113 protein-coding genes and 8 tRNA genes (2 of these 121 only partly in view) are annotated in these 115,343 nt (G+C 52.9%); 20 read left to right on the forward strand and 101 right to left on the reverse strand.

The genetic code is table 11. The annotated features are described in order from the left end of the window. The 26 genes from B9Y55_RS00885 to B9Y55_RS01010 form a co-directional block, all read right to left on the reverse strand. Nucleotides 1-120, reverse strand: the start of a protein-coding gene (locus B9Y55_RS00885; RefSeq protein ID WP_085543466.1) for a V-type ATP synthase subunit K. The gene continues 357 nt to the left of window position 1, outside the view; 120 of the gene's 477 nt are visible here — the first part of the coding sequence; the start codon lies at nt 118-120; its stop codon lies beyond the left edge, outside the window. A gap of 60 nt (nt 121-180) precedes the next feature. Then, a complete protein-coding gene (locus B9Y55_RS00890) occupies nt 181-2,178 on the reverse strand; it encodes a V-type ATP synthase subunit I (protein WP_085543467.1) in 1,998 nt (665 codons plus the stop codon). Further along, entirely contained in the window at nt 2,165-2,491 is a 327-nt protein-coding gene (locus B9Y55_RS00895) for a cell envelope biogenesis protein TolA (protein ID WP_085543468.1), read from the reverse strand. Before B9Y55_RS00895 ends, B9Y55_RS00890 begins: the two co-directional genes overlap by 14 nt. Nucleotides 2,492-2,690: 199 nt before the next feature. Beyond that, a tRNA-Gly gene (locus tag B9Y55_RS00900) sits at nt 2,691-2,766 on the reverse strand. Between the two features lie 51 nt (nt 2,767-2,817). Continuing rightward, nucleotides 2,818-4,155 (reverse strand): 23S rRNA (uracil(1939)-C(5))-methyltransferase RlmD, encoded by a 1,338-nt coding sequence (gene rlmD / locus B9Y55_RS00905; RefSeq protein ID WP_159448176.1) that lies wholly within the window; start codon nt 4,153-4,155, stop codon nt 2,818-2,820. Nucleotides 4,156-4,217: 62 nt separating this feature from the next. Beyond that, nucleotides 4,218-4,787, reverse strand: a complete 570-nt coding sequence (locus B9Y55_RS00910; protein WP_085543470.1) for a 2-oxoacid:acceptor oxidoreductase family protein — start codon at nt 4,785-4,787, stop codon at nt 4,218-4,220. Continuing rightward, nucleotides 4,787-5,605, reverse strand: coding sequence for a 2-oxoacid:ferredoxin oxidoreductase subunit beta (locus tag B9Y55_RS00915; protein WP_085543471.1), 819 nt, complete (start codon nt 5,603-5,605; stop codon nt 4,787-4,789). The genes B9Y55_RS00910 and B9Y55_RS00915 overlap by 1 nt, the downstream gene beginning before the upstream one ends. Before the next feature lies 1 nt (nt 5,606). Continuing rightward, nucleotides 5,607-6,743: a 2-oxoacid:acceptor oxidoreductase subunit alpha gene (locus B9Y55_RS00920; RefSeq protein WP_085543472.1), complete on the reverse strand. Its 1,137-nt coding sequence runs from the start codon at nt 6,741-6,743 to the stop codon at nt 5,607-5,609. Then, nucleotides 6,736-6,945 (reverse strand): 4Fe-4S dicluster domain-containing protein, encoded by a 210-nt coding sequence (locus tag B9Y55_RS00925; RefSeq protein WP_085543473.1) that lies wholly within the window; start codon nt 6,943-6,945, stop codon nt 6,736-6,738. Before B9Y55_RS00925 ends, B9Y55_RS00920 begins: the two co-directional genes overlap by 8 nt. 56 nt (nt 6,946-7,001) lie before the next feature. Then, on the reverse strand, nt 7,002-7,673 hold the full coding sequence (tsaB, locus tag B9Y55_RS00930; RefSeq protein ID WP_085543474.1) for a tRNA (adenosine(37)-N6)-threonylcarbamoyltransferase complex dimerization subunit type 1 TsaB: 672 nt from the start codon (nt 7,671-7,673) through the stop codon (nt 7,002-7,004). Continuing rightward, complete coding sequence (gene tsaE / locus B9Y55_RS00935; RefSeq protein ID WP_159448177.1) at nt 7,670-8,161, reverse strand: tRNA (adenosine(37)-N6)-threonylcarbamoyltransferase complex ATPase subunit type 1 TsaE; 492 nt, start codon at nt 8,159-8,161, stop codon at nt 7,670-7,672. Before tsaE ends, tsaB begins: the two co-directional genes overlap by 4 nt. Further along, nucleotides 8,158-8,388: a hypothetical protein gene (locus B9Y55_RS00940; protein ID WP_085543476.1), complete on the reverse strand. Its 231-nt coding sequence runs from the start codon at nt 8,386-8,388 to the stop codon at nt 8,158-8,160. Before B9Y55_RS00940 ends, tsaE begins: the two co-directional genes overlap by 4 nt. Next, entirely contained in the window at nt 8,385-9,896 is a 1,512-nt protein-coding gene (locus tag B9Y55_RS00945; RefSeq protein WP_085543477.1) for an NAD(P)H-hydrate dehydratase, read from the reverse strand. Before B9Y55_RS00945 ends, B9Y55_RS00940 begins: the two co-directional genes overlap by 4 nt. Further along, complete coding sequence (acpS, locus tag B9Y55_RS00950; RefSeq protein WP_085543478.1) at nt 9,889-10,269, reverse strand: holo-ACP synthase; 381 nt, start codon at nt 10,267-10,269, stop codon at nt 9,889-9,891. The genes B9Y55_RS00945 and acpS overlap by 8 nt, the downstream gene beginning before the upstream one ends. Before the next feature lie 174 nt (nt 10,270-10,443). Next, a tRNA-Val gene (locus B9Y55_RS00955) sits at nt 10,444-10,518 on the reverse strand. A gap of 36 nt (nt 10,519-10,554) precedes the next feature. After that, nucleotides 10,555-10,629, reverse strand: a tRNA-Val gene (locus tag B9Y55_RS00960). A gap of 39 nt (nt 10,630-10,668) precedes the next feature. Continuing rightward, entirely contained in the window at nt 10,669-11,499 is an 831-nt protein-coding gene (locus B9Y55_RS00965) for a pyrroline-5-carboxylate reductase family protein (protein ID WP_085543479.1), read from the reverse strand. A gap of 11 nt (nt 11,500-11,510) precedes the next feature. After that, nucleotides 11,511-12,293: a 23S rRNA (guanosine(2251)-2'-O)-methyltransferase RlmB gene (rlmB, locus tag B9Y55_RS00970; RefSeq protein ID WP_234986069.1), complete on the reverse strand. Its 783-nt coding sequence runs from the start codon at nt 12,291-12,293 to the stop codon at nt 11,511-11,513. Between the two features lie 13 nt (nt 12,294-12,306). After that, nucleotides 12,307-15,114, reverse strand: a complete 2,808-nt coding sequence (gene uvrA, locus B9Y55_RS00975; protein WP_085543481.1) for an excinuclease ABC subunit UvrA — start codon at nt 15,112-15,114, stop codon at nt 12,307-12,309. Further along, nucleotides 15,074-17,083 carry an excinuclease ABC subunit UvrB gene (gene uvrB, locus B9Y55_RS00980; RefSeq protein ID WP_085543482.1) on the reverse strand — a complete coding sequence of 670 codons (2,010 nt, stop codon included), beginning with the start codon at nt 17,081-17,083 and terminating at the stop codon, nt 15,074-15,076. Before uvrB ends, uvrA begins: the two co-directional genes overlap by 41 nt. A 50-nt stretch (nt 17,084-17,133) precedes the next feature. After that, complete coding sequence (gene ftsH, locus B9Y55_RS00985) at nt 17,134-19,035, reverse strand: ATP-dependent zinc metalloprotease FtsH (protein WP_085543483.1); 1,902 nt, start codon at nt 19,033-19,035, stop codon at nt 17,134-17,136. Nucleotides 19,036-19,053: 18 nt separating this feature from the next. Then, the gene (gene hpt / locus B9Y55_RS00990) at nt 19,054-19,596 is read right to left on the reverse strand and encodes a hypoxanthine phosphoribosyltransferase (RefSeq protein WP_085543484.1); all 543 of its coding nucleotides are present in this window, start codon (nt 19,594-19,596) and stop codon (nt 19,054-19,056) included. Continuing rightward, a complete protein-coding gene (gene tilS / locus B9Y55_RS00995; RefSeq protein WP_159448178.1) occupies nt 19,593-20,945 on the reverse strand; it encodes a tRNA lysidine(34) synthetase TilS in 1,353 nt (450 codons plus the stop codon). Before tilS ends, hpt begins: the two co-directional genes overlap by 4 nt. Nucleotides 20,946-21,004: 59 nt before the next feature. Continuing rightward, nucleotides 21,005-21,081, reverse strand: a tRNA-Met gene (locus B9Y55_RS01000). 3 nt (nt 21,082-21,084) lie between these two features. Next, nucleotides 21,085-21,160, reverse strand: a tRNA-Met gene (locus tag B9Y55_RS01005). A 120-nt stretch (nt 21,161-21,280) separates the two neighbouring features. Further along, nucleotides 21,281-21,367, reverse strand: a tRNA-Leu gene (locus B9Y55_RS01010). A 131-nt stretch (nt 21,368-21,498) separates the two neighbouring features. On the opposite strand from B9Y55_RS01010, the gene B9Y55_RS01015 reads away from it, so the two are divergent. Together B9Y55_RS01015 and B9Y55_RS01020 are read left to right on the forward strand one after the other, a co-directional pair. Next, a complete protein-coding gene (locus B9Y55_RS01015) occupies nt 21,499-22,512 on the forward strand; it encodes a pyridoxal phosphate-dependent aminotransferase (protein ID WP_159448179.1) in 1,014 nt (337 codons plus the stop codon). A gap of 95 nt (nt 22,513-22,607) precedes the next feature. Further along, nucleotides 22,608-22,904 (forward strand): YerC/YecD family TrpR-related protein, encoded by a 297-nt coding sequence (locus B9Y55_RS01020; protein WP_085543487.1) that lies wholly within the window; start codon nt 22,608-22,610, stop codon nt 22,902-22,904. Between the two features lie 45 nt (nt 22,905-22,949). Here B9Y55_RS01020 and B9Y55_RS01025 read toward each other — a convergent pair whose 3' ends face one another. From B9Y55_RS01025 to B9Y55_RS01040, 4 genes are read right to left on the reverse strand one after another with little or no spacing between them, the layout of a single operon-like run. Next, complete coding sequence (locus B9Y55_RS01025; RefSeq protein ID WP_085543488.1) at nt 22,950-23,666, reverse strand: endonuclease III domain-containing protein; 717 nt, start codon at nt 23,664-23,666, stop codon at nt 22,950-22,952. Further along, on the reverse strand, nt 23,663-26,143 hold the full coding sequence (locus B9Y55_RS01030) for a Lon protease family protein (RefSeq protein WP_085543489.1): 2,481 nt from the start codon (nt 26,141-26,143) through the stop codon (nt 23,663-23,665). The genes B9Y55_RS01025 and B9Y55_RS01030 overlap by 4 nt, the downstream gene beginning before the upstream one ends. Nucleotides 26,144-26,157: 14 nt before the next feature. Continuing rightward, entirely contained in the window at nt 26,158-27,231 is a 1,074-nt protein-coding gene (gene mnmA / locus B9Y55_RS01035; RefSeq protein WP_085543490.1) for a tRNA 2-thiouridine(34) synthase MnmA, read from the reverse strand. Further along, nucleotides 27,194-27,712 carry a cob(I)yrinic acid a,c-diamide adenosyltransferase gene (locus B9Y55_RS01040; RefSeq protein ID WP_085543491.1) on the reverse strand — a complete coding sequence of 173 codons (519 nt, stop codon included), beginning with the start codon at nt 27,710-27,712 and terminating at the stop codon, nt 27,194-27,196. Before B9Y55_RS01040 ends, mnmA begins: the two co-directional genes overlap by 38 nt. Before the next feature lie 71 nt (nt 27,713-27,783). Between B9Y55_RS01040 and hypF the strand changes: the two genes are divergently transcribed. Next, nucleotides 27,784-30,042 carry a carbamoyltransferase HypF gene (gene hypF, locus B9Y55_RS01045; protein ID WP_085543492.1) on the forward strand — a complete coding sequence of 753 codons (2,259 nt, stop codon included), beginning with the start codon at nt 27,784-27,786 and terminating at the stop codon, nt 30,040-30,042. A 32-nt stretch (nt 30,043-30,074) separates the two neighbouring features. Here the strand turns inward: hypF and B9Y55_RS01050 are convergent, their stop codons facing one another. The 9 genes from B9Y55_RS01050 to tmk all read right to left on the reverse strand — a co-directional run bounded on the left by B9Y55_RS01050 (nt 30,075) and on the right by tmk (nt 37,327). Beyond that, complete coding sequence (locus B9Y55_RS01050) at nt 30,075-30,272, reverse strand: cold shock domain-containing protein (RefSeq protein WP_085543493.1); 198 nt, start codon at nt 30,270-30,272, stop codon at nt 30,075-30,077. 78 nt (nt 30,273-30,350) lie between these two features. Continuing rightward, entirely contained in the window at nt 30,351-31,361 is a 1,011-nt protein-coding gene (glpX, locus tag B9Y55_RS01055) for a class II fructose-bisphosphatase (RefSeq protein ID WP_085543494.1), read from the reverse strand. Continuing rightward, nucleotides 31,358-32,653 (reverse strand): adenylosuccinate lyase, encoded by a 1,296-nt coding sequence (purB, locus tag B9Y55_RS01060; protein WP_085543495.1) that lies wholly within the window; start codon nt 32,651-32,653, stop codon nt 31,358-31,360. Before purB ends, glpX begins: the two co-directional genes overlap by 4 nt. Beyond that, nucleotides 32,653-33,387, reverse strand: coding sequence for a hypothetical protein (locus tag B9Y55_RS01065; RefSeq protein WP_085543496.1), 735 nt, complete (start codon nt 33,385-33,387; stop codon nt 32,653-32,655). Before B9Y55_RS01065 ends, purB begins: the two co-directional genes overlap by 1 nt. 3 nt (nt 33,388-33,390) lie before the next feature. Next, nucleotides 33,391-34,326, reverse strand: a complete 936-nt coding sequence (gene ftsY / locus B9Y55_RS01070; protein WP_085543497.1) for a signal recognition particle-docking protein FtsY — start codon at nt 34,324-34,326, stop codon at nt 33,391-33,393. Then, on the reverse strand, nt 34,326-35,555 hold the full coding sequence (locus B9Y55_RS01075; RefSeq protein ID WP_234986077.1) for a PSP1 domain-containing protein: 1,230 nt from the start codon (nt 35,553-35,555) through the stop codon (nt 34,326-34,328). The genes ftsY and B9Y55_RS01075 overlap by 1 nt, the downstream gene beginning before the upstream one ends. Further along, nucleotides 35,533-36,276 (reverse strand): hypothetical protein, encoded by a 744-nt coding sequence (locus B9Y55_RS01080; RefSeq protein WP_159448181.1) that lies wholly within the window; start codon nt 36,274-36,276, stop codon nt 35,533-35,535. Before B9Y55_RS01080 ends, B9Y55_RS01075 begins: the two co-directional genes overlap by 23 nt. Beyond that, nucleotides 36,273-36,698 (reverse strand): DUF327 family protein, encoded by a 426-nt coding sequence (locus tag B9Y55_RS01085; RefSeq protein WP_085543500.1) that lies wholly within the window; start codon nt 36,696-36,698, stop codon nt 36,273-36,275. The genes B9Y55_RS01080 and B9Y55_RS01085 overlap by 4 nt, the downstream gene beginning before the upstream one ends. Next, on the reverse strand, nt 36,695-37,327 hold the full coding sequence (gene tmk / locus B9Y55_RS01090) for a dTMP kinase (protein WP_234986070.1): 633 nt from the start codon (nt 37,325-37,327) through the stop codon (nt 36,695-36,697). The genes B9Y55_RS01085 and tmk overlap by 4 nt, the downstream gene beginning before the upstream one ends. Nucleotides 37,328-37,373: 46 nt before the next feature. On the opposite strand from tmk, the gene B9Y55_RS01095 reads away from it, so the two are divergent. Continuing rightward, nucleotides 37,374-38,765: a zinc-binding metallopeptidase family protein gene (locus B9Y55_RS01095; RefSeq protein ID WP_085543502.1), complete on the forward strand. Its 1,392-nt coding sequence runs from the start codon at nt 37,374-37,376 to the stop codon at nt 38,763-38,765. 41 nt (nt 38,766-38,806) lie between these two features. On the opposite strand, the gene B9Y55_RS01100 is transcribed toward B9Y55_RS01095, so the two are convergent. Together B9Y55_RS01100 and prfB are read right to left on the reverse strand one after the other, a co-directional pair. Then, nucleotides 38,807-40,528 carry a SpoIVB peptidase S55 domain-containing protein gene (locus tag B9Y55_RS01100; protein ID WP_085543503.1) on the reverse strand — a complete coding sequence of 574 codons (1,722 nt, stop codon included), beginning with the start codon at nt 40,526-40,528 and terminating at the stop codon, nt 38,807-38,809. Further along, nucleotides 40,525-41,620 (reverse strand): peptide chain release factor 2 gene (prfB, locus tag B9Y55_RS01105; protein WP_143340761.1). Its coding sequence is split into 2 segments (ribosomal slippage): nt 40,525-41,547 and nt 41,549-41,620, totalling 1,095 coding nucleotides; the frame shifts between segments, so codons are not numbered across the junction. Before prfB ends, B9Y55_RS01100 begins: the two co-directional genes overlap by 4 nt. 153 nt (nt 41,621-41,773) lie before the next feature. On the opposite strand from prfB, the gene selD reads away from it, so the two are divergent. Then, on the forward strand, nt 41,774-42,811 hold the full coding sequence (gene selD / locus B9Y55_RS01110) for a selenide, water dikinase SelD (RefSeq protein WP_085543505.1): 1,038 nt from the start codon (nt 41,774-41,776) through the stop codon (nt 42,809-42,811). Nucleotides 42,812-42,907: 96 nt separating this feature from the next. On the opposite strand, the gene B9Y55_RS01115 is transcribed toward selD, so the two are convergent. From B9Y55_RS01115 to B9Y55_RS01235, 25 genes are all read right to left on the reverse strand, one after another. Further along, on the reverse strand, nt 42,908-43,756 hold the full coding sequence (locus tag B9Y55_RS01115; protein WP_085543506.1) for a hypothetical protein: 849 nt from the start codon (nt 43,754-43,756) through the stop codon (nt 42,908-42,910). After that, nucleotides 43,746-44,330, reverse strand: a complete 585-nt coding sequence (gene pyrE, locus B9Y55_RS01120) for an orotate phosphoribosyltransferase (RefSeq protein WP_085543507.1) — start codon at nt 44,328-44,330, stop codon at nt 43,746-43,748. Before pyrE ends, B9Y55_RS01115 begins: the two co-directional genes overlap by 11 nt. Next, nucleotides 44,327-45,037 carry an orotidine-5'-phosphate decarboxylase gene (gene pyrF / locus B9Y55_RS01125; RefSeq protein ID WP_085543508.1) on the reverse strand — a complete coding sequence of 237 codons (711 nt, stop codon included), beginning with the start codon at nt 45,035-45,037 and terminating at the stop codon, nt 44,327-44,329. Before pyrF ends, pyrE begins: the two co-directional genes overlap by 4 nt. A 19-nt stretch (nt 45,038-45,056) precedes the next feature. Continuing rightward, entirely contained in the window at nt 45,057-45,968 is a 912-nt protein-coding gene (locus B9Y55_RS01130; RefSeq protein ID WP_085543509.1) for a dihydroorotate dehydrogenase, read from the reverse strand. After that, nucleotides 45,961-46,707, reverse strand: a complete 747-nt coding sequence (locus tag B9Y55_RS01135; RefSeq protein ID WP_085543510.1) for an iron-sulfur cluster-binding protein — start codon at nt 46,705-46,707, stop codon at nt 45,961-45,963. Before B9Y55_RS01135 ends, B9Y55_RS01130 begins: the two co-directional genes overlap by 8 nt. A gap of 19 nt (nt 46,708-46,726) precedes the next feature. After that, complete coding sequence (locus B9Y55_RS01140) at nt 46,727-47,605, reverse strand: amidohydrolase family protein (protein ID WP_085543511.1); 879 nt, start codon at nt 47,603-47,605, stop codon at nt 46,727-46,729. Continuing rightward, nucleotides 47,605-48,528 (reverse strand): aspartate carbamoyltransferase catalytic subunit, encoded by a 924-nt coding sequence (locus B9Y55_RS01145; RefSeq protein ID WP_085543512.1) that lies wholly within the window; start codon nt 48,526-48,528, stop codon nt 47,605-47,607. The genes B9Y55_RS01140 and B9Y55_RS01145 overlap by 1 nt, the downstream gene beginning before the upstream one ends. Continuing rightward, nucleotides 48,525-49,079, reverse strand: coding sequence for a bifunctional pyr operon transcriptional regulator/uracil phosphoribosyltransferase PyrR (gene pyrR / locus B9Y55_RS01150; protein ID WP_085543513.1), 555 nt, complete (start codon nt 49,077-49,079; stop codon nt 48,525-48,527). Before pyrR ends, B9Y55_RS01145 begins: the two co-directional genes overlap by 4 nt. 71 nt (nt 49,080-49,150) lie before the next feature. Continuing rightward, the gene (locus B9Y55_RS01155; protein ID WP_085543514.1) at nt 49,151-50,440 is read right to left on the reverse strand and encodes a dihydroorotase; all 1,290 of its coding nucleotides are present in this window, start codon (nt 50,438-50,440) and stop codon (nt 49,151-49,153) included. 13 nt (nt 50,441-50,453) lie between these two features. Beyond that, nucleotides 50,454-51,692, reverse strand: coding sequence for a Zn-dependent hydrolase (locus B9Y55_RS01160; RefSeq protein ID WP_085543515.1), 1,239 nt, complete (start codon nt 51,690-51,692; stop codon nt 50,454-50,456). Between the two features lie 70 nt (nt 51,693-51,762). Further along, nucleotides 51,763-53,040 (reverse strand): TRAP transporter large permease, encoded by a 1,278-nt coding sequence (locus B9Y55_RS01165; protein WP_085543516.1) that lies wholly within the window; start codon nt 53,038-53,040, stop codon nt 51,763-51,765. Beyond that, the gene (locus B9Y55_RS01170) at nt 53,037-53,501 is read right to left on the reverse strand and encodes a TRAP transporter small permease (protein WP_085543517.1); all 465 of its coding nucleotides are present in this window, start codon (nt 53,499-53,501) and stop codon (nt 53,037-53,039) included. The genes B9Y55_RS01165 and B9Y55_RS01170 overlap by 4 nt, the downstream gene beginning before the upstream one ends. A 334-nt stretch (nt 53,502-53,835) precedes the next feature. Beyond that, the gene (locus tag B9Y55_RS01175) at nt 53,836-54,834 is read right to left on the reverse strand and encodes a TRAP transporter substrate-binding protein (RefSeq protein WP_143340762.1); all 999 of its coding nucleotides are present in this window, start codon (nt 54,832-54,834) and stop codon (nt 53,836-53,838) included. 73 nt (nt 54,835-54,907) lie between these two features. Beyond that, nucleotides 54,908-55,636 carry a ribonuclease III gene (gene rnc / locus B9Y55_RS01180; protein WP_085543518.1) on the reverse strand — a complete coding sequence of 243 codons (729 nt, stop codon included), beginning with the start codon at nt 55,634-55,636 and terminating at the stop codon, nt 54,908-54,910. Nucleotides 55,637-55,644: 8 nt separating this feature from the next. Further along, nucleotides 55,645-56,886 (reverse strand): beta-ketoacyl-ACP synthase II, encoded by a 1,242-nt coding sequence (gene fabF / locus B9Y55_RS01185; protein WP_085543519.1) that lies wholly within the window; start codon nt 56,884-56,886, stop codon nt 55,645-55,647. A gap of 108 nt (nt 56,887-56,994) precedes the next feature. Then, on the reverse strand, nt 56,995-57,246 hold the full coding sequence (gene acpP, locus B9Y55_RS01190; protein ID WP_085543520.1) for an acyl carrier protein: 252 nt from the start codon (nt 57,244-57,246) through the stop codon (nt 56,995-56,997). Nucleotides 57,247-57,277: 31 nt separating this feature from the next. After that, complete coding sequence (gene fabG / locus B9Y55_RS01195) at nt 57,278-58,024, reverse strand: 3-oxoacyl-[acyl-carrier-protein] reductase (protein ID WP_085543521.1); 747 nt, start codon at nt 58,022-58,024, stop codon at nt 57,278-57,280. 1 nt (nt 58,025) lies between these two features. After that, nucleotides 58,026-58,973, reverse strand: a complete 948-nt coding sequence (fabD, locus tag B9Y55_RS01200; RefSeq protein ID WP_085543522.1) for an ACP S-malonyltransferase — start codon at nt 58,971-58,973, stop codon at nt 58,026-58,028. Between the two features lie 27 nt (nt 58,974-59,000). Continuing rightward, nucleotides 59,001-59,948, reverse strand: coding sequence for a nitronate monooxygenase (locus B9Y55_RS01205; protein ID WP_200806595.1), 948 nt, complete (start codon nt 59,946-59,948; stop codon nt 59,001-59,003). A gap of 11 nt (nt 59,949-59,959) precedes the next feature. Then, nucleotides 59,960-60,958: a beta-ketoacyl-ACP synthase III gene (locus tag B9Y55_RS01210; protein WP_085543523.1), complete on the reverse strand. Its 999-nt coding sequence runs from the start codon at nt 60,956-60,958 to the stop codon at nt 59,960-59,962. Then, complete coding sequence (plsX, locus tag B9Y55_RS01215; protein ID WP_085543524.1) at nt 60,958-61,980, reverse strand: phosphate acyltransferase PlsX; 1,023 nt, start codon at nt 61,978-61,980, stop codon at nt 60,958-60,960. Before plsX ends, B9Y55_RS01210 begins: the two co-directional genes overlap by 1 nt. Continuing rightward, complete coding sequence (gene fapR / locus B9Y55_RS01220) at nt 61,964-62,569, reverse strand: transcription factor FapR (RefSeq protein ID WP_085543624.1); 606 nt, start codon at nt 62,567-62,569, stop codon at nt 61,964-61,966. The genes plsX and fapR overlap by 17 nt, the downstream gene beginning before the upstream one ends. Nucleotides 62,570-62,706: 137 nt before the next feature. Beyond that, nucleotides 62,707-62,904, reverse strand: a complete 198-nt coding sequence (rpmF, locus tag B9Y55_RS01225) for a 50S ribosomal protein L32 (RefSeq protein ID WP_085543525.1) — start codon at nt 62,902-62,904, stop codon at nt 62,707-62,709. A 14-nt stretch (nt 62,905-62,918) separates the two neighbouring features. Then, the gene (locus B9Y55_RS01230; protein ID WP_085543526.1) at nt 62,919-63,452 is read right to left on the reverse strand and encodes a YceD family protein; all 534 of its coding nucleotides are present in this window, start codon (nt 63,450-63,452) and stop codon (nt 62,919-62,921) included. A 30-nt stretch (nt 63,453-63,482) separates the two neighbouring features. Then, the gene (locus tag B9Y55_RS01235; protein WP_085543527.1) at nt 63,483-64,676 is read right to left on the reverse strand and encodes an acetate/propionate family kinase; all 1,194 of its coding nucleotides are present in this window, start codon (nt 64,674-64,676) and stop codon (nt 63,483-63,485) included. An 80-nt stretch (nt 64,677-64,756) separates the two neighbouring features. Between B9Y55_RS01235 and B9Y55_RS01240 the strand changes: the two genes are divergently transcribed. Beyond that, a complete protein-coding gene (locus tag B9Y55_RS01240) occupies nt 64,757-65,959 on the forward strand; it encodes a tRNA(Met) cytidine acetate ligase (protein WP_159448182.1) in 1,203 nt (400 codons plus the stop codon). 218 nt (nt 65,960-66,177) lie between these two features. Here B9Y55_RS01240 and coaD read toward each other — a convergent pair whose 3' ends face one another. Genes coaD through trmB form a run of 3 tightly spaced genes read right to left on the reverse strand, consistent with a single transcriptional unit; the run spans nt 66,178 to nt 68,113 of the window. Next, on the reverse strand, nt 66,178-66,684 hold the full coding sequence (coaD, locus tag B9Y55_RS01245) for a pantetheine-phosphate adenylyltransferase (RefSeq protein WP_085543529.1): 507 nt from the start codon (nt 66,682-66,684) through the stop codon (nt 66,178-66,180). Beyond that, nucleotides 66,681-67,190 carry an RsmD family RNA methyltransferase gene (locus tag B9Y55_RS01250; protein WP_085543530.1) on the reverse strand — a complete coding sequence of 170 codons (510 nt, stop codon included), beginning with the start codon at nt 67,188-67,190 and terminating at the stop codon, nt 66,681-66,683. Before B9Y55_RS01250 ends, coaD begins: the two co-directional genes overlap by 4 nt. Further along, on the reverse strand, nt 67,187-68,113 hold the full coding sequence (gene trmB, locus B9Y55_RS01255) for a tRNA (guanosine(46)-N7)-methyltransferase TrmB (protein WP_085543531.1): 927 nt from the start codon (nt 68,111-68,113) through the stop codon (nt 67,187-67,189). Before trmB ends, B9Y55_RS01250 begins: the two co-directional genes overlap by 4 nt. Nucleotides 68,114-68,433: 320 nt before the next feature. Between trmB and nifJ the strand changes: the two genes are divergently transcribed. From nifJ to rsmA, 3 genes are all read left to right on the forward strand, one after another. Continuing rightward, nucleotides 68,434-71,976: a pyruvate:ferredoxin (flavodoxin) oxidoreductase gene (nifJ, locus tag B9Y55_RS01260; RefSeq protein WP_085543532.1), complete on the forward strand. Its 3,543-nt coding sequence runs from the start codon at nt 68,434-68,436 to the stop codon at nt 71,974-71,976. A gap of 108 nt (nt 71,977-72,084) precedes the next feature. Further along, a tRNA-Pro gene (locus B9Y55_RS01265) sits at nt 72,085-72,161 on the forward strand. Nucleotides 72,162-72,238: 77 nt separating this feature from the next. Further along, on the forward strand, nt 72,239-73,063 hold the full coding sequence (rsmA, locus tag B9Y55_RS01270; protein WP_085543533.1) for a 16S rRNA (adenine(1518)-N(6)/adenine(1519)-N(6))-dimethyltransferase RsmA: 825 nt from the start codon (nt 72,239-72,241) through the stop codon (nt 73,061-73,063). Between the two features lie 44 nt (nt 73,064-73,107). Here rsmA and B9Y55_RS01275 read toward each other — a convergent pair whose 3' ends face one another. From B9Y55_RS01275 to selA, 24 genes are all read right to left on the reverse strand, one after another. Then, entirely contained in the window at nt 73,108-73,383 is a 276-nt protein-coding gene (locus B9Y55_RS01275) for an HU family DNA-binding protein (RefSeq protein ID WP_085543534.1), read from the reverse strand. Nucleotides 73,384-73,494: 111 nt separating this feature from the next. After that, complete coding sequence (der, locus tag B9Y55_RS01280; protein ID WP_085543535.1) at nt 73,495-74,829, reverse strand: ribosome biogenesis GTPase Der; 1,335 nt, start codon at nt 74,827-74,829, stop codon at nt 73,495-73,497. Nucleotides 74,830-74,839: 10 nt separating this feature from the next. Then, on the reverse strand, nt 74,840-76,618 hold the full coding sequence (locus B9Y55_RS01285; RefSeq protein ID WP_143340763.1) for a primosomal protein N' family DNA-binding protein: 1,779 nt from the start codon (nt 76,616-76,618) through the stop codon (nt 74,840-74,842). 14 nt (nt 76,619-76,632) lie between these two features. Next, the gene (gene coaBC, locus B9Y55_RS01290; RefSeq protein ID WP_085543537.1) at nt 76,633-77,847 is read right to left on the reverse strand and encodes a bifunctional phosphopantothenoylcysteine decarboxylase/phosphopantothenate--cysteine ligase CoaBC; all 1,215 of its coding nucleotides are present in this window, start codon (nt 77,845-77,847) and stop codon (nt 76,633-76,635) included. After that, nucleotides 77,822-78,082 (reverse strand): DNA-directed RNA polymerase subunit omega, encoded by a 261-nt coding sequence (locus B9Y55_RS01295; protein ID WP_085543538.1) that lies wholly within the window; start codon nt 78,080-78,082, stop codon nt 77,822-77,824. The genes coaBC and B9Y55_RS01295 overlap by 26 nt, the downstream gene beginning before the upstream one ends. Beyond that, complete coding sequence (gmk, locus tag B9Y55_RS01300; RefSeq protein ID WP_085543539.1) at nt 78,082-78,672, reverse strand: guanylate kinase; 591 nt, start codon at nt 78,670-78,672, stop codon at nt 78,082-78,084. Before gmk ends, B9Y55_RS01295 begins: the two co-directional genes overlap by 1 nt. Continuing rightward, nucleotides 78,665-78,919 carry a DUF370 domain-containing protein gene (locus B9Y55_RS01305; RefSeq protein ID WP_085543625.1) on the reverse strand — a complete coding sequence of 85 codons (255 nt, stop codon included), beginning with the start codon at nt 78,917-78,919 and terminating at the stop codon, nt 78,665-78,667. The genes gmk and B9Y55_RS01305 overlap by 8 nt, the downstream gene beginning before the upstream one ends. Nucleotides 78,920-78,924: 5 nt before the next feature. Then, nucleotides 78,925-79,809, reverse strand: a complete 885-nt coding sequence (locus B9Y55_RS01310; protein WP_085543540.1) for a YicC/YloC family endoribonuclease — start codon at nt 79,807-79,809, stop codon at nt 78,925-78,927. A gap of 3 nt (nt 79,810-79,812) precedes the next feature. Further along, a complete protein-coding gene (gene hflX, locus B9Y55_RS01315; protein ID WP_085543541.1) occupies nt 79,813-80,928 on the reverse strand; it encodes a GTPase HflX in 1,116 nt (371 codons plus the stop codon). Next, a complete protein-coding gene (locus tag B9Y55_RS01320) occupies nt 80,909-81,568 on the reverse strand; it encodes a lysophospholipid acyltransferase family protein (RefSeq protein WP_085543542.1) in 660 nt (219 codons plus the stop codon). The genes hflX and B9Y55_RS01320 overlap by 20 nt, the downstream gene beginning before the upstream one ends. After that, on the reverse strand, nt 81,561-82,235 hold the full coding sequence (cmk, locus tag B9Y55_RS01325; RefSeq protein ID WP_085543626.1) for a (d)CMP kinase: 675 nt from the start codon (nt 82,233-82,235) through the stop codon (nt 81,561-81,563). Before cmk ends, B9Y55_RS01320 begins: the two co-directional genes overlap by 8 nt. Before the next feature lie 9 nt (nt 82,236-82,244). Continuing rightward, nucleotides 82,245-83,126 carry an HDOD domain-containing protein gene (locus B9Y55_RS01330; protein ID WP_085543543.1) on the reverse strand — a complete coding sequence of 294 codons (882 nt, stop codon included), beginning with the start codon at nt 83,124-83,126 and terminating at the stop codon, nt 82,245-82,247. A 21-nt stretch (nt 83,127-83,147) separates the two neighbouring features. After that, complete coding sequence (locus tag B9Y55_RS01335; RefSeq protein ID WP_143340764.1) at nt 83,148-83,876, reverse strand: pseudouridine synthase; 729 nt, start codon at nt 83,874-83,876, stop codon at nt 83,148-83,150. Continuing rightward, nucleotides 83,866-84,429, reverse strand: coding sequence for an SMC-Scp complex subunit ScpB (gene scpB / locus B9Y55_RS01340; RefSeq protein WP_085543544.1), 564 nt, complete (start codon nt 84,427-84,429; stop codon nt 83,866-83,868). Before scpB ends, B9Y55_RS01335 begins: the two co-directional genes overlap by 11 nt. Further along, a complete protein-coding gene (locus tag B9Y55_RS01345; RefSeq protein ID WP_085543545.1) occupies nt 84,401-85,138 on the reverse strand; it encodes a segregation and condensation protein A in 738 nt (245 codons plus the stop codon). Before B9Y55_RS01345 ends, scpB begins: the two co-directional genes overlap by 29 nt. Before the next feature lie 26 nt (nt 85,139-85,164). After that, nucleotides 85,165-86,166, reverse strand: a complete 1,002-nt coding sequence (trpS, locus tag B9Y55_RS01350; RefSeq protein WP_085543546.1) for a tryptophan--tRNA ligase — start codon at nt 86,164-86,166, stop codon at nt 85,165-85,167. A 26-nt stretch (nt 86,167-86,192) separates the two neighbouring features. Continuing rightward, nucleotides 86,193-86,966 (reverse strand): Nif3-like dinuclear metal center hexameric protein, encoded by a 774-nt coding sequence (locus tag B9Y55_RS01355; RefSeq protein ID WP_085543547.1) that lies wholly within the window; start codon nt 86,964-86,966, stop codon nt 86,193-86,195. A gap of 80 nt (nt 86,967-87,046) precedes the next feature. Then, nucleotides 87,047-87,123: transfer RNA gene (locus tag B9Y55_RS01360), tRNA-Ile, on the reverse strand. A 58-nt stretch (nt 87,124-87,181) separates the two neighbouring features. After that, nucleotides 87,182-87,364: a ferredoxin gene (locus B9Y55_RS01365; RefSeq protein WP_085543548.1), complete on the reverse strand. Its 183-nt coding sequence runs from the start codon at nt 87,362-87,364 to the stop codon at nt 87,182-87,184. Nucleotides 87,365-87,406: 42 nt separating this feature from the next. Next, nucleotides 87,407-88,225 carry a phosphoribosyltransferase family protein gene (locus tag B9Y55_RS01370; RefSeq protein WP_085543549.1) on the reverse strand — a complete coding sequence of 273 codons (819 nt, stop codon included), beginning with the start codon at nt 88,223-88,225 and terminating at the stop codon, nt 87,407-87,409. 10 nt (nt 88,226-88,235) lie between these two features. Then, entirely contained in the window at nt 88,236-89,096 is an 861-nt protein-coding gene (locus tag B9Y55_RS01375; RefSeq protein ID WP_085543550.1) for a 4-(cytidine 5'-diphospho)-2-C-methyl-D-erythritol kinase, read from the reverse strand. A gap of 1 nt (nt 89,097) precedes the next feature. Continuing rightward, nucleotides 89,098-89,358, reverse strand: coding sequence for a Veg family protein (locus B9Y55_RS01380; protein WP_085543551.1), 261 nt, complete (start codon nt 89,356-89,358; stop codon nt 89,098-89,100). A gap of 67 nt (nt 89,359-89,425) precedes the next feature. Next, the gene (selB, locus tag B9Y55_RS01385; protein ID WP_085543552.1) at nt 89,426-91,336 is read right to left on the reverse strand and encodes a selenocysteine-specific translation elongation factor; all 1,911 of its coding nucleotides are present in this window, start codon (nt 91,334-91,336) and stop codon (nt 89,426-89,428) included. Beyond that, the gene (selA, locus tag B9Y55_RS01390; protein ID WP_085543553.1) at nt 91,333-92,733 is read right to left on the reverse strand and encodes an L-seryl-tRNA(Sec) selenium transferase; all 1,401 of its coding nucleotides are present in this window, start codon (nt 92,731-92,733) and stop codon (nt 91,333-91,335) included. The genes selB and selA overlap by 4 nt, the downstream gene beginning before the upstream one ends. A gap of 157 nt (nt 92,734-92,890) precedes the next feature. Here selA and yedF point away from each other — a divergent pair, with 157 nt between their 5' ends. Continuing rightward, nucleotides 92,891-93,508, forward strand: a complete 618-nt coding sequence (yedF, locus tag B9Y55_RS01395) for a sulfurtransferase-like selenium metabolism protein YedF (RefSeq protein ID WP_085543554.1) — start codon at nt 92,891-92,893, stop codon at nt 93,506-93,508. A 301-nt stretch (nt 93,509-93,809) separates the two neighbouring features. Here the strand turns inward: yedF and speD are convergent, their stop codons facing one another. From speD to lepA, 7 genes are all read right to left on the reverse strand, one after another. Continuing rightward, complete coding sequence (gene speD / locus B9Y55_RS01400; RefSeq protein WP_085543555.1) at nt 93,810-94,628, reverse strand: adenosylmethionine decarboxylase; 819 nt, start codon at nt 94,626-94,628, stop codon at nt 93,810-93,812. Between the two features lie 72 nt (nt 94,629-94,700). Beyond that, nucleotides 94,701-96,254 (reverse strand): ABC transporter permease subunit, encoded by a 1,554-nt coding sequence (locus B9Y55_RS01405; protein ID WP_085543556.1) that lies wholly within the window; start codon nt 96,252-96,254, stop codon nt 94,701-94,703. Then, on the reverse strand, nt 96,251-97,033 hold the full coding sequence (locus B9Y55_RS01410; protein WP_085543557.1) for an amino acid ABC transporter ATP-binding protein: 783 nt from the start codon (nt 97,031-97,033) through the stop codon (nt 96,251-96,253). The genes B9Y55_RS01405 and B9Y55_RS01410 overlap by 4 nt, the downstream gene beginning before the upstream one ends. A gap of 146 nt (nt 97,034-97,179) precedes the next feature. Next, entirely contained in the window at nt 97,180-98,127 is a 948-nt protein-coding gene (gene murB / locus B9Y55_RS01415; RefSeq protein ID WP_085543558.1) for a UDP-N-acetylmuramate dehydrogenase, read from the reverse strand. Further along, nucleotides 98,063-99,949 (reverse strand): YgiQ family radical SAM protein, encoded by a 1,887-nt coding sequence (locus tag B9Y55_RS01420; protein WP_085543559.1) that lies wholly within the window; start codon nt 99,947-99,949, stop codon nt 98,063-98,065. Before B9Y55_RS01420 ends, murB begins: the two co-directional genes overlap by 65 nt. Further along, nucleotides 99,939-101,111 (reverse strand): radical SAM family heme chaperone HemW, encoded by a 1,173-nt coding sequence (gene hemW, locus B9Y55_RS01425; RefSeq protein ID WP_159448184.1) that lies wholly within the window; start codon nt 101,109-101,111, stop codon nt 99,939-99,941. The genes B9Y55_RS01420 and hemW overlap by 11 nt, the downstream gene beginning before the upstream one ends. A gap of 1 nt (nt 101,112) precedes the next feature. Then, complete coding sequence (gene lepA / locus B9Y55_RS01430) at nt 101,113-102,921, reverse strand: translation elongation factor 4 (protein ID WP_085543561.1); 1,809 nt, start codon at nt 102,919-102,921, stop codon at nt 101,113-101,115. Nucleotides 102,922-103,094: 173 nt separating this feature from the next. Here lepA and purC point away from each other — a divergent pair, with 173 nt between their 5' ends. Genes purC through purE form a run of 10 tightly spaced genes read left to right on the forward strand, consistent with a single transcriptional unit; the run spans nt 103,095 to nt 113,138 of the window. Further along, nucleotides 103,095-103,811 (forward strand): phosphoribosylaminoimidazolesuccinocarboxamide synthase, encoded by a 717-nt coding sequence (gene purC, locus B9Y55_RS01435; RefSeq protein WP_085543562.1) that lies wholly within the window; start codon nt 103,095-103,097, stop codon nt 103,809-103,811. A 2-nt stretch (nt 103,812-103,813) separates the two neighbouring features. Beyond that, nucleotides 103,814-104,065 carry a phosphoribosylformylglycinamidine synthase subunit PurS gene (purS, locus tag B9Y55_RS01440; protein ID WP_085543563.1) on the forward strand — a complete coding sequence of 84 codons (252 nt, stop codon included), beginning with the start codon at nt 103,814-103,816 and terminating at the stop codon, nt 104,063-104,065. After that, complete coding sequence (gene purQ / locus B9Y55_RS01445) at nt 104,062-104,742, forward strand: phosphoribosylformylglycinamidine synthase subunit PurQ (protein WP_085543564.1); 681 nt, start codon at nt 104,062-104,064, stop codon at nt 104,740-104,742. Before purS ends, purQ begins: the two co-directional genes overlap by 4 nt. 1 nt (nt 104,743) lies before the next feature. Next, nucleotides 104,744-106,885, forward strand: a complete 2,142-nt coding sequence (purL, locus tag B9Y55_RS01450) for a phosphoribosylformylglycinamidine synthase subunit PurL (protein WP_085543565.1) — start codon at nt 104,744-104,746, stop codon at nt 106,883-106,885. After that, nucleotides 106,885-108,258, forward strand: a complete 1,374-nt coding sequence (purF, locus tag B9Y55_RS01455) for an amidophosphoribosyltransferase (protein WP_085543566.1) — start codon at nt 106,885-106,887, stop codon at nt 108,256-108,258. The genes purL and purF overlap by 1 nt, the downstream gene beginning before the upstream one ends. Continuing rightward, the gene (purM, locus tag B9Y55_RS01460) at nt 108,239-109,231 is read left to right on the forward strand and encodes a phosphoribosylformylglycinamidine cyclo-ligase (protein WP_085543567.1); all 993 of its coding nucleotides are present in this window, start codon (nt 108,239-108,241) and stop codon (nt 109,229-109,231) included. The genes purF and purM overlap by 20 nt, the downstream gene beginning before the upstream one ends. Continuing rightward, nucleotides 109,228-109,818 carry a phosphoribosylglycinamide formyltransferase gene (gene purN / locus B9Y55_RS01465; RefSeq protein ID WP_085543568.1) on the forward strand — a complete coding sequence of 197 codons (591 nt, stop codon included), beginning with the start codon at nt 109,228-109,230 and terminating at the stop codon, nt 109,816-109,818. The genes purM and purN overlap by 4 nt, the downstream gene beginning before the upstream one ends. Further along, nucleotides 109,815-111,344 (forward strand): bifunctional phosphoribosylaminoimidazolecarboxamide formyltransferase/IMP cyclohydrolase, encoded by a 1,530-nt coding sequence (gene purH, locus B9Y55_RS01470; RefSeq protein WP_085543569.1) that lies wholly within the window; start codon nt 109,815-109,817, stop codon nt 111,342-111,344. Before purN ends, purH begins: the two co-directional genes overlap by 4 nt. A gap of 1 nt (nt 111,345) precedes the next feature. Then, nucleotides 111,346-112,626 (forward strand): phosphoribosylamine--glycine ligase, encoded by a 1,281-nt coding sequence (gene purD / locus B9Y55_RS01475; protein ID WP_085543570.1) that lies wholly within the window; start codon nt 111,346-111,348, stop codon nt 112,624-112,626. Further along, the gene (purE, locus tag B9Y55_RS01480) at nt 112,623-113,138 is read left to right on the forward strand and encodes a 5-(carboxyamino)imidazole ribonucleotide mutase (RefSeq protein ID WP_085543571.1); all 516 of its coding nucleotides are present in this window, start codon (nt 112,623-112,625) and stop codon (nt 113,136-113,138) included. Before purD ends, purE begins: the two co-directional genes overlap by 4 nt. A 536-nt stretch (nt 113,139-113,674) precedes the next feature. Here purE and B9Y55_RS01490 read toward each other — a convergent pair. Next, on the reverse strand, nt 113,675-115,343 hold the 3' portion of the coding sequence (locus B9Y55_RS01490) for a restriction endonuclease (RefSeq protein ID WP_085543573.1). 1,430 nt of this gene lie beyond the right edge of the window; the window shows 1,669 of its 3,099 coding nt (coding positions 1,431-3,099); its start codon lies beyond the right edge, outside the window; the stop codon is at nt 113,675-113,677.

The following is a 115,343-nucleotide window of genomic DNA, read 5'->3' on the forward strand; positions in this document are numbered from 1 at the left end:
GGTCATAACTCCCGCTCCCGACTCACCTGCGATACCGACGCCTATAGCCGACCCTGCGCCGGCAAACCCAGCAGCCAAAGCAGCACCTAGAATAGTTAACATTACACCAAGATGTTCCATAAAAAATAACACTCCCCTCGTAAAAGTAGAGATCCCCCTATAAGGAGGCTATCGGTGATTCTAACGCTCGCAACCATCCTCGGAGACTGCAACGTATTTAGTGTTATACCTGAGAGGCTCAAAAAGCCTGCCCCCTCCGGCATAAAACTTGCTGAAAAACTCGACGTACTGGAGCCTCAAAGAGTGGACGAAAGCCCCTAATACGTTGACCGCGACGCTAAATAGATGGCCTCCCAGGAAAAGCACTATGGCGATAATCCACCCTACATAGGGAATGGATGATGAAAGACCAGCTAACATATTGATGATCATAGCGATAGCGGAGGTGGCCAACCCTAAGGCGAGCAACCTGCTGTAACTGAGGACATCACCAAGATAGGAGGTCACGTTATAGAGACTCAACAACCCTGATATAGCCTTTTGGATAAATCCATCTTTGCTCCTACCTTGAGTAGCTATTAAAGTCGCCGCACCTGCAAAGGTGACCAGCTTTCCCAACCAGGAAATGGAGGGAACCTTTGTGGAAGCCCCAAGCAGGAGAAGGCCGGATAAAAAGACCATCCATCCCAGCTGATCGGCAAAAGCTCCCATGTAGTCCCCTTTTTTTAGACACTCCCTCATGGCGATAGCCATACCGAAGAAAATCTGAAAAACGCCAAACACAAGGGATATGCCGAGAAACGCCATAGGATCGTCCATAGGCACCAGCAATACGGGTATATCCTTAAGTGGCTTCAGAAAGCCTAAAAACGGAACGACATCCACCATGTCTCCCATCCAGCTTCCGGTCAAAGCTCCGACCAACGTAGCTGCTATGCCGGAAAGGACAAACAGGGAAAAGAAGCTCTTGGCTCCTGATGGCATTTTCTTGTATTTTTTGAAAAAAAACAAAAAAAACGCCACCATGATAAGACCGTAACCGCCATCACCGAGACACATCCCGAAGAACAGGAAGAAAAAGGGAGCTAAGAGAGGCGTAGGGTCAGGTCCACCGTAAGTAGGAGCTCCGTAAAGCTTTGTCAAGGTCTCAAAGGGAAGAGACCACTCGGGATTGCTCAAAAGAGAGGGAGGATCATCCTCCTCGGAAGGTTCGGTAAAACGGAGCTCCGTCAATCCACCCCACCTAGACAGCGACTTTTTGACGTTCTGGATATCCGACTCTGGAACCCAATACCGAAGCAAAGTAACCTCGTCGGTTCTCTCTCCCTGTTCTGAACTACGGAGCCTCTCCGACATAATCCCCCAGTAATCGCCGAGAACCCTTACGTCTGGGACCAAATCTCCAGCCCTATCGCCCATGTCCTTCTCGATGTCAGACACCTTGAGGATAAGGTCCTCTTTTAAGCCCGATAAGCGACTTATCTCCTCGGCGACCTCTAGGGAAAGATCCTCTGAAATATCGACTTTGCTGAACCCCATTCCAGCCGAAAGACGAAGGACCTCCGACTCTATCGATCTGAGACCGACAAATACCACCGTAGCCTCTTTGTCTTTTTCCCCATAAGGAGCGACATAAAGCTCTAAGTCGGCGCCGAAAGCCTTATTCAGATCGCCTTTCCACTTACCGAGGCTGTCCACCGATAAAGTGCCTAAAGCCCCAAAAACCTGTTCCGTTCCGGAGGATATCAAACTAAGAGGATATGGAAGACCGTCCAGAGTCGACAAAAGGGCAAGATAACCATCGATTTTGCTTATCTCCGACCTTATCTCCACAAGCCTTCTCTCCAGACCTCGAATCTCCTCTGCCTTAGCGATTACATCGTAAGAGTCAGATAAACACTTCATCTCTTTCAGGGAAAACTCCGGCCTTTCACCGAAGGACCTGGCCATAGAGCCAACCGGGTCGATATAGTAAGGCTCTAAAATCCTCAGTAGATACCTAGCCTCGCTTATTTTTTCATCAAGATCGGCTATTCCCGGGAGAGAATCGGCTACCTCTCCGCTATCCTCAGGAACGAAAACCTCACAACACCCAAGTTTTTGAAGCTCCGCTAGGACAGCGTCGACCACGGTATTATGCGCATAAAGCTCCAGCTTGCTAACACTAGCCACGCCCATATCGAGCCATCACCTCTTCCGAAACCCAGGAGGACACCGAATCAAGTCCTTTTTTGTTGGACTCTATAAAGCGTTGAGCCTCTTCGTGTCCTTCTGCAACTATAGAGTCAGCCTTCTTTTCTGCCTCCGCCTCAACCTCTACTAACCGTTTTTTGAAGCCTTTGAAAGCTTCCTGTTTTGACTCCTTCAGCCTCCGATCAGCATCGTCCTTAGCCTGGGAGATTATCTTCCCTGCCTCAGATCTGGCATCGGACACCTTATTCTTCGCCTGTGCCTCGACTTTTTTGATCTCTTCAGTGAGACTGGTTGCCATGCTGTCACCTCCCTTCGAGGAACAAAATCCGACAAAAGACCCTTACACAAAAGGTAAGGATCAAACTACTCTCCCATTCTAGTGACCAAGAAAGAACGTGTCAATCAACATAGAAAGAATCAATGTTTTTAAAAGAAAAAACCAGTTATAAATTAATAAAAAGCCCCTCCCAATAACTGGAAGGGGCTTTAACGATCTATGGAGCGGACAACGGGATTCGAACCCGCGACCCTTAGCTTGGGAAGCTAATGCTCTACCAGCTGAGCTATGTCCGCTTGACGACGAAGATTATAGCCCTTTGATGGGTTTTTGACAACCCCGTAAACCTATCTCGTAAAGCGGACCACCGTCTCAACGTGACAGGTCTGAGGAAAAAGGTCAAAAGACCTTAACTCACTGAAATTCCAGCCTGCTTTTATCAAGATAGCCGTATCTCGAGCTAAGGTCGCAGGATTACAGGACACGTAAACAAGCTTTGATGCCACGCTTTCGGTTACGGCGGAGAGCACCTCGGGCGCACAGCCCGTCCTCGGAGGATCGACTACAACCACCTTCGGCTTCTCCTTTATCATCGCTTTTATTAACTCCTCCGCCTTTCCACAAAGAGAGTTTACGTTTTTTATTCCGTTGAAAGACATATTTTCCTCCAGCCTTTCGACGGAAGGACGCCACTCCTCCACCGCTAAAACGGATTTAGCGTTTTTAGACAGATAGGACGTAAGGGCACCGACTCCAGAATAAAGCTCTACCACCCTATCCTCTGGAGAAGCCGCCCATTCGGACGCCAGCTCAAAAAGATTTTCCGCTTGAAGGGTATTAACCTGAAAAAAAGCGGTCCCATCGTAACGGAAAGAAAAATCACCCAGTTTTTCCAATATTAAATTTCCACCCCAAGCGGGGAACGTCTCATCCCCTATTATACGATTAGTTTTTTTATCGTTTAAATTCCAAGAAAAGGATAAAAGTTTGTCTCTATATTTAGACTTTAGATAGCTACCTACTTTATTCATTAGCTTTTTATTGAAATTAGATACTACTAACATCAAAAGCAATTCTTTATTTTCGTTTGATCTAGCGACTATATGCCTAAGGAATCCTGAGTTGTTTTTCTCGTTATAAAAAAAACCGGGGGAGGATAGTTCCTCCTGAAGGTCTCTCCTTATAGCGGAGTAGATACTATCGATCTCCGGTTTAAGCACGGGACATCGATCTACAGGGACGATTAAATGGCTATTAGCGCTAAAAAAGCCGATTCCCCCCTCTTTTCCCGCCCTTACTGGAAAAGAAGCTTTGTTCCTGTACTCCCATCTTCTCTCGCTAGGAACACAGATAACTTCAGCTACGTCGACTCCACCGATACGCTCCATAGTCGATTTTACCATGGCCTCTTTTAATGAAATCTGAAGACCATAACTTCCGTGTTGAATCTGACATCCTCCACAGCTACCGAACCAGGGACATTTAGGGGTAACTCTATCGTCGGAAGGGCTCTCTATCTCCATCAGCCGAGCTCTTCCGTAGTTCTTTTTTTCCTGAATCATAGACACCAAAACCCTCTCTCCAGGGAGGGCACCGTCGACAAATATGACTTTACCCTCCTCGGAAAGAGCGACACCCTGTCCGGTGGAGTTTATGTCTCTAATTTTCAAAATAAGTTCTTTCACATTAAGCCTCCTAAAAAAGATTTGCCGAGGCTATTTTAGCCCCGGCAAATCTCAACGGCAATCTAAAAGTGCAGCCACTGACTGTTTTTAAATACCTTGTAACCTTCGTCAAAGGCTTTGGAGTTCATCTCTTCGGTCCCTTTAGGGACTCTGGCGAGAACAGCCTTTTTCAAGGCCGACGGCTCCACTACCTTCTCAAGCTCTAAAACCCTGGCTACCATGCCTATAGAGACCATGTTGGTGACCAGTTCCCGTCCTATTACATCTCTAGCGGTCCTGACGATAGGAAGGTGATATATGTTGGCATCTATGTTGGGAATCTCTTTGACGTAGAAGTCGTCGATTATAAGCCTTCCGCCAGGCTTGATTTCTGAGGCATATTTCTCACAGGCCTGAGAGGTAAGGATTATCTGAAGGTCTGGCTTTACAGGCATAGGGTAGTCGATAGGCTCTCCAGAGATAACGACCTCGGCCTTAGAGCTTCCGCCTCTTGCCTCAGGACCGTAACTCTGGGTCTGTACGGCGAAAAGACCGTCGGAATAAAGAGCCGCTGCTTCTCCGACTATAACCGATGCGAGAATGACTCCCTGGCCTCCGGAGCCAGCAAAACGGACCTCAAAACGCTCGCTCATTAGGACTCCCTCACTTTCTTGCTCATTTCCAGATACTGCTCTGTGTATTCGGGAGCTACTTTGTTAACAAACTCTCCGACGACTATTTTACCGAAAAGCTCCTCAGGGCTCATACCCTTGGCCTTTTCTTTGGTGACGCTGGCTCCTTTGAGGTACTCTATGTTGGAGATAGGGGTACGTCTGTTGTTCTTTCTGCCAAACTGGGTGTGACAGCTTGATATGACCTCAACTACCGAGAATCCCTTATGCTTGATGGCATCGGCGATGTACTTCTCCGCCTGCTTGGGATTGGCAATGGTGGTCCTGGCTACGAAAGTAGCACCGGCTCCTTCCGCCAAACGACATATGTCGAAGGTCGGGTCGACGGCACCGTAAGGTGCGGTCGTAGCAAGAGCACCGGCAGGGGTGGTCGGAGAGGCCTGTCCACCGGTCATACCGTAGATGTTGTTGTTCATCACTATGGCGGTGATGTTTATGTTTCTCCGGCAGGCGTGGATAAAGTGGTTGCCTCCGATAGCGGTGCAGTCGCCGTCTCCCATGACGTCTATAACCGTCAGCTCAGGCTTGGCCATCTTGATGCCTGTGGCAAATCCAAGAGAACGACCGTGGGTGGTGTGAATGGTGCAGGTATCTATGTAGCCTGGAAGTCGGCTGGAGCAGCCTATCCCCGAAGCTAACACCGTCTCGTCCTTGTTTAAGCCGAGATCTACCATTGCCCTTATAAGGGCGTGCATCACGATACCGTGACCACAGCCGGGGCACCACATATGGGGGAAAAACCTAGTCCTGAGCCAGTTGTAAACTTCTTTGGAAGGCATATTACCTTACCTCCTGGGTTATTTTTTCAAGAATTTCGCTTGGGTGGAAAAGCTCACCGTTGACAAGAGTAGCGGAAACGACCTTAGCCTTGCCGTGGACCGCTCTCTCTACCTCGTGTACCATCTGTCCGCAGTTGAGCTCCGGGACGATTATGGTCTTGACCTTTCGAGCCAACTTCTCAAGCTCCTTGTCGGGGAAGGGCCAAAGGGTTATAGGACGGAAATGGCCAGCCTTGATGTTTCTGGCCCTGGCGTCTTTTACCGCTCTCGTGCTGGAACGGGCGACGCTTCCGTAGGATACTATAAGGACCTCCGCATCCTCGGCGAAAAGGGTATCGTATTTTACGATATCGTCCCGGAAGCGATCTACCTTTCTCATCAGTCGCCTCATTTTATTGTCTATTTCCTCACCGTTGTTGGTGGGAAATCCCCAGTCGTTATGGGTAAGACCGGTCACGTGCCAACGATAGCCGTCTCCGAAGGAGGCCATGGCAGGAATATCGTCCTCAGGGTCGGCCAGATAGGGAACGAACTTATCGGGCTCCACGGAAGGAGGCTTTCTGTCAACTATCTTTAAAGAACCGGGCTCAGGGATCTCTATTTTCTCCCTCATGTGACCGATCTCGGCGTCGCTCATTATCAAGACCGGCTGGCGGAACCTCTCCGCAGTGTTGAAGGCCTCGATCGCCAGGGAGTAACACTCCTCGACGGAGGACGGAGCGTAGGCGATGGTGCCGTGATCTCCATGGGTTCCCCAACGGGCCTGCATAACGTCCTGCTGGGCGGCTTTGGTGGGAAGTCCTGTGGAAGGACCGCCTCTCATTACGTCGACGAGAACCATAGGAACTTCCGCCTCGTAGGCTAAGCCAAGGTTCTCCTGTTTAAGGGAAAATCCGGGGCCAGAGGTCGCCGTGAGAGCCTTGGAACCGGCTATAGCAGCTCCGATAGTTGCGGCGATGGCGGCTATTTCGTCCTCCATCTGGATAAAGCGGCCATCTATCTTAGGGAGCTCCTCGGCCATCTTCTCCGCCACCTCTGTGGAAGGGGTTATCGGGTATCCGCCGAAGAAATTGCATCCTGCGGCGATCGCCCCCATAGCCAGAGCTTCATTACCCTGCCAGAAAGCCAGTTTACCCATTGTTCTCCGCCTCCTTTACTGTGATAGCCAGATCGGGGCATATATTCTCACACTGACGACATCCTATGCACTTAGCCATCTCAAAGGGCTCCGCTTTCTGTCTCTCATCAAGTGCCAATACCTTCTTGGGACAGATATCGATACAAAGAGAACAACCTTTGCACCATGGCTTGTTGATGATAACCTCAAATGCCTTCGCCAAAGAATTCACCTCCAAAAGATGCCGTTCCCCCTGGAACGGTTCGTACAGACGCAAATCTATTTAGAAAAGTTCCCTAATCCGGGACTTCTATAATAGCGTGCTTGAATTTCATGGGGCGACCTAACCTCAGCTCTGTGTAACCAAGCTGTCTCCCCTAGGGCAAAGCCGCCGATACATATCAATTTATCTATTTTAGAGGAAACATCAAACCCGACAAGAGTTCGTTCCTCCGTCACGACAAAACCAGCTGTAGCATCTATATCCGACATAGCCGAAGAGAGTTCCTCTGGATCTCTTTCCCCTTCGGCAAATATCTCGTTTAACCCTGTTTGATCGACAAAAAAGCCAGCACAGTAGAGTGCACCTTGACCGGCGCGAATACAGGGTATAACCCTCTCCCCAACGGAAGGTCTAGCCGCTCTAGCCAGAGCTTCCAGAGGGCTCAAGGGGACCACCGGTATATCGAGGCCCTTAGCAAGGCCGACCCCGTATGAAAGGGCGACCCTTATACCGGTAAAATATCCTGGACCTACGGTCACCCCGATAGCGTCGATATTCTCGATAGAGGTCCCGGAGTTTTTTAGGAAAGAATCGACACAGGATGGAAGCAAAGACCCCTGAGATCTCCCCAAATCGACATTAAATTCGGACACAGGCATCCCTTCGTCCACCAAACCTAGACAGGTAAATCGATTGGAGCAATCGATTGCCAGAATCCTGCGGATCATTGAATTTCCTCCAATCCAGCAAAGTCAAGGTATCTAAGCCTGTCCCCACTATCGTCGTCCAGAGGAACTAGGGTAATTAGCCGAGTTTCCTCGTCGAGGGAATCAGCTAGGCCCAGATGTTTAAAGGTAGCCTTAAACCCTCCAAAGGGAGGGATGGACGTAAGTCTATCTGGCCACTCTACCACTACCACCCAGCCATCGTCGAGATATTCATCAAGGCCCATAGAGCGTGGATCCGCTCGCTCAAGTCGATAAAAATCGGCGTGAGCAACAGGGATGTTGCCGTGATACTCGTTTATGAGGGTAAAAGACGGACTCTTAACGCCCAGTCCTCCCAGGCCTGAAACCAAGCCTCTGACAAAAGTCGTCTTGCCAGCCCCAAGGTCCCCTTCAAGTAGAACTATAGAGCCCGGTCGAATCGCAGATGCAAGGCTAGTCCCTATATACTCGGTCTCCTCAGGGGTCTTAGCGCGAAAAGATCGAGTCACTTTCTGCACCGCCTTAGGACTATAACCACAACGAAGAGCACGAATACAAACCCGATAGACGGTAAAATCATCCTACCTACTGCTATCTCTGGATTGTGTAGTTTAGCTCCACCGATCATTCCAAGAGCTATAACCAAAGAGAGCAGGGACATCAATATCCCTTTTCTCTGTATTCGTTTGGTCTTTTTGATCTCCTCTTCCCAGTTTACAGGACGACGGCCTCTCAAAATAAGCCCCCCAAAACATCAGGTATTTTATTCGCTATCTCGGAAGCCAACGCTCCATCGGTTGAACGGCTCGAAAGGAGCTCCCCCGATTTTCCGTGTATCCATCCACCTAAAGCAGCGGCGTCAAAGGCAAGACATCCTCTGGACCAAAGAGCTCCGATAGCTCCAGCGAGAACATCTCCCGATCCTGCTACCGAAAGAGTGGAGTTGCCCGATGAGATAACCCCTCTAGCGTGCCTGGAGCAGATCAGAGAACCAGGGCCTTTAAGCAGACAGGTACCGTATCTTCCCGCTAGAGATCCAGCGACCAGCAGACGCTGCTTGGAGACCCTCTCCCTAGGCCAGCCCATAAGCCTGGCGGCCTCCCCTTCATGGGGGGTTATAAGGACCTCTTTTGCGGAGGAAATATCCGCCTCAGGCAGAAAGAACAGGCCATCTCCATCGACAACCACCGAAGGGAGTGAACTTGACCAAAACTCGGTGAAGATATCTCTCGATAGAGCGGATCGTCCCAACCCAGGTCCTAATACGACCACAGAACAGGATCCCCCCCATCTGCTTAGTATTTTAGGGATTTCCTTTTTCGAGTTTAGAGATTCAAAAATAACCTCAGGTATGTGTTGGACATAAGGCCTCACCGAGTCAGGGGCGGCCAGTACACATACACCTGCTCCCGCCCTTAAAGCCCCCATAGAGGAGAGAGCGGCGGCCCCAGGATAACGGTCAGATCCGGCTACCAGGAGGACACAGCCTCTGGAATATTTATGGGAATCGTAGTTGGTATGGGGATAGGCCCTTCGGACATATCCCTCGTCCACAAGGATCATCTCGTCTTTAGCACAGTCGGTAATTCTATCCGAAGCGATTCCTATATGTACGACTTCGACTCTCCCTGAATGCCTTTTACCGGGATAGACCTCGTGGCCTACCTTTTTTGAGACCATCGTAACCGTCAGGTCCGAGGAGACCGCCTTTCCTGAAACCGTGCCATCGTCCATATCGACCCCTGTAGGACCGTCCACGGAGAGCACAGGGGAAAAGCCGTCGATGGCCTGAACCGCCCTTAAAACCTGACCTCTCAGATCACCGGAAGCTCCGGTCCCGAGAAGAGCGTCCACCACCAAGGAAGACTCCGAAATTCTGTCTTTTATAAATTCATCGGAGACCGAGGACATCTCCACACAGGGGATTTTCATCGACTTTAGTATCAAGAGATTGGTCAAAGACGCTCCTTTGATCTTTTTTTCGTCGCCGGCTATAAACAGGAAAACCTTCCTGCCTAACCTGTCGAGGTGACGGGCCATAACCATACCGTCCCCTCCGTTACTCCCTACACCGGCCATTATAAGGACCGTATCACCTACGGAGGTCATAGAGGCAGCAAAATCAGCACAGGCCGATCCTGCGTTCTCCATGAGGATTTCCGATGGAATAGAGAACTCCTTTATGGCCTTTGCGTCTGCCTGTATAGAGATAGAGGAGGAAGAAAGACGAGATATTTTAGTCATGGCGAAAATCACCTTCCATAACGACAAAAGCCACGGCGTAATCTCCTTCGTGACTCAGGGATAGATGAAATCTAGAGGAGGAGATTTGCGCAAGAAGCCCTTCATCAAGGGCTTTGAGGTTGAGCACCGGACCAGACTCGGATCTAGAGACCGACACACCTTTGAAAGCGACCTTAGCCAAAGGCAGACCGGAAGCTTTAGAGAACGCCTCTCTTGCGGCAAAGGAGGAAGCAAGATGCCTCGCAGGACAATGCTTGGAAAAGGCGTAATCGATCTCCTCGGAGGAAAAAACCCTGCTAACAAAGTGATCGTCCCTGGAGAACCTTGACATTCTAGATATACTACAAAGATCAACGCCAACTCCTAAAATCATCTGTCCGTTCACCCCCTCAGACAATACTATACTCCATTTCCTAAAAAGTACAATTCCCCATCGCAAAAAAGGTAGGAAAAAGATCTCTCTCAATAAAGGATATGATCGATTACGATATATCTTGATACACAAAATAGTTTAAAAAAAAGCGCCCCAAAAGGGCGCATAAATACATGGTGGGTGGTAGAGGAATTGAACCTCTGACCTCTTCCGTGTCAGGGAAGCGTTCTACCTCTGAACTAACCACCCAAGGCGATATATTGAACTGTAACACAGTTGGCTAAATGGTGGGTGGTAGAGGAATTGAACCTCTGACCTCTTCCGTGTCAGGGAAGCGTTCTACCTCTGAACTAACCACCCGCCAACGCTAAGAGATTCTACAGGGGATTATCCTCTTTGTCAATCTTTATCGCTCGGTTTCGACGATAAACTCTCCCTGAGAGCCTCACCGACCTGCCTGCTCTTTTCGGTTGCCTTTACCACACCGTCTATTATGGAGGTTCTCAATCCCCCGGCCTCCAGCACCCTGAGAGCGTCTATGGTCGTCCCAGCAGGGGTACATACCCTGTCTTTATAGGCCCCAGGATGGTCTCCGCCTTTGAGAACCAGCTCGGAAGATCCGATCAAGGTCATGGCCGCTGCCCTCAAAGACACCTCTGCGGAAAGCCCCGAGGCCAGCCCCCCCTGGATAAACGATTCTAGGATGGTAAACACATAGGCAGGTCCAGATCCCGCTACGCCGGTTATACCGTCAAGATCCTGCTCCGCCATAGTCTGAGAGAGCCCTATAGAGTCGAAGCAACAGCTTAAAATATCCTTATCCCTTTCGGATATGTCGGAGGAGAGGGCATATCCGGTGAAAGCCCGGCACACCGAGGCACATATATTCGTCATAGCCCTGGCCCACCGGGCCCCAGGAGCGGCTTTACTCAAAAGCTCCAGATCAACGCAGGCCGCCAGAGAGCAACAAAGGCTACCTACCAATTTATCCCTATTCTCCCCTATGATCGGAAGTATAAGATGAGGTTTGAGTGCCCAAAATACGACGTCAAACCCCGAGAATCCCTGTTCAATATCGGAAAGCTCGTTCGCCCCGAGCTGAGACATAGCCTCTAATCTACTTGGGTTGGTATCGTAGACCCATACGGACACCCCCCCACGGACAAGCCCCTCTACCACCGCTCCCCCAAGAGCCCCTGCTCCTATTACGGACACTTTATTTAAAACCATACGAAACACCTCTAATCCTTAACGGAGGGAAGGTTAAGCCTTCTCCACTCGAACATCCCCAAAGCGGAAGCAACGCTGGCGTTTAGGGAACCGGTCTCTCCTACCATAGGGATCTTGCGAAGATCGTCACACCTTTCGGACACCAGTCTCGACATTCCCTCTCCCTCCGAACCGACGACTAAAGCCAACCTATCGGGCAAGGGAGAATCCCATATATCCCTTTCCGACCTATGATCTAGGCCTACCACCCAGTATCCTCTCTTTTTGAGATCCTCCAACGCTCTGACCAGATTGACGACCTCGAAAAGGGGAAGCCTGAAGATAGCCCCTGCGCTGGTCTTTATGACCGTTCCGGTTATCCCTACCGATCTCCTGCCAGGGAAGACTATTCCATCGGCACCGGCTACCTCAGCGGTCCTGATGATAGCCCCAAAGTTATGAGGATCTTTCAGGTGATCCATGATTAAAAGGAGAGATGGTCCCTCTTTATCCGGTAGATCGGACAGATCAAGAGGACGGGGCATCTCTATCTCCGCGACGACCCCTTGGTGTTTTTCCCCTCCTGTAAGATCGTCTAGGTGGGACCCACCGGCCTCGACCACCTCTATAGCGTTAGGCCCGGCAAGACCTAAAATTTCGTCTCGAAATGATCTCTGAGACCCTGTGGCCATGTATATCTTATGACAGGCCTCTGGAGCGGTCTCAAGCATGGATATCACGCCGTTACGGCCCCAGCACAGGTTATCCTTGCTGTCCCCTTTGCCGCCCTTACCTCTCCGTTCCTCCCATCTCAACGGAAGACACCTCCTAAAAATCGTCTCTGTGACCTTTTATAAAGCCACAGGTATACCCATCCCTTTTTTCAGCCATCTCATCCACCGTTCCACAGGCCACCAGCTTCCCTCCACCGACTCCTCCTTCAGGGCCGAGGTCGACTACGTAGTCGGACGAACATATAACGTCCAGATTATGCTCTATAACCACCACGGTGTTACCCTGTGAGACCAGACGTCGAAGTATCTTGGTCAACTTTACCACATCGGTATAGAAGAGACCTGTTGTGGGCTCATCTAGAAGATAAAGGGTTCCCTTCCCCGTCCTTTTGCCGAGCTCTTTAGCCAGCTTGACCCTCTGGGCCTCCCCGCCGCTCAGAGTAAGAGCGGACTGGCCAAGGCTAATATAGCCTAAACCTGCCTCCTGGATAAAAGCTAGCCTTGAGTGTATAGAGGGGATCTCGCTGAAAAGCTCCACCCCCTGGTCCACCGTCATCTCCAGAACATCGGCGATAGAATGGCCTCGGTAGGAAACCTCCAGAGTCTCTCTGTTGTATCTCTTTCCTCCGCAGACCTCGCACTGGACGTAAACGTCGGGCATAAAAAGCATGGATACCTTTTGCTCCCCTGCACCTCCGCAGGACTCACAACGGCCGCCTCTGACGTTAAAACTGAAACGACCGGGAGCAAACCCCCTTATCTTAGCCTCGGGCAGCTGGGAGAAGAAGTCCCTTATGTGGGTAAACACTCCGGTGTAGGTTGCCGGATTGGACCTCGGTGTCCTCCCTATAGGGCTTTGGTCCACCATAACCACCTTTTTGATATCCTCCCAGCCGGTAATATCCCTGTGGGTCCCCGGCCTTAAGCGATAGGAGTGATCCATCCTCCTCATTATGCCCCTGTAAAGGACATCGTGTAAAAAGGTGCTCTTACCGGAGCCTGATACCCCTGTGAGACACACAAAAGCCCCTATAGGAATCGATATATCCAGATCCTTAAGGTTATTCTCCGACGCCCCTAGGACAGAAAGCCATTTATCCCCTAAAGGCACGGAGCCTTCCCTGTACATACCGGAAACCTGCCCTGTAAGGTAAGGTCCTGTCTTGCCTGTAGAACCGTCAAAGTCGTCACGATATCCCTCTCTGACGACCGTTCCCCCTAGCTCCCCGGCCTCCGGGCCCATCTCAACCAGGTAATCCGCCGAATCCATAACATCCCGATCGTGCTCTACGACTATAACCGTATTGCCCTGATCCCTTATCTCCATTAACGTATCGATCAGCCTGTGGGTGTCTCTGGGATGAAGGCCTATAGTCGGCTCGTCGAGGACGTACAGCACACCGGTAAGCTTGGAGCCTATCTGAGTGGCTAGCCTGATCCTCTGGCTCTCCCCTCCGCTCAAGGTATCCGCCCTCCGGTTCAGGGATAGATACCCAGCACCGACCTGGCTCAGAAAGCCAACCCTTTTTTTGAGCTCCCCTATGACCTGTCCTACTATGGAGATATCCCTGTCTCCGAGCTCTATGGACTCAAGCTCCGAAAGAAGTCCGTCTATAGGCATAGACACCAGGTCCCCGATACTCCACTTACCTACGAATACGCTCAAGGCCTCGGGCTTTAAACGGAGCCCCGAACAGGACTGACAGATATCGTCGGACAGAAACAGAGCGAGCTCCTCCTGGACCGCCTCGGAATCGCTATCCCTCCATCTCCTGTCCAGCCAAGGTATAAGGCCTTCGTACCTGCCCCTATACTCGGATTCGACTCCTCCTCTCTCGAAGGAGAGACGTATTTTATCCTCCGATCCGAACAGGACCAGCGCTTTTTCCTCCGCCGACAGCTCTCCGTAAGGCCTGTCGGTCTCCAGGCCTAGTGACTCAAAAAGGGCCACCAGCCTTCGCAGCATATAGTGATTTTTCTTCCATGGGAGAAGGGCTCCGTTCAAAAGCCCCTGATCAGGTATCACCGCCAGATCCTCGGAAAAGGAACGGTGGCTGCCTATACCGAAACAATCGGGACAGGCTCCTGACGGACTGTTAAAGGAGAAAAGCTTCGGTTCCAGGTCGGGAAAGGAGACGCCACAGTCGGGACAGACGAATCTCTCCGTCAGTCGGATGGAGGGCTTACCCTCGGGCTCCAGGAGGACAAAGCCTTCGGTGAGGTCGAGACAGATCTGTATAGCCTCCGCAAGTCGCCCCTCTTTTCCCTCGGAGACCTTCAACCTATCGACCACCACGTCTATATTGTGAGGCCGTTTTTTATCCAGGTCGAGATCCTCCTCAAGCCAGTAGACCTCGCCGTCCACTCGGACCCTGAGAAAACCTTTTCTCCTTAAATCTATAAACAGGTTTTTAAAACCGCCTTTTTTCCCCTTAGCCACCGGAGCCATTACCTCCAGCTTCAGGTCCCTGTGGTCCCGATAGACCATATCCACCATTTCGTCCACCGAATGGCGGTGCAAGGCGGATCCACAGGAAGGACACCGAGGCACCCCTATTCTGGCGAATATGAGCCTGAGATGATCGTATATCTCCGTCACCGTCCCTACCGTCGACCTTGGGTTATGGGAGACCCCCTTTTGCTCTATGGATATAGCCGGCGAAAGGCCGTCTATATCGTCGACATCAGGTTTTTTCTGCACCCCTAAAAACTGCCTTGCGTAAGCCGATAGGGACTCTACGTACCGCCTCTGACCCTCGGCGTAAAGGGTGTCGAAAGCCAGGGAGGATTTTCCCGATCCCGAGGGACCGGTCACCACGGTGAGGGTGTTTTTAGGGATTGTCACGTTCACCCCCTTCAGGTTATGTTCTCTTGCCCCTACGATACGAATTACCTGCGACACGAAGCATCGCACCTCCTTTCGTCTCCGAAAGCATATCCCTTATGCCTGCGGCTCTCTCGAACTGGAGCTTCTCCACCGCCTCCCACATCAGCCTCTCCAGATCCTTCTCCGATAGATCGACGAGGGATTCCTCCCATAGGTCCGCCCCTTTAGGCTCCGATTTATCCATAAGCTCCTCCGGCAGGAGGGATCTAATTTTGCTTACCACCGTCCTCGGGGTTATGCCGTTTTTCTCGTTATAGTCTATCTGGATAGCCCTGCGTCTGCCGGTCTCCTCCATAGCCTTCGCTATGCTGTCGGTGATCTCGTCGGCGTAAAGGATTACCTTAGAATCGACGTTTCTAGCTGCCCTTCCCATGACCTGAACCAGAGATCGGTAGGACCTTAAAAATCCCTCCCTATCTGCGTCAAGTATGGCCACCAGAGAGACCTCCGGCAGGTCCATTCCCTCCCTGAGCAGGTTCACTCCGACCAGAACCGACGTATGGCCCTCCCGTAGCTCCTTTATCAGCTCCGCCCTCTCGAAAGTGTTAAGGTCGGAGTGGATGTATTTGGCCTTTATCCCCAGGTCCTTAAGATATCCTCCTAAGTCCTCGGACCCCTTTTTAGTCAAGGTAGTTACCAGGACCCTCTCGTCTCTTTCGATAACCTCTCTTATCCGATCGAGGAGATCGTCTATCTGTCCTGTCGCCGGAACTAAGAGGACCTCTGGGTCGGGAATACCGGTAGGACGGATTATCTGCTCCACGACCTGACCGGACACCGATACCTCCCAATCCCCAGGAGTCGCCGATAGGAACAAGGTCTTTTTCATGTATTTGACAAACTCCTCCCACCTTAGAGGCCTGTTATCCAGGCAGGAAGGAAGCCTGAAGCCGTGTCTGACCAAAGTCTCCTTTCTGGCCCTATCGCCGTTGAACATGCCTCGGATCTGGGGCAGGGTTATATGGGACTCGTCGACCACCAGGAGAAAATCGTCGGGAAAGAAGTCGATCAGCGTCCCTGGAGGGTCTCCCTCGGACCGTCCGTCCAGATATCTGGAGTAGTTCTCTATCCCCGAACAGTATCCCGTCTCCGACAGCATCTCCATATCGTATCTGGTCCTGCTCTCTATCCTCTGGGCTTCCAGGTACTTTCCCTGGCTTTTGAAAAGCTCTACCTGTCCGTTCATCTCGTCCCAGATGGAGTTCATCGCCCCTGCTACCGCCTCGTCGGAGGTAACGTAATGCTGGGCGGGATATATAGAGGCTCGATCCTTTCTGAGCAGCGATTTACCGGATACCGGATCGGTCTCCTCTATAGACTCTATCTCGTCGTCGTAAAAAACCACCCTCAGACAGGTGTCGCTGTAGGAGGGAAATATCTCCACCACATCTCCTCTGGCCCTGAACTTGCCGGGGGAGAGCTCCAGGTCGTTTCTGACGTAATAGCCCGAGAGAAGGGCCTCGAAAAAAACCCGCCTATCCCATTTATCTCCGACGGCAAAAGGTATGACCGCATCCTCGTAGGTGGCCTTTTTACCTAGGCCGTATATGCAGGATACGCTGGCCACCACTATGACATCCTCCCTCTCTATCAACGCTTTTGTGGCGGCGAGACGGAGCTTCTCTATCCTATCGTTGATCGAGGCGTCTTTCTCTATATAGGTGTCCGAGGATGGCACGTAGGCCTCAGGCTGATAATAGTCGTAGTAACTTACGAAGTAGTGAACGGCGTTATCTGGGAAGAAATCCCTGAACTCGCTGTAAAGCTGGGCGGCCAGCGTCTTATTATGGGCCATCACCAATGTAGGCTTACCGAGCCTCTGTATGACGTTGGCGACGGTAAAGGTCTTTCCGCTACCGGTGACCCCCATGAGGGTCTGGCAGCCCGATTCATCGAAGCCTCTACAGATATCCTCAATAGCCTTACCCTGGTCACCAGCAGGACCCCAAGGGGATACTAAGTTAAACTTAGCCGTAACGTTCACCTCCTAAAAAGGATGCGGGAGCTGGGAAAGATCCCGTGCTCCCGCATCTATCAGCCGTTGAATACCACGTTAGAGTCTTTAGCCAAGTCGATAGGCTTTTCGCCTTCCGAGCTAAAAGCCTCAACTTCCTCAGCTTTAGCTTCCTCCTCAACTACCTCCCCTAAGAGAATGGCCAGGTCCTTGCCGTCCATGACCTCCCTGTCCAGGAGGGTCTGGGCCACCAGCTCCACTTTCTCCATGTTCTCGGTGAGTATGGTCTTAACCTTATCGTAGCAGCTGTCGATAATGGAGCGCACCTCCCGATCTATAGAGTAGGCTATTTCCTCGCTGTAGTTTCTGTCCTCCCCTATATCCCTTCCGAGAAAGACCTCGTGGTGTTTTTTGCCTAGAGCTACAGGGCCAAGGCTATCGCTCATGCCGTACTGGGTTACCATCTGTCTCGCGATCTGTGTAGCCCTCTCCAGATCGTTACTGGCACCTGTGGTTATATCGCCGAAGACCAGGGACTCGGTGACCCTGCCACCTAGGAGAACACATATATTATTGAGCAACTCCTTCTTGGACATTAGGAACCTGTCCTCCTCGGGAAGCTGAAGGGTGTAACCTAGAGCCATGCTTCCTCTGGGGATGATGGAGATCTTGTGAACCGGATCGCATCCGGGAATAAACTTAGCGACCAGGGCGTGGCCCGTCTCGTGATAGGCTATTATGTGTTTTTCCTTCTCCCCGATAAGACGGCTTTTTCTCTCCGGTCCCGCTATCACCCTGTCTATCCCTTCCTCCATCTCGTCCATGGAGATAATTCCCTTGCCCCCTCTGGCGGCCAGTAGGGCGGCCTCGTTGACGAGATTGGCGAGGTCGGCACCGACAAATCCCGGGGTCCTCCTGGCAACTACGTCCAGATCTACCTGCTTATCCAGATTTTTGCCCTTTACGTGTACGTCCAGGATAGCCCTACGGCCCCTTACGTCAGGCCTATCTACCACGACGTGACGATCGAAGCGACCAGGACGTAACAGGGCGGGATCCAGGACGTCGGATCGGTTTGTCGCAGCGAGAAGGATTATCCCCGTCTTTTCGTCGAAACCGTCCATCTCCACCAGAAGCTGGTTCAAGGTCTGCTCCCTTTCGTCGTGACCTCCTCCGAGACCGGCCCCTCTCTGACGTCCTACGGCGTCTATCTCGTCGATAAAGACGATACAGGGCTGGTGTTTTCTCGCCTGATCGAAAAGGTCCCTAACCCTGGAGGCACCTACCCCGACAAACATCTCGACAAAATCCGATCCGCTTGTGCTGAAAAAGGGGACCGCCGCCTCTCCTGCACAGGCTCTTGCCAAAAGGGTTTTTCCCGTTCCAGGAGGTCCTAAAAGAAGTACCCCTTTAGGGACCGAGGCCCCCAGCTTGGTGAACCGGGAGGGGTCTTTAAGGTATTCGATAACCTCCTGAAGCTCCTCTTTCGACTCATCGCAGCCAGCTACGTCGTTGAAGGTCACCTGGGGGCGGTTGTCGAGGAACATCTTAGCCTTGCTTTTGGCGAAACTCATGACCTTACCGCCACCGCCTCCTTGCATATGGTAGAGAAAGAATATCCACACCCCGATAAGGAGGAGAGTCGGGAAAAGAGAGGACATCATAGTCACCCACCAGGGGTTTCTCTGAGGTGGAGTAACCTTGACATCGACTCCCTTTCGAGCCACGTCCTGAACCACGTCTCCCGCACCTATGACGTAGGTGACAAAGTCCTTGCCGTCGACGGTTTTACCGGACAGGACAGAGTCGTTCACCACCACTGACTTTATCCTTCCGCTGTCCACTTCCTGTAGAAACTGACTGTAGCTGAGGTCCCTGACGTTGGTCCCCCTCTGATCGGGGGATAAAAAAACGTTGACCAGGCTGACCACCAGAACTATCAGAATAAGGTAAAGTCCAAGATTTTTGACCAATCGCTGCACTATTCTGCCTCCCTTAAGTTAATCCTGGGACAGGACATCGACGGAATACACGGACCGAAGGTTTCTCCATCTCTCCGCACAGTCCAGTCCGTATCCCACCACGAAAATATCCGGTATGTCGAAACCTACGTAATCCACGGAGATATCGGCTATTCTACGCTCTTTTTTATCCAAAAGAGAGCAAAGGGCCAGGGAACGAGGCTCTCTCTCGAGAAGGACTCTCTTCAGATATGAAAGAGTCAACCCCGTGTCGACGATATCCTCCACTATGAGGACGTGTTTGTCCTTTATGACGTTGTCTAGGTCTTTATTGATCCTGACAACTCCACTGGAGGTAGTGGAAACACCGTAGGAGGACACGCTCATAAAATCCATACTGACGTTCACCCTGTCGTCGATGTTTCTGACCAGGTCCGCCATGAATATAGCCGCACCTCTGAGGATACCGACAACTACCAGGTCCTCACCTTTGTAGTCCTCACCGATGATCTTTCCCAACTCCGCTACTTTGCTGACAATATCCTCTTCGGATATCAAAACATTACCGACTTTATAGTTCATCTAGGTTCCCCTTCCTGTCTACCATTGGGATCGCTAAAACACACCAAGCAAAAACTATCATATTCTACACTATCTGACGGAAATTCCCACCTGCTATTCAAAAAAACCGGCTCAGGACACCAGACAGGCCGATCGTTTACGGTGACCACCGGAATACAGGGCAAAAGCCACCAGGGGCAGGGAGACCTGTCTTTTTGGGATAAAGAGGCCATAGGCCTTACGCTGACCTTATCGCCAGGAAGCAGAGGTATAGCGACGGAAAAGGCGGAAGCCGACGGCTCTCTTTTCCGTAAAAAAGACCACGAAAAGGGGATATCCTGAAATACCCCTTCTCCCTCTCCTGAGAGTATCGCAGGATCAGGGATGGAGACCTCCAGCAGAGGACGATGAACCCAGGAAAGGAAATTACGATCTCCACAGAGCTCTACGTCCGAGGACCACTGAAATCTCCAGCGGGAACCGCGATCCTCAAGATCCAGCAGCTTTTTCGTCCTGCTTCTCGATAAGGTCCTAAGTCCCAGATATCTACCGACGTGACGGAGAGCCCAGGTTTTACCTCTAGGACTCAAACTTTTAAAGCCCTCTCTGGACAGGGTATACAGACACCGAGGGAGGTCTTTTTTGATCTGAGAAGCGAGGGTCTCCCCTTCCTCCTCCTCCTGGGCCCTCAGATCCGCCATGTCCTCCACCAGGCTGAGGACATGATCACCGATAGAGCTGTTTAGCCTGGCCTTCATCAGAGGGAGCAGCTCGTTTCTGACTCTGTTCCTCAGGTAGAGATCCTGATCGTTGGTCTCGTCTTCCACCCAGGACCATCCCGCTTCTCTCAGTATATCTCGAAGCCTCTCTCTGGACATTCCCATAACAGGCCTAAAAAGACGTCCGTTGACCTCCGGAATGCCCGCCAATCCAAAGGGACCGGAACCTCTAGCCAGGTTTAGAAAGAAGGTCTCCACCACATCGTCGGAGTTATGGCCCAAAACCACTCCACTACAGCCTAGCTCTTCGGACAGATCGGCGAGGGATCTATGCCTTATCCTCCTGGCCGCCAGCTCGACCGACTCGCCTTTTAGCATCTCGCCTGGAACGTCCCTTTTTGCTATATGACAGGGTACACCAATAGACTCACAGTGTTCAGAGACAAAACGGGCATCCGACGAGGATGATTCCCCTCTTATACCGTGATCAACGTGGAGAGCGACGACTTCCCCTCCCCAAACATGGACCATAAGCCACAGAAGAGCCATAGAGTCGCTTCCACCGGAAAGGGCCACAGCCATTCTCTTTGAGTTCCACCACCTCTGCCTCAGCCCTGCGGACTTAAAACCGTCGAAGTTACGGAGAACCATGGAGCACCGCCCTTTCTGCAAAAAAAAAGAGAACCCCCGAAGAGGTCCTCTTGAAGTCATGGTGGCGGTGACTGGAATCGAACCAGTGACACTACGGGTATGAACCGTATGCTCTAGCCAACTGAGCTACACCGCCAAATGGTTGCGGGGGCAGGACTCGAACCTGCGACCTTCGGGTTATGAGCCCGACGAGCTACCAACTGCTCCACCCCGCGATATGGACGTCCTCATCTCTCAGGACTAGGACATTTTAGCAGAGCCTCCAGGGTTTTACAAGGGGCAAAAAGAAGAAAGAATATACTGGAAGCCGATCGAAGCTACTACTAAAACAAGGCTGGTGCCCGAGACCGGAATCGAACCGGTACGCCTCTACAGGCGAGGGATTTTAAGTCCCTTGTGTCTACCTATTCCACCACTCGGGCGTTAGAAATCAGCGGTGTTAATGTTATCACCCAAGGGCAAGACAGTCAACATCCACATGAACGTTGACCGACCTATCAGGACGTGCTAAAATCCATTCGCTTTACCCTGATAAAGTAAAGGAGTGACTAACTTGAGCACGAAACTACGTCTGGACAAAAACGAATCTCCCTATGGACTACCGGATCACCTGCTTGAGAGCGCTAAAAAGGCTCTTGCTTCCATAGAGGCCAATAGATACCCCGATCCCACCTATTCCAGCTTGAGGGAGAGTATAGGAAACTACGTCGGCGTATATAAGGAAAACATAGTCCCGGGAAACGGCGGTGACGAAATACTTTGGCTCGCCTTTGCTGCCTACGTATCCCCTGGAGACAGGGTCCTTACCTTAAACCCGTCGTTCTCCCAGTACGAACATATGTGCAAAGTCTTCAAAGCGGAGAGATTAGCCGTCCCTATGACCCTGAAAAACGATAGCATAGAGGTAGATGAGGACGAATTTTTAAGGTCGTTGAGATCACAAAATCCCTCATTGGTCCTTCTAGACAGCCCTAATAACCCTACAGGAGTGGCTCTGACAGATCTATTTATCCATAAAGTCCTGGATTCGGCCCGGTGCCCTGTCCTTATAGACGAGGCCTACGGGGAATTTTCCAGCCACACGTTTCTCGAAGATCAAGGTATGGACGACCTTCCTGAATCGACTATGATACTGAAAACCCTCTCCAAAGCCTGGGGGATAGCTGGACTGAGGGTCGGCTACTGTGTGACCTCCCAACCGACGGCACGTAAACTGAACGGTCTGAGAAGCCCTTTCAACGTAAACCTGTTTTCCCAGGCTATAGCTTTGGAGCTTCTGAAAGATCGATCCTGGATGGATAAAAGGGTCAAAGCCATCGTGGAAACCAGAGAAAGGCTCTTCTCAAGGATAAAAAAAGGCCTTAAGAGGTGGCAGGTATTTCCCGGTCAGGGAAACTTTCTTCTCGTCAAACTTCCCGACGAACAGAGGGACCTTCTGGGATATTTGAGGGAAAATCGGATAGAGATAAAAGGCTTCGATCTACCCTGGGAGGGGCACTGGGCCAGGATAACCGTTGGAACAGACGAAGAGATGGAGAAGTTGATCGATGCCGTAGAAAAAGTCTAAATCCTTTCTTGTGTACTTGTTTACCCTATTGGTTAGTGATAGTATGATGTGTAAGGTATAAAAAACGATAGGGCACAGGAAGGAGGGGTTGCAAAGTGGAAAAATGGAAAGATCGTCTTACCGATCAGCTATGTACCGCTATGCTCTCGCTGGACACAAAAGAGGAAGTATATTCGTTTCTTGAGGACATCGCCACCATAGGAGAGATAAGGGCCCTTGCGCAGAGACTGGAGGTAGCGAGACTGCTCAGCGATGGATATACATATCCTCAGATAGCCCAACAGACCGGAGCCAGCACGGCCACCATAAGCAGGGTTAAGAAGTTTCTGGAGTACGGGGCTGACGGCTATCGAATCATTCTGCAACGTCTTGGCGAACACAAAGAGGAGTAACGAAAAAGACGATCGATATCTGTTTTACGATATCGATCGTCTTTTTTAGTTTGACTTAAACCAGGGACATAGGGAGGAAAGGGAGCAGCTAGAGCAGAGGGGATTCCTGGCTCTACACAGGGCCTTACAGTGGCTTATGATGTTCAGATGGGCCCCTTTTTTCCTGGCCTCCGGGACTAATTTCTCCATCTTTTCCTGTATCGCCACAGGAGAGGCGGAACGATCCACCCACTCCATTCTCCTGCAAAACCTGGCTACGTGGGTATCCACAGGAAAGGCGGGAATCCCGAGATCGAACACCATAACGCAGGCAGCTGTCTTAGGTCCGACCCCCGGCAGAGAGGTCAAAAAGCCCTCTACCTTCGACTTATCCCAGAGGCTTATCCCCTTCAGGCTGTATTCCCCAAAAGCACCTTTTACTATATCCAAAATCTCTTTTATCCTCACCGATTTTACGTTGGCGATACCCGCCACCTTTATGGCCTTTGCGATGTACTCAGCGGGGACGGAGGCCACCTGCTCCCAGGAGGGATAAAGGGATTTTAGTTCCTGAAAGGCTCTGTCACGGTTGTTGTCGTTGGTATTTTGGGATAGGACGGTAAGCATAAGGCCGTCCAGAGGATCCTCAAAGGCCGAGACTTTAGGGGCAGCCTCCTGCCCCCAAAGTCCCTCCAAAATATCCAATACGTCAGGGAGCAGTCCCTTGTCCCATACAGGAGCTACCGCTTCTTTCGGTTTTGGCTCAAAGACTATCCTGCTCACCGGGCCTCCCCTTCTTCCGATGTCTGGGTCTTTTTGCTTTTTTTGCCTTTTTTACCCTGATCCTTATCCTGACCGGTCATCTCCTTGTGAATCCTGGCGGCGTCTTTCATCCATTTCTGGAGCTTCGCCTTTACCTTGCCGTGAATGGATTTTTTGGGAAAATCTCCCTTCGAGTTGGGCTTTCCAGCCGGTATTCCTGTGAGTATCTCGATCCCCTCGTCCACCGAATGGACCTTCCAGACGTGGAATTTACCGTCTTTTATGGCCTCTACTACCTCACGGTTGAGCATCAGGTGCTTTTCGTTCTGATGGGGTATCATCACACCCTGTTCCCCCGTAAGTCCCCTCTCCTTGCAGTAGGAGAAGAACCCCTCTATTTTCTCGTTTACACCGCCGATAGGCTGGATATTGCCGAACTGGTCCACCGAGCCGGTGACCGCTATTGATTGGTTTATGGCCACCTCGGAGAGGGATGAAAGAAGGCAGTAAAGCTCCGTCGACGACGCGCTATCTCCCTCTATGCCTCCGTAGTTCTGTTCAAAGGAGATGCTGGCCGAGAGGGTCAGAGGCATATCCTGGGCGTATTTCCTCCCTAGATAGCTGCTAAGGGTAAGGTGTCCTTTGTTGTGAATCGGTCCTGCCATAGAGGTCTCTCTCTCTATGTTCACGACGCCCTCTTTGCCCATATAGGTATTGGCCGTTATCCTGGAGGGGTGCCCAAAGGCGTAGTCCCCGAGGTCTATAACCGCTAGGCCGTTTATCTGACCGATAGCGTCTCCCTCTGTGTCTATCCTTATGACTCCGTCGACAAAAGCCCTTTTTATCCTCTCCTCCACCAGACTAGCTCTATGCCGGCTCTCCTGGATAGCTTTGTAGACGTAATCTCTGCTGACCATATCCGCTCTGTCCATCCTGGCCCAGGCGATAGATTCAACTATAACCTCGATTATCTTGTTGAACTGGATAGAAAGCCTGTCCCTATCCCCCGCCAACCTCGACGACCAGTCAATTATCTCCGCCACCGCTTCGGCGTTGAAATGAGGTCCTTTTTCCCTTTTGACTATGGTGGTTATAAACTGAGCCATCTGATGCTCCGACGACGACGTTCGCTCCATGTCGGACTGGAACTCCGCCCTCAGTTTGAACATCTTTCGGAACTCAGGATCGTAGTGCTGCAATAAATAGTAAAGATAGTAGGTTCCTACCAGGACCATCTTGACGTTAATATCCACCGCCTCAGGACGGAGGGAGGACATAGGCACGGCGCCGAACTGCTCTCCCAGGTTTTCGATGCTCAGCTTACCGGTCCGTAGAACTCTCTTCAGTCCTTCGTAGGACATGAAGTTCCGAAGGAGCAGATCCATGTCCAGAACCAGAAAACCTCCGTTGGCCTTGAGTATAGCCCCTGCGACGATCTTCCTGAAATCGGTGTAGAGATAGCCCTGTCTACTTTCGTACTCCACCTTTCCCATCAGGTTGTAGTAGGTGGGGTTGGTCTCCCATATTACAGGAGCACCGTTTTCAGGGTCGTTGCAGACCACCGGATTGACCCTGTATATGCTGAAATCCACCTCGGCGTTATCGTCCCTGGCAGCGGCCACAAACATACCGAAGTTGTCTATGACGCTTTTCGTGAAAGAGTCTATCCAGCTGTTTATTCTGTCGTTTAGGCCAAACTTCTCCCTGATATCGTCGATGGTCCCCTGGATAGCTCCTTTACATATCTCCGACTCAAGCTCGGATATCCTTTTTTTCAGTTCTTTCTCCATGTCTCTGATCTCCCGCAGGACCACTAAGGTCCTTTGGGATATCTCCTCCGATTCCTCCTGGAGAGACCTCTGGCGGTCTTCGCCGAGCTCCTCAAACTCCTCCGGCTGAATCTCTCTTCTTGTGACGTTGCCTTCCTCGTCCACCTCTTCCTGAAGAGGTATGTTGACGAAGCCCTGAGGAGTTCTCTTGACGGAAAAGCCTTTCTCCCAGGCCCAGGCCTTTATCTCCTCCATCCTGGCGTTTACCTCTTCCTGAAAAACCTTTACCTCCTGGGCCTTGGTGTCCTCGTAGTGACCTTTTTCAAAAGCCTTGCTTATGACCAATTTAAGGTCATCTATCAGGGAAGAGAAGGTCGACTCCATCTCCTTGCCTTTACCTGCAGGGAGCAAAAGGGCTATAGGTTCCCCGGGGTTATCGAAGTTGTAGACGTAAACCAGATCATCCGGGACGTCCATCTCCTGGGCCTTCTTCTTAAGGCTGTCCAGAGCGTAGGTGGTCCTACCGCTACCGGAGTTTCCCACCACAAATATGTTGTATCCCTTGCTGTTCACCGACAGGCCGAAGTCCATGGCCTTTACAGCTCGCTCCTGACCGATAAAGCCGGTGAGACACTCCACCTCTTCGGTGGACGAACAGTCCAGAGAGGACGGATCGGTCATCCTTCTCACGCTGTCGGCATTCAACTCCAGAACGTCTTTAAGAGACATAGCTAATTCCTCCTTCACCAGTTAGCGGTCCAGTCTATAATTCCTCCACCTAAAACACGATCTCCATCGTAAAAAACCAGAGATTGACCAAGAGCAACCCCATAGGCTGGATAGTCCAGAAGGACCTCCATCCCTCGGTCGTCCAAAGAGACCAACGTCCCCCTCTGAGGGCGAGATCTATACCGATGCTGAAGGTCGTAGGAAGCCCCCACCTCGACGGGATGGTGCCATCTAGGACTGGAAGCCCTTATCCGTCTGACCTCGACGTTTTCCCTCCTGCCTAGAATAAGGGAATTGGCCTTTATATCCTTTTTTACCACAAACCACGGCCCACCGCCTAATCCTAATCCCTTTCTCTGACCTTCGGTGTAGAGGCAAAGGCCTCGATGGCGACCTAAAACCTCTCCACCTACGGAGAGCATCGGGCCAGGGCTGGAGGATCCACCTAGACTGGACAGCAAAAAATCGTCCAGAGCTCCATCGATAAAACATATATCCTGGCTGTCCCCTTGGGCCATATCAGGAGAACCCATCTCCTGTGCAACGTAACGTCTCACCTGCTCCTTAGACATATCGCCAAGGGGAAATATCAGCCTATCTATCCATCGACGGGGGATACGGTACAGCATATAGCTTTGGTCCTTAGGGGCGAAAGAAGCTCTCGCCAACGAAGCCCTTTCTCTGTAGACCGCTTTTTTGACGTAATGACCTGTGGCGACCAGTTCTATACCTCTCCTGTCGGCCTCGTCGAAAAGTAGCTTAAGCTTGGCGTTTTCGTTGCATATAACGCAGGGGTTAGGTGTTCTACAGCTCTCGTAGTCCTCCAGAAAAGGCTTTATAACCGCTCGGTGAAACACATCTCTACCGTCGACCTCCAACACCTCTATACCCATGGATCTAAGAGCCTTTAGCCTGTTCTGGTCGTTAAGATCGTCCCCCTGATGGAGAACCAACCTTACGCCAATAGGGGCGTACCCCATCTCCCTCAGAAGCAAGGCGGACGTGCAGCTATCCACCCCGCCGCTGACGCCTAGAACGATCGGAATGCCTTTAATGATCGATCCCCTCCCTGGAAAGGACTCCCTTATCGTAAGGGTGTCGCCGAGAGATTATCTCGGAAAGGTAGTCCGCTCTGTCCAAAATCGCCTCCGAAGGATCCCGCCCGGTCAGGACCAGTTCGACCCCTTCAGGCTTGGAATCCATAATCTGAAGGACCTCTTTTTCCGATATGAGCCCAAAATCAACCGCCACGGAGATCTCGTCCAGTATGACCAGGTCCTTTCCGGCGGACAGAAAGGCCTTCGCCACATCAAGGCCCCTTCGGGCTTCCTTAATATCCATCTCCTTTTCCTTGCCCTTGTATATATAGTCGGGGCTACCGGTCTGGACCAGCTCAACGCCTTCAAGAGCGAGAAGAGGCTTAACCTCCGAGTAGGGGTAACCTTTCATAAACTGGACTATTCCAACCGAAAGGCCTGCACCACAGGCCCTTAGGGCCAATCCTAAGGCAGCGGTGGTCTTTCCCTTTCCGGTTCCGTAGTAGACGTGGATAAGACCTAAATTACTCAACCCAACCCTCTCCTTTCTAGAGTAAGATGATGGTAGTAGAATGAATCCGAAAAAGAAACGGGGGGTTTTACTTGATCGAGAAACACATAATAGTGACAGGGGTGGTTCAGGCCGTCGGTTTTAGGCCCTTTTGCGCAAAGTTAGCCTCCCGATGGGATCTGGGGGGATCGGTATCCAACACCTCCGAAGGGGTCAAGCTAGTTCTCCAAGGACATAGGGATACCATAGATAACTATATCAGAGATCTTTACATCTCCAAACCGGATCTAGCGGAAATCCACACCTTAGAGGTACTGGAGGAGTTCGATTGCGAGAAAAAAGGCCCCTTCGTCATAGGGCCTACGGTAAAGGGCACAGGACAAAGGGTTCTTCTGCCTCCTGATATAGCTACCTGTTCAAAGTGCGTACAGGAAATGGACGACCTAGGTGACCGAAGATACAGATACCCCTTCATAAACTGCACCGACTGTGGTCCTAGGTTCTCCATAGTGAAAGGACTGCCTTACGACAGACCTCAGACCACCATGGAGAGTTTTCCTATGTGCCCCCAGTGCGCGGCAGAATACGGAGACCAAGAAGATAGGCGTTTTCACGCTCAGCCCAACGGATGTCCTGACTGCGGTCCTCGAATATGGTCCCATAAAGAGGGATCGGAGGACCTGTACGACCAGGAAGGTCTCGAAAAATGCAGACAAGGCCTGAGATCGGGGGAAATATGGGCGATCAAAGGGCTTGGCGGTTTTCACCTCGCCTGCGATCCCAAATCCCACCGGGCCCTCGAGCTGCTTAGGGAGGCAAAAAGACGACCTCACAAGCCATTTGCGTTGATGGTAGAGAACCTGGACGCCGCTGCCTCTATTGCCTGCCTGGAGGAAGGGGAAAAAAGGCTTCTAGAATCGCCTAGAAGGCCTATCGTCCTCTGCCCCATAAGGGGGGAAATATCCCCTCTGATCGCCCCTAACCAGGACAGAGTGGGCATAATGTTGCCCTACACCCCTCTTCACCGTCTTATTATGGAGGGTATGGTAGCCCTGGTTATGACCAGCGGCAACCTGGCCGATTCTCCTCTGATATCGGAAAACCAGGAGGCTCTGTCTAAACTGGGCAAAATAGTCGACGGGTTCTTACTGCACGATAGGGATATCCACATGAAAATAGACGATTCTCTGGTAGCACCCTGGGGGGATAGGTCGGTGATTATGAGAAGGGCCAGAGGTTACGTTCCTAACCCTGTCCATACGTCCTGCAAAATGCCCCAGATACTAGCCGCAGGAGGGGAGATGAAGAGCACCTTCTCCCTCACCAGGGATAACCTCATATTTCCTAGCCAGTATCTAGGGGATGGAAAGGAAATAGCGACCCTGGAATACTATAAAAAGACACTAAAACACTTTATGAGGCTATACGAAATAGTTCCCAAAGCAATTATTCATGACTTTCATCCTTTATACATGACGACTAAGGTCGCCAAGGAGGTGGCAGGAGAGGACATTCCCTCAATGGCGGTCCAACACCACCACGCCCATCTGGCCGCCTGTCTAGCGGAACATCAGAGAAATGAACCTACCATCGGAGTAATCCTGGACGGAACGGGCTACGGAACCGACGGAACCATATGGGGGGGGGAGTTTCTCCTAGGGGATCTATCGGGGTTTTCCAGGGTCGGCCATCTCATGACCTGCCCTCTCCCTGGGGGAGACAGATCGGTAAAAGAGCCCTGGCGATACTCTTTATCCCTTCTGGTTCGAGCTTTAGGGGAAGATAAGGCTTTAGCCCGAGCCAGAGAGCTGTGGCCGGGCAGGGAAAAGACGATAGAGCTTATACTGAAGACCTTAGAAGAGGCTCCAGTTACGTCCTCCTGCGGGAGGCTCTTCGACGGAGTCTGGGGGCTTTTGGCCATAGGAGAGACGGTGACCTACGACGGTCAGGGGGCAGGGGAGCTAGAGGCAAAATCCGGTGGATCCTGGGAGGATATTCCTATGGAGATAGTCGGGTCGGGCAAAGACTTTATCGTCGATTGGCGACCCTTTATCCGATGGCTAGCGGAGGAAAGGCCGTCAGTCGAAAGGGGAAGCTCCTCGTTCCACCTATCCCTATCTCGGGCCATAACCGAAAGCTGTCTGAGGGTAAAGGAAGCACACGGAATTGATACAGTGGCCCTTTCCGGTGGAGTATGGCAGAACTGCCGTCTTCTAGATAAAACCGTGACAGATCTGGAGGAAAGAGGTTTTTCGGTGCTCACCCATGAAAGAACCTCCCCTAACGACGAATCTATATCCATCGGACAGGCCGCCATAGGTGGATGGAGATGGAAAAAGGAGGAAGCTTAGCGAGACGCTAAGCTTCCTCCTGGGATAATAGTTTAAACCCTCACGACGTGAGTGGCCTGAGGCCCCTTATCGCCGTCGGTTATCTCGAACTGTACAACCTCGTTTTCCTCAAGGACTTTGTAACCGTCCATCTCGATAGCACTGAAATGAACGAAAACGTCGTTTCCCTCTTCGGTGGTTATAAAGCCGTATCCCTTTGAACCGTTGAACCACTTGACTGTGCCTTTCATTGCTGTGCCTCCTAAATAATGGATATAAACCTGCTGCCGATACCGCAAGTTCAGGAGAGACAATCTAACCTGTCTCTTTTACCTACAGTCTTTATAATCTATACCGCTGATAGCGTCAAGTTTTTTAGGACGATGGATCGCCTCTACGTAACGAACGGTGCCGCTTTTGGACCTCATGACAAGAGAGCTGGTCACTATTCTATCGCTCTCGTATCTGACGCCGGACAAAAAGTCTCCGTCGGTTATGCCTGTCGCGGAGAAGAACACGTCGTCGCTGGATACTAGGTCGTCCAGCAGGAGAACCTTGTTAACGTCAAGACCTTGCCCTGTAGCGCACATCATCTCGTCGTCGTTTTTGACCCAAAGCTTGCCCTGCATGTTGCCTCCGAGGGCTTTTATGGCACAGGCGGTTATTACCGCCTCAGGGGTCCCTCCTATGCCCATGAGTATATCCGCACCTCTGTCGGATTTACAGGTAAGGAGAGCTCCTCCGATGTCCCCGTCAGGGATGAGCTTTATCCTGGCTCCTGCCGCCCTTATCCTGGCTATAAGGTCGCTGTGTCTCGGCCTGTCCAGGACCACCACCGTAACGTCGCATACGTCTTTCGATTTGGCCTTTGCTACGTTGGCGATGTTCTCCTCAACAGAGGCCTCTATATCGACCACGTCCTTAGCCTCCGGGCCGACTACCAGCTTATCCATGTAGAACACGCACTTAGGATCGAACATAGTGCCGCTAGGTGCCATTGCAACTACGCTAATAGCTCCGCTTAAGCCGAGAGCGGTAAGCCTGGTGCCGTCGATAGGATCTACGGCGATATCCACCTTAGGACCTTTCCCGGTACCTAGTTTTTCGCCGTTAAACAACATAGGGGCCTCGTCTTTCTCTCCCTCCCCTATGACCACCATACCGTCCATATGAATGGTGTTTAACATATACCTCATAGCGTTTACCGCCGCACCGTCGGCGGCGATTTTATCCCCTCTGCCCATCCAACGGCCAGCAGCGAGAGCGGCGGCCTCGGTTCCTCTACAGAACTCAAGGGCCATATTGCGGTCTGGTGTCTTATCGTACTCCTGATCGATCATATTCCGAACCTCCCAAAAATAGCGTCTACATGACGGAAATAGTGTTCCTTAGAGAAAAGAGCCTCCAAATCCTCTTTGGTCAAAATCGACTTCACCTTAGGATCATCCCATAAAAGGTCTATAAAAGCACCTTCTCCGTCCCAACATCTCATAGCGTTGGACTGAACCACCGAATAGGCGTCCTCTCGGCTCATGCCGAAACGCTCCACCAGCTCCAGCAAAACCCTTTGGCTGAAAACCAGGCCTCCAGTGAGATCCAAGTTTTTCTCCATTCTTGCCTCGTTAACGGTCATGCCTCTGACGACCTTCTCCATAAGGCGGCACATATAGTGGATGAGGTGAAAAGAGTCGGGCCAGGCTATACGCTCTACAGAGGAGTGGCTGATGTCCCTCTCGTGCCACAGAGGGATATTCTCCAGAGCCGCCATGTGGTAGGACCTCACAAGCCTTGCCATTCCGGATATCCTCTCGCAGAGGATGGGATTCTTTTTATGAGGCATGGCGGAGGAGCCCTTCTGTTTACTGCCGAAAGGCTCCAGGACCTCCAGCACCTCGGTCCTCTGAAGGTGGCGAACCTCGGTGGCTATACGCTCTAAGGCACAGCCAAGGGAGGCCAGGGCGTAGGAGACCTGGGCATGGCGGTCTCTCTGTATAACCTGGGTGGAAACGGGATCCACCTTAAGCCCTAAAGAGGAACACACTTTTTCCTCAAACTCCGGGGAGGTGTGGGCTAAGGTCCCTACGGCACCGGAGAGTTTTCCGTAGGAGATGGACTCCTCAGCCTCTTCCAGCCTTTTGACGTCCCTCAACAGCTGGGAATACCAGTTGAGGACTTTGAGACCGAATGTAGTTGGCTCGGCGTGAATACCGTGAGACCTTCCTACACAGGGTGTATCACGATGCTTTACCGCTAAATCCCTCACACCGGCACAAAGGGACTGGAGCTGGCCTAGAAGGACCTTTATGCCCTCCTTAAGCCTGAGTGCGTTGGCGGTATCGAGGACATCGCTGCTGGTAAGACCTAGATGGATATATCTCCCGCTCTCTCCTACGTGGGAGGCCATGTCGGTAACGAAGGCTATTACGTCGTGGTGAACCTCCGACTCAATCCTCTCGATATTATCCACGTCAAAATCGCTTTTTGACCTGATTTCCTCGTATGCATCTTCTGGAATAACCCCGAGGTCCCTCCATGCCTCACATACGGCGATCTCCACCGTCATCCAGGTCCGATACTGGTTCTCTAAAGACCAGATCGCCCTCATCTCTTCCGTCTCATAGCGGTTTATCATTATCCATCGGTCCTTCCTGCTGATCTACGCCTGGTTTTACGAGGCTCTATAATTTCCAGATAGCCGAGCACGTCCCTGTCCCATCGGCAGGTAACCATCTCGGAACAATCTCCTACTTGATCCATTCTATCTTTTTTTACGATTTGGAAACCCTTTTCGATAAGCCTGTCCCATAGGGCCTTTCCCACCGACGCCCACCATCCAACGTCCTCGGCGAGGGAGCAATCGCCGCTTACGTCTTCGGCCATAAAGAAATCGCCCTCCAGTTTTGATAGAAAGATAGACAACCCACCGCAGGAAAGTAGATGCTTTCCCTGAGAAACCGCCATAGCCCTGTCCTTTGGGCCGATTTTTATCCCCCCTAGGAGGGCTTCAGCCTTAGGATTAAGCTCCAATGGGGTCACCATACGGACTATAGGGATAGGGACCTCCCACCAGACAGGCCGTTTAAGCGATTCCTTAGGGGACCTATCTATTCCTCCTTCGCTTAAGAACACCGCTTTACCGGTAAAGTCGCCGTCCACCTCTCCTTTGAGACAGGAACTTTTTTTCTCCAAAATGGATTTTATGGACCATTCTCCCAGTCCCATTCCTATAAAAGAGACGAGCCTGTCTTTGTGGATGGACCATCGTCGTTCGTTCCAATCCACCACCAACCAGTCAACTCCGGTCTCGTACAGTTTTCTCAGAAGTTCGTCGACCTCCATTGAGAGGCCACCTTTAGCCTTGGTCATCTACTAGGCGTCCTGCACTTTTGGGGATGTGCCTAAAAGGCCGTCGACAAACTCCTCTGGGTCAAAGGGGCCGAGATCCTCCACCCCTTCTCCGAGACCAATATACCTTATAGGCAGAGCAAGCTGATCCGCTATAGCTAGAACTATACCACCTTTAGCGGTATTATCGTACTTGGTTAAAACTATACCGGTCAACGGAGCAACTTCATCGAATACCTGGGCCTGCCTTAAGGCGTTTTGGCCGGTGACAGCGTCGAGAACCAAAAAAGACTCTATATCCTCCCTCTCTATCTCCCGAGAGATCACCCTGTAAATCTTGCCGAGCTCTTCCATGAGATTGTGTTTTGACTGAAGCCTGCCAGCGGTGTCGACTATCACTACCTCCGCGCCGGAGGCTTTAGCGGCGTTTATGGAGTCAAAGGTAACAGCCCCAGGATCGCTCCCCTGCTGTTGAGCTATGACCCTTACGCCGGTTCTCTCTCCCCAGGCTTGAAGCTGCTCTACAGCCGCCGCCCTGTAGGTGTCCGCTGCTGCCATAATAACCTTTTTCCCCTTAGCCTGAAAGCTGCTTGCGAGCTTTCCTGCGGTAGTGGTCTTTCCGCTCCCGTTTACCCCTACCATCACTATAACCTTGGGGCGGGAGGATAGGTCTACCGGAGCCCCCATCAGAGGTATCTTTTTTAGCTTTTCCACCAAAAGGCTTCTGAAGCTGGATAAAAGGACCTCCGGTTCCCTTATACCCTCTTTCCTGTAAATACCTTTAAGCTCCGAGACAAGAGACTCGGACAGATCGACTCCCACGTCGCCGGAGATAAGTTTTTCCTCTAGGTCAATCCAAAAATCGTCGTTTATCTTTCCAGAAAAGAGGGAAACGACTCCGTCACTCCATTTTTCCCTCACCGAAGAGAGCTTTGTCTTTATATCCTTTAAGAAGGCCATTAGCTATCCCCTCCCTCGCTGGAAACAGGTTTCTTCCTGTTGCTTCTTCGTCTCCTCTTTTTCTTAGTCGTATCGGAAGATTTTTTTTCAGGAGATTCTTGTTTATCTTTAACTACAGGCGACTGTACTGACTCGACTCCTATAGGCTTCTTTTTCTTCTTTCTCCTCCTCGGGTTTTTCTTCGCCCCTGTCTCCAGGCCAGAGGAAGGCTCTTTCTTTAAAACTCTATCCACCGACGGTCCATCGGCTTTAGTGTCCTTACCTCCGGCATCCCGAACCGGGGGGATCTCAACAGGAGGAGGAAGATCGTTGCTGGAGCTTTTCTTCCTGTTTCCGTTGGGACGGCTGTTGGGGATCATACCGTCCTCTCCTGCCAGGACTTTTTCCTTAAACTCCTCAAAAGAGTCGACCTCGACGGAAAAATGGGTTCCGTCAGGGGACCTTAGAAGCACGCTCCCCTCTTTGATATCCACCCCCATCATCAGGAAGTTGCCCCGAGGCCCTTTTATCTTGCTCCCTGGGTTAGGCAGTTTTTTCCAAAGCTCTCTGTACACGTTATGTTCGTAGCTCATACAGCACATAAGACGCCCACAGAGACCGGATATCTTACTAGGGTTGAGGGCCAGGTTTTGCTCTTTTACCATTTTGATGCCGATAGGCATAAAAGCGTGAAGCCAGTAGCTACAGCAACAGGGCCTTCCACAGGGAGCGATCCCCTTGACGACCTTAGACTCGTCTCTGACCCCAATTTGCCTTAGCTCTATTCTGGTTTTAAATTCCCTGGCTAAGTCCCTTACGTAAGCCCTGAAATCGACCCTTTGCTCCGAGGTGAAGTAGAAAAAAAGTTTTTTTCTATCCAGTAGATACTCTACATCCACTATTTTCATGGCAAGGTGATGTTCTCCCAGAAGCTGGCGAGATTTATACAAAACCCCTTCCTCCAGAGATCTATTCTCCCCATCTAGCAGTAGATCTCTGTCGGTAGCCTGCCTTACGAAGGAAACTGTCTGGAGACCGGGCTCTCCGTTTTGAACCCCTTCCTTTGAGCCCTCTTCGTTGCTTCTGACGTAAAAATCCGCCTGTTCGCCGGAGATTTCACCTGCTACTTTAGCGACTTCCTCTCCTCTAGAGGTCTCCACCACCACAGGCTCACCTGGCACTAACACCGGTATTCCCGCCTCAGAGACCAACCCTAGATATCTAGGTTTACCAAATACGGTCAAAAACACTTTCAAAAGGGTATTCCTCCTCTATGAGTAAAAAAACCATATCTCCCATCATGGAGACCGATAGATTGGTCTGACCCGCCAAAAATATCAACTGCGAAAGGTTGGATGCCTTGAGGTATAACTTTTTTTGGACAAGGAAGCCTATAAACCCCTGAAGCTCCAATATAAGTTGCTCGCGATCGAAAGAGGATATACGCTCTAACCACCCCATCCACTGGGCTTTCCCCGACGGTGGTGACAGCGGCGGAAAGGTATCCTCTTCAGGAAAAACAATAGTCCAGATCCTGCTTCTGAGGGTCGGGATCAGCCGATTTTCCTCCATAAGGAATATCAGTCGACAGCCCGCTGGAGGCTCTTCGGTTATCTTTAAAAGGCTGTTGGCGGAGTTGATGTTAAGTTTGTCGGCACAGGGAACTACCCCTATCCTGCCGGAGGAGACCACAGCCTTGAGATGTAACTCGTCGATCATCTCCCTGCACTGGTCCACCGACGGAGGCCCCTGTTCGGACGAAACGATCAGATCAGGGTGACTCCCTTCGCTCCAAGCCATACAGGAAAGGCAGCGGCCACAGCCGTCTTTATTCAGGCATAGCATAATCTTAGAGATCTCCAAGAGCAGGGCACTGTGGAGGGAACCTGAAAGACAAAGGGCTATAGCCGACGGGGTAACCTCCCCTGCAAGCTTATCCTTAAGATTGAGCCATAGTGGGCTGGATTTCAAAAAAGCAGGGATATTAAGCATCCTTTTATATCCTCCATAAGTTTAAGGGCCTTGGTCCTCTGGTTCTCCCTGAGCAAGACGTCCTCCAGCTCCTGGAGCCACTCCTCGGTCTGCTCTACCACGACAAAAGCCCTTCTCTCGGTTCTCCTCCACCGTAAATCTCTGCGCAGCAAAAAGCCCTTCAACGCCTGATCGAGAAGCTGTTTTACCAGCTCCCTGTACCTGGCGAGCACCACCCTGGAGGGTACTCTGGACAGTTTGCTCCCTATATCGTCCAGTTCTTTCAATAGAGCCTCTATCTCCACGGTCTGAACCGCTTTATCGAAAGAGCCACCGACGGACCTGGACGGCCCTCTTTTGTCGTCTTTTAGAGGTAAGCCAATACCTCCCGATCGATCCCTGGAGGTCCTCTCTATTTTCACCGAATCAGCCCTTTCAGACTATCGCACACCCTGCCAAAGACCTCTTCAGGATCTCCGCTACCATCGACGGGGACGATCCTATCGGGATAACGTCGAGCGAGCTCGCTAAACCCTTCGGAGATTTTGGACATAAGGTCAAAATCCAGCTCTATTCTATCGGAAGTCCCTCTCCCCTCCATCCTGGAGAGGGACTCCTGACGGGATAGATTGAGCCAGACGGTCATATCAGGGATTGGAAAGTCACACCAGCCAAAGATCCTCTCGACAAAACCTAGTTCAAGGCCCCTTCCGAAACACTGGTAGGCGACGGTAGAGTCTGTATAGCGGTCACAAATGACTATGTCCCCTCTGGATAGAGCTGGAATAACAACCTGAACGAGGTGCTCGCACCTGTCGGCGAGAAAGAGAAACAACTCGGTCTTGTGGTGCATCAAAACCCCGTTAAGCAGGACATCCCTTAACTTACCTCCCTCGGACCAATCCCCAGGCTCTCTGGTCAGAGTTACTGAATAACCTAAATCCCTGAGGTGATCGCACAACAGCCTGGCTTGGGTTGATTTCCCAGATCCGTCGATCCCCTCGAAGGATATAAAAAGTCCCTTACGGTGCATTCTCGAGCTAACTAGCATATAATACCCTCGTTTCCGATAAAAAAACAAAGTTAGGAGGAATACCATGAGCGATATCGCCGACAAGAATATCAATTCCAGGAGCTGGGAAAAGTATACCCCCTCGGAGATCAAAGAGACCACCGATTTTCTGATGGACATGGTAACATCCTGCAAAACAGAGAGAGAATGTGTCCGCTGGTTGAAATCGGACCTAGAGGCAAGGGGAGCCATAACCTCGGAGAATACCGACACCCTCCAACCGGGAGATGTCCTCTACATGGACTGGAAAGGACGAGCCATACTAGCCGCTAGAATCGGTAAAGAGGGGCTGGATAACGGCGTAACGGTAATAGCTTCCCACATAGACTCTCCCAGGATAGACGTTAAAGGCCGTCCTCTATACGAAGAAGGCAACCTCGCTTTCCTAGACTGCCATTATTACGGAGGTTTGAAAAAATATCAATGGACCAATGTCCCTCTGGCCCTCCATGGCGAAATTCACCGAGCCGACGGAACCACGCTACATATATCCTTCGGAGAGGATCGTTCAGAACCGGTTCTCATGATCCCAGATTTAGAGCCTCACGTGGACAGAGACATGGACAAGAGAAAGGCCTCTGAGGCGGTAGACGGGGAGGATTTGGACGCCTTAGTGGGAAACAGCCCTTCCGAGGAGGAAGACTTTCCCGTTAAAAAAGCTATATCAACGCTCCTCATGGAAAAGTGGGGCCTGGAGGAAAAGAATTTTCTATCCGCCGATCTGGCCCTAGTTCCATCGGGACCGGCCAGGTTTGCTGGTCTGGACGGATCTATGGTAGCGGCCTACGGCCTGGATGATCGAGTATGCACCGCCATGTCCTACAAAGCCTTCTGGGATATGGACATACCGGAAAAGACAGCGGTATTCGTCGCCGTCGATCGAGAGGAAATAGGAAGCGAAAGCATAGGTGGGGCCCAGGGGGCCTTTATGGACCTATTTTTACTGGAGCTGCTAAAGGCCACGGGCAAAACCCCGGACATTCTGTCTCTCAGGAGACTTTACAGCAACAGCGGAGCTATAAGCGCCGACGTAACCGCTGGGATGAACCCTCTCTACAAAAAAAACTACGTCAGGGATCAGCAGGCTCTCATGGGAAACGGAGTCGCCTTGGTTAAATTCTCGGGCAGAGGCGGAAAATACGATTGCAACGAGGCAAGAGGGGAGTTCGTCGCGTCGGTTATAGCCTCTTTAGATAGAAAATCCGTTCCCTGGCAGACCGGGAGCTTCGGTAAAGTGGACAAGGCCGGTGGAGGAACTATCGCTACATATCTGGCCAGAACCGGTATGGACACCATCGACATCGGTCCCGCCCTTTTGTCTATGCACTCTCCTATGGAGCTGGTCAGCACAGCGGACGTGACGGCGCTTTACAAGTGCTATATGGCCCTTTGGGAACACCTTCCGACCAGGGCATAAAGAGCAGGGGACGACAACTCTGTCGTCCCCTGCTCTCACGACTAAAACTCCCCAGGAAGGACCACAAGGCTCTTATCCAAAGCCCCTTCTACGTAGTAGTCCGACCTGTAAACCCTCATAGAGCCCTCTTTGATCTTTCTACGCCGAACCTCTCCAGGATACTCCCCCGTAGGAGGCAACATACCGCTTTGCCTATCGTCGGAAACGGTGGGCTGGTAGGAAAGCTCTATAACCACCTCGTTGGCCTTTTCTCTGTCCGACAATTCCTTTAACATATCGTCGAGATTGGAGATAGAGCGGTCCATCTCACCCTGTCCTCCGTCGGGCTCCCCTAAGCCTCCACCTCTCACCGTGACCTGACAAGGTCCTGCGACACCTTCCGGTATGGACAGATAGAATTTTCGGACCTGTTCCCTGGCTCTGTAGGGCCTCATATGGACCGACACCTCCACCGTATCCCCAGGACCGTAGGTCTCTTTGTCCAGCGAAATTCTATCGATGTAAAGTATCCTCGGGGTGGAGGAGACCTCTACCTCAAAATTAACCCCTAGAGGCAATAACTCTCTATAAGGGTTTAAGATCACCGAGGAGACCAAGCCCGATACCGCTTGGGCTACTCTATCGGAAATATCGTCAGGGGAGAAGTAAAAGTCCGTATGGCTCCATCCCTTATAGAGTCCCCCTCCATCGAAGGAAATGGTCATTTTAGCGGTACCGGCGCCTTTCCTTCCCCAGGTCCTATCCATAAGGCCAAGAAATACCGGGGGAGCTATCTTAGACACCAAGAAGGGGTCTGAAACTACTCTAAAACCCTTTAAGGACCGTTTTTTTTCGTCCCTGTCGTAAAGCCGAAAGGCTAGATCGACGGAGGGCGGAAAGGCACCTAAAACCCCTCCAATAGCCTGAGCCCTATCCTGGGTCACAGTCCCTATAACGTTGCCGAAAGACCCTATTTTAAAAGGCGACTCCACGCTTGGGACCACGTGGTGTATCCAGGCCTTGGTTAAAGGGTAGGCCACCGAGCCTTTTTGAATAAACGGGTGGGCAAAGGCGAGAAACCTACCGTCGGTGGAGAGGGCGGAGAGGGTCCCGGTAGCACCCAAGGTGACATCTCCCCAGGCCAAAAGGACGCCGATAGCGTCACCGGGAGATAGTTTAGCTACTGTCTCAACTACAGGACCTCCTCCTGCTCCGCCGGATAACATCACCTGAGATCCTAATGCCTCCGACAGCCGCTCCTGCGCCCTAGGTCCGACACCGGAGAGGGATAGAACCCTACGGGAATCGTAGTCACCGGAAACCTCCTCCAACTGATCAATAGGGACGCTCTTGACGAAAGGAGGTATTTTATCGGTCCAGCTGAATACCTTAGCCATATCCTCAATAGGGGTCACCAGACCTAAACGATGGTCGCTAAAGTTCCATCCATAGCCGATAGCACCGATTAGCCTACCATCGATATATACCGGACTACCGCTCATACCTGCGGCGATACCTCCGGTTTTCTCTATAACCGGGCCTTCAGCCTTTATAGCTATAAGGTGATCGGGATCGCCGTCTTGAGGTATAACGCTTATGACCGTTACAGGGAAGGATACAACCGATGTGCCGGATACGACGGTGTAGGCGACGCCCCTTTGCCCAGGCTTGATTTTATCCACGCCCATAATGGAAGTAGAAAAGGGAAAATCGGACGCAAAACCGCCGTCGATCACCAGTAGAGACAGGACAAACACAGCAAAAAACCTTTTTAGGTAATTCATCTTTTTTTCCACCTTAGATAAGCCAGAAGGAATCGCTCCAAATCCCCGTCAAGAACCGCTGAGGCGTTGCCCGTTTCGACGGAGGTACGGTGGTCTTTTACCATGGTATAGGGATGAAGCACGTAGGACCTTATCTGGCTTCCCCAGCTTATCTCCTTTTTATCGTGAAGGCTATCCAACTCGTCTTGACGGGCGATAAGGGACAACTCATAGAGTTTTCCCTTCAGGACGTGAATAGCCACGGCCTTGTTCATGTGCTGAGACCTTTCGTTCTGACATGAGACCACTATGCCTGTAGGAAGATGAGTGATCCTTACCGCCGAATCGGTCATATTGACGTGCTGCCCTCCCGCTCCACTGGACCTAAAGGTATCTATCCTTAGATCCTCGGAGCGTATCTCGATCTCAGCGTCCTCAGGTAGGTCGGGGACGACGTCTACAGAGGCAAAACTGGTGTGTCTTCTCTTCGCCGTATCGAAAGGCGATATCCTGACAAGACGGTGAACGCCGACCTCCGCCTGAAGATAGCCATAAGCCAGAGCCCCCTCCACGGTAAAGGTGACCGTTTTAATTCCTCCCTCTTCGTCCCTCTGATAGTCCAGAACCTTGGTCTTATAGCCGTTATTCTCGCACCATCTGAGGTACATCCTGTAGAGGATCTCCGCCCAGTCCTGAGAGTCCAGACCACCTGATCCTGCGTGAACGGTGACGATAGCGTTGCTGCGGTCGTACTGGCCGTCCAGCAGAAGCTCCATTCTCTTACGTTCTATTCTATCGTCGAGAGACTCAGATCTAGAAAAAAACTCATTCCTCAGGCCCTGATCGTCTTCTTCGCTCAGTAACTCCGCCAGAACCTCTAAATCGTTAAACTCATCGATAAGCCCATCCCAGTCGGATATCTGGTCCTCCATAGCCGCTAAATCGGAGGATATCCTCTGAGCGTCCTGCCTGCCCCAGAAGTCGGGCAGAGCCATTATCTCGTGAAGCCTCGAAACCTCCTGCTTTAATGCAGGCAGGTCAAAGACTTTCCTGCAGGTCGGACAGTAGAGCCTGAAGTTCCTCCAATGCTACAGATGTAGATACGGTATTCATAGTTAAATCCTCCATTTCTCTACGTACAAAAGTTACTTCGCATCATTATATCATCTACAACAACCTACGGTGATAGCTTAAGGGCTAGGATCCTTTTTTTGATGTATAATCTATAGGAATATCCTTTACCCTTATAAAGAAGGAGGTGGCTCTATGGCCCGCTTAACTGAAATGTCCAGAACCAGCGGCTGAGCCGCTAAGATAGGTCCGGCGGACCTAGAAGAAGTGCTGAGATCCTTTGAGGTTCCATCTGACGAAAGGCTGATAACCTCCTGGGATTGCGGAGAGGACGCAGCTCTGTGGAAAATAGACGAAAATAGAGTTGGCATCCTGACACTGGATTTTATTACTCCCGTCGTAGACGATCCAGGAGAGTGGGGCGAGATAGCGGCGGCCAACGCCATAGGCGACGTTTTCGCCATGGGGGGCAAGCCTTTTATCGCCCTCAATATCGTGGCTTTCCCGATCAACTGTCTCCCTGTCCAGAGCCTGAAAGAGCTGATGGACGGAGGGTACCGAAAGGTCAGGGAATCGGGGGCTTTTCTGGTAGGAGGACACAGCGTCGAGGACCAGGAACCTAAGTACGGCCTCTGTGTTTTCGGGGAGGTCGAGGCCGACTGTCTTTGGAAGGTAACCGGGGCAATGGCAGGAGACAAGCTAATACTCACCAAGCCATTAGGAGCTGGCATAATGGTCACCGGCATAAAAGCCGACATGGTAGAGGACCAACGTGCCGTCCAGGAGGGAGTAAAGTGGATGAGAACCTTGAACGACCTTCCTCTCAAGATGCCCAAAGATCTTCGGAAAGAGGTACACAGCTGCACCGACGTGACAGGATTCGGCTTCGCTGGCCATGCCCTTGATATGCTGTCAAAAAGCGACCTGAACCTGAACCTGAGTATGAGCTCACTTCCCCTCATGAAAGGGACCATGGAGCTAGCGGCGATGGGGCTGGTCCCTGCAGGGGCCTACGCCAACAGGTCCCTTTACCAGAGCAAAGTAGACGGACTGGAAGGAGAGGACCCTTTACAGGACTTTCTCTTCGATCCCCAGACCAGCGGAGGCCTATTATTGGCGGTGTCTCCTGAGAGATCAGAGGAACTACTTGAGTTCGCCATAGAGGCGGGATTCGAGAAGAGCGCCATAATAGGAGAGTTCTCCGAAGGCTCAGGCCGTCTAGTGCTTACTTAAGGGAACCTCCAAATACGATGATCCTCGGAGAGATCGTTCCGACGGAGCCCTGGACAGGGCGAAACGGCCTCTCCGAGGAAACTCGAAGGTGATTTTTTAGTCTCTTACGTTTCTTAAGACGTTCCAGACCGCCAGGTAACGGTCGTATAGGGCACTTACAGGATCAACGTCGACATCTAGAGGACGCACTACGACTATAGGATATGCTCCCGGAGGCAGGGACAACTGAAGGCCGGAGCGGTAGTCCAAAAGCAGGGCATCGTAGCCCTCCATAGATCTGATTAGTTCGCCTAAAGCCCTGTCCCTCTCTTTTGCCCTTTTCTTCGTTAGCACTTCGTCCACCATAGCCCTGACCTTTCCGTCGTCATGGGTAACAGTGCATCCAGTGGCCCGAAATAGGCGATCCTGAGAGCCCGAGAGGTCGAGAATACTGGCACCGGCGAGGAGTTTTCTCCCCATCGAAACGGTACTATCTAGTCTGCTCTGAAACTCCGCTAGTCTTCTTTGGTAATACTCGTACCCCTGGGGATCGAGATCGGCCATAGCCACCAGGACCCTCTGTCCTATAAAAGGCAGGGTCCCTGGATCGGAGAAGACCTGTGCCAGGTTTTGACTGTCGGGAAAGTCCCTGTAAAGGATCTCTACCCTTGCAGACTCCCCTAACGACCCTCTGAAGGATTTTATTTCCTTCCTGTCCATAGCCATAGCTTTTTTTGTGGCATCCAGATCTTTTTCCCTGAATTTTACAATCTCGCCCTCCTTATTCCATCCGGAAAGGGGTACGACTTTAACGTTCACCCCGCCGATAAAGGCGACAAGGGCGGCCAGCCAGGGGTTAGTCACAGCTATATTCCACCTGGCCTCCGCCGCTACAGGCGTAAAAATCGACAGGGCCAGGACGATAGGGATAACCTTCGTCCTGGCCTTTATTATTTTAAGCCTCATCGACCTTTCTGCTTCCGGGCTTATAGGGCTTACTTCCGTCTGCACACAGAGGGCAGTCATCAGGGGAGTAGACAGGGAAAGATACCTTCCAAAGGGACAGAGGATCCCTCTTGAGCCTGTGATTGCCGCCGCTCCTGTCAACTATGCAGCAGGTGTCCTCCCACAGACACCCTGCAGCCTCCAGATGCTCTCGAACTTCCTCCGCCGAACCACCGGTGGTTATAACATCCTCTACCACGACGAATTTCTTGCCCTCAGGAACCGGAAAGCGACGAAGCTTCATGTTACCCTCCTCCCTCTCGCAGAACAGAAAGGGAACACCGAGAGCCCTGGCCACCTCGTGGCCTATTATCAAGCCACCGACCGCAGGGGAAACTACGAAATCGACCTGCCTACCGGAAAGGGCGGAAGCTATCTGAGCACCTGCGTAGGCGGCGTTATCGGGAAAACGGAGCATCATAGCGCACTGCATATAGTGACCGCTGTGCTTCCCGGAGGTCAAAAGGAAATGCCCTTTAAGATAGGCGCCGGAATCTACCATCATTTTTTCCAACCGCTGCTGAACTTCACTCATTTGCTCAACCCCTCCTGGATAGACTGAGATATTAGGGACATGGCCTGGTCGATATCCGGTGCGGTATAGATAGGACGTCCCATCACTACGTAGTCCGCGCCGTTACGAAAGGCATCGCAGGGGGTGGCTACTCTGGTCTGGTCGTCTCCCCCGGGGGTCAGTCTTACTCCGGGGACTACCTTCAACAGATCGGGAGAGGCCACGGAGGCTATTATAGGCAGGTCCAAAGGAGAGCAGACTACTCCGTCCATGCCACAATCTCCACAGAGCCATGCCCTCTTTTTAAGGGCCTCATCCATGGGACAGCCGGGGGTAGCCTCGGCCCAGACCTCCTCGCTGAAACTGGTGAGTACGGATATCCCAAAGAGCTTCATAGAGGAACCCATCTTATCTCTGGCGGCCACAGCTTCCTCCATCATCCTTCTTCCACCGGCGGCGTGAAGGGTCAGGGACCATAGCCCTATATCCCCAAAAGCCTCTACCGCTATCTTTATGGTGTTAGGGATATCGTGGAGCTTTAGATCCAGGAAAACCTTAAATCCGTAATCCACCATTTCCTTGACGAAAGAAGTTCCTCCCAAGGCGAAGAGCCTGGGGCCTATCTTAACGTAATCGACCTTTCCTTTTACGACGTCCATAGTCCTTCTGGCTGTCGCCAGAGAATCCACATCCAACGCCAGAATAAGGGGCAAAGAGTCCCGGTTCATAAAAAACCTCCTAAAATATCTATCTGGCCACGCCGACCAGCTCGGAAACGTGTTTTACGCCTTCCGCCTCCATGTAACGAGAGAGGCCTTTACAGATGGACTCAGGCATATGAAGGTCCCTGAAAAGTCCGGTTCCTACCTCCACCGCCGAGGCTCCCGCCATAACCATAGAGAGGAGGTCCTCCCAGGAACTCACCCCGCCACAGCCTATTATAGGAATGGACACCGCACCGGCGACCTGCCATACCAGTCGCAAAGAGAGGGGGAAGACGGCGGGACCGGAAAACCCCGCTACCTTACGGGCGAACACCGGCTTTCTAGCCTTGACGTCCATCGCCATACCTAGCCAGGTATTAGCTACCACCAGAGCGTCAGCGCCGGACTCCTGAGCCGCACGACCTACAGCCTCAGGATCGGGGGCCTGAGGGGTCATTTTTACCCAAAGGGGGCCAGACCAGCGGGATCTGACCATAGAGACCGCCTGGCCGGTCAAAACGGGGCTAACTCCCCAGGACATACAGCCGTGATCCACGTTAGGACAGGAGACGTTGAGCTCTAGGGCAGTTATACGGTCGGAAACCGGCACAAGCCTCTCCACCATCCTTATAAGTCCTTTCTCGTCCTCCATGGATACGTTGGCGATTATAGGCACACCTCTGCCCTCTAATTCGGGGAGTTTTTTGTCCACAAAATCGTCTATGCCGGTGTTCTGAAGGCCTATGCTGTTGAGAAGCCCACAGGGAGTCTCCCACACCCTTACCCCCGGGTTACCCTCTTTTTTACCGTCGGTTATGGCCTTTGAGCATACCGCCCCGACATGACCAAGGAGATCGTCCCTCCAGAGTTCTTCGTCGTATCCCCAGGTTCCTGAGGCGATAACGATAGGGGTTTTCAGGGAAACCGACCCAATTTTAACCGAAAGATCAGCCATTCCAGACCACCTCCTGGAGGTCGAACACCGGGCCGTCGGCACAAACCCTTTTTTTGCCCGAGGAGGTCTCGATAACGCAACCGGAGCAGGCCCCTATTCCACAGGCCATCCGGCTCTCCATACTCACCTGACAGTCTTTTAGCCCCATATTAGCCATAGCGGCCATCATAGGACCAGGACCGCAGGCCATCACGGAGACGTCTTCATCGGGGCTTAATCCTTTCAGGGAGTTGCCTTTTGACCCTAAAGAACCGTCGTCGGAGAAGACCTCGAGCTCAGGACATCTCCTCTTTAGCCACAGGACAAAGGACTCCCAACGGCCGTTAGGGACCCCTAGAACGAACCTTCCAGCTCCGAAACGATCCCTGGCGAAAAGCAAAGGGGCAGATCCTAAGGTTCCTGCGACATAAACAGGGGAAGATGAGGGCTTTGAGAACCCTCTACCCATAGGTCCTCGCACGACTAGGGGATCGCCGGGCTTCCTCTGGGCTAACATCTCGGTTCCCCTACCGACGACCTGGAGAAGTATCTCTATATCATCCCCGATCACTCCGGCCACCGCAAAGGGCCTCATCAGCAGAGGGTCAAGTCCCCAAGCGGGATCCCTCAACAGGATAAACTGTCCCGGCTCCACCTCACAGGCCAATTCGGGACATCTGGCCCGCAGATAGACCACATCCTCACCGATAAGCTCTACCGAGGTTAAAACCGCAGAATAATCGTCTACGCCACGCCCCATGAAACCTCCCCCTCTCAGATCAACAGCCTAAAATACCCGAAGGACCGGAGGAAAGACAGTGGATAAGCCTATCTTTAGGGATCTGAGGGCACCTACTCTCCCTGACCTCAAAGAGACTATCGATCCACCTATCGTAGTCCGTTCCGCCGAAAGGGGCTTCCTCGAAAGGAACCATCCTCTCCTCCTCGGATATACCTACGTAACCGCTGGTAACTACGTCCACCGTACCGTCGCCTATGGCCTCCCACAGAGCCTTCTGTTCTTTCTCAGACCTAAGGGGCACCGCCGTCTTAAAAGACGGATCCCAGCAGGAGTTTATCAGATCCTCCTCGGTTAGGCACAGACTTGTCGCTACGACGGAACAGCTACAGTTCAACCCTTCGTCTTTAAAGGACCTGATGATCTCGATGGACCTGGCGGTGGATATGCCGTGAAGATGGACCGAAACCCCCGACTCTCTCGATAGCTCCAGGGCTCTGAATACACCGGTAGACTCGGCTACCGATGGAAATCCCTTCATGCCGGAGATACTTGAGGCCCTCCCCTCGGCGACCTGGGAATCGGAGGTCATGGACATATCGTCAGGTATGAGCGCAAGCCGACAGTTCATGTCGGAACAGTAGGACATAACGGTCCTCAAAAGCTTGCTATCTCCGCCAAGTCTCCGTCCTCCGTACAACAGGGAGGTTCTGGAGATCTCTTTGAGCTTTCTCATCTCCTTCATCGAGCCATCCTGTCCTACGGCACAGGGAATGGACCGTATATCCACACCTCCGGTGAGTCCATCTCTAACGGGAGAGACGATCCCTACAGAGGCTATTCCCTGATCCTTTGCCTTTAAGGCAAGCTGATCCAGAGAGACGCTGCCTAGGTCGACGAAAAGGTCTACGAATCCCATTATGCCACACCTCCAAGGCAAAGGTCCAATATGGCCATTCTGGCGGCCACTCCGCTTCTGACCTGATCAAGTATCAGATTATTTGGTCCGTCGGCTACGGCAGAGGATATCTCGACCCCTCGATTGATAGGGCCAGGATGCATTATCAAAGTTCCCTGAGGTATCGACTCGGTAGACGCGCCGAAATAACGATGATATTCGTCCGTAGAGGGGAAGAATTCCTCCTGCTGCTGCCTTTCCTTCTGGATCCTCAGAAGATAGACTATTCCGGCGTCTTTAACCTCCTGGAGGCCATCGGGACGGTAGACGCCGCCGAGGCTTTCAACATCCGCAGGCATCAGGGATTTAGGTCCTGCGAAGGTTATACGAGCTCCCATGGTGGAAAAAGCTCGAGCGACGCTTCTGGCCACCCTGCTGTGCCCTACATCTCCCGCTATCACCACCGGAACTCCGTCCAGGCTTCCTAGGGCCTCGGTGGCCGACAGGAGATCCAACAGAGCCTGGGTCGGGTGGCTCCTGGCACCGTCGCCACCGTTTATGATAGCGACACCGGGAAGGAGCTTCTGTAGGAAGAGGGGAAAGCCAGCCCTGCCATGGCGAACCACTAGACCATCGATTCCCATCGCCTTTAAAGTCCATGCCGTATCCCTGAGGGTTTCCCCTTTCGACAGGCTCGATCCCGAAGAGGACCAGTCTATAACGTCGGCACCGAGAAGCTTTTCGGCCATCTCAAAGGACACCTTAGTTCTGGTGGAGGGCTCGAAGAAAAGGTTGACCACCACTCTGCCCTTTAATATGTCTTTCTTTCTACCGGACGTCGAATCCAGCGATCTTTTGTAATCGGAAGCAAGACCTAAAAAGACCTCGTAGTCCTCTCTGGACCAATCGCAAAGATCGGTCAGACCCTTTCTTTCCCAGCTCATATAGCGACCTCCCTGTCACAGATAACAACTCTGTCCTCTCCGTCCAGTTCCTTAACCTTTACCTCAACGATTTCGCTACTCGATGTAGGGACCATTTTCCCCAGATAATCGGGCTGAATGGGAAGTTCTCTGTGTCCCCTGTCTATCAATATGGCGAGCTGAACCGACGCCGGCCTTCCTAGATCCATCAGAGCGTCCAGCGCAGCCCTGATCGTCCTTCCGGTGAACAGCACATCGTCCACTAAAACCAGATTCTTGCCGGATATGGATACCGGAATCGACGTGCTGTGAACTACAGGATCGTCCGATAGCACCGCTAGATCGTCTCTGTACAGGGTTATATCCAGCTCCCCTGAGGGTATCTTGCTTCCCTCAGAATCTCTGAGCATATTCCTTATCCTGGAGGCCAGATGGACACCACGCCTCTGAATTCCCAGAATCACCAGATCCCCTACTCCACGGTTTTTCTCGACTATTTCGTTGGCTATTCTGCGAAGGACCCTATCCATGTCCTCTTCGGTCATTACTATGGTTTTTTCCCTTAAGTTCAAGACATACGCCTCCTAACCGTCAGGCTGGAGGAATTATATCAGGGCAAAAACTTTTTTGCAACCGGTTGCACTTATTTTTTTGAGGTAAAAACGATCTCCCCGGAGATAACCGTCATAACCCCTCGGCCCTTTAGGGACATTCCTGCGAAGGGGGTATTCTTGGCCTTAGAGAGGAAATGTGCGGGATCGACGACCCAGCTACTCTCCATATCGACAGCCGTCATGTCGGCCACCGATCCAGGCCTGAGAGAGCCGCCGGGAAGGCCAAAAAGAGCGGCAGGGGTGCAGGACATAGCCTGAACCATCCTAGAGAGACCTAGTTTTCCCTTCCCTACAAGCTCGGATAAAATCAAAGAGAGGCAGGTCTCCAACCCAACTATTCCGTTAGGAGCCTCCATCATAGATTTAGCTTTCTCGTCGTCGCTATGAGGGGCATGATCGGTAGCAATGACGTCGATAGTGCCGTCCGTCAGGGCCTCTTGTAGAGCCAACGTATCTTTTTTTGTCCTGAGAGGTGGACTCATTTTTCCGTTAGTACCCTTTGTAAGAACGTCATCGTCGGTTAGAAGGAGATGGTGAGGGGTCACCTCAGCGGATACCTTTATCCCATCTGCCTTGGCTTTTCGGATAATATCCACCCCTAAGGCGGTACTCACGTGTTGGACGTGAACATTGGCCCCCGTTTTGGCGGCAAACAGGATATCCCTCTGTATAATCGCCTCCTCCGCTGTGGCATCGACTCCCTGGAGGCTCAGCCTTTCGGAAATAGCCCCTCTGTTTATGGTCCGGTCACCCCAGAGCAGCGGATCTTCGCAGTGGACGGAGATAGGGAGACCGAGAGAGGCTGCTTTTTCAAAGGCCTTCATCATCACCGACGGATCGGCTACGGTCAGACCATCGTCGGAAAAGGCAACAGCGCCGGAGGCCGCCATAGCCTCCATAGGAGCCAGCTCCCGCCCTTTCAGCCCTAAAGTCACCGCCCCTACGGAGTTAAACCTTACAGGGGAGGCTTTTCCTTTCTTCATAACCGAGGACAGGACATCCACCGAATCCACCGTTGGCGAGGTGTTCGCCATGGCGATCACCTGAGAAAATCCCCCTGATACCGCCGCAAGACCTCCGGTGTAGATGGTCTCCTTATGCTCCTGCCCTGGCTCCCTAAAGTGGACGTGGACATCTATGAGACCGGGGAAAAGAGTCAGCCCATGGAGATCTACCTCCTGGACGTCACCTTCGTGAAAAGGCTTTCCCTTTCCTATCCACCCTACGTATCCATCCTCCACCAGAATATCCATCTGAGAATCCAGATTTTGACTGGGATCTATTACCTGAGCACCTCTGAAAAGTTTTCTCAAAACCATCGCTCCTCTCTACTTACCTTTCCATTATTCTCTCTAAAGCTCCCACTAAAGCCCTGTATCCAGGCCTTATCCTCTCCAATTCCACCTCTTCCGATGGATTGTGGCTTATCCCCTCCACACAGGGAACGAAGATCATGGCGGTAGGAATGGAGGAGGCCACGTACATAGCGTCATGACCGGCACCGCTTGGCATATCGGTCCACCTAAGGCCAAGGTCATCGCACACCTCGCCTAAGAGACGGCGAAGCCCTCCATCCAGGACCACTGGATCTCCTTTGGAGAGGAGGTTGAAATTAAGTTTTACACCTCTAGAGAAACATATACCCTCTATTGCGGACCTGATCCTTTCGTAGGCTCTCTCCAGACTTTCTTTCTTTATGCCTCTTAAATCTATTTTTAAATGAGCCTTTCCCGGCACGACGTTCATCGCTCCAGGCTCTATGCGACAGACCCCTACGGTTGCCACCGTTCCGTGAAGGTATTCGTCTATGCCCACCGACTCCACCGCCAAAACGATCTCTGACGCTGCGGCTAGAGCGTCTTTTCTCATGTTCATAGGACAAGCGCCGGAGTGATCCGCCCTGCCCTCTATGTCCACAGCCATTCTAGTAGGGGCGGCGATAGCCTCGACGACCCCTACGTCTATCCCCGACCTGTGCAGAAAAGGCCCCTGTTCTATGTGGACCTCGAAAAAAGCCTTAAGACTGGAGGGAAGCAGCCTGGAACGGCCCATCCATTCAGGGGAGAGTCCGAAATCCCTCATGGCCTTGAAGAGGATCACGCCGTCGTCGTCTTTATAGCTAAAGCAGTCTTTGAGGGTTAGATATCCCGTAATCGCCTTGCTGCCTACGTTGGCGATACCGAAACGACTGGATTCTTCACCGGAAAAAACCATAACCTGAAGGGGATAGCGGTGGTTAGGGTTATTCTCCCTTATCTCCTTAGCAGCACCTATCGCCATAGCGACCCCTAAGACACCGTCGTAAGGGCCTCCCTGGGGCACCGTGTCTATATGGGAGCCAAGGGCCACAGGAGGAAGGCCATCCCCTATATTTCCCACAGTACCGATAATGTTTCCTACCCTATCCACCTCCAGAGAAAAGCCCAGTGCCCTCATCAACGCCATAAGCTCCTCCCTGGCCCTGCGGTCCTCCTCACGAAAAGCCAGCCTTGAAAAACCTCCAGCAAGGTCTTTCCCGTGAAGGTTAACCTTCTTAAGGACATCAAGGCACAGATCAAACCCAGAAAACATCGCCATCACCCCTTTAGATAGATACGCATATGGTAGCATAAAGGCCCCTCTACAGAGGGGCCTTTATGCTCTAAGGATAGACCAGTCTCGGCAGGAAGGTCGATATAGCCGGGACGTAGGTTATAACCAACACCGCCACAAAACTGACCAGTATAAAACGTCCTACCGCAGGGATTATCTCCGACATAGGAAGACCGGTAACGCCGTTGGCGACGAAGAGATTAAGACCAAAGGGAGGGGTGAAGTTCCCTATGGACAGGTTTGCCACCATGACGATCCCTAGATGAAGGGGATCTATACCCATCCCTGAGGCTATAGGGGAAAACAGAGGGGCCAGGATTATTATGGCCGCTATACCTTCCATAAACATGCCGACGATCAGAAGAATCACGTTGATCATGGCCAAAAACATCCACGGAGAGGTCACGTTGGCCACAACCGCCGAGGTGACAGCCTGAGGGATTCTAGCCACCGTTAGAAACCAGCCGAAAGTCTGAGCTGCCGCCACCAGTATTAGTACCTGGGCACAGGTCACAGCGGACCTAAGACACACGTGATAGAGCTTTTCCATGGTGATCTCCCTGTAGATAAAGATCCCCACGAACAGCGAATATACCACCGATATCCCTGCCGCCTCGGTGGGGGTAAAAACCCCCATGTAGATCCCTCCCAGGATTATCACAGGGACCATGAGAGACCACACGGCGTCTTTGGTTTTAGTCCATATCTCGCTCCAGGAGGAGGGCTCGGAGACGGCGAGATCGTGTTTACGGGAGAATATCCATATGTAGACGACACCTGCTAACCCGTAGACTACTCCGGCGCTTATGCCTGCCATAAATAAAGACCCTACCGACGTTCCCGTCGCCGCTGCGTATATTATCAAGGTGATACTCGGAGGGATAATAAGGGCCACCGATCCGGCGGAGGTGATGAGCCCTGCGGAAAATCCCTTTGGATATCCCTCCCTGACCAGCTCAGGGTAGAGGAGCTTCCCCATGGCCACAACGGTAGCAGGACTGGAGCCGCAAAGAGCACCGAAAACCATACAGGTCACCTGGGTGGTGTAGGCCAAACCTCCTTTTTTACTCCCGACCAGACACCTGGTCCAATCCAGTATCCTTCTGGACAGACCTCCTGTGTCCATGACGTTGGCGGCGAATATAAAAAAAGGCATGGACATTAGGGCAAATTTATCTATTCCACCGAAAGCCTTCTGGATTATGACCATAGGAGGCATCGACGTAAAACAGATAATCGAGAGCAACACCGCACCGTTAAGGGCTATGAATATAGGGATGCTTCCAAAAAGGGCCGCTATAAGGGTACATATTAAGAGAGTTGTCATACTCTCCCTCCTTTCGCCGCTATGGCCCTTTGAGAGAACCTAACCGCCATAAGTCCGCATCCTAAAGGGATAGCCAGGTAGACTATCCACATAGGGAGCTTCAGAGCAGGAGAGACCTGACCGGTCTTTAAGGTAAATAACACGATCTGCCCACCGTAGGCGGCCATAGAACCACAAAAAAGAGCGGACAGAAGATAGACCGTTCTATCCGCTTTGAGCCGAGCGGACTCGGAGAGTTTACCCAGGAGGAAATCCATCCTTATATGGGCTCCCTGCCTCACGCAGATACTGCCTCCTATGAAGGTAATCCATATCATCAGATACTTTATAAACTCCTCCGCCCAGCTGGTGCTGGAGCTAAAAAGGTATCTTAGAGTTACGTTGACGAACAGAACCAGTGCCGTGGTTAAAATAGCAGCGGCACAGAAAAAATCCTCCAGCCTATCTATGAACCTCCACATAAAAATCCCCCCAAAACCCCCAGGAGGCGGGGAGAATTCTCCCCGCCTCCTGTATACGAAACGCAAAGAGACAGCTAAAGGACACCTCTAAAAACTCTAATCCTCGGAGAGATCGTTCCGACGAAGCCCATTTGAGCCCGTATACTCGACATGCCGTCGTGTAGTCGAATGGGGCGACAGGACGTCGCCCCAAGCCGAGGGGGCACAGGACGTGCCCTCCGAGGCGATTCGTACGAAACAGGCAGGTCGGAGTATACGATTGGGCGAAACAGGGCGTAGGCGGAACGATCTCTCCGAGGGGACTCGAAAGTTAGTTTTTAGAGTTTTCCTAAAGCTACTGTTCTACAGCCTGATAACAGTCGTTGAGAAGCTCTTTTTTAACGTCAGTATCGGCAAACTCCTCGTGAACCGACCGGCTTCTATCGAAAAACGCCTTGTGCTCGTCCTCGGAAAGGTAGGTCACAGAGATACCGGAAGCTTTTATCTCCTCCAGGAACTGAACCTCTTTTTCCGCCTGAGCCGCTCTCTGTAGCTTTCTGGCCTCCTCCTCAGAACGGACTATAAGGTCTTTGGCGTTATCGCCTAGACCGTTAAACCAGTTGGCGTTCACGACGAAAAGGTAAGCCAAAAATCCGTGGTTGCTCACTATGAGCCTGTCCTGAACCTCGTAGAGCTTGTTCATGGCGATAGTCTGAATTGGGTTCTCCTGGCCATCTACGACCCTCTGCTGAAGGGCGTTGTAAAGCTCGGCGTACTCTATAGGAATGGGATTAGCTCCCCAGGCTTTATACTGAGCTATAAGGAGAGGAGAGGGCATAACCCTTATCTTAAGCCCCTTAAAGTCATCTGGAAGTTTTATATCGTGCCCTCTGGTAGTGAACTGTTTAAAGCCGGAAGCCCAAAGACCGAGGGTAACCAGTCCCTTTCTCTCGGTGAAGGCGTAAAACTTCTTTCCCACCGGTCCATCCATAACGTCGTAAAGCACCTCCGACGAAGGCCAAAGGAAGGGGAAATCGATTATCTTAAGCTCGTCGACGAAAGGAGTCAGGACGGCCACCGGCTGTACGGTTATATCGATAGTGCCCATCTGGGTGGCCTCGGTCTGCTCCCTCATAGAACCCATCTGCATAGAGGGGAATACCTGTACCTTCATGTTACCGCCGGAGCCCGCCTCCACCAGCTCTTTAAACTTCTCCGCTCCCATATCCTCAGGACTGCCGACAGGCTGATTATGGCTCAGCCGGATGGTCATCTTGGGATATTCCTGAGCTATAGCGGCCATCGGGGTTATGGCGAAAAGACAGATCAAAGAAAACATCAAAAAACGCTTCATAGTTGCACCTCCATAGAATATGGTTATTCTCCCTATCGTAAAAACAGGGATATGGGTGATTATACCAAAGAGGTCAAGGCTCTGCGACCGGTTGCAGAGCCTTGAGACCTATCTCCGCAGCCTTAAACTCCGCCTCCTTTATCGACTTTCCCTTAGACTTACTCAGTAGCTTGCCACTAACCCAGAGTTCGACGACAAAGGTCGGGTTATGGGATGGACCTATCCTTGAGACCTTTCTGTACTCCGGTAGGGCCATACCTCTCTCCTGGAGGACTTTCTGTATCTCTGACTTAGGGTCTATGGCGACGGTATTTGAGGTAGTCCCAGGAAGGCACCCTTTAAGGTGAAAGTTCAGATACCCATCGATAACGGACAGGGCTGAGTCAAATCCACCGTCCACATAGACGGCGCCGAAGACCGCCTCTACCGCGTCGGAGTAAACCGAGGAGAGCCTGCCACGTCTACCTTCTTTTCTCACACCGCTGTTAACCCTCAGAAGATCGTCGATACCAATCCACTTGGCCCAGGGTAAAAGGGCATCACCACAGACCAACCTGGACCTTATCCTGGTAAGATCCCCCTCTTTGAGGTCTGGCCTATCGTTAAAGACTTTGGTGGATACCGCCAGTTCCAGTACAGCGTCTCCCAGGTATTCAAGACGTTCGTTCCACGAAAAAAGCCCTGACTCATGGGCGTAGGACGAATGAGTCAGGGCCTCCTTAAGCAGTTCGGCGTCTCGAAAGCGGTATCCCAGTTTGACCTGAAAGACCTTAAGAGCTTCCTCCCACCTCTGCCCATACATAGGAAAACCTATATGCGGCAGCGTTCTACGGCCAACACGCCGTTATGTCCACCAAATCCAAAGCTGTTCACCAGGAATCTGTCTACCTTGGCTTCGGTGGTCTCGGTCACCACGTTTATGTCGCAATCGGGATCTTTCTCAAAAAGGTTGAGGGTCTTGTGGACGATCCCCTCCTCGACGGATTGGATAGCCGCTATGGTCTCAAGGGCACCAGCGGCCCCAAGACAATGTCCTATCATGGACTTTGTGGAGTTGACCATCATGGTATCCGCCCTGTCACCGAATAGGGTCCTTATGGCCAGAGACTCTATCTTATCGTTTAGAGGGGTAGAGGTCCCGTGGGCGTTGATGAGATCTACCTGATCGATCGCCCATCCAGCCTGGTCCATGGCCAACTTCATAGCCCTTATGGCCCCATCTCCCTCGGGATCGGGAGCGGTAATATGGCCTGCGTCACAGGTTGAACCGTAACCGACGATCTCTCCGTAGATGTGGGCACCTCTCTCTATCGCCCTGTCTAGGGTCTCAATGACCATAACCCCTGCGCCTTCCCCAAGGATAAACCCATCTCTATCCTTCTCGAAAGGCCTGCTTGCGGTAGCAGGATCGTCGTTTCTGGTGGAAAGGGCCTTCATCGCAGCAAAACCGGCCACACAGATGGACCTCAACGCCGCCTCGGTTCCTCCGCAGAGCATGACGTCGGCGTCGCCTCTCTCTATGGTGCGAACCGCCTCTCCGATGCTGTGGATAGATGTAGCACAGGCGGTCACGACGCACATATTCGGTCCCTTGGCCTTATGCCTTATGGCGACGTAAGCTGCGGACATATTGCCTATCATCATAGGGATGAAGAAAGGGCTCACCTTCCTGGGACCTTTGGTCATCATGGTCTGGAAACTCTCGAAGCAGGTCTCTATACCACCTTGACCGGAGCCTATATAAACGCCAAATCTATGAGGATCCAGGCTCTCAGAGGTTAGACCAGCGTCCTCCATTGCCATATCGGACGCTGCGATGGCGAACTGAATTACCCTGTCCGCCCTTTTGGCCTCCTTGTTAGGAAGCCACTGGGTGGGGTCAAAATCCTTGACCTCCGCCCCTATTTTGACGGAGAAGTCCGTCGCGTCAAAACAGGTAACAGGTCCAACGCCGTTCTTACCCTCTTTGAGAGCCTGCCAATATTCTTTTTTTCCGTTTGCGATAGGGCTGACTACCCCTAGCCCTGTTATTACGACTCGTCTGTCCTTCAAGGATCTCCACTCCTTAACGGTCGAGGAATTTCTCTGACTCTAGTCTTCCTCACGACCATGATTTGAGCGGGGGGGCGAAAAACGCCCCCCACCGTACTGGAAAGGGGTTTATCCCTCAATTCCGAGTTTGTTGCAGGCGTAGTCGATAGCTTCACCTACGCTGGTGAGCTTCTCTGCGTCCTCATCGGGTATCTCGATATCAAACTCCTCCTCGATACCCATGATGAGCTCGACGATATCGAGGGAGTCAGCACCAAGGTCCTCTACGAAGGAAGACTCGGTCTTTATCTGATCCTCCTCTACGTCGAGGCGATCGATCACGATCTCCTTCAGGCGAGCAAGAACTTCTTCTCTCTTCATGGTATGTCACCTCCCTTCGTTGAATTACGATCTAGACCATGGTCATGCCGCCATCGACGGCGAGAACCTGGCCGGTGATATACGAAGCTTCATCCGACACCAGAAAAGCGACAGCAGAGGCTACATCCTCCACTGTGCCAGGGCGACCGGAGGGGATAGAGGATACCATCCCGTCCTTTACCGACTGAGGGAGAACCTCGGTCATATCGGTAACGATAAAACCGGGAGCCACGGCGTTCACCGTTATACCTCTTTGAGCATACTCCCTGGCGACGCTCTTGGTCAATCCTATCAATCCCGCTTTAGAGGAACAGTAATTCGCCTGGCCGGGGTTACCTATTAGACCTACAACCGAGGCCATGTTGACAATCCTGCCCCAACGGCCTTTTGACATGGCCTTTATGGCTTCCTTTGAGCACAGAAAAGCGGACTTCAGGTTACCGTCGATAACCGTATCCCAATCTTCCTCTTTCATCCTCATGAGCAACCCGTCTCTGGTCACACCGGCGTTGTTGACGAGGACCTCGACAGGACCAAGTTCTTTTGCGACAGAGGAGAAAATCCCCTTAACGTCGTCGGAGGACGAGACGTCCCCAGAAACGGCCATAGCGACGCCGCCGGAGGCATTTATCTCCTCCACCAGCTCCGAGGCGGACTGGGCTGAACTCCTGTAGTTAACCGCTACCTGGTATCCCGCAGAAGCCAACTTAAGGGAGATCGCCTTGCCTATCCCCTTAGCTCCTCCTGTAACCAGGACAACCCTTCCGTTCTCGGGCATTTTATTGATCCTCCTTCAGAAAGTCAACGGCTCTCTCTAAATCCGCCGAAGATCCTACCGAAAGGGTCTTCACTCCCTTGCTGCATTTCTTCGCCAATCCGGCTAGAACGTTTCCAGGCCCCAGCTCAAGGAAGGAGGAGACACCGGATTCTACCATAAAACGGACGGACTCGACCCATCTAACAGGGCTATAGGTCTGCCTGTAAAGGCCGTCTCTGATGTCTTTCACCGTCGAAGCTGAAGATGCGGAGACGTTGGCCACTAGAGGCCAACGTGAATCGCTCCAAGAACAACGATCCATCTCCTCCAGAAGCTGATCCGCCACAGGGGCCATTAGCCTGCAATGGAAGGGAGCACTGACGTTAAGGGACACCGCTCTCTTCGCCCCTTTAGCTTTAAGCAACTCCACCGCTTTTTTTATCGCCTCGTCGTGTCCTGATATGACGACCTGCCCTGGAGAGTTGAAGTTCGCCGCCTCACAGACCATATCGCCGTCGCAGGAACGACAAATCTCCTCAACCGATGAATCGTCGAGCCCTAAGACGGCGGCCATCGCCCCCTCTCCCTCAGGGACAGCCTCCTGCATCAGCTTTCCACGAGCGTGAACGAGCCTGACGCCGTCAGCGAGGGATAAAGTACCGGAGGCGACCAGGGCGGAATACTCCCCTAGGCTATGGCCTGCGACAAAGGCAGGAGCAAAATCCACACCTATATCCTTTCGCAATACGTCGAAGACCGCGACGCTAGCGGCCAAAATAGCTGGCTGGGTGTAAGCGGTAAGCTTAAGCTTTTCCTCAGGCCCATCAAACGTAATTGAGGTCAAAGAAAACCCTAGAGCCCTGTCAGCCTCGTCAAAAACCTCACGGGCAGAAGGGTAACCATCGTAGAGATCCTTAGCCATACCGACAAACTGGGCACCTTGACCGGGAAAAAGAAGGGCGTAACCCATATAAAAACCTCTCCTCTCCACAAAAAACTACTTTACCTCCGAGGATAGCCGAGAACAGATCGTCTCCGCTTCCTCGCATATAGATCTTATTATGTCGGCAGCGGGAGAGATGGAGGAAACCATGGCGGCTATCTGACCTGCCATCAAAGACCCCATCTCGATATCACCGTCTACTACCGCATCTCTCAGTCTACCGGCCCCTAAAGACTCTATATCCTCGGCAGGAGCACAGACTCTCTCCAGCTCGTCAAACTGAGCGGTAAGCTTGTTTCTGATGCACCTGACAGGGTGCCCCGTTGAACGACCGGTGACGGCGGAACTTCTGTCCTTGGCGTCTATAACCGCCTGTTTATACCTGTCGTGTACCCTGCATTCGGAAGCACATATAAACCGAGTCCCAATCTGAACCCCTTCTGCTCCTAAAGCAAAAGCAGCGGCCATTCCTCTGCCGTCTCCGATACCTCCTGCGGCGACTACAGGGACCGACACAGCGTCAGCTACCATAGGTGTAAGGACCATAGTCGTCAGCTCTCCGATATGGCCTCCTGCTTCGGATCCCTCTACGATTATCCCATCCGCACCTTGCCTCTCAACCCTTTTAGCCAGAGCTGTAGTGGGCACAACGGGAAGGACCTTTATTCCAAGGGGCTTAAGTCGGTCTAATACCTTCCCAGGACTACCGGCTCCGGTGGTCACCACCGGGACCAGGTGCTTTGCCGCAAGCTCTATCGCATCTGGAGCGGTAGAGGACATCAGCATAATATTGACACCAAAGGGCTTATCGGTCAGAGTCCGAATTTTGGCGATCTCCCGATCCAGTAGCTCCGGAGGCATATTGGCCGCCGCTATAATCCCTAGCCCTCCACCGTTACTGACCGCAGCAGCGAGCTCGGCGTCAGCGACCCAGGCCATTCCACCCTGAATCACAGGGTAGGAAACGCCTAAGAGCTCTGTTATCCGTCTACCAAGTATCATGGCTCTTCACCTCACGATTCAAATACAAAAGCTCCGTAGGTCATGCCAGCACCGAAACTGGTGACCAGAACCTTCTGCCCCTTTCCAGAGACGATCCGACCGTCTTTATATCCCTCGTCGAGGGCTATAAAAACCGACGCAGCGGAAGTGTTGCCGTATCTATCCAGGTTATCTATGGATTTACGCCTGTCCACCTTAAGTCTCCTGAGAACCCCTTCGACTATCCTCATGTTCGCTTGATGGAAGACCCACCAATCTATATCCTCAGGAGCCAGACCAGCCTTAGCACAGACCTCCGAGAGATATCCAGGGAGAACCCTCTGGGTAAACTTAAAGACCTCGTTTCCCTTCATCGAAACAAAATGCTTTTTTCCCCTTACTGTCTCATCGGACGCAGGAAGGGCGGAAAGACCGGCAGGAAGGGTTATGTAGTCACACAAAGTACCGTCCGCCCGAAGATCACAGCTCAACATGCCTTTTTTAGAGCCCGCCTCGAGCAACACAGCACCTGCCCCATCGCCGAAAAGGATACAGGTAGACCGATCGCTCCAATCGATGAGTCTGGAAAGGACCTCGACCCCTACCACTAAAACCCTGTTCCATAGGCCCGATGCTATTCCAGACGCCCCTACGGACATAGCGGAAATGGACCCGTTACAGCCGGACTGGACATCCATAGCCCCAGAGTTGACCGCCCCTATAATACCCTGGACCCTACAGGAGACCGCGGGGAAAAGGGTATCAGGGGAATTGGTTGCCACTACGATCATGTCGACGGTATCAGCGGAGACACCGGCTTTTTCAAGGGCACGACGGCACGCACAGGAGGCGAGATCGCTGGCGTTCTCTCCCTCAGAGGCGATGTGCCTTATCTTTATGCCGGTCCTCTCCACTATCCACTGGTCGGTTGTATCCACTACCTTGGAAAGCTGGTGGTTATCCAGGGTTTTAGACGGCACCGCCATACCGGTGGAGACCACCTGGACCGGGCGACCTGCTATCAACGACATTAAAGCGCCTCCTTCTTCTCAAGAAGGAGCTCTCCGATCCCCCTCTTGATCTTCTCAACTCCGTCTTTAATGGCAAAATCTCTAGCTACAGAAAGGGCGCTAGCTATGGCAGGGGCTTTCGACCTGCCGTGAGCCTTTATGACCGCCCCGTTTACACCGAGCAGAGGGGTTCCGCCATACCTTTGATAATCAAAACGATTTTGCAACCTCTTGAGCATAGGTAGCATGAACAACAAACCAGCTTTAGCCAGAAGGCTATGGTCGACCTCGTCTTTGAATATCTTAAGGGCCAGTTCTCCGATTCCCTCGAAGGACTTGAGCATCACGTTTCCGGAAAATCCGTCGGAGACCACCACGTCAGCGACTCCAAAGGGAACTCCGTTTCCTTCGACATATCCACCGAAATTGATATGAGGGGCCTTCTGGAGCTGTTCCCTGGCGGCGGAGATAACCTCGTCCCCTTTTATCTCCTCCGACCCGTTGGAAAGCAACCTAACGTCGGGCTCGTCTACCTCAACCATGTGCTTCATGTAGAGGGAACCCATTACGGCAAACTGGGAGAGGTTAAGAGGCTTACACCTTATGGTCGCCCCTACATCTATGACGAAGGTAGGTCTATTGAGGGTAGGAAGGACTACCCCAAGACCTGGTCGATCTATGCCGGAGATCCTCCCGACCACAAGGACACCTCCTGCGACTATGGCTCCCGTATTACCGGCGGAGACACAGCCAGCGGCCTCCTTCGACCGAACCATCTCCATGGCTAATCTCAGGCTTGATCGTCTCATAGACCGAATAGCCTTGGCGGGCAGGTCGTCCATGGATATAACCTCATCGGAGTGAACCACGTGAAGCCTGCTCCTTATCCCCTTATCTACCGAGGAGATCTGTTCCTCTATGGCTTTAGAATCGCCGACAAGGGCGATCTCCAGATCCGAATAGGTCCGACAGGCTTCGACAGCCCCAGGACAGTTCTCGGAGGGACCGTGGTCTCCTCCCATTGCGTCAAGCGCCAGAATCAAGCCTCTCACCTCTGATCTTTCTCTCGTCCTCACAGTCCAGCGCCACAACTATATAGCGACCGACGAAGACCTCTTTGTCTCCTACCCTGGTCCTGACGCTGACGATATATTTATTCCCTTTATGAACCCCGACTTTCGCTCTCGCCATAAGGGAATCGCCTATCTTAGCGGGAGACTTAAACCTGCCTCTAACGGAGCCAACTATAACCATATCGGCCTCGACCACCGCTATGGCCAAAGAGGAAGCCTGAGCATATATATAGTGATCCCACACGTAATCGGTATGCCTGAAGGCCATCTCCTGTCTGGTCTTAAGGACCGACAGGGCCCATCGATTGGGCTCAAGGTCGAGTAACTCGCCTATGAACTCCTCCTGTTTCAGCGACCGAAGCTTTCTGGTAGCCTGTTCCGCCATACGTCTGGTTCTCTCTCGAAGCTCCGGCACACCAAGCAAAGCCCTATCCAGACGGACGGTGCTCACGCTCACCGATAGAACCTCAGCCAACTCTTCGTCGGTCAGGAGAGGATTCTGTCTTATGAGCTTCGTCAGTTTTTCGTGCCGAATCTTTCGGTTGACCGATCGTGCCACCATAAGCCCCTCCGTTATCACCTGATACTAATAGCAGATTTGAAGATACGATAAGTATATGAACTTTCCGGCCCAAGGTCAAGAGGGCATATAAGAAAAAAGGAGAGGGGATCCCCTCTCCTTTTTCTTATATGCCCTTAATCCTGCTGATCGGCGCTTACAGCTACGGCTTTGCGACCTCTGTAATAACCACACTCAGAACAGGCATGATAGTTCAGAATCGTCTCGCCGCAGTGTGGGCAGGCGGTCAGAGCGGGACCGGTAAGACGGCCAAGCCACTGAGCTTTTCTGTGATGGGTCCTGCGATGGGATACCCTACTTTTTGGAGTTGCCACTGGAATTCCCTCCTTTACGTGAAGCTACCGAATTTGTCGGCCAAAATCTGGAATCGAGGATCTGCCGCTTCCCCTTCTTCCCTGGTCGTAAACGGCCCGATCGAATCACACCCTTCGGGACACTGAGGGAAGGGCGGCATGGAGACGACGAAACATTCCCATAAAACCTGGGATATGTCGATGGTCTTGCCTATCCTGGTCACCACCATAACGTCCTCGGAAAGGTCGGCATCGTCCGACTCTTCGTCGTCGGGCTGCGGCACATAACAATACCCGAAATTCTCGTCTAGCGCAACCTCTAAGGTTGAAAGACATCTTGAACATTCCGTTTTGATCGATCCGACCAACCTAATATCCGCCCGGACACCCTCCCCCGACCTGGACAGATCGACGGAGACGACCAGAGGAGACTTCAGTCGATAGGGAATCCCTCCAAGGGATATATCGTCAGGTAAAGTGACATCCCACTGACGGTGGGTCCCTTCAGACCCCTCCTCCGGGACCTCCACGACAAAACGCCAGGACTCGGGCATTTCCCTTATGGTCATAGGAACTCCATCATCGATAACGGAAGTAGACTAAAGGGATACGAGTTTTTTGGTATCTCTGGCGATAACGAGTTCCTCGTTTGTGGGGACCACAACTACCTTGACCTTAGAGTCGTCGGAGCTGATGACTCTCTCCTCGCCTCTGAAATCGTTTTTCTTCGAGTCGACGGAAACCCCGAGGAAGCCCAAGCTAGCGGTAGCGCTCTCTCTGATAAGGGAGCAGTTTTCACCTATACCGGCGGTGAAAACTATTGCGTCAACTCCGCCCATAGCGGCGGCGTAGGCTCCGATATACTTGGTGATACCGTAAGAAAGCATATTGAAAGCCAATGTCGCCCTCTCGTCCCCTTTGGCCATGCCGTCCTCGATATCCCTGAGGTCGCTGCTTATGCCAGATACACCATGGACACCGCTCTCTTTGTTCAGAAGGGAATCGGCTTTATCCACAGAGCCCTCTTTCTCAGCGATAAACTTGACGATAGAGGGGTCTATATCGCCACAGCGGGTTCCCATAAGGACTCCCGCAAGAGGGGTAAAGCCCATCGTGGTGTCCACACACTTGCCGTTCTTAACGGCGGTGATAGAGCTACCGTTGCCCAGATGGCAGGTGATTATCTTAAGATCCTCGATGGGCTTACCGAGGATCTCCGCACAGCGGTTGGCAACAAAGAAATGACTGGTGCCGTGGAAGCCGTAACGACGGACTTTATAGTCCTCGTAGTAACGGTAGGGAATACCGTACATATAGGCCTCTTTAGGCATGGTCTGATGAAAAGCGGTATCGAAAACCCCGACCTGAGGAACCTCAGGGAGGACCGCGGTGATGGCCTCTATGCCGGTGATGTTAGCGGGATTGTGGAGGGGGGCCAGAGGAACACACTCTTTGAGAGCGTCCATAACCGCACCGTCCAGGCGAACGGAACAGGCGAACTTCTCGCCAGCGTGGACGACCCTGTGTCCTACCGCACTGAGCTCGTCCAAGCTAGAGAGAACTCCGTGGCCCTTGTCCAGAAGGGCGTCGAGAACCAGCTTAACGGCCACCTTATGATCGGGTATAGAGGTCTCGATGGAAACGGCATCGGAACCTACCTTGGTGTGCTTGAGCCTTGATCCCTCTATACCGATACGCTCGATGAGACCTTTGGCTAAAACCCTTTCGTCTCCCATATCGAAAAGCTGATATTTGAGAGAGGAACTTCCGCAGTTGAGAACGAGAACTTTCATGTATTTATGCCTCCTTGACCTATTCGCCTTTTATGGCGTATGTTTTCCCCACAAATTCAATTCTACGAGGGGGCTTTCTGATGTGTCAAAAAGCGATAGGGATAATCGCCGAGTACAACCCGTTACATAACGGACACCGTTACCAGATGGGAGTCGCCTCCGAATCAGGGGCTCCTTTGATTGTCGTTCTATCCTCAAATTTTTTACAACGAGGAGAGCCAGCTTTCATCGATAAAGAGAGCCGGGCCCGTATGGCGTTGAAGGCAGGTGCCGACCTGGTGCTGGAGCTGCCGGTGGTATTCTCCTGCCATAACGCCGGTGTATTCGCAAAAGGGGCGGTCGATATACTGGAGGCCACAGGGGTCGTGGACCGAATATCCTTCGGGATGGAAAACATCCCTCCGACCTTGGACAGGATCCTTGCCATTCTAGTGGACGAACCCCATCCTTTCAAGGCCAACTTAAGATATTTTCTGGATTCCGGTTTTTCCTACGTACAGGCCAGAGCGGAAGCGGCGGAAAAACTGTGTCCAGGGGCGAGGGAATTCCTCTCCCTGCCTAACAACAGCCTTGCCCTGTCATACATGACGAGAATAGCACAAAAGAACTACCACATAAGGCCCATGCCTGTAAGCAGGATCGGAGGAGGCTACCATCAAAAGGAGCTTCACCCAACCTACCCTAGCGCCACATCGGTGAGATACGCCGTGAGGAACGGAAATCCCAACTCGACCGATGGAATGTCCTCCTGTTGTGCCGAGATCCTACAGGAACAGATATCCCTCGGAAGATGCTGTATGGATCTTGGCAAACTGTGGGAATATATTAGGTTTTCGCTCATGAGGACCACTCCGGAAGATCTAGGGAAGCACGCCGAATTTGGAGAGGGCATAGAAAACAGGTTTCTATCCTATCTCCACCGATCGTCATCCTGGGAGGAGTTCATCTCCCTCTGCGTAACGAAAAGGTACCCCCGAGGGAGGCTTCAGAGAAACATGATCCACTTCCTTATAAACCTGAAGCACCGCCAGAACAGGGATTTCCAAAAAAAAGGACCGGCCTACATAAGGACCTTAGGGGCTAACGCTAAAGGCAGAGAGCTGCTTAAAGCCATGAAAGAAAGGTCCAGGCTCCCGCTGGTGGCCAGACTCTCCCACCTAAAAGGCGACGAATATGGATCGTCCATGATGGACGTAGAGAGAAGGGCATGCGACCTATGGGAACTTTTAATTCCTCAGGGCAACCCTGGAAGAGAGCTCAAGAGAAGCCCTGTTCTGATCTAGAGCACCTCTAAAAACTCTAATCCTCGGAGAGATCGTTCCGACGTAGACCATTTGAGCCCGTATACTCGACCTGCCGTCGTGTAGAACGAATGGGGCGACAGGACGTGCCCTCCGAGGCGGTTCGTACGAAACAGGCAGGTCGAGTATACGATTGGGCCAGGGCGCAGACGGAACGGTCTTTCCGAGGGGACTCAAAGGTGAGTTTTTAGAGATTCCCTCTAGACCTTCTCCCCGTCGAACCGAGGGAACCTCTCTCTGAGCCTTCGGAACACCCCAGGAGGCACCATATCCTGCACCGGGCCCCCGAAGTTAAAAATATCCTTTACCGCATGGCTGGAGAGATAGGAGTATCGAGCATCGGTAACGATGAAGAGGGTCTCTATCTCCGGTGCCAGCTGTCGGTTCATCTGGGCAAGCTGAAACTCGTACTCAAAATCCGAAAGGGCCCTCAGGCCTCTCACTATTATTCGGCTTTTCTGTCTGCGAAGAAAGTCAACTAAGAGACCGGCAAAAGAGTCTACCTTCACGTTAGGCAGATGACACAGGGCCTCTCGGGCCATGGTCTTTCTCTCCTCGACGCTGAAGGTGGACTGTTTTTGGGGATTTGTCAAGATAGAGACGGTGAGCTCGTCAAACAGACCAGCAGCTCGTTCCGCTATGTAGATATGGCCGTTTGTTATAGGGTCGAAGGACCCAGGATAAACGGCACCGATAACCTTCTTCAACTAGGTACCTCCTCTTCGTTGACGGACCAAGAGAGAAAAGAGAGCACCGACCGGCCGTACTTCCTCTCGTCTCGAAGTATCCATGGATCGGGCACCGCTAATTTGTCGTCTACCGATCGCTCTATGACTATGACTCCATCTCTGGCTACGATAGAACTGCGACTAGCGAGCAGCTCCGGCAGGGAGCGGCCCCATTTTTCACCGTAAGGGGGATCGGCAAAGACGACGTCGAATACCATATCCCTCCTGGCGACCCAGGAAAGCCCTTTTCTCACGTCCATGGAAAGATGGGTATGACAGTCATAGCGGTTTTTTTTCCATATATCCTGAGACCGGCTTCTGATCAACTCCACCGACACCACAGGAGATGCCCCTCTACGACAGGCCTCAAAGGCTACCTTACCGGTACCGGAAAACAGATCTAAAAAGGATTTTCTCCTCAGGTCCCCAAGTATGTTGAAGAGAGCCTGAAGGACCATTCCTGTAGTGGGACGGACCTCCTTCATGACCTCGAGAGACAGGCCGCCGCTGCATCCACAGCCCCTCTCACCGCAGGGGTTAGATAGGGGGATGAAGCCTCGTCTATCCTTACTAGAGCACCCTCGCCCCGTCTCACCACTTTAAGATAAAACTTCTGCTCATAACCGTCATCGGAGGTGATAGCCTGAACCAACCAGGCGTCTTCGCCGTTATAGTAGACCTTGCCTAAATTCCAGTGAGCCTCCCCAACTCCATCGGAGACGTTCAGGAAACCACCCTCTAAAGGGGTAAAAGAAGCCCTCTCTCCGTCTATAGCTACGTGCATATCCTTCAATCCCCCTTCCACCGTTCTGGAGACGGTGCATTTACCTTTTTTTTCAAAAACAAGGATAAAAGTATCTTTCCCCTGATCCAACCATTTTCTCTCGTACTTTGTGGTTATCTTTCTCCGCTTGTTCACGTCGAAAGAAACCAGCTCCAGAGCTGGGTGCTCACCTAGGACTTTCCCCACCTCCTGAGCGTACCATTCCTCGTCGGTAGCCAGTTCAAACTCACCTCCCACCTTGAGGACTGAGGCCACGGTATCGGAAAAACCTTTATGGGTAACCCTCCGCCTCGAATGCCTCTCTTTAGGCCAGGGACAGGGGAAACTCATGTATATTTTATCCAAAGACTGATCCTCAAAACACTCTCGAAGAAGAAAACGAGCGTCTCCTCTGATTATCCTGACGTTAGGAACGCCCTCCCTCAGTGCCCTCTTGATAGCTTTTTCCGCACAGGTCATGGATATCTCCATTCCAAAGACCAGACAGTCCCTCTCTTCCTTCGCCAGGTGGATAAGGAACTCTCCGTTACCGAACCCTATCTCCGCTATGGCCCTGGAGTTCTGAGAGCTAAGAACCGGTAACCCGGAGGAGGCAGGCTCCAGCAGCACATCCGTTCTCTTCATAAAAAAACACTCTCCAAGCATCTATTATTAATATTAAACATATTCACACTGCCCTATAAACGAGAATCGACGATCATTATACCTCATCGACGAAATACGGGTGATTTGCTTTGACTATTGAAATCCTCTTGGTATAATCTACAGGGTGGGCTTGTATGGAGTATATTTTCACCGTAGTACTCTGCTTCTGTTTAAGAGAAAAAAGAAAATATCTCCTGTAAAGTTCGCTTTGCAACGCAGGATCGATAGTGTTATGATGTTCTTGTATGGGGTATACAAGCTAGGCTCGATCATGCACACATTAAGAGGGGGTAATTTTTATGGCGAAACAGTGGAAAACCATGGACGGGAACATGGCAGCGGCCCATGTCTCCTACGCGTTCACAGAGGTTGCGGCAATATATCCGATAACCCCGTCGTCCAACATGGCAGAGTACGTCGACGAGTGGGCATCCCACGGCAGAAAGAACATCTTTGGAAAAACAGTAAGGCTAGCTGAAATGCAGTCTGAGGCGGGGGCAGCCGGTGCCGTCCACGGATCTCTTTCCGCTGGATCTCTCACCAGCACCTTTACCGCGTCTCAGGGGCTTCTTCTCATGATCCCCAACATGTACAAAATCGCAGGAGAGCTTCTTCCTGGAGTGTTCAACGTCAGTGCCAGAGCCGTCGCAGGCCACGCCCTCTCTATTTTCGGAGATCACAGCGACGTAACCGCCTGTAGGGGAACGGGCTTCGCCATGCTGGCATCGGGAAGCGTCCAGGAGACCATGGACCTTACCGCCGTGGCTCACCTCGCGTCAATTCGTTCCAGCATACCTTTCCTGAACTTCTTCGACGGCTTCAGGACCTCCCACGAGATTCAAAAGATAGAGGTACTGGACTACGACGACCTAGCTGAGCTAGTTGACTGGGACGCCATAAGGGACTTCAAGGAAAGGGGCCTCAACCCCGAGCATCCCTACCAAAAGGGAACCGCCCAAAACCCGGATATATTCTTCCAGGCCAAAGAGGCCGCAAACCGATTCTACGATGATCTGCCGGAAATCGTGGAGGACTACATGAAGCAGATCAGCAAACTTACCGGCAGACATTACGCCCCCTTCAACTACTACGGCGATCCTGAAGCCGAGAGGGTCATGATAGTTATGGGCTCCGCCACCGAGGCCGCCGAGGAGACGGTGGATTACCTTATGGCCAGAGGCGAGAAGGTCGGTGTCCTTAAAGTCCACCTCTACAGGCCCTTCTCCGCCAGACACTTCTTCGAGGTACTCCCAGCATCGGTGAAGAGAATCGCCGTTCTCGACCGCACCAAAGAAGCGGGTGCATTAGGCGAGCCCCTTTACGAGGATGTCTGTGCCCTGTTCAACGAGAAGGACCAGAGACCTCTTATCGTCGGAGGACGTTACGGCCTTGGCTCAAACGACACAACTCCGAGCTGGCTGAAGACGGTATTCGATAACCTTAAGCTCTACGAACCTAAAAACCACTTCACCATCGGCATAGTGGACGACGTCACCAGGCTTTCCCTTGAGCTTAAAGAGGAGATCAACGCCGCTCCTGAAGGTACCATCAGATGCAAATTCTGGGGACTTGGCTCCGATGGAACCGTCGGCGCCAACAAAAACGCCATAAAGATCATCGGAGATAACACCGAGATGTACGCCCAGGGCTACTTCTCCTACGACTCCAAAAAGTCCGGCGGTATAACCGTATCTCACCTCAGGTTCGGCAAAAAGCCCATTAAATCGACCTATCTCATCAAGGACTCGGACTTCGTCGCCTGCCACAAGCAGGAGTACGTACACCAGTACGACGTCCTGGACGGACTTAAAAATAACGGCACTTTTCTCCTAAACACCCAGTGGACCGACATAGCGACCCTGGAGGAGCACCTTCCGGGCAACGTAAAGAGGGCCCTGGCGGAGAAAGAGATCGACTTCTACGTCATCAACGGAACTGACCTAGGGACGGAGATAGGCCTGGGCAACAGGATCAACATGATCATGATGTCCGCTTTCTTCAAGCTAGCCAAGGTCATTCCCTACGAGGACGCTATCAAGTACATGAAGGACGCCAACGAAAAGACCTACGGCAGAAAAGGCGAGAAGATCGTGGCCATGAACGACATGGCGGTGGACAAAGGAGCCGATGGGCTTATCAAGATAGAGATCCCCGCCAGCTGGAAGGACGCGGAGGATTGCTGCTGCGCCGGTTGCTGTGGCGACGACACCGCTCCCGACTTCATCCAGGACGTCTGCCGTCCTATGAACGCTCAGAAAGGCGACACCCTTACGGTAAGCGCCTTCATGGGCAGGGAGGACGGAAGCTTCCCCAACGGAACCTCGGCATACGAAAAGAGAGGGGTCGCCATAGACGTCCCTGAGTGGATCATGGATAAATGCATCCAGTGCAACCAGTGCGCTATGGTCTGCCCTCACGCCTCCATACGTCCTATACTCCTCGACGGCGACGAGATGGCCGACGCACCGGAGGGTTTCGAGGTTATGGACGCCAAGGGTAAGGAGCTTGAGGGACTTAAGTTCCGCATGCAGGTCAGCCCACTTGACTGTATGGGATGCGGCAACTGCGCCGATATCTGCCCTGTAAAGGCCCTGGAGATGAAGCCCATCGCTACCCAGACCAATCCTCAGACGGAGAACTGGGACTTTGCGGTCTCCGTCAGCGACAAGTCGGACAAGGTAAACGTCAACACCGTAAAAGGCAGCCAGTTCGCACAGCCCTACCTGGAGTTCTCCGGTGCCTGCGCTGGATGCGGAGAGACCCCTTACGCCAAGCTTGTCACCCAGCTCTTCGGCGACAGGATGATGATAGCCAACGCCACCGGCTGTTCCTCCATCTGGGGAGGCTCTGCGCCGAGCATGCCCTACTGCACCAACGCCAAGGGCCAGGGACCGGCGTGGGCTAACTCCCTCTTCGAGGACAACGCTGAGTACGGCTACGGCATGGCCCTTTCGGTCAAAGATACCAGAGACGAACTGGCCAGCAAGGTAGAGGCCCTTATCTCCATGGATATAGACGACGAGGTCAAAGGCGCCCTTCAGGCCTGGCTCGACGCCAAAGACGACAGCAACGGCTCGAAGGTGGCCGCCGATAGGGTCAGAGGCATACTGGATCTCGACCTCGGATGTGACGAGGCAAACTGCCTCCTCTACGAAATAGCCGAGCTTGAGGACTACCTGGTCAAAAAGTCCATATGGATATTCGGCGGAGACGGCTGGGCCTACGATATCGGTTACGGCGGACTGGACCACGTCCTCGCCTCCGGCGAAAACGTCAACGTCCTAGTCTTCGACACCGAGGTATACTCCAACACCGGCGGTCAGTCCTCCAAGTCGACCCCCACCGCGGCTATAGCTAAGTTCGCCGCATCGGGCAAAAGGGTGTCCAAGAAGGACCTCGGCCGGATGGCTATGACCTACGGCTACGTCTACGTAGCTCAAGTCGCCATGGGAGCTGACAAAAACCAGCTCATGAAGGCATTAGTTGAGGCCGAGGCCTACGACGGTCCTTCCCTGATCATAGCCTACGCCCCCTGCATCAACCACGGCCTTAAAGAGGGCATGGGCAGGACCCAGCATCAGAGCAAAAAAGCTGTAGACGCAGGATACTGGCACCTCTATCGCTACAACCCAATGGCGGAGGAAGAGGGCAAAAACCCCTTCACCTTGGACTCTAAAGAGCCTAAGGAATCCTTCAGAGACTTCATCATGAGCGAGGTCCGTTACTCCTCACTGGTGAAGACCTTCCCGGAGGTCGCAGAGAACCTCTTCGAGGTGGCGGAGAAGGACGCAAAGAGACGTTACAACATCTACAAGGCCCTTGCTCAGGGTTGTCAGGCTTAAAAAAAACCAGAACAATCTATCTAGACAAAAAGCCGGGAAATCCCGGCTTTTTGTCTTTTTAGCGGTTGACCAGATTTTACAGTCGGTGTATAATGTTCCTCGTTGATGCGGGACGTAGCGCAGCCTGGTAGCGTACCTGAATGGGGTTCAGGTGGTCGGAGGTTCGAATCCTCTCGTCCCGACCAGATTTATCAGCGGGAAGCTCTTGAGCTTCCCGCTTTTTGTTGTACCGACTCTTTTCCTATAGAAAGATGGGATCCCATTGATTTCAAAAAACGATTTCGCCCCTAGAACCAGCCTAGGTCAGAACTTCCTTGTAAACCTGGATATAGTGAGAAAGACCGTCGAAAGGGCGGATATCTCCGATCAAGACGTAATCCTGGAGATAGGCCCAGGACAGGGAGTCCTTACGAGGGCGATTCTTGGCTCCCCCTGTCGCCACCTCCACTCAATAGAGATAGACAGAAGGCTGGAGCCTTACCTCAGCGACCTGACCGATGAACGAAGATTTTCGCTCCACTGGGGAGACGGGGTTACCTTTCCTTACGAAGAGCTATACCCTATTCCCAACAAGGTAGTAGCTAACATCCCCTACCACGTGACCACCCCTCTTATATGGTCCATAATGGAATCCCTGGCGACAAAGGGATTAAGCTACATGATTCTAATGGTACAAAAGGAGGCGGCGGACCGTCTGGTGGCCTCTAAAAACACCAAAGAGAGGTATCCTCTAGGGATAACCATAGAGACCATGGGAAAGGCCAAAACCTTCATGAAAGTATCGCCAGGGTCTTTTAGACCGATACCGAGGGTATCCTCGGCTTTGGTGGAGATAGAGATACACCGGAGGACGGAATTGCCGCAAAACCATCTCTGGCGAAAGCTCATGAAAGCCTCCTTCGCTCAGAGGAGAAAAAAGCTCGTCAATAACCTTACCGCCTTAGGATGGAAAAAGGACCTTCTAGAATCCTGGCTCGAGAAATCGGATATCCCGACGGCCTCCAGGGCGGAGGATCTATCCTGTGACCAGTGGCTATCCCTTTTGGACATAATCGAGAGAAATACAGAAAGCCCAGCTGACCTTTAAGGTCGACTGGGCTTTCTACGTACTAGATAGGGACTAGATAGGGACTAGTTGATCCTGTCTTTAAGGGCCTTCCCAGGACGGAAAGCGGGCACTTTCTTAGCGGGGATCTCGATGGTCTTCTCCGGATCCTGGGGGTTACGACCGGTTCTGGCGGCTCTCTCCCTCACCTCGAAGGTCCCAAAACCTACAAGCTGTACCTTCTCGCCTTTGGCGAGAGCTTCCTCGATCGACTCCAGAACGGCAGAGACAGCCTCTCCTGCCGCCTTCTTGCTTAGTTCTGCGGACTTGGCCACTGCCTCGATAAGTTCGGTCTTTGTCACGTCAAACTACCTCCTCAAAAGGATAAATATATAAAAAGACACCTGCACCATCGTTTCCACGTCTATGGTACCACAGTCATTTTTATCAGTAACTAGAGCAATGGTCAAGCCTTATCGCTTTTTTCCGTCGCTATTTCTCCAAAAAAGTCGTATCGGGACTCCATCGTAGTCCCCAAGCTTCCTTATCTGGTTTACCATGTGATTCTCAAAAGAGCGAGTGACTATATCTCTCTCGTTGACGAAGAAGACGAAAGTAGGGGGAGCTGAGTCCGCCTGGGTGCAGTAGTAGATCCGAAGCAATTTGCCTTTTTTGTCCGAAGGCAGCCTCTCGAAGGCCAGGATATCCCTGAGAAGGCTATTAAGCTTGGTGGTACTGACCCTGCCTTTTCGACGCTCGTAGACCCCTATAACCTGCTCCAGAACCTTTTCCCCTAAGCCTCTGCCTGTTTTAGCGGAGGTGAACAGCAGTGGAGCGTGGCTCACAAAGCCGAGAGAATCCCTCACAAGATCCCTCTGCTCGTCTCCTAACCTCTCGGAGGTCCCTTTGAGAAGATCCCACTTGTTCATGGCTAAAACTATGCCCTTTCCTCGCTCCACCACCGAGGCGGCGAGTTTTTTATCCTGATCGGTAACCCCTTCCGAACCGTCCATCACCAGGATGGACACATCGCACCGATCGAGGCTTTCCATTGTACGGACAAAAGAGTAATACTCGATATCGTCCTTAAAGCGACTTTTCTTCCTGAGACCTGCGGTGTCTATCAACCTGATCTTAGTACCATCGGAAAGCTCTATAAGAGAGTCGATAGAGTCTCGAGTGGTTCCGGGAACATCGCTGACCAAAGACCGGTTCTCACCAAGCAGCTGGTTAAGTATACTCGATTTGCCTACGTTCGGGCGACCTATCAGGGCGACTTTTATCTCCCCTTCGTCCTCGTCGTCTATCCTTCCATCGGGAAGTATCTCGGTCACCCTGTCGAGAAGATCGTCCACCCCTCTAGCGTGAATAGCGCTGACCCCTATGACGTCCTCGAAGCCCAGAGGATAGGCGTCGTAGACAAGTTCGTCGAACTTCATGTCATCCAGCTTGTTTACCGCCACGATAACCGACTTAGGGGCTCCCTTTCTTATCACCATGGCGATATCCTCGTCCATCCAGGTGATACCCTCTCTTCCGTCTATAGCGAAGATAATAACGTCGCTCTCCTCCATAGCCTGGAGGATCTGTCCCTTCATACCCTCCATTATAGGATCCTCGTCCCTGAGGAGAAGGCCTCCTGTATCGACCAGGTAAAACTTCTTACCTCGCCATTCTACGTCACCGTAGAGCCTGTCTCTGGTAACCCCGGGCATATCGTCTACGATAGCCTTTCGCTCCTTTATGAGACGGTTAAAAAGCGAGGACTTCCCTACGTTGGGACGACCTACGATAGTGACTATTGCCATTTTTTCCTCCCTAATCGGTCCATAGGACCACCTTTGGATAAGACCTGGAGCCTATCGAAAAAAAACGCTCCAGAGCCCTGTATATGGGGAGTATATGGGTAAAAGCGACCCATATAAGATCCCCTGACGGATCGGGGTCCATCACATCCCCTCCTGCTGAGGAAAGGGAGTCGGACACCCTGTCTTTATCTCCTCCTAAACAGGAGATCTCCGCCAGATATCGGAAAGGAGGCAACTCTACATCCCGCCTTTCCTCTAGCTCTCTATTCCAGAACACCGTCCAGCCGGAGTTAAGAGCCATCTGCCATCCCTTACCGGCCCTTCTGCTCTGCAGTATTACCTGACGATCCTCCGGGTTATTCCCCCTCCAGCAGGACTCGACCACCATAGAGTAGGCGGAGTGCCTTGCTCCATGATCCGGCCTCCTGGCCTCTCCATCTCCATCGAGCCAACAGATCAGAGGGACATCGAGATAATCGCAAAGCTCAAGGGCTTTTCTGGTCCCTAGGACAAGCCCACCTGAAGAAAGGGACTTGATCATATCCCTCTTAGCTATCTTGCCCTTAGGCTCATCGGCGGACCATACCACCACCGGACGGTCGGGAACCATCGATTTAGCTGAAGGCATAAGGGCCTCTATCCCGGGATTTTGGCCGGTTATCATAGGTCCTCCACAGTCTGGACAGGTATCGGGCACAGATGCTTTCCTCCCGCATCTAAAACAGGACATACGCCCCCCTTCCAGCCTAAAAGAACCACCACATGGACAGGCTAAAGGAGCTCCGCAATCGTCGCATCTCAGATCTCCGACGTAGCCCTTCCTGTCCAGTATCCACAGGACGACTTTTCCCTTGGAGATATCCCTTATAGTCCTCTCCATAGTGCCCTGTGCCAGAGGGATATCCCTGGATGCCCCGGGTATATCCAGAGTATGGCCCTCTTTGACGTCGATAAAGATCAGCCTTTTTCCCGGTCTGACCCTCTCCTCGTCCGGCGATATACCCTTGAACACCCTTGAGGAAGGAACTCTGCCTCCTAAAATCAGCTTAGCACCTACCTCTTTGGCCATCCTGGACAGAACGCTCCTTCCGTTCAGCCTAGGGGATCTTAAGGATCTATATCCTTCGCTGCCTTCGTCCTCGATAATAACCCTATCCGGCTCGAAAGGGGCGGCCATAACGCCAGGACCTCCGACGATAAAACGGCATTCCCCGTCTCTAGCGGATATCCATGCATTCAACTTCTTCGCTCCCCCGGTGACAGGCCATAACATGCCGCCGTCCAGACCGGCCTTTACAGCACTACGGAAAAAGGACTCCGCCCTGGACTGCTCCGGAAAAGCCACTATCGCTCGACAGGATTGGATCATGGACAGATAAAAATCCGATCTATCGATATCCCGCCATCTATAACAGCTCAGGACCTCTGGCCCATCTATTTCAGGCCCCCCCCCCTGGGAAATGGATTTAAAAGCGGGCACCTTTTCACCTGAAAGAAGCTCCTTAGGGAGCATCGCCATAAGGGCCTGGCCCTGACCGCATAGAAAGGCCCTGCCTGCCCAGGAAATCAGCCTCCAAAGATAGGGAGGTAAAACTGGCTCTCCGTCTATCACAGAGGAAATAGCTCTGACCTTGCCCTCAGGCCAGCTGGAACTTGAGGAAGAGGACAGCACAAATCCAACCCTTTTAGTCCGTCCAACGGGAACTGACACCCTACAACCTGGTATCAGAAGCTCGTCAGATCGGTAAGACAGAGAACCCCACCAGGGACCTGGCACAACTACGTCCACAAAACAGGACACAATCAGCTTTTTCCCCTGATCTCCAGTACCCTATCCCATATCATATCCGCTACGTCCTCTTTAGTGCCAGAGATTTTTTTGAGGGAACCTTCCCGATCGAGGAGGGTCACGTTATTGGTTTCCGAGTCGAAGCCACTGCCCTCCTCGGTTAGATCGTTAGCGGCTATCAGGTCCAAGCCCTTGGAGTTTAGCTTTTCAGTAGCGTTGGACAGGAGATTATCGGTCTCTGCGGCAAAGCCCACTAAGGTCTGGTCGGGTTTCTTTATAGATCCTAATTTTGCCGCTATATCGGGGTTGTTTATCATCGTTATCTCTACCGAATCGGTCCCTTTTCTCTTTATCTTTTTCTCCGAGACCGAGGTAAAACGATAATCGCCTACCGCCGCAGCCTTGACCATAATATCACAGCCAGCCATAGACTCCACAGCGGCATCCATCATATCTAAAGCGGAAACCACCTTAGTTACTCTAACCCCGTGAGGAGAGGACATAGATACAGGACCTGTTATAAGCTCCACATCAGCTCCTCTGTACCAGGCAGTTTTGGCGAGAGAATACCCCATTTTACCGGAACTAGGGTTTGAGATAAACCGTACAGGATCCATAAACTCCCTGGTAGGGCCGGCGGTAACCACCACCGAGAGTCCCTCCATGTCCCTCATCGAAACCGCTCTTTTGGCCTCCTCGACTATTACCTCCCTGTCGGGAAGACGGCCCTGGCCCTCGTAGCCACAGGCCAGGTCGCCCGAATCGGGGTCTATCACCTCGTAGCCCAACTCCTGGAGCTTTTTGAGGTTATCTCTGGTAGCAGGGTGATAGAGCATGTTTACGTTCATAGCGGGAAACACCAAAACCGGGGCTTTCGTCGCCAATACGGTGCTATCCAACAGCTTTCCCCCTGCACCGACCGCAAGCCTTGAGGCAGTATCGGCGGTACAGGGGGCTATTATAACTACGTCAGCCCACTCCGCCAGAGAGATATGAGGAATCTGGCTTCCACCATCTATGGATAGAAAATCCCGGTCCATCCAAACCCTGTTGCTGGACAAAGTAGCCAAAACCATAGGGCTGACGAAGGCCTCGGCGCTATCGGTCAAAATTACTTTTACGTTCCACCCTAGCTGTACAAAGCCCCTCACTATGTGAGGGGCTTTGTACGCAGCGATACCTCCTGTGACACACAGAAGAACGTTAATCTTCTTCGATCCCAGGCTCATCGCGACACTCTCCCCCGTCGATGCCGGGAATGTCGAAAGTGATAGAGAGACTATCGTTCTCAAGCTCCCCTAGAGCGGTGGAGATGAACTTCCCCCCTCTGCCTTTTTCGTCCAAAGGGACACTCCCTTTATCCTCGCTGAGCTTTCTAGCTCTCATTGCCACCACCGAGGTAAGGAGGTATTTATTGCTGACCCCGGAGTTTCGCTGTATTTTATCGATATCAAAAAAACGCATTAATCGACTCTCCTCTTATCATCGCCACGATAAAGTCCGACGAGCCTCTCCATCTCAACGACAGCACCGTTCAGATCGTCGTTTATCACCACGTGATCGTATTTATCCAGTTCTTCCATTTCCTTTAAGGCGTTTTTAAGCCTTAAAGCGATGGTATCGTCGTCCTCCGAACCTCTAGCCCTCAACCTTCGCTCAAGCTCTTCGGTAGAAGGGGGAGAGAGAAAAATCGAAACCACATCGTCACACTTATTCATCACCTGAAGTGCTCCTTGGACATCGATCTCCAGTAAGACGTCCCTACCATCGTCTAAAATTTTATCCACATCGTGCCACAGAGTCCCATAGAGATTTCCATGGACCTCCGCCCACTCCAAGAACTCGCCACGGTCGACCAACTCAAGGAAGGACTCTCGAGATATAAATCGATAATCGATACCGTCTTTCTCGCCCTTTCTAGGAAGCCTTGTGGTGCAGGATATGGAGAAGGAAAGGCCCTCTATGCGGCGAAACACCTCTTTACGAACCGTTCCCTTGCCCGCCCCACTGGGACCGGAGAGGACAAAAAGTAGACCTCTACCTCTTTCATCCATCGCATTCATCCTCGTCAAACCTGTGGACTATGGTCTCAGGCTGGATGGCGGACAATATAACGTGATTGCTGTCGGTAACCAAAATAGCCCTGGTCTTTCTTCCCTGAGTAGCGTCTATAAGCCTTCCTGTCTCCTTAGCCTCTTCCTTCAATCTTTTCATAGGAGCGGAGGAAGGGTGGATAATGCTTATAACCCTATCTGCGACGACCATATTTCCAAAACCTATATGTACCAGCCTCTGAGCCACGAAAATCACTCCACGTTCTGAACCTGCTCACGAATCCTCTCAAGGACCGTCTTACCCTCCACCACAAGCCACCTTATCTCGCTATCGGAGACCTTAGAGCCCATAGTGTTCAGCTCCCTGTTCATCTCCTGAAGCAGGAAATCGAGCTTTCTGCCTATAGGGCCATCCTCAGACATAGTCCCTAGAAACTGTCCTAGATGGCTTTCAGTCCTGCTGATCTCCTCGGAGATATCCCACTTATCGGCGATAAAAGTCATCTCCTGTGCCAGACGCCCCTCGTCTATAGAGCAACTAAATCTCTCGGAGACGGCTTCAACCCTGTCTTTAAGGGCCTCAAAAGCCCTGTCCGCGCCGTCTCTCCAGGAGAGGGATACCTTTTCCACCAGCGATCTGTACCGATCGAGATGACTCTCTATATCCCTTTTAAGCTCATCTCCTTCGGTCTTTCTCATGGATATAAGACCGTCTAGAGCTGATTCCATAAGATCCATCAAAGCCCCACCGAGCTCGTCCCTTACGGAGGGTGAAAGAGAGGGAGGTTCGGTGACCCCAGGAAGCTGAAGAAGGCCCTCCAGGGAGATCGTCCCCGGGTAGCCCAGGCTCTCCCCTATAGACTTTAGCTCCGAGGCATAGCTTGAAAGGACATCGGAATTTATCTTGCCTGCTTTGTACCTGGAAGACCAGGAAAGCTCCACTCGAACCTGTATCTTGCCTCTGTTCAGCCTCTTCTTTACGGCGGAATGGATGGAAGGTTCCTCGGACATCAGATCTCGACCTGTTTTAACAAAAACCTCAAGATACCTGGAGTTCACCGAAAATATCTCCACCGAGAGAGATCCCCAATCCCTGTCCAAAGACACACGGCTAAAACCGGTCATACTGTTAATCATGGATCAACGTCCTTTCCGGCCATCTAAAGCCTTTCCAGAGAGCTCTTGAATCAAAAAACTCTCCAGCTCAAATAGAGATCCTTTTTCCGCACTTATCGCCAGAACCCTCTCACCTTCGCCTTTTATCCTGGTTTGAAGGTTTTTTACCGCTTCATGCTCCATAACGTCGGTCTTGTTTAGAAGGACCACCCTAGGGATCTCCGCCCCGCCTACGTCGATAAGGGTCGATCGAACCACGTCAAGGGTCTCCATAACCTGAGGGTCGGTGCCGTCCAGGAGGACCATAAGCAGATCGGCAAACACCGTCTCCTCCAGCGTCGTACGGAAAGCTGAAATCAACGAAGGAGGCAGGTCCCTTATGAATCCCACCGTATCGACCATCAGAAAGGGAGATCCATCGGGCAGGGATACCGATCTGACCGCCGTATCGAGGGTGGCGAAAAGAGCGTCGGCTACGTAAACCGCGTCGTCCTTTGACATCCTGCGCAGCAGAGTCGACTTGCCGCTGTTGGTGTAACCTACCAGAGAGACTACAGGAATACCGGAGTTAAGCCTTTTTTTTCTCAGCTCCGATCTCCTTTTTTCCAGCTGAGCCAGCTTTCTGTCTATGTCCCTTATCCTTCTCTCCAGCTTCCGTCTATGGATCTCGAACTCCGTCTCCCCTGGACCTCTAGTTCCGATACCTCCGCCTAACCGGGACATCTGGTGTCCTAAGCCTCTGAGATGGGGCAATTCATAGCGACATCGGGCCAGTTCCACCTGAAGCTTAGCCTCCGATGTTCTGGCCCGTTCCTCGAAGATCTTCATTATGACCAGAGGTCTATCCCAGACCTCTCTCCCGGTCAGAGCCCTCAGCGCACCTCTCTGTCTAGGAGAGAGGGGGATATCGCTGACTATAAGGTCGACGTCAGAGCCTTCGCACAGATCTCTCAGCAAAGAGACCTTGCCCTTGCCTATAAGGGTCCCTGGATCGGGGGCTCTTCGTCTCTGTATAACCTGATCCACCACGTGAACGTCGAGGTTTTCGAGGAGTAGCCCCAGTTCAGAGAGGAGCCTTTCGTCGCTTCCGTCTCCTCTGTCGATAGAGACGATAATCGACCTACGAATCCGACTTTGCAAGGTAAAACTGCTCCATGGAGGAAAGTCTCGACTCCAGCTCTTTGAGAAAAATCGACCTCGCCTCCTTTACAGCGACTCCATCGGCAAGGGCTTTAGGCTCGATAGGCTCTCCAAATGTTATGGATACCTTGTTCCAGCCGATTCTACTGGAACCGACGGGCATCGCACGGTGAGTTCCCGATATGTACACAGGTACCACAGGGACGCCGCTTTTCATGGCCAGAAGGGCCACCCCTCCTTCAAGAGGCTTAAGCCTTCCGTCTACAGATCTGGCGCCCTCGGGAAACAGAAGCACCGCCTGTCCTTCCTCTATGAGCTGAAGAAAGGTCTTAAGGGCTCCTCCTGCGCTCTGGGATGACTCTCTACTCACAGGAATAGCGCCTAAGGTACGTAGTAACCAGGCAAATATCTTCGACCCCTGAAATAGCTCCACCTTAGCGAGATATCTGAGCCTATGGGGAAAAGCCGCTCCCACTACTACGGGGTCCAAATTACTACAGTGGTTCACCGCCATTATGAAAGGGGGCAGAGAGGGAACGTTCTCAAGCCCTTGGATCGATATCCTGTTATGGAGCTTGAGAAAAAACAGGCAAAAAAGCCGAACTATCTGATAGATAACCCTATCCTTAAAGCTAGTCATCCGAACGAGCTCCTTCAGCTAAAGAGACAATTCGATCCACTACCTGATCGACGGACAGAGAGGAGGAATCCAGCACAACAGAATCAGGTGCCTCCACGAGAGGGGAGCAGGCTCTCTCCCTGTCGGAACGATCTCTCGTCTTTATATCCTCTAGAACCGAGTCAAAATCGACATCGACCTGTCCTCTGGAGACAAGCTCATCGAACCTTCTACGGGCTCGAACCTCCTCGGAAGCGGTCAGGAATATCTTCAGCGGCGCTAGGGGGAAAACCACGGTCCCCATATCCCTTCCATCGGCGACGAGCCCACCGCCTAAGACCTGTTCCCTCTGTATATCCAGAAGCCTCGCCCTCACAGAAGGCAGTGCGGAGTATTTTGACGCCAGAGAATCGACCAGAGGATTTCTTATCAGGTCGGTGACATCCTTACCGTCCACGAAGACCCTGCCGGAAGCCAAGGCCACCGAGAGATCCCTCAACGTCGCGGAAAGTGACTCTCCCTCCACAGGGGGAATCGCCGCTTTATCCAAAGTATAGGCGATAGCCCTGTACAGAGCTCCCGTATCGAGATAGGAAAGTCCCAGTCTTTTAGCGACACCTCTGGCCACCGAGCTCTTTCCCGCACCGGCAGGCCCATCGATGGTTATAACTATATTTTTAGACGTCATCACCGACCTCTATCCCTCCAGTATCTCCATCTCCTCCGAGACCTTCTCCATTATGTCCACCAGATCGGACAGGAGAAGCTCTTCCTTCCCGGATAGGCCCAATCTTGAGACCGATCCCTCGGATATAGGATACTGAAGCCCATCAGCTCCCACACCGACACCTAGCATCAGGATCATAGAGTTTGCCACGTGAATCACGTCCACCATTCCCCTGTGCTCCATCATATCTTCAGGAAGCTCATCAGGAATATACTGATACTGTATGGCGACCTGATGGGACTCGGGGAGGTTCCATTTTTCGGCCATCATAGCCCCAACCTGAGCGTGGTCGAAGCCCAAAACCATCCGCTCCGCCTCCACGAAAGGAACCTTGTCGGAATCGACGATTCTGACTATTATCTGATACCCAAACTTGATGTAATCGTTTAAGACTATCTTGCCTATTGCGTGTAACATCCCGGCGATATAGGCATCGTCGGGTACACAGCACTTTGTGGTCTCCGCTATGTATCTAGCGGCATAAGCGACGCTCAGAGAGTGCCGCCACAGATCTCCTCTATCCAGGGCGTACCCAGCAAAGGAATTGTCCATCCTTTGGTACACCGTAGCGGCTATAACGATGTTCTTTATAGTCTTGTACCCTAATAGCGCAACCGCTTCCTGTATGCTGGATATTCGGCGAGGCAGGCCGTAAAAAGCCGAGTTAGCCAGTTTGAGGGTACGAATAACCAGTCCCTCATCCTTAGAGAGGCTATCGGCGACGTTGTGAGCACTGCTTTCCGGGTTATCCAGCATTTTAAGGGTCTCCACGACAAATTGAGGGAAGGACTTTACCTCCTTCAACCTGCCTAGAATACGGTTCTGTATCAGCTGTCTGGTCCGATCATCCATAAACCCATCTCCTGCCTTGAACTAGACGATTCCTCCTTGACGGATAGCCCGCCACATCTCCTGAAGCCCTATAGAGCGATATTCACCTGACCTGAGTCTCCTTAGTTCCATTCTACCAATTTTTCGCCTAAAAAGGATACGCACGGAGAGAGAAAAAGAGGAGGCCATCGCCCGAATCTCCCTTTTTAGCCCTTCACTGAGCTCTATGGAGAGCCATCTTCCAAAAGGTTCCTTATCCATCACCTCAAGGGATACGGGCACCACCGTTTTACCGGAAAGGTTTACACCTTTACGCCACGCACCTATAACGCCAGGACCGGGAGGCTCGTCCAGAAGCAGCTCATAGGTCTTGGTATAGCCCGCGCTGGGATGGATAAGCTCGTTGCAGAAATCCCCGTCGTTTGTCAAAATAAGCAGACCTTGGCTGTTTTTGTCCAGCCTTCCTACAGTATAAAGCCTCAGCCCCTCCGCCTCAGGGATTAACTCCAAAACCGTCGGGTCGAATCGATCGGAGGAGGCACACACATACCCTTTAGGCTTATTTATGATGAAATAGGCCAAACTCTCAGGGGACACAGGCTTTCCGTCCACTTCGACGACGTCCTCGGGCTCGACGTTTTGGGCAGGATCGAAAACGATAACCCCGTCGACGGAAACCCTGCCATCGGCGATAAAGGACTCCGAGGCCCTTCGAGAGGCAACGCCACAAAGAGCCAGATAACGGTTAAGTCTCATGATTTTAAACCTCACCTCCCGACCGTAACTCCTCTATCTCCGCGACAGTAGGTAGATCGGAGATAGAACCAAGACCGAAGACCTTTAAAAAGGACTCCCCTGTCCTGTACAGAAGAGGCGACCCGGTGGCCTTCTTTCGACCGGAGATACGGATTATTCCGTGGGTCAACAGGGTATCTATGACCCTCTCGCAGCGGACGCCTCGTATCTCCTCCACCTCTGACCTTGTAACAGGTTGATTATAAGCTATTACCGCCAAAGTCTCCAAAGCGGCTTTACTCAGGCGGATGTTTTCCCTCTCGCTGTTCTCCCTAAAGCTATCCACCGAACTAGAGGTCTCCGGTGCTGTACACAGATGCCATCGCCCCCCGAGAAAGACCACCTCAAGGCCTCTTTCGCCTTCCGAGTAGGACCTGGAAAGGTCCTCCAAGGCGGCCAGAGTTCTATCGACGTCCAATCCTACGGCGGAGGCGACTTGATCGACAGAAGCCCCCTCCGAGGCGACGAACAGCACCGCCTCGACCTGTTTTAAGAGCCCCTTATCGGTTTTGGGGATAGACGAGCACATCGCCAAACATCTCCTTTTGCTCCAGAAAAACCATATTTTTTCTCGACAGCTCAAGAAGAGCCAGCATAGTCACCACCAAAGAGGAGACCTCTCGATTTTCCCCTAACAGAAAAGACAGAGAGACACCGTCAGGTTCAAGCTGTCCTATTATGGTCTCCATACGTTTGTCGACTTGGACCTCGTCTGGAATAGGAGGGGGAACCGCGGCGAAGGAATCGTCCCCCCAGAGATCGTCGGTTTTGTTTTTTTTACCTTTCATCAGCTCCCACCAAAGGGATGATAGGGAGTAAAGATCGCCTATATCGTACCTAGGAGGCAGGGGAAAAGGCGACCGGAAAGACCTTTTTGACCAATCGATCTGAAGATCCGCCAGGACGGCAGCCGCCTTCCTGTAGGGCCTGTACCTCTCCAGGACATCCTCCAGGTTGGGGCCAAGCTCCTCCTGGTCCAAGTCCCCGTCCTCCCAGACCTCTTCGTCGAAAACCTTAGGGGTTAGGGCGATCGCCTTCTCCAGAACCAAGCTAGCGGCCTGGACCAGAAAAGAGGCGATCATCTCTATGGAGACCTCTCCCTTTCGAGAGTGATAGGCGCCGTAGACCTTTATTATCTGAGCTACGCTGATGCTGTTTGCCTCCAGCTCTCTGCTCTCTATGAGGTGACAGAGTAGATCGAGAGGACCGGAAAACCCCTCAACCTCGATCCTAATCATAGGTCGAAGATCTCCAGAAGGGGAGCTTAAAGTCTAGGGACAAAGCCTATCCCTGAAAGGACCATATCCATAGTCTCTCGGGCCACCACCCTGGCTTTTTTGGCCCCTTCCCTCAGGACATCCTCTAACGTATCCTCCTCCGCCTCGTATCGGGCTCTTCGTTCCCAAACAGGGCTCATAGTGGCGACGACGTGTTCTTTCAGGGCCTTTTTACACTGGACACAGCCGATAGAGCCAGCGAGACAGCCTGCCTTTAACTCCTCCATCTCCTCATGATCGTCGTTAAAAACCTTATGTATATCCCAGACCGGGCATTTTGCGGGGTCACCGGGATCGGTCTTTCTCTGTCTAGCGGGATCGGTGACCATAGTCCGTAGTTTATCCCACATCTCTTTCTCGCTATCCGCTATATTTATGCTGTTTCCGTAGGACTTGCTCATTTTCCTGCCGTCGGTGCCGGGCACCTTAGGGGTAGGGGTGAGCAGTGTATCGGGCTCGGGGAAGATATCGCCGTAGAAATGGTTGAACCTCCGGGCTATCTCTCTGGTTATCTCCAGGTGAGCCGACTGATCCTCCCCTACAGGAACCACGTTAGACCTGTAGAGAAGTATATCCGCCGCCATAAGCACCGGATACCCTAAAAAGCCGAAGTTACTCAGATCCTTATTCTGTATGTTTAGGATCTGTTCCTTGTAGGTAGGATTTCTCTGGAGCCATCCTAAAGGAGTTATCATGCCCAGAGCCAGAGAAAGCTCGGAATGCTCAGGAACGTGGGACTGGATAAAAATGGTCGATCTTTCAGGGTCAAGCCCTACGGCCAGCCAATCCAGCATAACCTCCTTACAGTTTTGGCTTATGATAGAGCTATTGGCGTAATCGGACATCATAGCGTGCCAGTCCACTATACCGTAAAAACAGCTATAAGCGCTATCCTCCTGGAGCTTCATCCAGTTAGTAAGAGCTCCTGCCATGTGACCAAGATGGAGCTTTCCCGTAGGTCTCATCCCGCTAAATACCCTTTTTTCCATGCTAACATACTCCCCCTTAAATACCCCTAAAAGATCAAACCTGACACCTCTGGTATAGGCAATAAAACCGTCTCAAGACCGGACGCCTTTGAGACGTTATCGGCGAGATCGGCCATAGTGGCCCACTCCATCTCTCCGTGGTCTACCTGTATAACCGAAAGCCCGGAGAAAAGGGCATCCTGGATATCATGATACTTCAAATCCGCCGTAATATACACCTGGGCGCCGGAGGCAAAAGCTTTTTTCCATAAAGAGGCCCCTGAGCCACCGCACAGGGCGACTCTGGTAATATCCACAGGAGCTCCCCATACCCTGGCGAAGGACAGATTCCATCGGGATTTTATCAGCTCAACGAGGTCAAAAACAGGGATAGGGGATGTATTGCCGACCGCCCCATCCCCCCATTTATCGCCGATCCCAGGGACCAAAGGGATAATATCGGTCAACCCTATAGACCTAGAGAGGGACACGTTTGTCCCGTAAGGAGAGCTGTCCCAGTTAGTATGACAGCATATCGCCGACATGTCTCGGGAAATCAGCTCCATCAAAGCCGAACCTACCGGATTATCCGGTGAAACAGCTCTGATCGGCGAGAAAATAAGAGGATGATGGGTCAAAAGACAATCGCACCCCTTTGAATTCGCCATCACCACCGATTCCACCGTAGGATCCAGAGCGACAGCCACTTTAGCGACCTCGCCGGACCTGGACCTTACGGTAACGCCGCAGTTATCCCAATCCTCCGCCCAGTCGGGAGACGCTACGGAGCTAATGGAGGACATAAAATCACCTATTCTCAAAAGAGACACCTCCTATGAAATAAGGTATGCCGGTAATTGAATATAAAAAAAGCCGCTCCCGCAGGAACGGCTTTAACTCTTGGTGGGCCCACCAGGACTCGAACCTGGAACCTTCCGGTTATGAGCCGGTGGCTCTGACCAGTTGAGCTATGGGCCCTGAACGACGAAGATTATACTCCCTGCTCTCCTATATTTCAAGAGGCAGTTTAAAAAAACTACTCCTCGACGATAATACAGCAGACGGGACAGCTATCCTTTGCTTCATGGACGCAATCCGCTCCCTCCGGGCGAATGACTCTGGCTATTCCCTTGGCCTCGTCAAGGGTAAAGGCATCTGGACATATCTGGACACAGACACCACATCCGATGCACTTCTCACCATCTATACTGACCCGCATAAAGGCACCCCCTCACAGTGAGGGCATTCTATACCATTGTCCTCAGGACGTCAAACCCCTTGTATACAAGGAAGACGGTACGACCCTGGCTCCCTCGCCGGACATATTGAGGGAAAGCAATGAAGAATACCGCTCAACCGCTTTTTTTATCGGCTCTATGGAGGCTATAAAAACCCCTATGCCGACCAGTTCAGCCTTAAACTCGCTGACGACCTGACACATACCGGAGGCGGTGCTTCCGCCTCTCATAAAGTCGTCGATAACCAGAACCCTGCTCCCCTGAACTATCTGTTTCGTGCCCATATACATGGCCCTGACATCGCCGGTCTGAGTGGCAAAGTGGACGCACACCGCAGGGCCATCGCTAGCCCTGTTTCTGAATCGACAGACCGCAAGGGGAACACCTAGGATCTGGGCGGTCGCCATCCCTAGAGGAATTCCCTTCACCTCCGAGGTAACGACCACGTCAGGATACTTATCGTAAAAATCGGAAGCCAGAACGAGCCCCAGCTTCCATGCGTAGGTAGGGTTGAAAAGTATATCGCCGTAGTATATCAATCCACTAGGAAGGAGCCTGTCATCATGGGACAGGGTCTCCGATATATCGGAGAGAAAACTCTCCCTGTAATCATCGGACATAAGGGGAACGAAAGAAGCTCCGCCCGCCCTTCCTCTATCCACCTTTATTCGTCCCAACCCCTCTTGCTCGATAGATCGGTCTATAATCGAGATATCGTCGCTTATAACCGTCTTCGACACGTCAAAGTCCTCCGCCAAGGAGGTTAGAGAGATCTGGCCCGAAGGACAGGTCAGGAGCCTGGAGGCTATCCTGATCAACCTGTCGGTTTTATTCCCCTTCATAGAAAGTCCATCACTCCAAAAATATAATTTTTTCCACGCAACCTATCCCATCGAAACTCCTGAAGAGCTCCGATGAGGGTAAGTTAAAATCATAAAGGGCAAAAACAGAACTGCCACTCCCGCTTATGCCCCAGGCGACGGCACCCGATCGGTCACAGGCGTCAAAAAGAGCCTCATACTCTCGGTGCATGTCGGTCAAAGGTGCGATAAAGTCGTTAGGAAGAAGGCCAACCTTAAGCCCCGCTCTGAGCCGTCCTAGGACATCCAGGGCCTCCAGCTCACCATCCTCCTCCGAAAGAGGCCAGGAATCGGGGGCATAGAGATCGTCAAGCAACCGGTAGGACTCGGCGGTATTGCACCTCCACTTGGGAACTATCAACACCGACCGAAGGGATATATCCTCCATCGGAGCAAAAGTCTCCCCTATGCCTGAGACCATAGCTATACGATCGTCGGAGGCCATAAACGGAAGATCGGCCCCTAAAGGGGAAATATCCCATACCGAGGGAAGATCAAAAAAAGCGGTAGCCCATTTTAGAACCGCCGCACCGTTTCCGGTCCCAGCACCTAGGCCGGTTCCAGGAGGCACGACTTTGCTTATGGAAACGGAAAGAGGGGGAATAGAAACCCCTCTTTCCCTTAAAAAATCTATTACCTTTTGAACCAAGTTAACGTCGGAGATCTTCACCTCCGACATAGCGACCCTGTCCTCCATGCCCTCCATGCCCTCTGGCAATATCTCAAGGGAGAGACGCTCTATCGGTGGGAGTTTTTTAAAGACCGACACCAGACGATGATATCCATCCTCTCTAGTGCCGACGATCCTCAAGGTCAAGTTTATCTTTGCCTCACTGGCTAAACCCCAAATCAATTTAATCCCCCGACTCCTGGAACTCCACTTTATCGCTATCGACCAAAACCATCTCCAGCTCTTTGGTCAGAAGCTCGGCATAGCTGAAGGAAATCTTGCTGTGCTGAGACTCAACGTACAGTGTGAAAAGACACGGGTAGGTCTCTATTATGATACCCTGTCTCTCCTCCGCTTTTCGACGCCCTTTCGTGGCGCGATACCTGACCGTGTTTCCCTTGTATCGGGCCACTCTCTGGCGAATCGACTGAATAGAGTACACCATGAGAACCCTCCTTATCCTAAAGGAACAGAAGGATTATACCATACCTAGCAAAAAAATTCAAACTTCTTTATCCACCTAAAACTATCCTCTTATCTCCGACTCGCCGAGTTACCCCTTTACCGTCGAGATATTCCAGAAGAGGCAGCACAAACTTACGGCTACTGCCGGTAACGTCTCTCACGGAAGCTATAGTTATGCCGCCATCGACCTCCCTAAGGGCTTGGAGGAGCCTTTTTTCCACCTCGGAGGAAAGGAGGAACGTCCCGTCGACCACCACCGCCAGCCCCATTCTCTTCAAATCCTCCACAAAGCGATAAAAGGCCTTTTTGTCCATGCCCAGTCTCTCCTGACACTGTTCCAGTGTCGGTGGCTGAAAACCCGCCTTATCGCAGATAGACTGGATTGCCCCAAGGGACCGGTTGAAGCTATCGTCGTCCTTTTTCTCAAATCCCTTGGACGCCACAAAACCACCTCTGTTCTCAACGGCACCTCGGGCGACCATATCCTCCACAAGCACCTTACCGAGCTTTCTATCTACGTCCTTAAAAACAGAGTTAATTAGCTTATCGAGGGGCATTCCATCCTGGTTAGGGTGATCCTTGTGAAAACCCTGGACCTCACGAAAAACGAGCTCCTCTATTCTGTGCAGTTCATCGGAGGACAGCACCATGCCGTTTCCGACCTTGAGAAGGGATATGCCTCTGGACTTCAGAGACAGGAGCATATCGGTCAGCCCTTTCCTGGTCTCCTGGGTCTGAACTATGAGATCGTCGAAAGGGATCTTTCCGTAAAAGTCCACCAAAGCGGCTATTCTGGCCTCTCTGGAGGTCACCGAGGCTAAACGGGAAAGCCTGGCTACAGACGCCTCCCTGGACCTTCTGCCATGGGCCTTTCGCCCGTAAGGGGAGAGAATATCCCCTCCTCCTATAGTCCGAAGGGGGCTGTAAAATCTGATCACGTATTTCTGACAGAGAGAGGCCACCACCGGCTCCTCCAGCACAAGCTGGGCGACGGCGGATTCTCCGGGCAAAAGCTCCTTTCTATCCAGGAAAGCCACCCTGCCGAGGACATCGGATGTGCCCATATGGATCCTGACCCTCTGCCAGTGAGACACTCCCTCAGAGACCTCTGGAAGCAACCTCAAAGACACATCGAGACAGGTAGAGGGCCTGAAAACTCCGGCGGCACAGACCACATCACCTCTGTTCAGCTGGTCTATGGAAAGTCCCGCAAGGCTTATGGCGATTCTCTGACCGGCCTGAGCTGAGTTGACGGAGGACTTATGGACCTGAATGCTCCTGACCCGACTATCCAGCTCTCCTGGCAGAATCTCCACCTCCTCTCCCTGAGACACCGTTCCTCTGTAAGCGGTTCCGGTGACCACCGTCCCAAAACCGGCTACAGGGAAAGTTCGGTCTATAGGCATAAAGAAAGCCCCATCCCTTTCCCTGGGAGAGACAACGTCCACCATTCGCTCCATCTCCTCAAGGACCTTATCCAGGTTTGTCCCGGTGACAGAAGATGCCGGAATGATCGGCTTTTCCTCCAAAAAAGTGCCTTTTACCAGATCTCTAACGTCCTCGGTAGCCAGCTCGATCATCTCGTCGTCCACGGTATCCGACTTAGACAGGACAACAAAACCTTCCTGGACACCCAGCAACTCGAGAATATCCAGATGTTCCCTGGTCTGAGGCATTACCCCCTCGTCGGCGGCCACCACCAGGACGACTCCGTCCAGCCCAGAGGCTCCGGCCACCATCTGCCTTATGAATTTCTCGTGACCTGGCACGTCGACCAGACTTATGACCCTATCGCTAGGAAGGGTCAGTGGAGCAAAACCTAGCTCTATGGTTATCCCTCTTTTTCGCTCCTCCGAAAGTCGATCGCAGTCCACACCGGTCAACGCCTTAACGAGACTGGTCTTGCCGTGATCTATATGACCGGCGGTGCCTACTACCAGAGAAATTTCCTGTTTCATATAAAGTCCTCCTTTACTATGGAGGAAAGGGCGTCAAACACCCTCTCGTCGTCGCCTTTCAGCAAAGTTCGACCGTGTATCATCAAAGCTCCGTCCCTGGCGCCTGCGACTATAGGGGTCTCCCGTTTTCTGAGGGCCTCCTGGAGAGAACCGGCGCTGAGAGAACCGACTCGAAGGGAGACCGCCCAACCGGGAAGATCTCTGCCGGGATAGGCCCCTCCTCCTACAGCGTCCGCCACCTCCACTACGTCTATAGAGCCGTCGGGCATAACCGACCTCAGCTTACAGGCTAAGTTCTCACAACGGCCCTTCAGATCTTCACTGGATATGGTCAACATGGCGACGGTAGGGATCTTTGAAGAGCTTCCCTTCAGGTAGAGCCTCAACGTAGCCTCCATAGCGGCTAGGGTCATCTTATCGCACCTCAAAGCTCTGAGAAGAGGGTAGGTCCTTATCCTCTCTATGAGGTCTCTCTTGCCGACGATGCCTCCTATCTGAGGACCGCCTAGGAGCTTATCGCCGGAGAAGGTCACCAGATCTACTCCCGACTCCAGACACTCTCGAACGGTGATCTCCCCCTCAAGGCCTGAACCCGAAAGGTCCGCCAGGACGCCGCTTCCGAGGTCCTCCATGAAGATAACCTCCCTCTCCTGGGCCAGTGCGGCAAGCTCTTCTCTGGGGACCTCCTTGTGGAACCCCACTATCTTGAAGTTCGACGGATGGACCTTCATAATCATAGCGGTATCGTCGCCTATGGCTCCGGCGTAATCTTTCAGATGGGTCCTGTTGGTGGTTCCAACCTCCACCAGCTTTGTACCGGAGAAAGTCATTATGTCCGGTATCCTGAAAGAACCGCCGATCTCCACAAGCTCTCCTCTGGAGACCACCGCCGATCTCCCCGACGAAAGGGCGGCCAGACAGAGAAGCACCGCCCCGGCGTTGTTGTTGACCACCACCGCCGCCTCCCCACCGGTTACCCGACAGAGAAGGGACTCTACGTGGGAATTTCTCTGTCCTCTCTCTCCGGCCTTAAGGTCGTACTCTAAGGTGCTGTACCCTCGGGCCACCTGATTTACCGCGTCTACAGCCTCCTCCGCCAGACAGGATCGGCCTAGATTCGTATGGACCACGACGCCAGTAGCGTTTACCACCGACCGAAGGCTGGACCGTTTGTAAATATCCATGCTCTCGTCCAAAAGCACGAAAAAATCGTCTCGACGGAAGGAATCAAGCTCACCGGACAAAATGGCCTTTCTAAGGCCATCGAGAAGGGAGGAGCAGATCTCTTTCATCACATCTCTCTCCACCAAATCGCCGTATCTAAGGCATCTCTCATCGCTGAGGACCTTTTCCATCGAAGGGATTTCCCTCAACAACACGTTGAATTTTCCAGACATAAAAGTCACCATCCTATGTTTGTAAACGCTATTTTTACCTTACCCATCCGGTAATGATATAATTTCTACGACGTTATGGAAAGAACCTGAGACCTTTTACAGGGCGGGGAAACTCGTTTCAGTTCCCCGGAACTAAAGACAGGAGGTTTGGATCAAGATGAACACAGTTGACGCTAGAGGCAAGCAATGTCCCCAACCGGTGATGATGACCAAAAAGGTCATCGAAGAGGGAGCCAAGGAGATAAAGGTTATCGTTGATAACCCTATAGCAGGTCAAAACGTATCGAGGATGCTAAAAAGCAAGGGGTTCGACGTAATACTGGAGGCGGAAAACGACCTGGATATAGCGGTAACAGGCATGTTAGGGGATAAACCGGCAAAGGAAGATCCTCAGCCTGTCCAGAACACCTATACCTGCCCTTCCGATGGAAAGGCCAAAATCGCCGTTCTGATATCCAGAGATATCCTAGGCGGGGCGGACGTAGAGCTAGGGGAGGTCCTGATAAAAGGCTTTCTGGGAACGGTACATCAGCTCGACCAACAGATACTACCACAGACCGTCGCCTTTATGAACGAAGGGGTCAAACTGGCCCTAAAGGACAGCTCTACCTGCGAAAGCCTTTTGGAGCTCGATAAAAAAGGCTGTCGAATACTGGTCTGCGGCACCTGCGTAAACCATTTTGGCGTCTCAGATCAGGTTGGAGTCGGAGAGATATCCAATATGTTCGATATAACCGAGGCCCTGCTCAAAGCGGATAAAATCCTCTCACTTTAGAGCATATCTAGAAACTCACCTTCGAGTCCCCTCGGAGAGACCGTCCCGCCTGCGCCCTGTTTCGCCCAAGCGTATACTCGACCTGCCTGTTCCGTACGAACCGCCTCGGAGGGCACGTCCTGTGCCCCCTCGACTTGGGGCGACGTCCTGTCGCCCCATCCGTACTCAAAGGCGGCATGTCGAGTATACGGGCTCAAGTGGGCTCCGTCGGAACGATCTCTCCGAGGATCAGGGCTTCTATAGGTTCCCTTTAGACATAAAAACAACGGAGACCGAGCCCTAGGGCTCGGTCTCCGTTGTTTTAGCCTGTAAAACCCCTCAGATTTCTGCCGGAGAAGATCTCCAGCATCTCCGACTTTATCTTATCGGTGATGATCTTCCTCTTGGACGGCCTGATATCCTCCGCACTGACGTGAAACAGGTAGTCGTCGAGCTCAAAGTCTCTGAGCATCATCCTGGTACAGAACAGGTTCTCCTGATAGACGTTGACGTCGTACATATTGTAGCGATATCTGGTGTCTTTGGAGATAAAGTCCTGAATGGAGTTTATCTCGTGGTCTATAAAGTATTTGTTTCCCTCAACATCTCTGGTGAATCCCCTAACCCTGTAGTCTATACAGGCTATATCGGGATTAAAACGGTGGAGCAGGTAGTTGAGGGCCCTGAGAGGGGATATCCTCCCACAGGTGGAGACGTCTATATCCGCCCGAAAGGTGCTTATGCCGTTGTCGGGATGTTGCTCCGGGTAGGTATGGACGGTTATATGGCTCTTATCGAGGTGACCTACCACCGTATCGGGAATAGGCCCCGGCACCGCCTGACCTCGCTCGGACTCGCTGCCTCTCAGCTCCGGAGGAACAGGCTCTTCGGCAATCAGGATGGTGACACTTGCCCCCTGAGGCTCGTAATCCTGCTTCGCTACGTTGAGCACCGTAGCCCCTATTATATCCGCCACATCGCTTAATATGGACGTAACCCTGTCGGCGGAATACTCATCGTCTATGTACTTTATGTACTCCCGCCTTTCCACCAGGCTCTGAGCGTAACATATATCGTAAAAGTTAAAGCACAGGCTCTTGGTAAGGTTGTTAAAACCGTAGAGCTTTATTCTGTCTTCCATGGGACACCTCCCAGATACGAGAAAAAAATCGACGTAAAAACGCCGCTCTCCAGACCATCGACCACATCAAAGCTAAAAAAGCCTCATTCCAAGGCCCGTTCGACGGTTCTTTCTAACCCTATCGGGCACGAAAGATGCCTCCATCTTCCTCTCGGTCCACCTGGCTAGGCGGATAAAGGGATACCCCAGAAGGAAGTAGATTGCGGCGACTATGATTCCCGTGCCGAAATAATCGTAGTAGGTGGTGGCTATCTGGCCATAGGCCTTAGTGAGATCGACGAGAGTTATAACCGAGACCAAAGAGGAATCTTTCAGCAGGGATATAAAGTCGTTGGTCACAGGGGGGAGGACCATCCTCACAGCCTGAGGGACGACCACGTGCCTCAGGGCCTCCCGTCTGGTCATGCCCAGACCTAAAGCGGCCTCCATCTGGCCTACAGGCACCGACATAAGGCCAGCCCTGTAGATCTCCGCCTCGTAGGCGGCGTAGTTCATGCCGAGGCCGATAACCCCAGCCATAAAGGGACTCAGCTTTATGCCTACGTTAGGAAGGCCGTAGAAGATAAAGAACAGCTGTATCAGCACAGGAGTCCCTCTGACTATCTCAACGTACCACATAGATAGTGTGGACAGAGGAGGGGGGCCGAAGACCCTGAGAAGGGCCAGCATCAAGCCAAAGAGTACCGCCAGAACCATAGAGATCACCGAAACCTGCATGGTCGTCACAGCGGCCTTGCCCAGTTTAGGCATAAAGGAAAGATACCTCTTGACCTTATCAACCCCTGAAAGTGATGTGCTATGGGACTCCAGCCACTTGTCGTACATCACAGGAGCGGTCCTGGAGGGACCGACGTCGTGGAACTCTCCGGCGACCATAGGGTTCCAAAGACCCCATCGCTCCAAAATCGCCCGGAGTTCTCCACCGTCTCTCATATCGGTTACCGCCTGGTTTACCAGAGCCAATAGCTCGGGGTTATCGTTAGGGACAGCTATACCGTACTCTATCTTTCCTATAGGCCCTCCGACGAACTTGACCTCCCTCATAGGCCCTCCGTAGTAGAGGGCTATAGGAGCGTCAAACAGGGTACCGTCGAGCCTGCCGTTGGCCAGATCGGTATAGGCGTTTATCTCATCGGCATAGGTCCTGATATCCACGTCTCCCAGGGTTTCCAGAACGTACTGAGAGTAGGACTGTTTAAGGGTGCCTATAATTTTACCTTTACAATCCTCCAGATCGGTGATATCGAAGTTGTCCCTTCTGACCGCTATCTGTAGATGGGTAATATAGTAGGGAACGGAGAAATCAACTACATCCTGGTGTTCTGGGGTTATCTCAAGACCGTTTATGGAGACATCGTAAAGTCGCCTCTCCAGGCCCGGTATCAGGTTATCCCATCCGTTTTGGACGAACCGAGCGTTTAGACCCATCCGACCGGCTATAGCCTCTATGATCTCCACCTCGTATCCTATGAGATGGTTCATATCGTCTGGATCCTGAAACATATAAGGTGCTCCGCCTTCCGTATCGCCACCCCATCTAAGTTCACCTGGTTGAGCGGTTAAAGAGGCGAAGGCAGGAAAAGAGCAGGACAAAAAAGCCAAGACCAGCAACAAACGGCGCATCATACCACCCCCGCTAGATGACGGAGAAAATCCTTGGTCCTATCGTTCACCGGATTTGAGAATATCTCATCTCCGTCAGCGACCTCGACTATCTCTCCTTGGTCCATAAAGACCACGTAATCCGAAGCATCTCTGGCGAAATGCATGGCGTGGGTCACCACGACCTGGGTCATACCTTCAGAGTCGAGATCCCTCATAACCTGAAGGACTTCCCCGACAAGCTCTGGATCCAGAGCTGAGGTAGGTTCATCGTATAGCATCACCTTAGGGGCCATCGCAAGGGCTCTGGCTATAGCCGCCCTCTGAGCCTGGCCACCGGAAAGGGTGACCGGATATCGGTTGGCGTAACCTTTAAGGCCGACCTTCTCCAGCAACCTCAGTGCGCTATCCTCCGCCTCGTCTTTAGGGGTCTTCTTCACCACCACAGGGGCGAGCATCACGTTTTCAAGGACCGTCTTATGGGGAAACAGGTTGAACCCCTGAAAGACTATGCCGACTTCCTTTCGCATCTCGTGGGCTGCCTCCATAAAGGAACGGGTTATAGCCTGATCGGACAAAGATCGGGACAGAGTAACCCCAGCGATCTCGATTCTCCCGGAATCGAGATACTCCAGACCGTTAAGACATCGGAGAAAGGTCGACTTGCCACAGCCCGAGGGGCCTATAATGGAGACTAGGTCGCCTTCTTTGATGGTAATGGACACACCTCTTAAAACGTGCTCGTCTTCAAACCTCTTGTGGAGACCCTCAACAGTGATGAGGACCTCGCTGTTCTTTTCCAATTCCTTCTCACTCTCCTTGAGTTCAACGATTTCCCCCTTCCGGGGAACAGGGCGTAGTATGACATAAAAAAGGGAATTCATAAAGGGGTAGGGTGAAAAAGCGGCAGAAAACAGGTCTATTCCCCGCCATCACCGCTGGTCACGGCCTAAAGAGATTTATGAAGCGCCGTGACCTCTCCATCGGGCGACACGTATCGAACCTCACAGGGTATATGACATCCTGTCACATCGTGAACCACGTGTCTGATCGTCCTCACCAAGGCTCGTACGTCCTGGGAGGTGGCGTTGCCCAGGTTTACCGTAAAATTAGCGTGTCTATGGCTGACCTGGGCATCCCCTATCCTGAGGCCCTTAAGACCGCACATCTCTATAACCTTCCCCGGAGGTCCCCATTCCCTATGGATATACGGATCGTTGCTGAAGACCGAACCGCAGTTAGGCTGAGAGAGGGGAAACTTCGCCTTTCTCTCCCGAAGCACCTGGACCATTTCCTCTCTGACCGACTGGACATCCGAGGGGATCAAGGACAGCTGAGCCTCAAGGACGATCTTGGAGGTATCCTGAAAACAGGAAGTCCTGTAAGAAAACCCGCACTCCGAGCCCTCCAGTCGATCCACCTCTCCATCTCTATTCATATAGGTCACCCAATCGACGATCTGACCTATATTCTGCCTCAAACTACCGCCGTTCATGGCGACCACCCCACCTAAAGTACCTGGGATACCGACCATATGCTCAAGTCCCGACAGCCCTAAAGACGCCGATCTCCGAGCCAGAGAGGGAATCCACACCCCAGCGTAGCCCCTAACCTTTTCGCCGTCGAAAGAGGCCTGGGAGAAGGACCTTCCCAGCTTTATAACCGCCCCTCTGATCCCTTGGTCGTCAAAAAGGAGATTCGACCCTCGACCTATCACCACCCAAGGAACCTCGCAATCGTTGAGGATGCCTACCGCCGCCTTAATATCCTCCACCGAACGAGGCTCGATAAAAAGGTCCGCCGGACCACCGATCCTCCAGGTGCAGTGATCTTTAAGGCTTTCTCCCTCTACGACGGGGACCTTTGCCTCCAGAAGCCGACTTAGCGTTTTTCTCAAATCCACCCCTCCTAACTGGAACAGAGCCCTTCTCGGGCCTAACGAGACAGTTTTCTCCAAAACCTATCAGATCCTCTCTGCCGCACATTCTCAGAGCCTCCAGGACAAGCTTTCGATTTTCCGGCCTGTTGTACTGGAGAAGGGCCCTCTGAAGGGCCTTCTGGTGGCCGGTTTTAGCCACGAATATGCCCCTCCCTGTGGAGGGATCGATCTCGGTGTAATACATACAGGTCGAAAGGCTCCCTGGGGTCGGTATAAAATCCTGGACATGATCGGGCACATGGCCTAAATCCCTCAGTAACTCCGCCAAGGCCACAGCGTCTTTCAAAGTAGCCCCAGGATGGCTGGATATTAGGTAGGGAATCAGAAACTGCTTCCTGTTGATTTTGGCGTTGATCCTGTCGAAAATGGCCTTAAACCGCAAAAAGACCTCTATAGAGGGCTTTCCCATCAGAGACAGCACCGAAGGAGAACAGTGCTCCGGGGCCACTTTCAGTATACCGCTGACGTGGTCCCGGCAGAGCTCCTCCAGAAACTCCCTGTTTTTGCCCGCCAGGATATAGTCGTACCTGATACCCGACCGGATAAACACCTTCTTAACCTTAGGCAACCCCTTCAGCTTCCTGAGGAGCTCCAGATAGTCCCAGTGGTCACAGTCGAGACCGGGACAGGGCTCTGGAGCCAGACAGGACCTATGGGCACAGGTCCCCTGAGAGAGCTGTTTTTTACAGGAGGGATGGCGAAAGTTGGCCGTAGGGCCTCCTACATCGTGGATATATCCCTTGAAAGAGGCCATCTCGGTCAGTTTTTTGGCCTCCTCCAGGATCGACCTATGGCTTCTTGCCTGGATTATCCTGCCCTGATGGGCCACGATAGCGCAGAAGGAACAGTCGCCGAAACAGCCTCTATGGCTCACTATGCTGAACCGGACCTCCTCTATGGCAGGAATCCCTCCGGCATCGTCGTACATAGGATGGGGCTCTCTGGCGTAGGGAAGGTCGTAGACGTGGTCCATCTCATCGGTGGACAGTGGCAGAGCGGGAGGGTTCTGGACCACCACCTTATCCCCGTGGGGCTGACAGACCGTCTTTCCTCTGATAGGGTCCTGCTCCCTGTCCCACAGGTCAAAGGCCCTGGCGAAGGCCCTTTTGTCCCGGACCACCTCGTCGAAGGAGGGAACCACTACCGAGCCTTCAGGACAATCGGAGGCCCTGTGACAGGTACCTCTTATCCCGGTGAGACTGGAGACGTCCTCTCCGTCTCTAAGCCTCTCGGCTATCTCCTTGATCTGCCTCTCCCCCATGCCGTAGATCAGCAGGTCCGCCCTGCTGTCGATCAAAATAGATCTACGGACCTTGTCGGACCAATAATCGTAGTGGGCCATCCTACGAAGGCTGGCCTCTATACCGCCTATGACGAGAGGTATGTCACCCCATAACTCTCTCACTATATTGCAGTAGACTATAGTCGCCCTGTCGGGCCTGTGACCCACCTCTCCTCCGGGAGAGTAGGCGTCGGTCCGCCTTTTGTTCCTGGCGGCGGTCAGTTTGTTCAGCATAGAATCCATGTTCCCCGCCGACACCAGAGCCCCTAACCTTGGACGGCCCATGGAGAGAAAATCCTCCCTGGTGCGCCAATCGGGCTGGGCCGCTATGCCAACCTTAAAGCCCCAGGACTCAAGGCAACGGCAGATCACCGCCGGGCCAAAGCTAGGGTGATCCACGTAGCCGTCGCCGCTGATGTAGAGAAAGTCCAGCTCCGACCAGCCTCTTAGGTCCATATCCCGTCGACTCACGGGCAAAAACCGCCCACTATCGCTCATCTTCATCCCCCCATAAAAGGGCCTCCCAAAGGGCGTTAGCTATTCTCATGCCCTTTGGGGTGAGCCTGACAACCGGGCCATTCCTCTCGATACAGGAGGACGGAAAACCGGCTAAACAGCCCTCAAGCCTGCGGTACAGATCCTGGCCAAAATCCTCGGCGAACCGGTCAAGGTCCAGGCCAAAGGAGGTCCGAAGGGCCAGTATAGCCCTCTCCGACCCCTTTGCGGCCCCCTGAACTCTCTCGGTGTAATCCAGAGCCACCGAATCGTTCAGAGCCTGGGAGTAATCCCCAAGATCCCTGTGATTCTCGTACCTGAGGCCGCCTAGATATCCCCAGGCACCGGGCCCCAGGCCGAGGACCTCTCCGCCGGTCCAATAGGCCATGTTGTGCCTGCTCCACCGCCCCTCCTTGGCGAAGCTGGCTATCTCGTACTGGAGATATCCCTTTCTAGGCAGATACCACTGTGCCCAGCGGTAGTGGCCGTATCCGTCGAGCGCCTGGGTTGGAGGAACCTTACCCCAGAAGGACTGGGGCTCTATGGTCAGCTGATAAAGGGACAGGTGGTGGGGCCCAAGGTCGACCAAAGCCGACAGGCTCCTGTGCCACTTCCTGACCGACTGGCCCGCTAGGCCGAACATCAGATCGGCACTGACCTCGAAGCCAGCGGCCAAACAGGACTGAACCGCCCATATAGCTCTCTCCACGCCGTGAAGTCGACCGAGCCACTTAAGCTCGCCGTCGTCCAGGCTCTGGACCCCAACGCTCACCCTGGTGACACCTCTATCCCTCCACAGGGCCAGATGGTCGCAGGTCAGGCTTTCGGGGTTCGCCTCGACGGAGAACTCCTCAAGATCGCCTAGGTCGAAACTCCGGGATATCAGCTCAAAAAGGGTCTCCCACTGGCCGACCGACAGCACCGACGGAGTCCCCCCGCCGACGTAGATAGTCCTGACGGACGGCTTTTTCCCTGTGAAAGAACGCCAGAGCTCCGACTCTCTGGACAAAGAGGAAAGATATAACTCGACCTGATCTCCCGAAGGGACGGAGCTGTTGAAGGCACAGTAAGGACACTTGGACCGGCAGAAGGGCACGTGAATATAGACAGAGAGGGGCCTGGAAAGCCCCTCTCTGAAGGATACGTCATCTGGAATAGAAACCATTTCAGCTCTTGTCTTCATCCATATCGAGGAAAGACATAAAGGCATCGGGAGGAATGGAGACCTTACCGATCATCTTCATCTTGTCCTTGCCTTTCTTCTGCTTCTCCAGGAGCTTCCTCTTTCTGGTTATGTCCCCTCCGTAACACTTGGCCAGAACGTCTTTTCTCAGGGCCTTGACGTTTGACCTGACTATAACCTTTTTGCCCACCGATGCCTGAATGGGGACCTCGAACATCTGTCTGGGAATCAGGTCTTTTAGCTTTTTGACCGCGCTGTGACCTCGGTGATAGGCGTCGTCCTGGTGGCATATGAAGGAAAAGGCGTCCACAGGGTCGTGGTTTATGAGGACGTCCACCTTGACCAGATCGCTCTCCCTGAATCCCACCGGCTCGTAGTCCAGAGAGGCGTAGCCCCGAGAGACCGATTGAAGCCTGTCGTAGTAGTCCACTATGAACTCCGCCAGAGGGATATCGTAGACAGCCCTGGCCCTTTCGGGGGTTAGGTAGTCCATGGAGACAAAGACCCCTCTCTTTTCCTGGGAGAGCTGCATGACCTTGCCCACGTAATCGGAAGGAACGTACACCGTCAGCCTTATATAGGGCTCCGACACACTATCGACGTCCCCGACCTCAGGGTAGTCGGAAGGACGATGGGCCTCGATTTCCTTGCCTTTTTTGGTCACGATACGGTAGACAACGTTAGGGGCGGTGGCGACCAACTGGACGTCGAACTCCCTCTGAAGCCTCTCCCTGGTGATGTCCATATGGAGAAGCCCAAGAAAACCGCAACGGAACCCAAAGCCTAAGGCGGTGGAGTTTTCAGGCTCGAACTCCAAAGAGGCGTCGTTGAGCTTTAGCTTCTCAAGAGCGTCCCTGAGCTGAGGGTACTCCTCCCTGTCGACAGGGTAAAAACCGCAGTAGACCACCGGCTTTACCATCTGATATCCTGGAAGGGGGGTCTTCGCCGGTCTATCGTTTAAAGTGAGGGTATCCCCTACCCGAGCCTCGTCGAGAGTCTTTATGCTGGCGGTGATATAGCCCACCTCACCGACCCCGAGGGACTCCATAGGGGTGAGCTTAGGCTTAAAGGCCCCGACCTCCTCCACGGTGTACCGCCTGCCGGTGGCCATAAAGAGGACCGAGTCTCCCGCCTTTATCTCGCCGTCGACGACCCTTATATAGCAGATGATGCCTCGGTAGTTATCGTAGACCGAATCGAAGACCAGGGCCCTGAGAGGTCCTTCCGCCTCGCCGGTAGGAGGGGGAACCAAGGCCACCAGCTGGGCCAATGCCTCGTCTATGCCTATGCCGTTTTTCGCGCTGGCCAAGACGGCGTTTGAAGCGTCCAGACCTACAACGTCCTCGATTTCCTTTCGGATCTCGTCGGGCCTGGCGGAGGGCAAGTCTATCTTGTTAAGCACCGGAACTATCTCCAGGTCCAGATCTATGGCCTTATAGGCGTTGGCTAGCGTCTGAGCCTCCACACCTTGAGCTGCGTCGACCACCAGCAGGGCCCCTTCGCAGGCCGCCAGGGAGCGGGACACCTCGTAGCCGAAGTCCACGTGACCAGGGGTATCGATCAGGTTAAGGACGTACCGCTCGCCGTCGGGGGCGGTGTAATCCATCCGCACGGGAACCGACTTTATGGTGATACCTCTCTCCCTCTCAAGCTCCAGATTGTCCAGAACCTGCTCCTTCATGACTCTCTTGTCTATAGTCCCGGTGACCTCCAGCATCCTGTCGGCGATAGTGGACTTGCCGTGGTCGATGTGGGCTATGATGGAAAAATTTCTTATTCTCTTAGGGTCCATTAAAGACATACACCTCTCAAACTGAAGCCTCGCCTTCAAGGCGGGCTAGGAGAAATCAGGGAAAACTCCACCGATATCATACCAGACCTGGAGAAAAATCGCATCGACCAGAAAGGTTGACATTTAAGAGCACTTGATAAATAATGTAAGCATATCTTTCAGGAGGTGCCACCATGGAGATCAGAGAAATGCTCTACGAAGGAAAGGCAAAGAGGCTCTACAGCACCGACGACCCTGAGGTCCTGTACCTGGAGTACAAAAACTCCTTAACCGCCTTCAACGCCAAGAAAAAGGCGGAGATGGAGGGCAAGGGAGAGCTCAACAACCTAATCAGCTCCTGGATATTCAAATACCTTTCGAAAAAAGGCATAGAGAGCCACTTTATAGAGAAAATCAACGATAACTGCCAGACCGTAAAGCCTGTGACGATAGTTCCCCTTGAGGTAGTCCTCAGAAACGTCACAGCCGGGTCCATATGCAAGAGGCTCGGCCTCGAGCAGGGAATGAAGCTTTCCAGACCGCTCATAGAGTTCTATTATAAGGAAGACGAGCTTGACGATCCCCTGGTGCTTGAGGACCACGCCCTCCTATTCGGCTGGGCCACCGAGGAGGACCTGAAGACCATGAAGGAGATAACCCTCAAGGTCAACGACGCCCTCATAGAGCTCTTCGACTCCATAGACATAGACCTTGTTGACTTCAAGCTGGAGTTCGGCAAAGACAGCGACGGAAAAATAATCCTGGCCGACGAGGTCTCACCGGACACCTGCCGCTACTGGGAGAAGGGAACCGGCAAGAGCCTGGACAAAGACCGTTTCAGGAAGGACATGGGAGACGTTCTCGGGGCGTACAGGGAGATCTGGCGCAGACTTTCGGAGAGAGGGGAATAACGGTGAAGTACAAAGCGGAGGTACTGGTACAGCTCAAAGAAGAGGTTCTGGATACCCAGGGCAAGGCCGTGGCTGGCTCCCTCAAAAGGCTCGGCTACGACGAACCATCGGTCAGGGTCGGAAAGTACATATTGCTCGAACTTGACAGTCCCGACCTACCATCGGCGGAAAAGACGGTCCACAGCATGTGCAAAGACCTTCTGGTCAACGCCATCATAGAGGAATATTCGGTAAAGCTGGAGGAATCGAGATGAAAGTCGCCGTGGTGGTCTTCCCCGGAAGCAACTGCGATCGTGACGTAGTCAAGGCGGTCAAGCACGTGACAGGGGACACCCCAGAGCTCCTGTGGCACTGTGACCGATCCCTTCCCGAGGGCACCGACCTGGTGGTCCTGCCGGGGGGATTTTCCTACGGAGACTACCTGCGATGCGGAGCCATGGCCCACACGGCGCCCATAATGACCGACGTCCGTCGTCACTCCGACCGGGGCGGCCTGGTTATGGGCATATGCAACGGCTTTCAGATCCTCACCGAGGCCAGAATGCTCCCTGGGGCCCTTCTGGCTAACCGAGACCTGGACTTCATCTGCAAGGTGGTGCAGCTGAAGGTCGAGAGGACCGACACCGCCTTCACAGGGGACTACTCCAAGGGACAGGTAATATCGATCCCCATAGCCCACCACGAGGGAAGATACCACCTTCCGGAGCAGGAACTGAAGCTGTTGGAGGAAAAGGGACAGGTGGTATTTCGCTACTCCGGCGAGAACCCCAACGGAGCCCTTAACGACATAGCGGGAATAGTGAACGAAGGCGGTAACGTCCTTGGCCTGATGCCCCACCCCGAAAGGTACTCCGACGGCCTCTTAGGGGGAGACCACGGAGCCCCTGTATGGACCTCCCTTAAAAAATGGATCGAAAGGACCGGTGCTTGATATGGACTACTCCAAAGCGGGACTTCGGAAAGAGGAATACGAGGCCCTGAGAGAGAGGCTTGGCAGGGAGCCCAACGACCTGGAGCTCCAGATAATGGGGGTCATGTGGTCGGAGCACTGTAGCTATAAATCCACAAAAGCCCTCCTCAGGACCTTCCCTAAAGAGGGCAAAAAGGTCGTCCTAGGCCCAGGGGAGAACGCCGGAGTCGTCGACGCCGGAGACGGACTGGGGCTGGCGTTCAAAGTCGAAAGCCACAACCACCCCTCCGCCATAGCACCATATCAGGGAGCGGCCACAGGTGTCGGAGGCATAATCAGGGACATAATGGCCCTGGGAGCCAGGCCCGTCGCCTCCATGGACGGCCTGTTCTTCGGCGACCCGGAGGACAGAAAGAGCCAGGCCCTCTCCGACGGCGTGGTCAAGGGCATAGGGGGATACGGCAACTGCGTCGGAGTCCCCACCGTAGGAGGGACCACCTTCTACCACCCCATCTACAGGGACAACCCTCTGGTGAACGCCTTCTGCGCCGGAGTGGTCCCCATAGACAGCATAGTCAGCTCCCAGACCGCCAAGGCAGGCCAGGAGGTCCTTATACTGGGATCTAAAACCGGCAGAGACGGCATAGCGGGAGCGGCCTTCGCATCCACCGAGCTGGCGGAGGACGGATCGGGTATGCCCTCGGTCCAGATAGGCGACCCCTTCGCCGAGAAGCTCCTCATAGAGGCCTGCTTGGAGCTCAGGGACAAAGGCCTTCTGGTCAGCATGCAGGACATGGGAGCGGCTGGGATACTCTCATCATCCAGCGAGATAGCCGCAAAGAGCGGCGTGGCGATGACCATCGACTTCGACGCAATACCTCTTAGGGCGGAGGGAATGGAGCCCTGGGAGATAGCTCTGTCCGAATCCCAGGAGAGAATGCTCCTTATAGTCGAGCCGGAGAAGGTCCAGTCGGTCATGGACGTGGCGGACAAGTGGGAGCTGGACTGCGCCGTAATAGGCCACACAGAGCCAGGAGACCGCTACAGGATCACCTGGAAAGGGGAGACCGTGGCCGACATGCCAGCGTCGGTCATAGGCAGCGACTGCCCGGAGATCCCCTGGGCCTCCAAAGTCCCGTCGGACCTGGAGAATCGCCAGGCCCTCGACCTAAACGACCTGGACATGCCGAAAGACTGGAACGAGACGTTGCTCTCCATGATGTCCTCCACCGCCCACCGGTCCAGAAAGGCCATATACCAGCAGTACGACTCTATGGTCCAGACCAACACAGTGGTGGGACCGGGATCGCCGGTCAGCGTCATAAGGATAGAGGGAACAAACCGGCTGGCGGCAATGACCATGGAGTCACAGCCTTACCTCTGCTGGCTAGACCCCTACAACGGCTCGGCGGAGATAGTGGCAAGAAGCTGTAGGCCCCTGGCGGTGGCCGGTGCGGAGGTCGCAGGTGCCACAGACTGCCTCAACTTCCCCTCTCCCGAAAAGCCCGAGCAGTTCTGGACCCTCAGCCGTTCGGTGGCAGGACTGGCCGATGGCTGCACCGCCCTGAACTGCCCTGTGGTGTCGGGAAACGTCAGCCTCTACAACGAAACCTCCGAAGGGGCCATATTCCCTTCCCCTCTGGTGGGGACTGTGGGATTCATAGAGTGCCCCTCCCGTATGGTCCGCTCGGGCAGCTGGGCCGAGGGGGACAGGATATTCTACGTCAGCTACGGTGAGCCGAGCCTGGCGGGAAGCTCCTACCTCATGAAGGCCAAAAACCTCATAGCAGGAAAACCCCTTGGATTCGCCCCTAAAGAAGAGGCGGACTTCATGGACAAAGCCCTCGCCACCGCTAAAGAGTCGATCCCCTCCTCAGGAAGGGCCATAGCGGGAGGCGGCCTGGCGGTCGCCCTGGCCAAAGAGGCCGCCGAGAGCGGCCTGGGAGCGGAGATAGAGATATCCATGGACAGGCAAGACGTCTCCCTCTTCGGAGAGGGAGGCCCCAGAGCCATCTACGCAGTCCCAGCCAACAAGGTGGAACGATTCACCGCCATATGGGGAGACAGGGCCAAGGAGATAGGGACGGTCAAAGGCGACAGGCTATCCATAAAGTCCGTCCTGGACCTGACGGTAAAATCCATAGCAGAAAGCTGGGGAATCTGATGTGCGGAGTGTTCGGAGCGTTCTCAACCGCCGGTAATCCGGTCCTCGAAGAGGTGTACCTAGGGCTTTACGCCCTTCAGCACCGAGGTCAGGAGTCGGCGGGTGTGGCCTGGATAGATAAATCGGACCAGATCAGGACCATAAAAGGACAGGGCCTGGTCCACTTAGCCCTCAACCAAGCGGAGCTGGCGACCATAGACGCCAGCTCCGCCATCGGCCACGTCCGATACTCCACCGCCGGAGGGTCGGGGCTGGCCAACGTACAGCCCTTAGCGGCCAACTACTGTAGAGGCCCTGTGGCCATAGCCCACAACGGAAACATCTCCAACGCATCGGGGGTAAGGAGATACCTGGAGAACCGTGGAGCCATATTCCAGTCCACCACCGACACCGAGGTCATCCTCCACCTCATGGCCCACCAGCCCCACAAGACCGAGCTGGACGCCCTGGTGGACTCCCTCAGAAAGCTCAAAGGAGCCTTCTCCCTGGCGGTTGCCCTGAAAGACCGGCTTGTGGCGGCCAGGGACCCATGGGGATTCAGGCCCTTGGCTCTGGGCAAAAGGGATGACGTCTACTACATATCCTCCGAAAGCTGCGCCCTGGACCTGGTGGGAGCGGACATGATAAGGGAACTGGAGCCAGGGGAGATACTGGTCATAGACGACGAAGGGGTTAGATCCCTCAGGATCCCCGTGGAGCCCAGGAGAAAGTACCTCTGCTCCTTCGAGTTCGTCTACTTCGCCAGACCCGACAGCCTAATATCGGGCAGATCGGTCTACGAGGTAAGGAAGAACCTGGGCAAGATGTTGGCCAAAGGGGCCCCCTGCAACGGAGACTGCGTCACCTGTATGCCAGACAGCGGCACAGTGGCCGCCATGGGATACGCCGAAGAATCGGGGATACCCTACGAAAAGGCCATAGTCAGAAACCGCTACTCAGGCCGAACCTTCATAGAGCCCACCCAGAGGGTCAGGGAGCTGGGGGTCAGGAAGAAGCTCAACCCCATAAGGGAGCTCATAAGGGGAAAGAGCCTCACCGTGGTGGACGACTCCATCGTCAGGGGGACCACCTCCAGGAGGATGGTGGAGCTCCTTAGGGAATACGGCGCCTCGGAGGTCCATATGAGGATATCCTCCCCTCCGGTGAAGTTCCCCTGCTACTACGGCATAGACACCCCCACCAGGGAGGAACTAGCCGCCGCCAGGGCCAACGAGACGGCCCTCTGCGCCGAAATAGGGGCCACATCGCTTGGCTATCTCACAGGAGACGACCTGATCCAGGCCATAGGCCTTCCGGAGTGGGAGGTATGCACCGCCTGTTTCAGCGGAAACTACATGGAGGACGGAGAACGACATGAAGAACTGGACATATGAGGAATCAGGGGTAACCATAGAGGGCGGCAACCGCTGGGTCAGCCAGATAGGGAAGCTCCTGTCCCGTAGGCCCAAATCTCCGGAGGTCGTAGGGGGGATAGGGGGCTTCAGCGGCCTCTACGACATAGGAGGAGGCCGACTTCTGGCCGCCTGCTGCGACGGAGTGGGAACAAAGCTTGAGATAGCCAGAGCCGCCGGATCCCTCAAGGGACTGGGACAGGATCTGGTCGCCATGAGCGTCAACGACCTCATAACCTGCGGAGCTAAACCACTGCTCTTTCTGGACTACCTTGCCTGCGGAAAGCTCGACTCCCAGAGGCTCATACCGGTGGTCGAGGGAATCATCGACGGCTGTGCCGACTCGGACTGCGTCCTGCTTGGCGGGGAGACCGCCGAGATGCCCGACGTCTACCCCACCGAGGGCTTCGACCTGGCGGGATTCGCCGTCGGGATCGTCGACAGATCGGACCTCATCGACGGATCGTCGGTCAACAGAGGAGACCTGCTGATAGGCCTGCACAGCTCTGGCATCCACAGCAACGGCTATTCCTTAGTGAGAAAGGCCCTGGAAAAAGAGCTCGCCCAGGACCTCCACTCCTTCGTCCCGGAGCTTGGGGAGACCTTGGCTGAGGCGGTTCTGAAGCCCACCAGGCTGTATCCCAGGCCAATAATGAGGGCCATAAAGACCGGAGCCATAAAGTCCATGGCCCACATCACAGGAGGGGGCCTGGAGGAGAACATAGCCCGATCCCTTCCCGAGGGCATGGAGCCCAACATAGACTACTCCTCCTGGACCAGACCGGCGATCTTCCCCTACATGGCGGCCAGAGGCATCGACGAATCGGAGATGAGAAAGGTCTTCAACCTTGGCATAGGGTTCGTCATGACCGCCGAGGAGGGGGACGTCCCCAGGCTCATGAAATCCCTCACCGACTCCGGCGAGACCCCTGTGGTAATCGGCTCGGTCGTATGAACAGGATAGCCATACTGATCTCCGGCAGAGGGAGCAATATGGACGCCATCCTGGACCGGATTCAGTCGGGCCACCTGGAAGCTCAGGTGGCCTTTGTGGCGTCCGACAGGCCCGACGCTAAGGGCCTTGAGAAGGCAAAATCCAGAGCCATACCGACGGAAGTACTGCCCTACGGCGACGGAAAAGCCAAAGGGGAGGCGGCGCTTCAGAACCTCATGGACCGCCACGACGTAAACTGGCTGGTCCTGGCTGGCTTTATGAGGATACTTTCGGAAGAGCTGGTCCTGCGGCACCAGGGCAGAATAGTGAACATCCACCCAGCCCTGCTGCCCTCCTTTCCCGGCGCCCACGGAATAGAGGACGCATGGGACTTCGGGGTCAAGGTGACAGGGGTCACCGTCCACCTTGTGGACCACCTGGTGGATCACGGCGAGATACTGGCCCAACTGCCGGTCAGGATAAAGCAGGACGACGACCTAGAATCACTGGAGAGAAGGATACACAGGGCGGAACACAGACTCTACTGGCGAACCCTGAGATCGCTTTTTTCAGGGGAACTTAAGGGAAGAAAGGAAGGATCGAAATGACCAAAAGGGCTCTTATATCGGTGTACGACAAGACCGGCGTTGTGGAACTGGCTCAAAAACTCTCCCAGATGGGATGGGAGATAGTCTCCAGCTCCGGCACCGCCAAAACCCTGGCCTCCAACGGCGTAGCCGTGGTTGAGGTCGCCGACCTGACGGGATACCCCCACATACTGGGAGGCAGGGTCAAGACCCTCCATCCCTCGGTAGCAGGGGGAATACTGGCCCGGCGGGAGCTTCCATCGGACATGGAAGACCTGGAAAAACACAAAATACAGGCCATCGACATGGTGGTATGCACCCTCTACCCCTTCGAGGAGACCGTCCGTTCCGGCGCCTCCCTCGACGACCTCATAGAGAAAATAGACATAGGCGGAGTGACCCTCCTGAGGGCCTCGGCAAAAAACTACCGCCACGTCACGGTGATAACCGACGTAGAGGACTACGGCGCAGTGCTTGAGGAGCTGGCCTCCGATGGCGACGTGTCCCTGGAGACCAGACAGGCCCTGGCCCTCAAGGCCTTCGCCCTGACCTCCCGATACGACGGGACGATCCACTCGGGGCTCTCGTCGGAGCTCGGCATATCGGAAGAAAAAGAACCTCCGATCAGGATGCCTCTGAACCTGGAGCAGGCCCAGCCCCTCAGGTATGGCGAGAACCCCCACCAGGCCGCCGGGGTCTACTCCCTGCCTCTGTCGGACCTGCCCTGGGAGCAACTGGCGGGAAAGCCCCTGTCCTACAACAACCTCCTGGACCTGGACGGAGCCATGAGGGGAATGGCCCTCATGCAGCAGGAGACAGGAGCGGTCGTCCTGAAACACACCACCCCCTGCGGCATGGCCCAGGGATCCTCCCTATCGGCGGCCTACAAAAAGGCCCTGGAGTGCGACCCCCTCTCGGCCTACGGAGGGGTGATAGGTCTCACCAGGACGGTGGACCTGGAGACAGCCCAGGAGATAGGCTCCCACTTCACAGAGATAGTTACCGCACCGGACTTTCAGGCCGAAGCTCTGGAGCACCTAAGGGAAAAACGGCCCTCCCTCAGGATGATAAAGTGGAACGGAGGAAGGCTCTCCCCCTGGCAGATAACCTCAACCTGGGGCGGCATACTAATCCAGGAGGATAAACCGGCCCCTCTGCCGACGGAGGGCTCGGGAGAGTGGATAGGTCAGCCCAGGCCCGACCTGTGGGACGACCTGGTCCTGGCGTGGAAAGCCGCCTATCTCTCCAAGAGCAACGCCATAGCGGTAGTCAAAGACGGTGCCACCGTGGGCATAGGGATGGGATTTTGCAGCAGGCTCTTCGCCGTCGACTTCGGGACCGCCCAGGCGGGGGAAAAGGCAAAAGGAGCGGTCATGGCCTCAGACGCATTCTTCCCCTTCTCCGACGGACTGGAAAGGGCCGCCCAGGCCGGAATAGCGGCGGTGATCCAGCCCGGCGGCTCCGTCAAAGACGACGAGGTCAAGACCAAGGCCCTGGAGCTTGGGATACCCATGTTCCTGAGCCACTGGCGGACCTTCAGGCACTGATATGAAAGTTCTCATACTGGGAGGGGGAGGCAGGGAACACGCCATAGCCTGGGCTGTGGCCCAATCCCCTAGATGCGACGAACTTCACTCCATGCCCGGCAACCCCGGAATGGCCCAGATCTCCACCTGCCACCCCGGGGACCCGTGCGATTGCCGGTCGGTGACCGACCTGGCGGAGAGGCTGTCGGTGGACCTGGTCATAGTCGGCCCGGAGGGACCGCTTGTATCGGGAGTCGCCGACGCCCTAAGGGCCAAAGGCATAGACGTATTCGGCCCAGGCAGGGACGGAGCTATGCTCGAGGCCAGCAAAGCCCACTCTAAGAGCTTCATGAAAAGGCACGGTATACCTACCGCCTCCTTCACCATCTGCACCACCTTAGAGGAGGCCAAAGAGGCCCTGTACAGCAGAAAACCTCCCTACATAGTCAAGGCCGACGGCCTGGCGGCTGGGAAAGGGGTCTTCATCTCCGACCAGCTATCGGAGGCCTTAGAGTCCTGCGGCGAGCTACTGGGGGGCTCCCTAGGCGAGGCGGGAAAGACTTTAGTGGTGGAGGACGGCCTCGTTGGCCGAGAGGTGTCTGTAATGATAGTCACCGACGGCAACAGCTATCGGCTGCTTTCCACCAGCCAGGACCACAAAAGGGCCCTCGACGGAGACCGAGGCCCAAACACCGGAGGGATGGGAGCCTACGCCCCTGTTCCCTGGGTCGATCGATCGATGCTCCAGGAAATCGAGGAAAAGGTGGTAAAGCCCACCTTGCTCGGACTGGATAGGGACGACACCTCCTACCGGGGTATCATCTACGCCGGACTGATGATATCCCCTCAGGGTAAAATAGACGTCCTGGAATACAACGTCAGGCTAGGAGACCCGGAGACCCAGGCCCTTCTTCCCCTCTTCGACGGCGACTGGCTGGAGGTCTGCCACAGCTGTGCCCAGGGCAAACTGTCGGAGGTTAGCTGGGCCCTTAAAGACCTTTGCTCCGTCAACGTGGTAATAGCGTCGGAGGGCTACCCAGGGGACTACGAAAAGGGCCATCCCATAGAGGGACTGGATCACAAAGAGGAAGGGATAACGGTGTTTCAGGCCGGAACCGCCCTCAAAGACGGAAAAACCGTCACAGCAGGAGGAAGGGTCCTATCGGTGGTTGGGACGGGACCGACCTTTGAGGAAGCCAGGGAAAAGGCCTACACAGGGGCTAAGGCGATAGAGTTTAAGGGAGCTTTTTATAGAAAAGACATAGCGTCCAACAGGGACAAACCTAAGGAGGAAGGCGTATGACCAAGGCAAAAGTAGGCATAGTTCTGGGATCGGCGAACGACGTATCGGTGGCTAAAAAAGCGGGAGAGATGCTGGACAAGCTCCAGATCCCCTACGAAGTGACCGTGGCATCCGCCCACAGGACCCCCGGCGACGCGGTAGCCTACGCATCCAACGGCGAGAAAAGGGGCCTGGTCGCAATAATAGCGGTGGCAGGTCTATCCGCCGCCCTTCCAGGGGTGCTGGCCGCCCACACCGCCCTGCCGGTCATAGGGGTTCCGGTATCCGCCGGTACCGTAGGAGGGCTGGACGCCCTCTACTCGGTGGCCCAGATGCCTCCCGGCGTCCCTGTGGCGTCGGTGGGAATAGACGGAGGGGCAAACGCCGCCCTTCTGGCAGCCAGGATAGTGGCCCTGCTGGACGAAAAGGTGAGACAGAAACTGGAGGACCTCCGAGTGGAACAGGGAGAAAAGGTCCGCAACTCCAGATCGACCCTGGGACTTCCGGAGGTGCCGGAGGAAGCGTTTAAGTAGGGAGAAGAACAAAAGAGTCCCACTCTTCAAGATGGAGAGTGGGACTCTTTATATGAACGAGGAGATCCTGCTCTTGCCAGGGACTTTGCGATCCCCTCGACAATAACGAAGCTGAGCCATCCGCAACTTCAAAACGAAGAAGAACTCTATCAATATATTCGAGACCATGTCTATGGCTCTCGATGGTCAGACTCTCTTCCTGACTGGGGCGACTGAATAGTTACGCTATGGGTTATTACCGCCAATCCTTGCCTGACGCGAACGAGTGAGCTAAGAAAGCGACCAGTAATATCATGCCTAATGCTAGTTTGCCTATGGTGTAAAGTATCACAAAAATATACCTTAGCAAAGTCTCAATATTAAATCCACGAGACTCTAATTTATTGGACACACCGTTTAACTCTAATGTTTTGCGTTTCATATCAAAACCTCCTCTGAAATTCAAGCATATGCCCCATAACCACAAGCAAGCTCTCCACAGGAGGGGCACATCGGTCGGATAGGCAGGACAGAGTGGAACTCGTCGACCGTCATGCCTAGCTTATGCTGTCTTTGACTGCAAACTTGGCCTTGAAGTCCTCGTAGCTGCTGACCCAGTTGAACTTCACCAGGTCGGAGACCGCCTTGAAGTGGAGCTCGCCACAGCGAATTTTGTTTTTCTCCACCTCGGTGAGGTTGCTTTCCTGCTTGCCGCCTTTTGTCTCCACGATGAAATAGATCCCTAAAGAACCCTCCCTCAGGCCATCCTTTCTACAGACCACCGCCCAGTCGGGAGAGTAGTTTCCGTAGGGGGTGTCTATTATGAAGCCACCTTTTTTGAGCTTGGTGAAAAGGACGACGTTTTCGTTTGCCTCCAGGCTGTCGGCGAAAAGCCTTTCTCCCTTGCTGTCCATTTTATAATACTCGTTTAAGGCACTCTTCCGGTTGGGATTGGACCTGAAAACTCGCCACTCTTCGTTAAAGTCCTCCTCGTTGATGGAATCGAGGGCGAATATACGGCCTTCCTCCAGGTCGTAGCCCTCTATTACCTCGTAGGAATAGACGTTAGCGGCCTTCATATCCCGCAACTTCTCGAATATCCTCTGGGTCACCTGATCCAAAACATCCTGAAAGTTGAGGGCCTCCCTTTTCTCTATCCCCTTCAATATCCTGAAGATAGCCAACCTTGGGAGCATCGTGTGGTACATTACGTAGTTTGCCACCTCAAAGTCGCTCTTGGGCTCAACCTTCATGCCGACGTCAATATCGCAGGTCTTGTCGCCGGATCTTTTCATCTCAAAAACCTTAGCGTCGTTGAACCCAGCCTCGCCGGTGGAGATGTTTACGGTTTTGCTGACGCTGAAATGGGCCAGATAGCCGTTGATATCGGCTATACAGGAGGAGACAAACTCGTCTTTATCTATATCGCATTTGTAGATGGCTCTCTTGGTCAGGTTGCGGCACAGGCCGTGGTAGATCTCGGAGAACTCTTTCTCCGAGATAAAGGACCTCACGGTGTTGGTATAAGGTTCGTTATCGCCGTTCGTTATCTCTATTCTTCTGGTCCCCTTCTGGATCATCAGCTCGCAGAATCCCTCTTTGAGGGCCTGGGAATGTTCCTGAAGGGTCTGGTCCGTGAACTCTATCTCATTGAAAAGCTTGGTGGTTTGCTGGACGTTTTTCTTGAGGAGGTTCTTTCCGTCTATTATGCCCCCTTGGGTAAGCTCCTTTTTGAAAGCATCCACCAGCTCGGGGGTTATAGCCTCTATAGGTATGCCAGCTTTTTCGAGGGATAGGGTCAGGACCTCCGCTGTGACCTCGTTTTTGTCGAAGTTCATGCTGCTGTTGAAGTCTTCCTGCAACATTCTGGAGAAATTTTCGTAGCTATCGTTGGCTATGACGGTAAGCTCGTTTATATCCTCATCCAGACAGCGGTTTCCGGTTATATCCACAGGCAACCTCAGGCCACGGCCTATCTCCTGTTTTTTAGCTATCTCAGAACTTCCGTTTTTGAGGGTGCAGAGGGTGAAGACGTTAGGGTTATCCCAGCCCTCCCTCAGTGCGGAGTGGGAGAAGATGAAGGCCAGAGGCTCGTCAAAGGAGATAAGCTCGTCCTTTTTCTCCAGAATAAGGCTTATCCCTCTGTCGATATCCTCCTGAGACTTTGCCTTTATGCTCATCTCCGTATCGTCTTTAGAGGAATCCCAGCCCTCGACGTCGACGACA

This window comes from Dethiosulfovibrio salsuginis (assembly GCF_900177735.1).
Classification (GTDB): domain Bacteria; phylum Synergistota; class Synergistia; order Synergistales; family Dethiosulfovibrionaceae; genus Dethiosulfovibrio; species Dethiosulfovibrio salsuginis.

Excerpts from the sequence above, each read along its gene's own strand:
- tmk (WP_234986070.1), bottom strand. The coding sequence starts at position 37,327 with ATGCTAGTTAGCTCGAGAATGCACCGTAAGGGACTTTTTATATCCTTC.
- B9Y55_RS01420 (WP_085543559.1), bottom strand. The coding sequence starts at position 99,949 with ATGAGCGATAGTGGGCGGTTTTTGCCCGTGAGTCGACGGGATATGGAC.
- B9Y55_RS01380 (WP_085543551.1), bottom strand. The coding sequence starts at position 89,358 with ATGGTGTACTCTATTCAGTCGATTCGCCAGAGAGTGGCCCGATACAAG.
- yedF (WP_085543554.1), top strand. The coding sequence starts at position 92,891 with ATGAACACAGTTGACGCTAGAGGCAAGCAATGTCCCCAACCGGTGATG.
- scpB (WP_085543544.1), bottom strand. The coding sequence starts at position 84,429 with ATGTGCTCGTCTATCCCCAAAACCGATAAGGGGCTCTTAAAACAGGTC.
- B9Y55_RS01170 (WP_085543517.1), bottom strand. The coding sequence starts at position 53,501 with ATGTGGAGGTTCATAGATAGGCTGGAGGATTTTTTCTGTGCCGCTGCT.
- B9Y55_RS01370 (WP_085543549.1), bottom strand. The coding sequence starts at position 88,225 with ATGAAGGGGAATAAAACCGACAGGTTGATCAGGATAGCCTCCAGGCTC.
- B9Y55_RS00910 (WP_085543470.1), bottom strand. The coding sequence starts at position 4,787 with ATGAGCGAGCGTTTTGAGGTCCGTTTTGCTGGCTCCGGAGGCCAGGGA.
- rnc (WP_085543518.1), bottom strand. The coding sequence starts at position 55,636 with ATGTATGGGCAGAGGTGGGAGGAAGCTCTTAAGGTCTTTCAGGTCAAA.
- speD (WP_085543555.1), bottom strand. The coding sequence starts at position 94,628 with ATGGAAGACAGAATAAAGCTCTACGGTTTTAACAACCTTACCAAGAGC.
- selB (WP_085543552.1), bottom strand. The coding sequence starts at position 91,336 with ATGAAACAGGAAATTTCTCTGGTAGTAGGCACCGCCGGTCATATAGAT.
- purL (WP_085543565.1), top strand. The coding sequence starts at position 104,744 with ATGGACTACTCCAAAGCGGGACTTCGGAAAGAGGAATACGAGGCCCTG.
- B9Y55_RS01130 (WP_085543509.1), bottom strand. The coding sequence starts at position 45,968 with ATGGCTGATCTTTCGGTTAAAATTGGGTCGGTTTCCCTGAAAACCCCT.
- B9Y55_RS01230 (WP_085543526.1), bottom strand. The coding sequence starts at position 63,452 with ATGACCATAAGGGAAATGCCCGAGTCCTGGCGTTTTGTCGTGGAGGTC.
- B9Y55_RS01310 (WP_085543540.1), bottom strand. The coding sequence starts at position 79,809 with ATGATTAACAGTATGACCGGTTTTAGCCGTGTGTCTTTGGACAGGGAT.
- B9Y55_RS01100 (WP_085543503.1), bottom strand. The coding sequence starts at position 40,528 with ATGAATTACCTAAAAAGGTTTTTTGCTGTGTTTGTCCTGTCTCTACTG.
- B9Y55_RS00890 (WP_085543467.1), bottom strand. The coding sequence starts at position 2,178 with ATGGGCGTGGCTAGTGTTAGCAAGCTGGAGCTTTATGCGCATAATACC.
- B9Y55_RS00915 (WP_085543471.1), bottom strand. The coding sequence starts at position 5,605 with ATGCCTTCCAAAGAAGTTTACAACTGGCTCAGGACTAGGTTTTTCCCC.
- lepA (WP_085543561.1), bottom strand. The coding sequence starts at position 102,921 with ATGGACCCTAAGAGAATAAGAAATTTTTCCATCATAGCCCACATCGAC.
- purQ (WP_085543564.1), top strand. The coding sequence starts at position 104,062 with ATGAAAGTCGCCGTGGTGGTCTTCCCCGGAAGCAACTGCGATCGTGAC.
- gmk (WP_085543539.1), bottom strand. The coding sequence starts at position 78,672 with ATGGATGAAAGAGGTAGAGGTCTACTTTTTGTCCTCTCCGGTCCCAGT.
- purB (WP_085543495.1), bottom strand. The coding sequence starts at position 32,653 with ATGATAAACCGCTATGAGACGGAAGAGATGAGGGCGATCTGGTCTTTA.
- B9Y55_RS01155 (WP_085543514.1), bottom strand. The coding sequence starts at position 50,440 with ATGGTTTTGAGAAAACTTTTCAGAGGTGCTCAGGTAATAGATCCCAGT.
- B9Y55_RS01205 (WP_200806595.1), bottom strand. The coding sequence starts at position 59,948 with ATGATACTTGGTAGACGGATAACAGAGCTCTTAGGCGTTTCCTACCCT.
- pyrE (WP_085543507.1), bottom strand. The coding sequence starts at position 44,330 with ATGAGTGAAGTTCAGCAGCGGTTGGAAAAAATGATGGTAGATTCCGGC.
- B9Y55_RS00895 (WP_085543468.1), bottom strand. The coding sequence starts at position 2,491 with ATGGCAACCAGTCTCACTGAAGAGATCAAAAAAGTCGAGGCACAGGCG.
- B9Y55_RS01175 (WP_143340762.1), bottom strand. The coding sequence starts at position 54,834 with ATGAAGCGTTTTTTGATGTTTTCTTTGATCTGTCTTTTCGCCATAACC.
- acpP (WP_085543520.1), bottom strand. The coding sequence starts at position 57,246 with ATGAAGAGAGAAGAAGTTCTTGCTCGCCTGAAGGAGATCGTGATCGAT.
- B9Y55_RS01295 (WP_085543538.1), bottom strand. The coding sequence starts at position 78,082 with ATGCGTTTTTTTGATATCGATAAAATACAGCGAAACTCCGGGGTCAGC.
- purD (WP_085543570.1), top strand. The coding sequence starts at position 111,346 with ATGAAAGTTCTCATACTGGGAGGGGGAGGCAGGGAACACGCCATAGCC.
- hpt (WP_085543484.1), bottom strand. The coding sequence starts at position 19,596 with ATGAACTATAAAGTCGGTAATGTTTTGATATCCGAAGAGGATATTGTC.
- trpS (WP_085543546.1), bottom strand. The coding sequence starts at position 86,166 with ATGGAAAAAAGGGTATTTAGCGGGATGAGACCTACGGGAAAGCTCCAT.
- B9Y55_RS01140 (WP_085543511.1), bottom strand. The coding sequence starts at position 47,605 with ATGGGATTCGTAGACCTTTTCGTCGACCTAGGCAGCGTCTCTCTGGAT.
- B9Y55_RS01365 (WP_085543548.1), bottom strand. The coding sequence starts at position 87,364 with ATGCGGGTCAGTATAGATGGTGAGAAGTGCATCGGATGTGGTGTCTGT.
- B9Y55_RS01160 (WP_085543515.1), bottom strand. The coding sequence starts at position 51,692 with ATGTTTTCTGGGTTTGATCTGTGCCTTGATGTCCTTAAGAAGGTTAAC.
- tilS (WP_159448178.1), bottom strand. The coding sequence starts at position 20,945 with ATGGTTCTCCGTAACTTCGACGGTTTTAAGTCCGCAGGGCTGAGGCAG.
- trmB (WP_085543531.1), bottom strand. The coding sequence starts at position 68,113 with ATGAAGAGAACGGATGTGCTGCTGGAGCCTGCCTCCTCCGGGTTACCG.
- fabG (WP_085543521.1), bottom strand. The coding sequence starts at position 58,024 with ATGCCCGAGAACGGAAGGGTTGTCCTGGTTACAGGAGGAGCTAAGGGG.
- B9Y55_RS01405 (WP_085543556.1), bottom strand. The coding sequence starts at position 96,254 with ATGATGCGCCGTTTGTTGCTGGTCTTGGCTTTTTTGTCCTGCTCTTTT.
- B9Y55_RS01050 (WP_085543493.1), bottom strand. The coding sequence starts at position 30,272 with ATGAAAGGCACAGTCAAGTGGTTCAACGGTTCAAAGGGATACGGCTTT.
- B9Y55_RS01065 (WP_085543496.1), bottom strand. The coding sequence starts at position 33,387 with ATGACCAAGGCTAAAGGTGGCCTCTCAATGGAGGTCGACGAACTTCTG.
- B9Y55_RS01210 (WP_085543523.1), bottom strand. The coding sequence starts at position 60,958 with ATGTCGTTGATAGCAGGTCGCCCGGTCCAGGTGGTCTCCACCGGTATG.
- der (WP_085543535.1), bottom strand. The coding sequence starts at position 74,829 with ATGGCAATAGTCACTATCGTAGGTCGTCCCAACGTAGGGAAGTCCTCG.
- cmk (WP_085543626.1), bottom strand. The coding sequence starts at position 82,235 with ATGACGTCTAAAAATATAGTTATAACCATCGATGGGCCTGCCGGTGCG.
- nifJ (WP_085543532.1), top strand. The coding sequence starts at position 68,434 with ATGGCGAAACAGTGGAAAACCATGGACGGGAACATGGCAGCGGCCCAT.
- B9Y55_RS01135 (WP_085543510.1), bottom strand. The coding sequence starts at position 46,707 with ATGGGGCGTGGCGTAGACGATTATTCTGCGGTTTTAACCTCGGTAGAG.
- ftsY (WP_085543497.1), bottom strand. The coding sequence starts at position 34,326 with ATGGCCTTCTTAAAGGATATAAAGACAAAGCTCTCTTCGGTGAGGGAA.
- B9Y55_RS00920 (WP_085543472.1), bottom strand. The coding sequence starts at position 6,743 with ATGGGTAAACTGGCTTTCTGGCAGGGTAATGAAGCTCTGGCTATGGGG.
- purF (WP_085543566.1), top strand. The coding sequence starts at position 106,885 with ATGTGCGGAGTGTTCGGAGCGTTCTCAACCGCCGGTAATCCGGTCCTC.
- B9Y55_RS01345 (WP_085543545.1), bottom strand. The coding sequence starts at position 85,138 with ATGATTAGGATCGAGGTTGAGGGGTTTTCCGGTCCTCTCGATCTACTC.
- B9Y55_RS01240 (WP_159448182.1), top strand. The coding sequence starts at position 64,757 with ATGTGTCAAAAAGCGATAGGGATAATCGCCGAGTACAACCCGTTACAT.
- glpX (WP_085543494.1), bottom strand. The coding sequence starts at position 31,361 with ATGATCGATCAGGAGTACGATAAGACACCAGACCGCAATATGGCCCTT.
- B9Y55_RS01115 (WP_085543506.1), bottom strand. The coding sequence starts at position 43,756 with ATGAGGCTTAAAATAATAAAGGCCAGGACGAAGGTTATCCCTATCGTC.
- purE (WP_085543571.1), top strand. The coding sequence starts at position 112,623 with ATGACCAAGGCAAAAGTAGGCATAGTTCTGGGATCGGCGAACGACGTA.
- purC (WP_085543562.1), top strand. The coding sequence starts at position 103,095 with ATGGAGATCAGAGAAATGCTCTACGAAGGAAAGGCAAAGAGGCTCTAC.
- fabD (WP_085543522.1), bottom strand. The coding sequence starts at position 58,973 with ATGGGTTACGCCCTTCTTTTTCCCGGTCAAGGTGCCCAGTTTGTCGGT.
- purH (WP_085543569.1), top strand. The coding sequence starts at position 109,815 with ATGACCAAAAGGGCTCTTATATCGGTGTACGACAAGACCGGCGTTGTG.
- B9Y55_RS01095 (WP_085543502.1), top strand. The coding sequence starts at position 37,374 with ATGAGCGATATCGCCGACAAGAATATCAATTCCAGGAGCTGGGAAAAG.
- hemW (WP_159448184.1), bottom strand. The coding sequence starts at position 101,111 with ATGGTTTCTATTCCAGATGACGTATCCTTCAGAGAGGGGCTTTCCAGG.
- B9Y55_RS01030 (WP_085543489.1), bottom strand. The coding sequence starts at position 26,143 with ATGTCTCTTAAAGACGTTCTGGAGTTGAATGCCGACAGCGTGAGAAGG.
- B9Y55_RS01145 (WP_085543512.1), bottom strand. The coding sequence starts at position 48,528 with ATGAGCTGGGAAAGAAAGGGTCTGACCGATCTTTGCGATTGGTCCAGA.
- B9Y55_RS01320 (WP_085543542.1), bottom strand. The coding sequence starts at position 81,568 with ATGACTAGCTTTAAGGATAGGGTTATCTATCAGATAGTTCGGCTTTTT.
- B9Y55_RS01330 (WP_085543543.1), bottom strand. The coding sequence starts at position 83,126 with ATGGATGATCGGACCAGACAGCTGATACAGAACCGTATTCTAGGCAGG.
- tsaB (WP_085543474.1), bottom strand. The coding sequence starts at position 7,673 with ATGATCCGCAGGATTCTGGCAATCGATTGCTCCAATCGATTTACCTGT.
- purM (WP_085543567.1), top strand. The coding sequence starts at position 108,239 with ATGAAGAACTGGACATATGAGGAATCAGGGGTAACCATAGAGGGCGGC.
- B9Y55_RS01235 (WP_085543527.1), bottom strand. The coding sequence starts at position 64,676 with ATGAAAGTTCTCGTTCTCAACTGCGGAAGTTCCTCTCTCAAATATCAG.
- coaBC (WP_085543537.1), bottom strand. The coding sequence starts at position 77,847 with ATGAGCCTGGGATCGAAGAAGATTAACGTTCTTCTGTGTGTCACAGGA.
- pyrF (WP_085543508.1), bottom strand. The coding sequence starts at position 45,037 with ATGAACCGGGACTCTTTGCCCCTTATTCTGGCGTTGGATGTGGATTCT.
- B9Y55_RS01165 (WP_085543516.1), bottom strand. The coding sequence starts at position 53,040 with ATGACAACTCTCTTAATATGTACCCTTATAGCGGCCCTTTTTGGAAGC.
- B9Y55_RS00965 (WP_085543479.1), bottom strand. The coding sequence starts at position 11,499 with ATGGTTTTAAATAAAGTGTCCGTAATAGGAGCAGGGGCTCTTGGGGGA.
- purN (WP_085543568.1), top strand. The coding sequence starts at position 109,228 with ATGAACAGGATAGCCATACTGATCTCCGGCAGAGGGAGCAATATGGAC.
- B9Y55_RS00945 (WP_085543477.1), bottom strand. The coding sequence starts at position 9,896 with ATGACTAAAATATCTCGTCTTTCTTCCTCCTCTATCTCTATACAGGCA.
- acpS (WP_085543478.1), bottom strand. The coding sequence starts at position 10,269 with ATGATTTTAGGAGTTGGCGTTGATCTTTGTAGTATATCTAGAATGTCA.
- B9Y55_RS01250 (WP_085543530.1), bottom strand. The coding sequence starts at position 67,190 with ATGAAGGAGGTCCGTCCCACTACAGGAATGGTCCTTCAGGCTCTCTTC.
- selA (WP_085543553.1), bottom strand. The coding sequence starts at position 92,733 with ATGTCTGGAAAATTCAACGTGTTGTTGAGGGAAATCCCTTCGATGGAA.